Source organism: Actinoplanes sp. CA-142083, from assembly GCF_050942195.1.
Lineage (GTDB): Bacteria > Actinomycetota > Actinomycetes > Mycobacteriales > Micromonosporaceae > Actinoplanes.
In genome coordinates this window covers 5,130,394-5,242,869 of the sequence record NZ_CP192076.1, presented here as the reverse complement: position 1 = coordinate 5,242,869, position 112,476 = coordinate 5,130,394, and the positions used below count along the sequence as shown (strand labels likewise).

Sequence of the window (112,476 nt, the reverse complement as noted above, 5' to 3'; positions counted from 1 at the left end):
GCTGCTGGTCGTCGGCGACCGCCGCCGCGGCACCCTCCCCGGCCAGCCCCTGGGCTCGGTCGGCAGCCAGGTCGCCACCCACGCCAAGGCCTCGGTCGTCGTGGTCCGCGGCCACCCCACCGACGGCCCGGTCGTGGTCGGCGTCGACGACGGCCCCACCGCATCGGCGATCATCGGCCGCGCCTTCGAGGAGGCCGCCCTACGCCGCGCCGCCCTGCTCGCCGTCACCGCCCAGCCCAACGGCGGCGCCGCCGCCTCCCCCGCCCAGGAGGCGCTGGGCACCGACCTGCACCCGCACCTGGACCCTTGGCGCTCGAAATACCCGTCGGTCCAGGCCGAGCACGAGTACGCCCCCGGCCGCCCCGACAAGGTCCTGGTCCAGCGCTGCCAGCAGGCCCAGCTGGTAGTGGTGGGCCCTCGCCGCCACGGCTACGAGGGAGTCATGTTGGGCGCCATCGGCACGGGGTTGCTCCGCCGAGCCGAGTGCCCCGTGCTGATCGCCCGTTAGCCCGGTTTTCACCTCCCGCGAGCGAGGCCGCGGCCTGGCCGCGCGACGGATGCTGAGCCGATGAGCCGCCGCCGCCTGCTGCCCGTTCTCGTCCTCGTCGTGGTCCTCTCCGGCTGCGGCGACGGCGACGACCTCGCCACGATGTCGCAGACCGACGTGAAGCAGCAGGTCGAGCGGTACGCCGGGCAGACCTTGACCGCCTCGGGCGCGGCCGCGTTCGTCGATTCCGCCGCCAACGTCACCGGGTGCCCGCGCGACAACGGCCGGTCGCTCGCCGACCCGGACGAGGCCTTCTACGTCCAGGGTCTCTACTCACTGCCGGTCCCGGCCGACCAGGTGACGGCGACCATCGGCAAGGTCCGTGACCAGTGGCAGCGCAACGGCTACTCGATCAGCTCCACCGCCACGCCCACCGAGCTGAGCGCCACCGCCACCGACGCCTACCGCCTCGACCTGACCGCCAACCCACCGATCGGCCTGCGCCTGAGCATCGCCTCCCCCTGCTACCGCCCCTCCTGACGGCAGCGCCCTGACGGCGGCGAAATCCGGTGGAATCGCAGGCGCCGAGCCGAAAGAATCCACCGGTGTGCGGGACAAACCGGCAGGCGTAACCGAGGATGACCTGGTCGCTGCTCTGAAGGCGGGCTGGGACATCGAAGCCGGCGAGATCGCCTACCTGCCGGTCGGCGCCGGCGGCTATCACTGGTCGGTCGACGGCACGTGGTTTCTCACGGTCACCGCCGACGATTTCGAGCCGCTCGAGCGCGCGCTGCGCACCGCCCTGGCACTGCGCCGGGACGCGGGCCTGGATTTCGTCCTGGCCGCCGAGCCGAGCCGGGGCGGCTCGCCGTTGTGGTCCTTGCCGAGCGGGCACAACCTGTCGGTCTTCCCGTTGGCCGAGGGCAGGTCCGGCGACTTCGGACCGCATCCCGCCGACCGCGACCGCGTCGTCGACATGCTGGTTGCCCTGCACGACGCCACCCCGGCCGTGGCCGCCCTCGCACCGCCTGCCGACCTGCGCCCGCCCGGCCGGGACTTCCTGCTGGCGGCCCCGACCGCCGACCCGTGGACGGCCGGCCCCTACGCGGCCGAGGCCCAGGGTCTGCTCGCCACCCACATCGGCAAGGTCGAACGATGGCTGTCCGACCTGGATGCCCTCGCCGCCGGGATCGGCCCCGCCCGGGTGGTGACGCACGGGGAGCCGCACCCCGGCAACGTCCTGCAGACCACGGCCGGCCCGCGGCTGATCGACTGGGACACCGTTCGCCTCGCCCCGCCCGAGCGCGACCTGTGGCTGCTCGCCGGGGACCCGTTCACCCCGGGCCTCAGCGCGGACGACGACGCCCTGGCCCGCTACGCCGACGCCACCGGCCATCGCGTCTCCCCGGCCGCGCTCGCGTTCTACCAGCTCAGGTGGACTCTCGCGGACGTCGTTGCCTATGCCGACGACCTCCGGCGCCCGCACGACGAGGGCGGCGACGCCGAGGAAGCACTGGGCTACCTGCGCGGCCACCTCGAGGCCTGAGCTGCACCGGCCGACCGCACCGAGTCGGGCGCCGCACCGCGACCGCCACCCCGAAGCCGGTGACGGCACAACGCCGCGCCGGGGCCGCCTCAGCCCTCGGCTTGCGCGTGTTCGATCAGGTGGCGGCGGCAGGCGCGGGCGGCCGGGGACAACGGGCGGCCCCGGCGGTGGATCACGGCAATTGACGGATGCGGAATGGCCGGCTGCGGCGTGTGAACCGCGATCGGTGGGCCGGGCGCCGTCGCCGCCGAACGGGCCAGGATCGCCACTCCCAGGCCGGCCGAGACCAGATCTCGGATGCTGGCGGCGCTGTGGGTCTCGAACGGGATGTGCGGAACGAAACCCGCCCGCCGAGACGCGTCGAGGAGGATCTGGTGCAGGCCGCTGCCGGCCGGGAGGCAGACGAACGACTCGTCGCGCAGGTCGGACAGCGACGTGGCCGGTGGGTGGCCCGGCGGGAGGGCCAGGACCAGGTGCTCCTCGGCCAGGCGGCGGCTGGAGAACTGGGTGGGCAGGTCGGCATGGCGGGGGCCCACGACCAGGTCGGTCCCGCCGGCGTCCAGGGCGGTCAGGAGGCCGGCTATCAAGTCCGAGCGCAGCGCGAGGTCCACGCCGGGGTAACGGTCGTGGAAGGACGCCAGCGCCCGCGGCAGGGAGAACGGCCCCAGGACCGCGGTCGCGCCGATGGTCACGCGGCCGCGCAGGACCGCGGTCAGGTCGGTCAGGTCGGTCCGGGCGGCGGCCAGCTCGGCTTGAATGCGGTCGTGGCGGGACAGCAGGAGCTCGCCGGCCTCGGTGAGCGTGACCCGGCGGGTGGTGCGGGTGAACAGCGGCACGCCGAGCTCCGCCTCCAGGGCGCGGACCTGGGCGGAGACGGCCGACTGGGCGAGCCGCAGGTGCTCGGCGGCCCGGGTGAAGCCGCCCTGGCGGGCCACCGCCGCGAACGTCTCCAGCTGGCGTAATTCCATCCATTGATCGTGCACCACGCTGAATGCGTACGCGAAACGCTCTTGGACCTGGAAGACGAAAGCGGTGACGCTGGTGGGCATGGAACAGCGGAATCTTGGTGGTTTGGCGTGCTCGGCGGTGGGTTTCGGGTGCATGGGGCTGTCGCAGGCCTACGGGCCGGCGGACGACGACGCGTCGGTGGCGGCGATCCGCGCGGCGCTCGACGCCGGCGTGACGCTGCTGGACACGGCGATGAGCTACGGCTCGGGGCACAACGAGCGGCTGGTCGGGCGCGCGATCGACGGGCGGCGCGACGAGGTGGTGCTGGCGACGAAATTCGGCATCGTGCGCGGCGAAAGCGGCGTGCGGCTGGACGCGCATCCGGCTCGTGTGCGGGAGTACTGCGAGGCGTCGCTGAAGAGGCTCGGCGTCGACGTGATCGACCTGTACTACCTGCATCGGGTCGATCCCACCGTGCCGATCGAGGACACCGTGGGTGCGATGGCGGCGCTGGTGGCGGAGGGGAAGGTGCGGTTCCTCGGGCTGTCCGAAGTGAGCCCTGCGCAGATCGACGCGGCGACGAGCGTGCATCCGATCGCGGCGGTCGAGTTCGAATGGTCGCTGTCGTGGCGCGAACCGGAGGACGACGTGGTGCCGGCCGCGCGCAAGGCCGGGGCGGGCATGGTGCCCTACAGCCCGCTCGGCCGAGGGCTGCTCACCGGAAAGTTGCCGACGGGCCCGTTCGAGGCGGGCGACTTCCGGGCGGCGGATCCACGGTTCGGCGGTGACGCGCTCGACCGCAACCTCGCCCTGGTCGCCGAGCTGACCCGGCTCGCGTCCGCCCGGCACGTCTCGACCGGGCAGCTGGCGCTCGCGTGGCTGCTGGCCCGCGGTCCCGACGTGGTGCCGATCCCGGGCACCCGCAGCATGGCCCGGGTCATCGAGAACGCGGCGGCTGCCGGCATCGCCCTCTCCCCGGCGGATCTGGAGGCCTTGGAGAAAGCCGCGCCCCGGGAGGCGTGGACCGGGGATCGGCGCTCGTTCGCGGCGCGCGGGACGACCCGCTCGCTATGAGGCGAACCGCACGTGCTCGAAGGGGATCGACTTGTAGGCGAGCGTGATCCCGCCCGCGCCGAGCACCAGCGGCCCGGTCACCCACAGCCAGAGCGGATTCTCCGCGCCGTCCACCGCCAGCACGATGACCACCTGCACGGCCGCGATGAGACAAACCACTGACGCGTACGTGTAGACGCGCGGCCGGAAAAGCCGGACCGCCGGACGCCGCTTCACCGACCGGACGCCGGGATTCTGCGCGATCCACTCCTCGGCGACGGCCGCCGGGACGTCCCGCACGTAGACGCCGCCACCCCGGAGGGCAGCCACGCCCCCGGCACTGTCCGACATGGACAGCCGAGGCACCACCTCGGCCGGCACCAGCAGGTTGACCCGCTCCGCCATCCGCTCCCCCAGATCAACAAGGCGAGCGGACCATATCACCGATCACCCATGTTCGATCAGGCTCAGGGCGTGACGCCGCGCCGCGACAGGACCTCGAGGCGGTCGGAGGCGTAGCCGACCATCCAGTGCGGGCGCAGCCGGTACATGCGGACGTCCTCGCCCCAGCTCAGCGGCGACGAGTCGTAGTGGTTGGTCCAGTGCTCGAGCGTCTCCTTCCAGTCGTCGTCGGACGGGTGCATCCGCTCGGCGCGGCCGTGGCTGAACACGCCCAGCTCCTCGCCGTCGATGTGCGCCACGCTGACGGCCGGCCGGCTTTCCAGGTGGCGGGCCTTGGCGGCGGTCCCCGACGTGCTGAAGGTCCAGGTGGCGTGGAGGAAGTGGCCGTCCAGCGCGCTGATCCGCGGCTCGCCGCGGGCCGTCACGGTGGCGAAGCTGAGCACCTTCATGCCGGTGAGCAGCGCGGCCAGGTCCTCGGCGGTGAGGGTCCGGCCGGCGTGCACGATGTTGCGCAGATGGTTGGTGGCCCCCGCGTGCGACCGATCGAGCAGAAGCTGCAGCGCGGCGATCTCTTCGGCGTTCTCCAGCATGACCACAACGTAGCCCGGCCCGCGCGCCCGGTCACCGCCCGCGGGACGGGGAAGCGCCCAATGAACACCCGCGGTCGCCGACCGGCATCCGGGGGCGAAGATGGGTGCATGACCGATCTTCATCCGATCCCCGAGCCGCGCAAGACGCTCACCCACGCCAACTGCGTGGTCTCGACCCCGCTCGGCTATCGCCCGCTGCACCTCGACCTGCACGTGCCGCCGGGCGAGGGCCCGTTCCCGGTCGTGCTCTGGGTCCACGGCGGGGGCTGGATGACCGGCAGCCGGGTCTGGACCGTGGATCAGCGCTTCCACGAGCGCATGGTGGCCCGGGGCTACGCGGTCGCCGACGTCGACTACCGGCTGGCGCGGGAGGCCACCTATCCCGCCCAGCAGGCCGACATCGAGGCGGCCATCCGCTGGCTGCGCCATCACGCCGGGGCGCTGCGGATCGACCCGGAGCGCTTCGCGGTGCTGGGTGAGTCGGCCGGCGGCCAGCTGGCGGCGGTCGCCGCCCTCACCGGCAGCGGCGACACCGCGATCCAGGCGGTCATCATCTGGTACGGCCCGGCCGACCTCTCCACCCTGCGCAACCAGGACGACCCGTTCACCGCGCCGGCGATCCTGCTCGGCGGGCCGCTGGCCGAGCGCACGGCCTTCGCCCGGCTGGCCAGCCCGCTGCACCACATCCACCCCGACGCGCCGCCGTTCCAGCTCGTCCACGGCACCGAGGACAAGATCGTCCCCTTCGCGGAGGCGACCGGCTTCGCCGAGGCCCTGCGAGCCCAGGGCGTCCGCTGCGACCTGCTGCCCATCGAGGGCGCCGGCCACGTCTTCGAGGGCGCGTCCGTCGAGGTCGGCACCCTCACCGAGGCCGGCATCGACTTCCTCGACGACGTCCTCATCCGTTCACGCCCCGATGGTGGTCGCGGCGAGCCCGGATAATCGTTTCGCCGCGCAACACAAGGACGCGGGCACGCCGGGCTGACCCCGGCTGCCCGGCACGCCGGACCGCGACGCCGGCGCTGCCCGATCAGCGCGGGATGCGGTCGGGGCACCCTGGCGGCCACGGCGGGCGCAGCTGGCACCCACGCCGGCGCAGCGGGCGCGGGCGCGGCGGGCGCGGCGGGCGCGGGCGCGGCAGGCGCGGGCGCGGCAGGCGCGGGCGCGGCGGTGCGGCAGGCGCGGGCGCGGCGGTGCGGCGGGCGCGGGCGCGGCGGTGCGGCGGGCGGTGCGGCCGGCGGTGCGACGGTGCGGGTTTGCATGGTCGGGCGCGGCTGGCGCGTGTGACCGGACCGTACGCCGGGCTCCCCGGCCGACGGGACAGCCCGGCGGCCGGGGACGGCCCGGGCCTACGACGGCCCGGGCCGCTCGATCGGGGACTTCTCGCCGACTCGTATCAAATAGGTCTTAAGAAGTGAGCGACCAATCCCTCACCTCGGGCATGTCCTCCAGGTGTTCTACGACGTAGGTTTCGTGGCGGGCAAGCTGCGACTCGCACCAGGACTTGAGCTCGGTGGCGCCGCGCGGGAGGCGTTTCGCGTTGTTGATGGCGTCCATGACCAGGTGGTAGCGCGAGGCCTTGTTGCGGACCGTCATGTCGAACGGGGTCGTGGTGGTGCCCTGCTCGATGAAGCCGCGCACCCGGAAGCGGTCGGCGTCGGGGCGGCCGTGCACCAGCTGGTGGATGGCGCCGGGGTAGCCGTGGAAGGCGAAGACGACGTCGACCGTGTCGGTGAACAGCTCGGTGAACAGGGTGTCGCTCATGCCGTGCGGGTGGTCCTTGGGGCGGATCAGCGTCATCAGGTCGACGACGTTGACGACGCGGACGCGGAACCCGGGGAGCCGCTCGCGGAGGATCTGCGCGGCCGCGACGGTCTCCATCGTGACGATGTCGCCGGCGCTGGCCAGGACGATGTCGGGGTCGGTGCTGCCGTCGTCGGTGCCGGCCCACTCCCAGACGCCCGCGCCCTGGGTGCAGTGCTCGATCGCCTCGTCCATCGTGAGGTACTGCAGTTGGGGCTGCTTGTCCTGGACGATCAGGTTGACGTAGGAGCGCGACCGCAGGCAGTGGTCGGCCACCGAGAGCAGGCAGTTCGCGTCGGGCGGCAGGTAGACGCGGGCCACCGTGCCGCGCTGGTTGAGCACCACCTGGATGAGGCCGGGGCCCTGGTGGGAGAAGCCGTTGTGGTCGTTGCGCCAAGCGGTGGAGGTCAGCAGGATGTTGAGGCTCGGCACCTTGGCCCGCCAGGGCAGGTGGTCGGCCTCCTGCAGCCACTTGCCGTGCTGCACCGTCTGTGAGGCGCTGACCATGGCGAACGCCTCGTATGTCGCGAACATGCCGTGCCGGCCGGTCAGGGTGTATCCCTCGAGCCAGCCGTGGCAGTTGTGCTCGCTCAGCACCTCCATCACCCGGCCGTCGGGGCCGATCGAGACGTCGCCCTCGATCAGCGGCTCCATGAAGGCGCGGTCGGAGGCCTCGAAGACGGCGCCGAGCCGGTTGCTGTTGGTCTCGTCGGGGCAGAACAGCCGGAACCGATCGGGGCTGGAACGGTAGATGTCGCGCATCAGCTCGCCGAGCTTGCGGGTCGACTCGGCGTGCTCGGTGCCGGGCGACTTGACCTCGATCTGGTAGTCGCGGAAGTCGGGCATGTCGAGGTCGCGGGTGATCAGGCCGCCGTTGGCGTGCGGCGAGGCACTCATCCGCAGATCACCGGCCGGCGCCTGCTCACGGATCAGCCCGATCGGCGCGCCATCGGCGTCGAAGAGCTCTTCGGGACGGTACGACTTGAGCCACTCCTCCAGCATGCGCAGGTGCGCCGGGTTGTCGCGGACGCCGGACAGCGGCACCTGGTGCGAGCGCCACGTGCCCTCGACCAGCACGCCGTCGACCTCGTGCGGGCCGGTCCACCCCTTCGGCGACCGCAAGATGATCATCGGCCAGGCCTCGTCGCCGCCGGCCTTCTTGTTCTGGATCCGCTGGTACGCGTCGGCCAGCGCGGCCGCGAACCGGTGGTGCATGCCGGGCAGGTCGTGGCCCTCGACCTCGATGACGTGGTAGCCGTGGCCCTGCATGATCGCGCGGACCAGGGCCGGGTCCTTGCGGCCGAGCACCGTGGGCCCGGAGATCTTGGCGTCGTTGAGGTGCAGGATCGGCAGGACCGCACCGTCGCGGGCCGGGTTGAGGAAGGAAATGCCCTTCCACGAGCCCTCCAGCGGGCCGGTCTCGGCCTCGCCGTCGCCGACCACCGCGATGGTCAGCAGGTCGGGGTTGTCCATCACCGAGCCGAACGCGTGGACCAGCACGTATCCCAGCTCGCCGCCCTCGTGGATCGAGCCGGGCGTGGTCACCGAGACGTGGCTGGGGATGCCGCCGGGGCTGGAGAACTGGCGGAACAGCCTGTTCATCCCCTCCTCGTTCTGCGTCACCCGGGGGTAGATCTCGGTGTAGGTGCCCTCGAGGTAGCCGGCGGCGACCAGCGCGGGGCCGCCGTGGCCGGGGCCGGCGAGGTAGATGGACTGCTGCCCGGTGTGCCGGATCAGCCGGGAGACGTGCGCGTAGATGAAGGACAGGCCGGGGCTGGTGCCCCAGTGGCCGAGCAGTCGCGGTTTTATGTGCTCGGCGGCGAGGGGCTCGCGCAGCAGCGGGTTGGCCCGCAGGTAGATCTGGCCGATGGTCAGGTAGTTCGCGGCCCGCCACCAGGCGTCGAGCCTGTCCAGGTCGGCCTGGTCGGGCTCCGCCAGGGTGCGGGCGAGATCGAGACTCACGGCGATGTCCTTTCGCGGTCGTCGTCGGCTACGACCAACCTACGGTTCCCAGGTGCCGCTCATGTAAGAGTCTTTTGGCCCTGTGGATAACTCTTGAACTGTTCCTCCGCGAGATCCGTGTCCCAGGGCGTGCAGCTCCACCTCAACCGAAAAGCGGTCAGCCGCTCACTGACCGTCGTCGCCGGCGTCATCGTCTTCGCGGCTCTGATCTTCCCGAACGTCGTACAGCGCCTCACCCCACTGGGCTTCCTGCGCGTTCCCGTCGAGGGCGCCTTCCTGATCGCCCTGCTCCTGGTCCCCCCGAAGGCACGACGCATCCTGGGTACCGCCCTGGGCGTACTCATCGGCCTGCTTGTGATCGAGAAATGCCTGGACATGGGGTTCTTCTCGGAGCTGAACCGGCCCTTCGACCCGGTCCTGGACTGGGTGCTCTTCGACGACGCGTACAGCTTCGTGGTCGACTCCTACGGCAAGGGCGCCGCGATCGGGGCGCTGATCGGCATCTTCGCGCTGGTCGCCGGGGTGCTCTCGCTGACCACGTGGGCGGTTCTGCGCCTCGGTCGCCTGATCGGGAACCATCAGCGGCGCTCGCTCTACGCGGCCGGCGGGATCGCGGTGGCCTGGGCGGTCACGTTCGCGTTCGGGATGTCGATCACGGGTGCGGTGCCGATCGCGGCGCGCAGCACCGCCACCTACGCGTGGGACCGCGCCCATCAGGCCCGCGCCGGACTGCAGGACGAGGCGGAGTTCGAAAAAGAGGTCAAGCAGGACGCGTACGCGAATGTGCCGTCCAACCAGATGCTGACCGCCCTCAAGGGCAAGGACGTGATTTTCACGTTCGTCGAGAGCTACGGCCGCAGCGCCATCGAGCACCCGTCGCTCGCCCCCATCGTGGACCCGGCGCTCGATCAGGGCACCACCGTTCTGAGGAACGCGGGCTTCACCGCGCGCAGCGGCTGGCTGACCTCACCGACCTTCGGCGGCGGGTCGTGGCTCGCGCATTCCACCTTCGAGTCCGGGCTGTGGATCAACAACGAGCAGCGGTACCGCAACCTGGTCTCCAGCGACCGGCTGACGCTGACCAGGGCGTTCCACACCGGCGACTGGCGCACGGTCAGCGTCATGCCGGGGGCGACGCGGGCCTGGCCGGAGGGCAGCTTCTACGGGTACGACCAGGTGTGGGACTCGCGGAACCTGGGGTACAACGGCCCGAAGTTCAGCTGGGCGCCGATGCCCGACCAGTACACGTTGAAGCAGCTCAACACCATCGAGTACAAGAAGCCGAACCGGAAGAGCCTGATGGTCGAGATGCCGTTGGTGTCGAGCCACACGCCGTGGGCGCCGATCCCGGACTACATCGACGACTGGGACTCGATCGGGGACGGCGCCGTCTACCAGTCGATGGTGACCGACGGCCAGAAGCCGAAGGCGCTGTGGGCCGACCCCAGGCAGGTGCGCCCGGAGTATGGGAAATCGATCGTCTACTCGGTGACGTCGCTGGTGAACTGGATCGCCAAGTATGGTGACGACAACCTGGTGATGGTGTTCCTGGGCGACCACCAGCCGTCGCCGATCGCCTCGGGCGCGGGCGCGAGCCACGACGTCCCGATCACGATCGTGACGAAGGACAAGGCCGTCCTGGAGCGGATCACCGACTGGCAGTGGGCGGAGGGGCTGCGGCCCCTGGGTGATACGCCGGTGTGGCCGATGAACGCGTTCCGCGATCGGTTCTTCCAGGCGTTCGGCACGAAGGCGGCGGCGTCCTGAAGCTCTATCTGGACTGCGACACGGGGGTCGACGACGCGGTCGCCCTGGCTTATCTCCTGGCCTTCCCGGGCGTCGACCTGCTCGGCATCGGGACCTGCAACGGCAACACTTCCGCCGTGCAGGCCGCACGGAACACGCTCGGTTTGCTGACTTTAGCGGATAAGTCGGATATTCCGGTCGCCATCGGTGAAGGCGCATTTGGGCGAGGCGCCGCCACCGTGCACGGCGACAACGGCGTCGGCGGGGTGGTGTTGCCGCCCGGCGGTGAGGCCGATCCTCGTTCCGCCGTGGAGCTTCTCAAGGATCTTGCGCGGGCCTCCGACGGCGAGCTGCACATCTTGATCACCGGGCCGTGCACCAACGTTGCGCAGGCTCTATCGGAAATGCCGGAAATGTCGGGAATGGTAGCCGGAGTCACGATCATGGGCGGGGCGGTGCGTATCCGGGGCAACGTCACGCCGCGATCCGAGGCCAACATCCACGACGATCCGGCCGCCGCAGCCGCCGTGCTGGCCGCGGGCTGGCCGGTCACGCTGGTCCCGCTCGACGTCACGATGCAGCACCGCCTCACCACCGGCGACCAGGCGGCGCTGCGGGCCGGCGGCACCCTGCTGCACGAGTCGGTCGCCGACATGCTCTCCACCTACTTCGACTTCTACGAGCCCGAGCTGGGCGTCCGCGAGATCCCCGTGCACGACGCGGTCGCGGCCGGGGTCGCGGTGGGCGAGCTGACGCCGTCCGACGCGCCGCAGCTGCCGCTGCGGGTCGATCTCGAGGGCGCGCTGAGTGAGGATGTTTCGGCCCCTTCTTCCGTACGGGTGGTGCTGGCGCTCGCCGAGCCCGCCGGCCCGGTCATCCTGCGCCGCATCCTCGGCATCGCCTGACACGGAATCCCTCGCCTGACCCCTCCCGCGGCGACGTGATCGTTGGTAGCGTCGCGCCATGCCGACGGATTCCGGAGTCGATCGCGCCCGCCTGGCCTCGCTGCACGACCGGGAGCGGGCCACCTACGCCCAGCGGCATCCACGCTCCGCCGACGCGTACGGGAAAGCCGGTCATCTTTTCGGCCGTGTCCCGATGACCTGGATGAACAAGACCGCCGGCGGCTTCCCCGTCTACGTGGACCGCGCCCGCGGCGCCTGGGTGACCGACATCGACGGCCACGAGTACGTCGACTTCTGCCTGGGCGACACCGGCGCGATGGCCGGCCACTCCCCCGCGCCGGTCGTCGAGGCGGTCACCCGCCGCCTGGCCGACCTGGGCGGCGCGAGCACCATGCTGCCGACCGAGGACGCGTCGGTGGTCGGCGACGAACTGGCCCGGCGCTTCGGCCTGCCGTACTGGAGCTTCGCCCTGACCGCGACCGACGCGAACCGCTGGGCCATCCGCCTGCTGCGCGCCGTGTCGGGCCGCTCGAAGATCCTGGTGAACAGCTACTGCTACCACGGCTCCGTCGACGAGTCGCTGATCGTCGTGGGTCCTTCCGGCGCCGGCGTGAGCCGCGAGGGCAACGTGGGCGCGCCCACCGACGTCACGACCACGTCGCGGGTGGCGGAGTTCAACGATCTGGCCGGCCTCGAGCGCGAGCTGGCGCACGGCGACGTCGCGGCCGTCCTGATGGAGCCGGCGCTCACCAACATCGGGATCGTCCTGCCCACGCCCGGCTACCTGGCCGGTGTCCGCGCGCTGACGCGCGAATACGGCACCTACCTGATCAACGACGAGACCCACACCTTCTCGGCCGGTCCCGGCGGCGCGACCGCCGCCTGGGACCTGCAACCCGACGTCCTGACGATCGGCAAGGCCATCGGGGGCGGCATTCCGGTCGGCGCGTACGGGTTGTCGGCCGCGCTCGCCGACGCGCTGCTGGGCCGGGCCGACCTCGACCTGGTCGACATGGGCGGCGTCGGCGGCACCCTGGCCGGCAACCCGGTCTCGATGGCCGCCACCCGCGCCACCCTCACGGAAGTCCTCACCGACGACGCCTTCGCGGGGATGATCGCCACCGCCACGGCCTTCGCCGACGGCGTCCGCAAGCTCATCGAGGGCCACGGCCTGCCCTGGTCGGTGTCCCAGCTGGGCGCCCGGGTCGAGTACCGCTTCGCGAACCCGGCCCCGCTCAACGGCACCGAGTCGGCGGCCTCGGCCGACGGCGACCTGGAGGACTTCCTGCACCTGTATCTGGCGAACCGGGGCATCCTGCTGACGCCGTTCCACAACATGGCGCTGATGTCCCCGGCGACCACAGTGGACGACGTCGATCGCCACCACGAGGTCTTCGGCGCGGCCCTCTCCTCGCTTCTCGGCTAGCCGTCCTTCGCTCCGTCTCTCGCTCCGTCCTTCGCCGGCCGTCCGTGATCCGACTGAGGGCCCCGCAGCACGCGGCTAGCGTGGCGCCATGCCGTGGTACCCGATCGCCGCCGAGGCGAGCATCAAGGAAGAGACCCTGGACGTCGCGCCCGTGCGGTTGACCGTCGCGCCGGTGCCCAACCTGGCCGACGCGGACGTCCCCAAGGCGGCCGACCTCGACCTCTGGACCTGGGACCAGTACGAGCTGAAGTCCGACGTCGCCGCGAAGCTCGGCCTGACGGTCGGCGGCAGCGGCAACGCGACCTACAAGTCACGTGTCCTGGTCGCCGAGTTCTCCCGGTCGAAGAGCATCATGCGTCCCGAGGGACAGCTGCGGTACGGCACCGCCGCCCGCCTGATCGTCAAGGTCAGCAACTTCGAGGCCGGCGCCAACCTGACGCTGCCGTTCATCGCCGCCGAGGCCCAGTTCAACCGCCTCGAGGCCTCGGCCGCCCTGCGGATCGAGGGCTACGTCGGCGCGTCCGCCGCCAAGCAGCTGCCCAAGTTCGGCTCGTTCGACGTCGAGAGCTACGTCAAGCTGATGGACGCGCTGAACGCGCTGACCGAGTCCATCGGCGCCGACGTCGACAACATCCGGCCGGTACGCCTGTGGACCTGGGCCGAGGCCGACGACAGCGGCAAGGCCGTCGACGACCGCCTGACCAGCGCCGTCGGCACCATGTGGGCGCTGACGCAGATCGCCGAGGGCAAGCCGGTGGCCGAGGCGCTGGCCCGCTACCGCGACGAGGACGACACGGTCGCCCAGGACGCGATCCAGGCCACCTACAACCACATCGTCAACTCGGACGAGGCACCGGGCGGCCAGGCCCGCGCCCGGGCCAAGGAGCTGCTGGACGGCTACAAGGCCCGGCACGGCTTCCTGTTCTGACCATCGGCCTCGGAGTCAGCCGATGCTGAGGTGCGGAGCGCCGACGGCGTACAGGAGCAGCGCCAGCGTGGCCAAGGTCGAGAGAGCGATTCTCAGGTTCCGGGTCATGATCAGCCTCCAGGGATCCGATGCGTCGTTCCTATCCGTGTACGGGCCTGGGAACTGCCGCGAAGTCGACAACCCCGGCCTGCGGACACAAAGGACGGACGGTGACCTCGGAGGCTTATCCTCCCGCGGTTGAGGCAAGGAACGCGCGGGCCTGACCACGGGAGCGCGTATGGGCCGGGATCAACAGCTGAAGTCGCCCCGCTACGAGTCGCATGTGACCTTGCGCGCCACTTCGCCGGCCAGGTCGAGGGCGTGATGGATTCGCGGGGTCGGCGACGGTGAGCGAATGGATGCCGGCGACCGCTTCGGGGTGCGTGCGCTTGGGCGAGCCGGGCGCTGACGCCCGGGAAGCCGGGCATCTCAGCCTGCGAAGCCGGGCTCGTCGTGCCGGGCGGACGAAAGAGCGACAACAAAAGTGCCGGGGGTGTCGCATCGGTGGGTGCGCCGGTCGTCTGAAGGGTAGGAGCAACGAAGGAGAGAATCCCATGCCGATACCCGACAACTACCGCCGGATCACTCCCTGCCTGGTCGTGCGGGGCGCCGAGGCCGCCCTGCGCTTCTACGCCGACGTCTTCGGCGCCAAGGAACGCATGCGGATGGCTGCACCCGACGGCAAGATCGCGCACGCCGAGATGGAGATCGGCGACTCGGTCCTGATGGTCGAGGACGAGGATCCCGGACGCGGCACCACCGCGCCGGCGACGGGCGGCCTGGACGGGACGCCGGTCTTCCACTACCTCTACGTCGACGACGTGGACGCCGTCGTCGCCGAGGCCGCGCAATACGGGGCCGTCGTCAAGCGCGCACCCCAGGATCAGTTCTACGGTGATCGGGACGCCTACGTCGTCGACCCGTTCGGGCACGGATGGGTCATCGGCACTCATCTCGAAGGGGCCCCGGCGTGAAGTACGTGCTGATGTTCGTGGAGACCGAGGAGTTCGCCGCCGCGCTGGCCGCGATGGACGACGTCGAGCGCAAGAAGTCCTACGAGCGGGTCATGGGGTGGTTCGCCGAGCACCAGGACAAGATCGTGCACCACACCCACCTGATGCCGGCCGACACCGCGACCACGATCCGCGTCGACCTGGACGAGCCGCTGATCACCGACGGGCCGTTCGTGGAGGGCAAGGAGGTGGTCAGCGGGTTCGCCGAGATCGAGGTCGCCGACCTGGACGAGGCGCTGCGCGTCGCCCGTACCTGGCCGGCCTGCCCGTTGGTGGAGATCCGGCCGATTGCTTAGCGAAGAAGACCAGCTCGCCCGCGTGGTTCGCGACCACGCGGGCCGGCTCGCCGCCTCCCTGGTGCCGCTGACCGGCGACTTCAGCGCGGCCGAGGATCTGGTCGCCGATGCCATCGAGGCCGCGCTCAAGCATTGGCCGGCCGACGGCATCCCGGACCGCCCGGACGCCTGGCTCTACACCGTCGCGCGCCGCCGCGGCCTCGACGCGATCCGGCGGCGCAACCGCATGCCGATCCCGCCGCTGCCGGAGGAGCCGCGCCCCGACGACCGCCTCCGCCTGATCTTCACCTGCTGTCACCCGGCGCTCCCCCGCGAGGCCCAGGTCGCCCTCACCCTGCGCGTCGTGTGCGGCCTGACCACGGCCCAGATCGCCCAGGCGTTCCTCGTCCCGGAAACCACCATCGCTCAGCGCATCACACGAGCCAAACGCAAGATTTCGTACGCGGGAATCGCGTACCGAATCCCAGCAGCGGAGGATCTCGCCGCGCGGCTCCGGGAGGTGCTCGCGGTCGTCTATCTGCTCTTCAACGAGGGCTATCGCAACCAGGAGCTCCTCGCCGACGACGCGCACTTCCTCGCAAGCATGCTGCACACGCTGATGCCCGCCGAGCCCGAGGTGGCCGGCCTGCTGGCCCTGATCCGCCTGCACCGCGCCCGCAGGACCCGCTTCGACGAGCACGGCGAGATCGTGCCCCTGCCCGACCAGGACCGCACGGCCTGGGACCACGAGGCGATCGCCGACGCCGGGCGGCTCATCGCCCGCGCCGCCGCCCACAAGCGCCCCGGCCCGTACCAGCTGCAGGCCGCCATCGTCGCCTGCCACGCCGAGGCGCCCACCTGGGCCGACACCGACTGGCCGCAGATCCTCACGCTGTACGACATGCTGCTCTACCTGGCGCCGTCCCCGGTGACCCGCCTGCACCGCACCATCGCCCTGCGCTACGTCGACGGCCCGGCCGCGGCGCTCGCCGAGCTGGAGAAGCTACCCGGCAGCCTCGACGGCTATCACCTGCTGCACGCCACCCGGGCCGAGCTGCTGCGCGACCTCGGCCGCCCCGACGAGGCCCGGGAGGCCGACCGGGAGGCGCTCAGGCGGACGACCGACCCGGCCGAGCGCTCACTTCTGGAACGACGTATCTGACGGCTCGATCATGCTCACCGCGACGGTCGTCCCCGGCGCCACGGTGGTGCCCGGCGGCACCCCCTGCCGGGTGACGACCGAGGTGTCGGGCGCGTCGTCGGGCACGAGCAGCGTCACGTTGTTGCGGCTGGCCGCCTCCTTGGCCTCGCCGAGGGTCTGGTTGGTCAGCTCGGGCATCGTCTCCTGGCTCTGCCGCTCGGCCTCCTCCAGCAGCTCGCGCACGCGGATGCTGGTCCACAGGTAGGTCAGCACGAAGCTGGCGAGCACGCCGACGATCAGCACCGAGACGCCGACGACCCCGGAGTACGCGGCGGCGCCGAGCGGCTCGTGCAGCGCCTTGCCCAGGCTGCGCAGGCCGGGGACGACCTTGCCGAGGTTCACCAGGCCGAGGCCGATGACGATGGTGGTGAGCCAGTCGGAGACCTTGATCAGGTTGGAGTTGGTCAGGTAGAACGTGGCGACCCGCGTCGGTGGCGGCGCGGTGGCGCCCTCGGGGCTGCTGAGGTCGGCGACGCGGGCCCGCGGCAGTCCGAAGAGGAACCCGAGCGACGCGCCGACCGCGGCCGCCGCCACGAAGAGCAGGAAGACCGTGACCCCGGCGCCCGCCGAGTGGCTCGCGAACGCCAGGAACACCGCCAGCACGACCATCGCCAGCAGCATCGTCAACGCCATGATCATCACGCCACGCTGGATCTTGTCGCCGGCCCGGCGGCCGACCTTCAGAGCGGGAACCATGCGCGGCAGGGTACCGGCTCAGCCCAACCGGCGGTCCACAAGGATCGGGCGCAGTCGATCCAGCACCGCCACATCGTCGATGGTGGACGGTGGCGGCTCCTCCTGGCCGTCGGCGATGCCCCGCATGGTCCGCCTGAGGATCTTGCCGGAACGGGTCTTCGGGAGCCCGGCCACCACGTCGACGCGGCGCAGCGACGCCACCGGGCCGATCTGCGCGCGGACCATCGCGACGAGCTCCTCCTCGAGCCCGATCGGGTCGACGGCGGCGCCGCTCTTGAGCACCACGAAGCCGCGTGGCAGCTGGCCCTTGAGCGGATCCGCCACCCCGATGACCGCGCATTCGGCGACCGCGGGATGTCCGGCCAGGACCTCCTCCATCGCGCCGGTGGACAGCCGGTGACCGGCCACGTTGATCACGTCGTCGGTGCGGCCCATGACGTACAGATAGCCCTCGTCGTCGAATCGTCCCCCGTCCCCGGTCAGATAATTTCCCGGGTACGCCGAAAGGTAGGACCGGACGTAGCGCTCGTCATCGCCCCAGAGGGTGGGCAGGCAGCCGGGCGGCAGGGGCAGCTCCAGCACGATCGAGCCGTCCTCGCCCGCCTTCACCTCGTTGCCGGCGGGGTCCACGACGCGCACGCGGTACCCCGGCACCGGGAACGACGGCGAACCGGGCTTGGTGGGAAGTCTCTCGATGCCGCGGGGGCTCGACGCGATCGGCCAGCCGGTCTCGGTCTGCCACCAGTTGTCGATCACCGGCACCTTCAAGAGGTCGCCTGCCCACTCGTACGTCTGCGGATCAAGCCTTTCCCCCGCCAGAAAGAGCAATCGCAGTGAGCTCAGATCGCGCCCGCGAAGCGTGGCGCCCTCGGGGTCCTCCTTCTTGATGGCGCGGATCGCGGTGGGCGCGGTGAACATGGTGGTGACCTTGTGCTGCGCCGCGACCCGCCAGAACGCGCCGGCGTCGGGCGTGCCGACCGGCTTGCCCTCGTAGAGGACCGTGGTCGCGCCGGTGAGCAGCGGCGCGTACACGATGTAGGAATGACCCACCACCCAGCCGACGTCGGACGCCGCCCAGAAGACGTCGCCCGGCCCGGTGTCGAAGACGGCCTTCATCGACCAGCGCAGCGAGACCGCGTGGCCGCCGTTGTCGCGCACCACGCCCTTGGGTTTCCCGGTCGTGCCGCTGGTGTAGAGGATGTAGAGCGGGTCGGTCGCCGCCACCGGCACGCACTCCGCGGGCGAGGCGCCGTCGACCGCTTCCGCCCAGCTCAGGTCGCGTCCCGCGCGCAGCTGACCGGGCTCTTGCGGCCGCTGGAAGATCACGCACCGGGCGGGCTCGTGGGTGGCGAGATCGAGCGCGGCGTCGAGCATCGGCAGGTACGGCACGACCCGCCCGGCCTCCACCCCGCAGGAGGCCGCCACGACCACCTTCGGCTGCGCGTCGTCGATGCGCGCGGCCAGCTCCTTCGCCCCGAAGCCGCCGAACACCACCGAGTGCACCGCGCCGAGCCGGGCGCACGCGAGCATGGCGACCACGGTCTCCGGGATCATCGCCATGTAGATGACGACCCGGTCGCCCTTCGTGACGCCCAGCCTGCGCAGAGCGCCCGCGAAAATAGCGACTTCGTCGCGCAAGCCTTCATACGTGTACGAGTTGAGCACGCCGGTCACCGGGCTGTCGTGCACCAGGGCCACGCGCGCCCCGAGCCCCGCCTCGACGTGCCGGTCGAGCGCGTTGAAGCAGGTGTTCAGCTCGGCGCCGGGGAACCAGCGGTAGAACGGCGGGTTGTCGTCGTCGAGGATCCGGCCCGGCGGCGTTACCCAGTCGATCAGGGCGGCCGCGTCCCGCCAGAATCCGCCGGGGTCGGTCACGCTCCGCTCGTACTGCCGCCGGTATTCGCCCATAGGGCCAGTCAGCACCCGTCGCGGCCGCCGCGTCCAGGCAATTGCGCCGAACGGTGCGACGTTTGCGCCGAACCGGCCGGTGCGAACTCCCGATTACCGAAAAATACGTGATTTCACTCCGTAGCCTAATTTCATGGGTCTGTTCGGAAGCCGGACGGTCGACCGGGCCGCGCCGCCGCGTCGGAGCCCTCGCGACATCGAGGCGCTCGAGGAGTTCGTCGCCAACCTGGAGAGCGCCACCGACGAGGCGAGCACGTGGCGCATCTTCGCGTCCACGTACGTCGAGTTCTACGACATGGACTACGGCGCCGCCTGGATCGTCGAGAACGGCGTCCCCCGGCTCGAGTACGAGCTGGGCACGATCGTCTCCGCCCTCAGCGGCACCGCCGCCAACCCCGGGCTGGTCCAGCGGGCGATCCGGGGACGTGATCCGATCTACGCCGACGAGACCCAGCGCGACGGCGACTCCCGGCTGGCCGCCGCGATGCGGGCCGGCTGCCGGGCCGCGGTCGCCATGCCGATCTGCGTGCACGGGCAGGTCACCGCCGTCATGGAGTTCTACGGGCGCACCGAGGTCGCCGTGGACAGCGCGCTGATCGGCAAGTGGGGCGCGATCATGCGCGTCGCCGAGCAGGCCCGGGAGGCGGCGCTCGCCGCCTTCGTCTCGCGGCAGCTGGCCGACGACCGGCTCGCGGTCACCAATGTGGTCAGCGCCCTCGGGCACACCAACGACTCCTCCCGCGCCCTCAAGTCCGCCCTCGACGCGGTCCGCACCGCGTTCGGCTGGGCCTACGGCTCCTACTGGGAAATCGACGAAGACGAGGGCGTCCTCAAGTTCAAGGTCGAGTCGGGCTCGGCCGGCGACGAGTTCCGCAAGGTCACCCTGGCCGCGACCTTCGCCGAGGGGGTCGGGCTCTCCGGGCGCGCCTGGCGGCAGCGCGACCTGGTCTTCGTCCGCAACATCGGCGAGCTCACCGACTGCGTCCGGGCGCCGGCCGCCACCCGCGCCGGGGTCCGCTCCGGCGTCTGCTTCCCGATCATCAGCCTGGACCGCATCGTCGGCACCATGGACTTCTTCACCACCGAGTTCATCGAGCTCAGCGAGTCGCGCGCCTCGTCGCTGCGCAACGTGCAGCAGCTGGTCTCGCAGCGCCTCGACATCGTGCGCAGCGCCGAGATCTCGGCCCAGAACGCCCGCGCGCTGCTCGACACCGTCGAGCGGCTGCGCTCGGCCACCAACGACGCCGCCCGGGTGGCGGACGAGGCGGTCGCCCGGGCCTCGGACATGACCGGCGACGTGACCGCGCTCGGCGAGGCCTCCAACTCGATCGGCGACGTCATCAAGGTGATCACCTCGATCGCCGACCAGACCAACCTGCTCGCCCTCAACGCCACCATCGAGGCGGCCCGGGCCGGCGAGATCGGCAAGGGGTTCGCGGTCGTCGCCGGGGAGGTCAAGGAGCTCGCCCGGGAGACCGCCGACGCGACCAAGCGGGTCTCCGAGCAGATCGCGGCCCTGCAGGCCAGCGCCGAGTCGGTCGCCGGGGGCATCCGCACCACCAGCGAGACCATCGGGCAGATGGACGCGGTGCAGGCCCGGATCGGCGAGGTGCTCGAGGAGCAGGCCACCATGGCGCACGCGTTCGAGCGCTGAGGGGTTCTACGGAAAACGGCCGCTGCGTTCGCAGCGGCCGTTCCTCGTGTTCGCGGTCAGTACCGGAACCTCGCCACCAGCTGCTGCAGCTGGGTCGCCGTCATCGCCAGCTCGTCGGCCGCCGACCGGGTGTCGCCGACCGCCCCCGACGTACGCCGCGTCGCGTCCGAGACCGAGCCGATCGTCTGGGCGATGTTGCCGGCGCCCGCCGCCGCCTCCGACAGCGTGCGGTTCATCTCCTGCGTGGTCGCCGTCTGCTCCTCGACCGCGCTCGCGATCGCCAGCTGGATGCCGTTGATCCGCTCGATGATCGCCGAGATCTCGCCGATCGCGGTGACCGCGCCGTCGGTGTCCATCTGGATGGCCTGCACCCGGCGGGAGATGTCCTCGGTCGCCTTCGCGGTCTCCTGCGCCAGATCCTTGACCTCGCCGGCGACGACGGCGAAGCCCTTGCCCGACTCGCCCGCCCGGGCCGCCTCGATGGTGGCGTTCAGGGCGAGCAGGTTGGTCTGCTCGGCGATCGCGGTGATGGTCTTGACCACCGACGCGATCTCGCTGGACGACTCGCCCAGCCGGGCCACGATCGCGTTGGTCTGCGCGGCCACCTCGACCGCCTGCACCGCGACCTCGGACGCCTCGGTCGTGGAGACGCTGATGTCCCGGATCGCCGAGCCCATCTCCTCCGAGCCGGCCGAGACCACCTGCAGGTTGTTGGAGACCACGTCGGCCGCGGCGGCCACCGAGCCGGCCTGCACCGACGCCTCGGACGCGGCCGCGTCGACCTCGCCGGAGACGGCGGTCAGCTGGCCGGCCGCCGAGTTCAGCGTGCCCGCGTTGCCGGCCAGCTGCACCAGGTCCTCGCGCAGGCGGCTCAGGCCGCGATCCAGCGAGGAGGCCATCCGGCCCACCTCGTCCAGGGTGTCGACCCCCGACGTACGCGTCAGATCGCCCTCGGCCAGGCCCTCGGCCACGTGCGCGACGCCGCGCACCGCGCCCCGCACCCGGCCCGCGACCCGGAAGCCGATCAGGAGGCTGAGCAGCACACCCAGCGCCAGCAGGCCGGAGACCGTCCAGGTCGCGGTGCTGCCGGCCTTCTCGGCCTTGGCGATGCTCTCGTCCGACAGCGCCTGCGCCCGCGTCTGCAGGATGCCCTCGTCGGTCACCAGCGCGCCGTAGATCTTGTTGTACTCGTCGCCGATCTTCTCTAGCTCGGCCGGAGTCAGCTTCGTGAAGTCCTGGTTGTTGAAGTCCAGGTACGCCTGCCAGTCGGTCTTGGCCTTGGCCACCGCGGTGGACCCGGCCGTGTCGTCGGACAGGCTGCTCTCGAGACTGGCCAGCGCGTTGGTCACCGCGGTCTTGTTGGTCTCGATGTTCTTGCTGATCGCGTCGGCCAGGCTCGGGTAGAGCTGCAGCGCCGACCGGTTGCCGGCATACGCCTCGATGTTCTTGGCGAACGTGCCGGCGGCCGCCTCGACGGTGATGGTCTTGCGTTGCGCCGCGGCCGCGTCCGCGTTCTGCGCCCGCAGCGTGCCGATGGCCACGCCCCCGACGATCAGGCCACTGACCGTGGCGGTCAGCACCGCCGTTCCGATCTTGGTTCGCAACGAAAGGTTGTCGAACGACCTAGCCAGCCCCATGCCTGTGCCTCCTGTCACACCGTCGCGTACAGAAGATCGGCACCGAAGTGCCCCGAGATGAGCAACAGTGGCGAACTTCCCGGAATGCGCCCTTACCGCCGGATTTAGGCTTACCGTGTGCCCTCGACGCTCTTTCGGGGGACGATCCGTGCCCACATGGGTGTTACGTTGCCGGTATGTCCGCGGTTCTCTCGTTGCGAACATCGGACCTCGACGAGGTATGGGCCTTCCTCGACCCGCAGTACTACCGCAGCTACACGCGTCTCGCTGACCGGACACAGCACCTGGACGCATGCCTGGACGTCGTCCGGCTCGGCCCCGTGACGCTGGGCATGGTGCGCTTCGGCGCGGAACTGCGGATCTCCATCACGGAGATCGACGCCTACCAGATCAACGTGCCCCGCACCGGCCGGCTGCGCTGGTCCCAAGGCGGCAACGAGACCGCCGTGGTCGCGCCCGGGGCGGCCGTGACGTACCAACCGCTGAGCCGCGCCGAGGACCGCTGGAGCGCGGACTGCGCCGTGCTCAGCATCAAGATCGAGCCGGCGGCGGTGCAGGCGCAACTGGCGCGCATGCTGGACACGCCCATCAGGGCGCCGGTGCGGATCCAGCCGCACATGGACGTCGCCCAGGGCGCCGGTGCGGGCTGGGCCCGTCTCGTACGATTGCTGGCCGCCGACGCCACCCATCCCCGTGGCCTCGCCCACCACCCCCTGGTACGTGACCAGCTCGTCGAAGCGCTCATCGGCGGGCTGCTGCTCAGCACCGCCCACCGCTACCGCGACGATCTCCACCACGACGCCCGCAACGGCACGACACCGCGCGCCGTCCGGCACGCCGTCGAGGCGATGCGGGAGCATCCCGAGCGCCCCTACACGCTGGCCACGCTCGCCGACATCGCCGGGGTCAGCGGCCGAACCTTGCAGGCGGCCTTCCAGCGCCACGTCGGCAGCACCCCGATGGCCTACCTGCGCCAGGTTCGGCTGGCCCGCGCCCACGACGACTTACGCACCGCCGACCCCGGCCGGACCACCGTGGCCGAGATCGCCTACCGATGGGGTTTCTCCCACCTCGGCCGGTTCGCCGGCGCGTACCGGGCCCGGTACGGCACCCCACCGTCATGGACCCTGAACACCCCCTGACCCACGCCGCTCGGCGCAGCCCCCCACCCCGGCGCAGCCCCCCAAACCACCCTGGTTGCCTCCCCGCCCGCTCGCATCCCCGTGCGGCTCCCCACACCGCCTTGTGCTTCCTAGGAGGCTAGGTATCTGGCTGGCGACTCGGCTACTCCCGGCGAAACGCCGCGGCGCCGACCGGCGACCGGTACGGTCGCGATCATGGCTGCGGTTTCCGAAACCGTCGGCTACCAGCTCTCCCACCCCGACGGCGGCCGGCTGGCGCCGAAGACCGCCCGGGGGACGCGCGCCCGGCCACCGGAGCGCAGGGTCGACGAGGAAGAGTTCCGCGCGCTGGTCGAGCACGGCACCGCCGAGGACATGGCCGACGTGCTGGGCATGCTCGACGCGACCGGGCGGAAGGCCCTCGGCGCCCTGGTCCGCGACGCCGTCGCATCGAACGCCCGCGGCGAGGCGGTCCTGCTGGTGGCCGGCGCGGGCTGCCTGACCGGCGCGGACAAGGTCGTCTCCTGGCTCCGGTCCCGGCGTTTCCAGCACGTCCCGTCGGAGGCGACGCTCGAGGCCGTGATCAGGGCCCTGAGGGCGCCTGGCCGTCCGCGGATCACGACCGTGGCCGGCGGCCTGGCCCGCCGCCTGGGCGTCCGGTCGTCGTGGCAGGGCGAGTGGGCGGTGACAGAGGCCCTTCTCCGCACGGCCGGCGTGCCACCACCCGCTACCGACGCCGTGGCCCGCCGCTGGATCCGCGCCAACGACGCCCTCGGTGACCACTTGTCCGAACGGCTGGCCTCCGATCCCTGGCTGGACCGCCTGCTGCCGCGTGTCTTCTTCCCACCGGCCGGTGTCACGCCCGGCGCTCACTGGGCGCCGGCCCTGGCCGAGCTGGCCACCAGCGGCAGGCTCGATCGCGCGTCGCTGCAGCGCTTGGCGTTGCGGCGGATGGGCGAGCCGACGCGTGCCGGCTCCCTGCGCACCGTGGTAGCACTCCACGGCCTCCTGGGCCTCCCACCCGATGCGATCGCCAAGCATCGGGCCGGATACCTCCGCCTACTCGTCGGGCCGCATGCCCCGGTGGCGGCCGCCGCCCAGCAGGCGCTGCTCACGCTCGAGGAGGCCGGCCGCGCCGATCTGAGCACCGTGGTCTCGGCCGGCCGGGCGGTCTTCCGCCGGCCCGACAAGAAGCTGGCCCGCGCCCAGTTGGGGTGGATCTCGCGGGAGCTCCGGCAACGGCCCGAGGGCACCCGCCCCCTGCTGGAGACGGTGGCAACCGCGCTGTCCAATCCCTCGGAGACGATCGCGGGTTGGGCACTGGAGTTCCTGAGCGATCATCCCGGCGGCCTGGAACTCGTCCGCGAGGCCGCGCCCGGCCTGCCCGAAGCCGTCCAGGAACGCGGCGGCGAGCTCTTCGGGCTCCCGCCGGCCACGGAACCCGCCGCTGAGCCGCCTACCGAGCCCACGGTACCGACGACGGAGCCGGCCGCGGTGACGCCGTCTCAGCAGAGCCCATCCGCGGGCAGGGCACGCCCTCCCCAGACGTCGGCGACCGGGCTGGCTAAAGCACCAGCACCAGCACCAGCACCGGCACCGGCACCGGCACCGGCACCGGCACGAGTCTTTCCGGCCGCGCCCGCGCCCCGGCCGGCCGCGTCGATGCCGCCCCCGATTGCTTCGGTGACAGAGCTCGCCGCCGAGATGGCCGCCCGGCGCGCGGATCCCTGGGATCCGATCGGGGTCGAGCGTCTCCTGGCCGGGCTGGCAACCTTCGCGCGAACCGGCCTCGACGCCGTTGCCACCGCCCTCACGCCGCTGCTCGATGATTCCCCTACGCCCTTCGACGTCCTGATCCGCGCGTTGGCAGTCGGCCGCGAGGATGTCATACCCGGGTCCGATGTCGTCCCGGAATCTGCTCGGTACCGTGCTGCGTGGGAGACGAACACCATCCATCAGCCGGCCGGTGCAGCCGCGCCACAAGCAATGCTCCTGGCCCGGATCCACGAGCTGGCCGCCCAGTTGACCGCGGCCGCGACGGCGATTGGCAAGAGTCGGGCGACCGGCCCGCCGCTGCTGCTCGCGACGCCCGCCACGGTCGACGGGCACGTGAGTCCGTCGCGCGTGCTGTTCCGCCTGCTCGAAGCCGAACGCGACGGCTGGCAGCCAGGCCCGATCGACCTGACGCAGGCGTTGCTGCGCTTGCCCAGGCACGTCGACCCGAGCGTGACGAAGGCGGCCGCCCGGCTGACCTCCCCGGCGGGAAGGCGCTATGCCGCCTGGCTACGCGCGGGCGGCCTGCCCGAACCCGCAACAACGGTGACGACCCGCCCTGGCGACAGCGGAGTCGGCAGCCTCGCAACGCCCGGAGCCTCCGGCGGCCCCGGAACGCTCGGAGATCCCGGACGGCGGACAGTGGTGTTCGCCCGCCTGGAGACTCCCGCCGCTGACGGCCACGGGCGGGTGGCCGAGGTGCTCGCAAGCCTGCTCACCAGCCCGACGCCGCCGCCCGGCGCAGGTGAGCACGCGGCCCGCGGGGTGACCTCGGAACTCCCGGGGCCGCCGGAGATGCGCTGCTGGCCGTTGGTGCTGCCCAGCCACCGCGAGATCATCGCGACCCACTGCCTCCCGTATCTCTGGCCCGCCACCGGCCAGGACGCGGCGGCCGACGTGGCCGGCGCGGCACGTGGCGAGCCGGCGGGTCACGCGGCGGGCGGGAGCCGCGGGGTGCTTGCCGAGCTGGCGCGGATGGCGGGTCCGTTCGGGCCGGCGATGGCGATTGCCCTGGCTCGCGGGCTGGTGGCGCCGCTGGGGCGGGACGAGGCGGTTGACGCCGTGCTGCATCTGTGCGGCAACGGCGGGCTGGACGCGGCGCTGCTCGGCCGTGAGTTGCGGCTGCTGGTTGTTCCGGGCGGCGCTACACCCGGCGATGTGGCCGACGCCCTGTCCCGGCTGGGGCGGAACGGCGCCTGGCACCTGGTGTGGGCGATCGCCTATGCGCTGCTGCCACCCTTGCTGCGGACCGACTCCGCGCCGTCCGGACTGGCCGGGCTGCTCGAGGTGGCCGCGGAGGCGGCCCGCGCCACCGGCACCCGCGCCGAGCTACCTAGCTAGCCCGTCTGAGAGACGCCCCGACAGCAAGTCCGATGACCTGCCTTTCACCGGGGTCGCCAGAAAGACGAAGGGGCGCGACAAAAGCGCCAGATACATTGCGTCCCGGATACGACGCAACAATTGACGGAGCGCCATTCTCTTTCCATTCTTCCAAGAGGAAAGGAGAGCGACCATGAGTGACACCGTCAAAGTCGGCGACGACAGCCGGCTCGCCGATTGGGACGATTCCCTGCCGAATCCGCCCGACCACGACGCCACCGAGACCGAGGTCGAGACCGAGGGTTCCGACCAGCCCGAGCCGGAGGAGGTGCCCGATGCGGTTCTCGATGAGTAACTACAAGGTGGGGCCGACGGCGAAGGGCTGGGGGCACGGCTGGTCCACCGACCGTTCGAAGGATCAGTCCCGGGTGAAGGCCGACCGGTCCGGCACGAAGGTCAACGTGCACAAGCGGATCGCCCCGCTCGTCGACATCCTGCTCGACGAGTCGGAGCGGCGCGGCTACCGGTTCAACCCGAAGACGTGCGGCGGATACGTCAATCGCGCGATCAAGGGCACGCAGCGGCCGAGCAACCATTCCTGGGGCCTGGCCGTCGATCTGAACTGGGACCGCAATCCGGAGAATTTCCACGGCGTTCTCAAGACCGATTTCCCGGCCTGGATGGTCCCGCTGTGGAATCGTTACGGATTCGCCTGGGGCGGCCATTACCGGGGGCGGCACAAGGACCCGATGCACTTCGAGTTCATGGGCGCGCCCGCGGACGCCGACGACATGCTGGCCAAGGCGCGCCGGGAGATCCTCCAGCGCAAGCCCATCCCGCAGCAGGGGAAGCCGCCGCAGGCCGCGGCGCAGAGGTACACCGTGAAGTCCGGCGACAACCTCTCGTCGATCGCGTCCCACCTGAAGGTGGGCGGCGGCTGGAACGCCCTCTACCAGCGCAACAAGGCCGTCATCGGCCCCGACCCCAACAAGATCAAGCCAGGCATGGTCCTCACCGTGCCATGACCGACGAGCGGCCCGGCCTCGGCGCCGTGCCCCGGCCGACCGAGCCGGCCCTGCCTCAGCGCCGGGCCGGCTCCGGCACGTCGATCACGCGGAACTCGCCGAGCGGCCCGGTCAGCCGGCCCCCGGTCACGGTGAGCCAGGGCCGGCCGAGCATCCCGAGCGCGCGCATCGTCCGCGTCATCGGGTGCTCCCCGAGCCGTACGTCAAAACCACCGCGACCGATCCGCGCCCCCGAGATCCGCATCGGCAGTTTGCCGCGCAGCAGGCGCCCCGCCTGCGCGCCATGATCGAGGTACGACCAGGACGGCAACGAAAGCCGGGTCGGGAACGGCAGGCGCACCTTGCCGTTGCGGATCGCCGCGTGCAGCACCTCGCCGCCCTCCGGAAGGCGCACGGTCACCTCGGTCGCGGCGGCGCCGAACGTCAGATCGGCGTCCATCAGCCACTTCGGCAGCGCCCAGAAGTCCTGCCCCGCCTCGCGCGTGAACGCCCCGGTCACCGGCAGGTCGACGATGTGCAGTCCCGGCAGCCCGCGAGGCCCACGCACCAGCAGCCCGACACCGACCTCGTCGTAGGTCTTCAGCACCCAGGGTCCGTAGTGGATGGTCATGAGCACCGTGATCGCCCGGCCGAACAGCACAAGCGGCTCGAGCGGCACTCCCGCGAGCGCCTCGCGCGCGCCGGCCGCGGGCGCGGTGAAGACAGCCGCGCTGATCCGCGCATCGGTGATGGTCACTGGCAGCGTGACCGTCTCACCCTGGATCGACCAGGTCCTGGGCCCGATACGCTCCGCCATGCGCCGACCTTAGCGGCTACTAAGGAATGAGAACAGCGGCGCCACCTACCCTTCCCGCCCGAAGGTCCGCGAGCGCCTGGGCGGCACGTTCCATCGGGTACGGGTCGACCTCCACCCGCAGACGATGCTTGGCCGCGAAGTCAAGGAGCCGCCGCCCGTCCTCGCGGGTGTTGGAGGTGACGCTGCGCAGACTCCGCTCCTGGAACAGCTCACGGTCGTAGTTCAGCGACGGGATGTCGGTCAGGTAGATCCCGGCCACGGCCAAGGTCCCGCCCCGGTCGAGCGCGCGCAACGCCACCGGCACGAGCTCCCCGCTCGGCGCGAAGATGATCGCCGCGTCGAGCGAGCCCGCCGGCGCCTCGTCGGAGCCGCCGGCCGAGGCCGCCCCGAGATCCAGCGCCAGCTTCTGCGCCCGCGGACTGCGGGTGAACACGTGCACCTCGGCGCCCGAGGCGATCGCGACCTGCGCCGTGAGGTGCGCCGACCCACCGAAGCCGTAAATCCCTAGTCGGCCGCCCGGCGGCAGATCGGCCCGGGTCCACGCTCTGTATCCGATGATGCCGGCGCACAGCAGCGGCGCCAGCTCCTCGTTCGTGTACCCCGACGGCAACCGGTAGGCGAAGTCGGCCCGCACCGTCGTGTACTGCGCATAGCCGCCGTCGGCATCCCACCCGGTGTAGAGCGACCGGGGGCAGAGATTTTCCCGCCCGGAGAGGCAGAACCGGCACTCCCCACAGGTCGAGCGCAGCCACGCGACGCCGACCTTGTCACCCTCGCGGAACTCGGCCACCCCGTCGCCCAGCCCCGCCACGTGCCCGACCACCTCGTGTCCCGGCACCACCGACGGCCGGTGCGGCGGCAGCTCGCCCATCGTCACGTGCAGATCCGTGCGGCACACCCCGCACGCGTCGACCTCGACCAGCAGCTCCCCCGGCCCGGGCCGGGGCACCGGCATCTCGGCCCGCCGCAGCGCCCGCGATAAGTCCTGACCTGGATCTGTCACCTGCCATCCCTGCATCCCCGTCACCTCCGGGCTCCATCTTGGCCCCGGCGGCCGGGGAGCGCCTCGGACCGGGGTATGACATACCTCGGTCCGATGCGGGAGCGGCACCGGCCGCGGAAGGATCCCCGGCATGGAACGGATGTGCGAACGGCGCGACGCGGAGCAGGTGTCGGAGGGTGGCTTGACCACCGGTCTCAGCCCGGCGGTCGCGGCAATGGCCGGTGTCGCGGCCGGCTCGCGGAGCGCAGCGGGCCGGGCGCCGGCTGCGGTTGTCGCCAGGCGCCACCCGTATCCGAAAAGGAAGCGCAACCGAAACGCCGAGCGCGACCACACTAGTGGCCGCGAGCGCTGTCATGGGCCAGAGTCGAAGGAGACGGGGTCGATCTACGACGAGGTGGACATGACTACGGTCGGGGTGCTGCTGGAGACGGCGGGGCGGGAGCGGCGGGTCGCTCTCACCCCGGACGGGGCCGAGCGGCTGCGCAAGCAGGATGTCGAGGTGCTGGTGGAGACCGGCGCCGGGCACCGGGCCTGGTTCGAGGACGTGGGGTATACCGGCGCGGGCTGCGCGGTCGGCAGTCGGCAGCAGGTGTACGCCGAGAGCGACATCCTGCTCTGCCTGCACCCGCCCGAGGACGCCGAGAACTGCCGGCCGGGCCAGCTGCTGATCGGGCTGCTCGGGGTGCTGCACGATCCGGGACTCGCGCAGCGGCTCGCGGCCACGGGGGTCACGGCGGTCAGCCTCGACCTGCTGCCCCGCACGCTGAGCCGGGCGCAGGCGATGGACGCGCTGACCTCGCAGGCCAACGTCGCCGGATACAAGGCGGCGTTGCTGGCCGCGGAGGCGTATCCGGGCTTCTTCCCGATGCTGATGACCGCCGCCGGCACGACGCGGCCCGCCCAGGTGCTGGTCCTGGGGGCGGGCGTCGCGGGGCTGCAGGCGATCGCGACCGCACGGCGGCTCGGCGCGCTGGTCACCGGCTACGACGTGCGCGAGGCGGCCCGCGCCGACCTGGCCTCGACCGGCGCTGCCGTGCTCGACCTGCGCACACCGAGCGCGGAGGCGGAAGGAGGGTATGCGCGCGAGCTCACCGGTGACGAGGCGCAGGCCCAGCTGAGCGGGCTGGCCCAGGCCGTGCCGCGCTTCGACGTCGTGATCACCACGGCGCAGGTGCAAGGCGGCTCGCCGCCACTGCTGGTCACGGCCGGTGCGTTGGCCGGCATGCGGCCGGGCTCGGTGGTCATCGATCTGGCGTCCACCGTGGAAGGCGGCAACGTCGAGGGATCGGTTCCGGACACGCGGACGGTCACCGACGAGGGCGTCACCGTGATCGGAGCGGCGAATCTCGCCGCGACCGTGCCGGGGGCCGCGTCCACGGCGTACGGCAGGAATCTGCTGGCCCTGATCGCGTCGCTGACGCCCGGCGGAGAGGTAGTTCTCGACCTCGACGACGAGATCCAGAAGGCCGTGATCGTCACCCACGGCGGGCGGGTCGTGCACCCCCGCGTCAAGGCCCTCTTCGAACGGGAGATCCGCTCATGAGCCCTCTGCTGCTGGCAGATCTGACCGTCTTCACGCTCGCGTTGCTCGTCGGCTTCGAGGTCATCAGCAAGGTGCCGGCGACGCTGCACACGCCGTTGATGTCGGGCGCCAACGCGATCCACGGTGTGGTGATCGTGGGGGTGATGCTGCTCGCCGCGACGGTGACCGGCGTCGGCGGCTATGTGCTGCTGGCCGTCGCCGCGTTCTGCGCCGCGATGAACGTGGCGGGCGGCTACGTGGTCACCGACCGGATGCTCGCGATGTTCCGGAGCCGGTCATGAGCGCCTTCGACACGATCGTGCACCTGGTCTACCTCGCGTGCGCGACCAGCTTCGTGATCGGGCTGCACCTGATGAACGCGCCCGCGACCGCCCGCCGCGGCAACCGGATCTCGGCGGCCGGCATGGCCCTCGCGATCCTGACCACGGCCGTGGTGCTGGTCCACAACGGCGGGCTGAAGTCGGCGGCGGTCTTCGCCCTGATCATCGGGTCGGTGGCCGGCGGCGCAGCGGGGCTGGTCGCGGCGCGGCGGGTCAAGATGACCGCGATGCCGCAGCTGGTGAGCCTGTTCAACGCGGTCGGCGGCGGCGCGGCGGCTCTGATCGCGCTGGGCGACCGGGCCGCGTCGGCACAGGCGGCGGTCACGGGAGTGCTCGACGTGGCGATCGGCGCTGTCACCTTCACCGGTTCGCTGGTGGCCTCGGGCAAGCTTGCCGGGCGCATTCCGGGCCGGCCGATCACGGTGCCGTTCGGGCGGTGGATCTCCGCCGGGCTGGCCGTGGTCGCCGTCGCGCTGGGCATCGGGTTCGTGGCCGGCGACTCGCAGCCGTGGCTGCTGGCCGGGGTGGCGGTGGCCGCGCTGGCGGCGGGCGTGCTGCTCACGCTGCCGATCGGCGGCGCCGACATGCCGGTGGTGATCTCGCTGCTCAACGCGTGCACGGGCACCGCGGTCGCGATGGCCGGGTTCGTCCTCGAGAGCACGCCGCTGATCATCGCGGGCGGTCTGGTGGGCGCGGCGGGCGCGATCCTGACCAAACTCATGGCCGACGCCATGAACAGGCCGATCGGCGCGATCATCGCGGGTGGTTACGGCACCGGTGACGCGGTCGCGGTCGCGGTGGGTTCGGGTTCGGCTCCCGTACGGGAGATCACGGCCGACGATGCGGCGATCCAGCTCGCGTACGCGGGCAAGGTCGTCATCGTGCCCGGCTACGGTCTCGCGGCCGCGCAGGCGCAGCACGAGGCGGTCGCTCTCGCGGAGGCGCTGGCCGAGCGCGGGGTCGAGGTGACCTACGCGATCCACCCGGTCGCGGGACGGATGCCGGGGCACATGAACGTGCTGCTCGCCGAGGCCAACGCGCCCTATCCGCAGCTGCGTGACCTCGAGGAGAGCAATCCCGAGTTCGCCCGCACCGACGTGGTGCTGGTGGTCGGGGCGAACGACGTGACCAATCCGGCGGCGCGGCGGCCCGGCAACCCCGTCTCCGGGATGCCGATCCTCGACGTCGACAAGGCACGCTCGGTCATAGTGCTCAAACGGTCATTGGGGCACGGATACGCGGGCATCGACAACGAGCTTTATGCGGACCCGCGGACGGCGATGCTCTTCGCGGACGCCAAGGCGGGGCTGGCCGCGCTGCTCAGCGGGCTGCACGCGTACGCGAGCTGAGGTTTTGACTTTGCTTTGCCCAGCATGCTTATCGACTTCGGTCACTTGACACCTAAAGATCAACTTGGAACGCTCGGTTGCGGAACCGTCACACCGGGGCACGGGGGTCGACGTCTTGCGAAGCTCGAGCATCAGCCGGTTGTTGTCCGACTTATCCCCCTCAAATCTAGAGGATTTCTGGGCCTCGGCCACCGAACGCGGCACCCCGCTGGTCGAGCCCTGCGACGACAAGTCGGCGCTCGTGACGTTCCTGTGGCGGGGCGATGCGGCCACAACGCGGGCCTGGTGGGGTGTGGACGTGCCGATGTCGCGGGCGCCCGGCACCGACCTGTGGCACGGCACCCAGCGGATGCCGTCGTCGCTGCGCACGATCTACTGCCTGGCCCACGACGGCGCCGAGGAGTCGCCCGCCGACGATTCCGGCTTCGGCCGCACCCATGTCGACGCCACCAACCCATGGCGGCTGCTGTTCCCCGCCGACCCGACCGACCCCGAGGACCGCGACAGCTGGCTCTCCGTCCTCGAACTGCCCGACGCCCCGCCCGAGCCGTGGACGCAGAAACGCCCCGGAGTGTCCACCGGTACCCTCACCGAAGTGACCCTGCCCGGCGCCGCGCTCGGCGGCCCGCGCCCGGTGACGATCTACCGCCCCGCCGGCACCCCCACCGAGGGCCTGCCCGTCCTGGTGATCTTCGACGGCTACATCGCCCGCCACGTCCTGCGCGTCCCCACCATCCTCGACAACATGATCGCCGCCGGCGCGATCCCGCCCATGGTGGCGTTGTTCGTGAGCAGCTTCGAGGCCAGCCGCGAACGCGACCTCGAGCCCAGTCGCCCGATCCACACGTTCGTCGAGGAGGAGCTGATCCCCTGGGCGCGCACCTCGCTCGGCGCGGGCCTGTCCCGCCGGGGCAACGTGATCGCGGGCGTCTCCCGCGGCGGCTTGGCCGCGGCCTACGTAGGGATGTGCGCCCACGAGATGTTCGGCGGCGTGATCGCGCAGTCCGGGAGCTTCTGGTGGCCCAGCCCCCGGGAGGGCTCGCCCGGCTGGCTGATGCGCCAGGTGACAAAATATCCGCGGGTGGACGTCCGCTTCTACCTCGACGTCGGCATCCGCGAGACGATGCCCGGGCCGGACGGCGCGCCCGACCAGCTCACCGTGGTGCGCCAGATGCGGGACACCCTGGTGGGGCACGGTTACGAGGTCACGTATACCGAGTACGTGGGCGGCCACGACTACGTCAACTGGCGCCGCACCTTCGCCGACGGTCTTCTTGCGGTGGCCGCGCCCTAGGCTTTGAGCCGGGCCTTCTGCACCTTGCCCATCGCGTTGCGCGGAAGCTCCTCGACCTGGATCACCCGGCGAGGCCGCTTGTGGGCGGCCAGCCTCTCCGCCACGAAAGCGATCAGATCGGCCTCCGCCACCGCGTCGCCCACGACGAACGCCGTGATCCGCTCCCCCAGGTCGGGATCCGGCAGGCCGACAACCGCGCACTCCCGCACCGCCGGATGCAGCAGCAGCACGTCCTCGACCTCCCCGGCGCCCACCCGATAGCCACCCGTCTTGATCAGATCGGTGGAGGCCCGCCCCACGATGCGGTGCCAGCCGTCCGGCGCGATCGTCGCCACGTCGCCGGTTGGGTACCAGCCGTCGCCCCACGACTGGATACTGCCGCCGCGCAGATAGCCATCGAACAGCGTCGGCCCCTGCACCTGAAGATGGCCGATCGTGGCGCCGTCGTTCGCCACCGGTGCGCCCTGCTCGTCGACGATCCGGGTGCCGATGCCGGCGAGCGGGAGCCCCACCTGCCCGGCGCGCCGGTCGCCGTCGGCTCGGGCGCTCACCGTGATCAGGGTTTCGGTCATGCCGTAGCGCTCGACGGGCGCCTGGCCGGTCAGCTCGCGCAGCGTGTGGAACACCGTGCCGGGCAGGGGCGCGCTGCCGGAGACGAGCAGCCGCGCCGGCGACAAACTCCGGGCCGCGTCCGGGCGGGCGGCGATCCGGGACCAGACGGTGGGGACGCCGAAGTACATGGTGCCGGCGCTTTCCGCGTACGCGTCGGGCGAAGGACGCCCGGTGTGCGTGAGCCGCCCGCCCAGCCGGAGGGGCCCCAAAGCTCCGAGAACGAGGCCATGAACGTGGTACAGCGGCAGGCCGTGGACAAGCGTGTCGGCCGGGGTCCACTGCCAGGCCTCGGCGAGAGCGTCCAGATCGGCGGCGATCGCCGCGCGCGAGATCACCACACCCTTCGGCGCACCCGTCGTGCCGCTTGTGTACAGCACGAGGGCGGGGGCGCCGTCCGCCGGTTCCGCTGGGTGGGTGGTCGCCCTGGTGAGACGCGTGACGGGTACGACCGGGAGGGCGCTCTCGCCGGCCGCGCCGGGATCGTCGGACAGCAGCAGCGCGGCGCCCGAATCCCGGAGCATGTGATCGCGTTCGAGGCGGCCGGCGTCCGGCGGGACCGGCACGATCGGCACCCCGGCCAGCAGCGCTCCCGTGATCGCCGCGATCGTCGCCGCGCCCGGCGTGGCGTGCACTGCGACGATCGGCGCACCGTCCAGGTCGGATGCGACCGAGGCCGCCCAGCCGAGCAGATCGTGCCGGGAGAAGGCCCCCTCGGGCGTGGTCAGCGCGGCATCGAGATCGTCGGGTTGCAGGAGGGCGGACAGCAGCGACATCCCCGCATTCTCTCGTATCCGGTCCTGTGTCCGGCTCGGCCGGGGTGCGGCCATGCAGCTCCGCATCCAGCCGCGCCGGGCGTACGGCTCTGCATTCAGCGCGGCTGTGGTGCGGCCAGGGCGTCCAGGTGGGCGTCGAGGTCGGCGATCATCTGGGCTGGGGTGAGGTGGCCGGCCAGGACGTGGACGGTCAGGCCGTCCACGAGGGCATGCAGGTGGCGTGCTGCTCGCCGGGCTGCTTCGTCGTCCGCTTCCCGGGCCGCATCGTCGGTCGCGGGCCGGGCGGGCGCCAGCTGACTCACCAGTCGGAGGCACAGCTCGAACATGCTGCCGAAGTGCAGCCGCTGGACCCGGGCGAGCGCCGGATCCTGCAGGCCGAGGGCCAGGAAGGCGAACGCGATCTCCGACTCGGTGCGGCGCCGCTCGTCGACCGGCATCGTCTCCAGGAGCACGGCGCCGACGGCCTCCCGCATGTCCGACGGCGCCGGCATGGCGGTCAGCCGGGCGGTGACCTGCGCGATCACCTCTTCGCAGGCGAACGCCAGCAGCTCGGCCCGCGTCGCGAAGTAATGCCGCAGCGCGCCGGTCGACCAGCCTGACTCGGCGGCCACGGCCCGGATCGAGACCTCGGCGACGCCGTCACGCACGATGACCCGCCAGACGGCGCCGGCCAGCTCTCTCCGGCGCTGTTGATGATCGACGACCTTAGGCATGACATTTTATATAGCACGACCGTGTTATAAACGAAGCATGGTTGCCGTGATAATCGCCTGTGAGATCGGATTCTGGGTCCTGCTCGTGGCGGGCCTGGCCGCGCGCTACGTCCTGCGCGCCCGCCCGCTCAGCACCGCGCTGCTGCTGGCGGTGCCGGTGATCGACGTGGTGCTGCTGGCCGTAGCGCTGATCGACCTGCTCAACGGCGGCGAGGCCGACCCCGCGCACGCCCTCGCGGCGGTGTACATCGGCACGTCGGTGGCCTTCGGCTCGCAGATGATCGGCTGGGCCGACCAGCGCTTCGCCCACCGTTTCGCCGGCGGCCCGCCCCCGGTCAAGCCACCCCGCACCGGCCCCGCGCACGCCGCCCGCGAGCGCCGGCAGTGGACACGGCACCTGCTGGCCTACGTGATCGGCGCCGCGGTGCTCGGAGTCTTCACGGCGCTGGTGGGCGACCTCGACCGCGTACGCCCGCTGTGGTCGGTCATGGGCGTGTGGACCATCGTGCTGGTCGCCGACTTCGTGATCTCGTTCAGCTACACGCTCTTCCCCCGCCGGCAGTGAAGGCGACATCCTGGCCGCATGGCAGATGACGCGCTGGACGGCCTGCTGGCCGAGCAGATCGCCTACTACCGCGCCCGCGCCGGCGAATACGACGCCACCTACCCGGTCGACGCCGCCGCCCGCGCCCAGCTCCTGACCGCGTTGGAGGCGCACGCCCCCTTCGGCCGGACGCTGGAGCTGGCGTGCGGCACCGGGCAGTGGACCGGCGAGCTCGCCCGCCACGCCTCGGCCCTGACCGCCGTCGACGCCGCACCCGAGGCGCTGGCGATCTGCCGACGGCGGCCCGGCACTGATCGGGTCGACTTCGTCGAGGCCGACCTGTTCGAGTGGCGACCGCCGGAGCGTTACGACTTCGTCTTCTTCTCGGGCTGGCTGTCACATGTGCCGCCGCAACGCTTTGATGCCTTCTGGGCACTGGTCGCCGACTGCCTGGCCCCGGGCGGCCGGGTGTTCGTGATCGACGAACTGCCGGCCGTTGCCGACGTGGAGCGTGCGGCGCCCGGGGAGCCCGCGCCCTCGGTGCGCCGCGAAGTCTCCGGTGGGCAGGCCTTTCGCGCCGTCAAGGTCCTCTACGCGCCCGACGAGTTGCGTGCACACCTCGCGGCCCTGGATTGGCAGGCCGACGTCGCAACAGTGGGATGGCGGTTCTTCTTCGCCACACTCCGGCGCGCGGACGGATCGCTCGCTGTGCGCCTCAGACCCGTCGAGGACGGCGATCTGGACGCGTTCTTCGAGCACCAGGCGGATCCCGTCGCGGCCGCAATGGCAGTGATGCCGGTGCGCGAGCGGGATCAGTTCGACGCGCACTGGGCGAAGATTCGCGCGGACGACGACGTGATCCAGCGGACGATCTTGGCCGGCGGCGTTGTGGCGGGCGGCATCAGCAGCTGGCATGACGGTGAGCGCCGGCTGGTCGGTTATCAGCTCGGGCGCGAGCAGTGGGGACGCGGCGTGGCGACCCGGGCGCTCCAGCAGTTCGTCGACGAGGTGCCGGAGCGGCCGTTGTACGCGCACGTCGCCACCAGCAATGCCGGTTCGATCCGGGTCCTGCAAAAGTGCGGCTTCCGGCGCGACCTCGCCGAGGAGGCGCAGGCACCCGAGCCCGAGGACGGCGTCGAGGAGCTCATCTTCGTTCTGGCCGAATAGGGCAGGGCGCGAGATCGTTTCCTGGACCGCGCCCAGGGGCCGGGCGCATGCTGCGGTGGGGAGCCCGCACAGGCCGGAGGTGGAGGATGAAGGCACAGGTCGGCGACCGGATCGTGGTCAAGGGCGTCCATGTCGGCGACGCCACGCGGGTCGGGGTGGTGACGGCGTTGCGACATCCGGACGGCACCCCGCCGTACGAGGTCAAGTGGCTCGACGACGGGCACGAGGGGCTGATCTTCCCGGGGCCCGAGGCCCATATCGAGCGTTCCGGGCCCGATGGGGACGGTGGTCACTAAAGGCGACGGCCAAAGCGCCGATCAGTACGTCGTAGGGCATCGTCAGACATCCGGAACGGAGAACCGCAGTTTTGACCTGGTTCTGGCTCGTTCTGGCTGTGGTGGTGGCCGGGGCGGCGTACGCTCTCGGGGCCCGTCGCCAGCGCGGCCGTGACCAGGACCGGTTCGCCGCCGAGATGGAAGCCGCCTTCGGCGCGGCGAGCCTCGGCGATGTCGCCGCGCTGCTGACCGGGAGCCAGGCCGAGATCGAGCAGATGCGGGCCGACCGCGAGGAGCGGATCCGCACCACCGAGCAGGAGCAGCGCCGGCTCAACGGCCGCCTCCGGCGCCGGGCCAAGGAGGCCATCGACGACACCGGCGCGGTGATCGGCGAGCGGCTCCGCGACGTCGTCGAGCAGGTGGGCGCGGCCCGGCAGGCTGCCACCGCGACCCACGAGCGGGTGGTGCACACCAGCGAGGCCGCCGCCACGATGGTCCGCCGGGCGCGCAGCGCCGACCAGGCCGCGACCGCGCTCAACGAGAGCCTGCACCAGGTCGCGGGCATCGCCAGCGTGATCTCCGAGATCGCCTCCCAGACCCGGATGCTCGCGCTCAACGCCACGATCGAGGCCGCCCGGGCCGGCGCGGCCGGCAAGGGCTTCGCCGTGGTCGCCGACGAGGTGAAGAACCTCGCGGACACCACCGCCGACTCCACCGACAAGATCGCGGCCACGATCGCGGCGCTCGAGTCGGACGTGGAGAAGATGGGCGGCACGCTGGCCGCGATCGTCCAGGACGTCGGCGAGATCGAGCACGCGATGGGCCTGCTGGACGGGATAGCGGACGACCAGTTCCAGATCGTCGAGCGCCTGAACGGCACGGTCGACGCCACGATGACCCAGATCCAGGACCTGTCCGAGGTGGCCGAGCGCCTGGAGCGCCGCCGCGCGGACCGCCTGACGGCGAGCGGCGAGGTGGTGCTGCGGGCGGCGTCGCGGGCCGGCCAGGTGGCGGGCGAGCTCACCGACCTGAGCAAGGGCGGCTTCGGCTGCATGGTGCCGAGCCGCACGCCGATCTCGGTGGGCGACGCGGTGCAGGCCGCGATGACCGTCGACGGCGCGCCGATCACCGTGGCCGCCCGCGTGGTGCGCCGCCGCGACCTCCCGGATGCGATGGAGCTGGGGCTGGAGCTGACCGACCTCTCCCCCGAGGCGCAGCGCCACATCGAGGCCCACATCAACAGCGCGTTCGAGAGCCTCTGAGGCCCGTCAGGACGCGCCGAGGCAGACGAACCCGGTTCCCGCCGCGACGCCCGCCAACGCCGTAGCCGGCGCCATTCCCGCCGCAAGCCCCCGATGCAAACCGATCATCACATCGGTGGCGGCGGCATCGGCAACCCGGCCGACGCTGGCGACCACCGTGGCGGTTCCCGCCGCGAGCAGCGCCGAAGCCATCCCGAAGCTCTCGTCCCCCGGCCGCACCTCGGTCAGCCCCAGCTCGCAGGCGGCCAGCACCACCACGCGTGGCGGCCGGGCGACGTTGAGCAGGTCGTACCCGAGCAGCGGCCCGCCCGCGAGCGACAACGACGAGAACAGCGGACTCTCCGTCTCGTGCCGCCCATGCGCGGCCAGATGCGCGACGTCCGCCCCATCCAGAGCCGAAAGCGTCGCCGCCGGCGTGGCCGCGCCACCCGTCAGCGTCGTGCTCCCCCGCAGCAGCCGCGAAATCGCGTTAACTTCCTCCACCCCGCGCTGAGTGTCAGGCCCCGCCACGAGCACCGCACGCCCCGCCCGCCGCGGCAACCGCAGCGCCGCCAGCCAGGCCGAAGCCGAAGGCGCCACCGTCACCGGCCGTCCCGCACACGCCGGCAGCATTCCCCACGGCGCCGTCATCAACAGCCCGGTAGGCACCACGACAAGATCCCGATCCCCCACCAGCGGCAGCACCGGATCGAGCACCGCACCCTGCAACGCCGACGCATCCCGCCGCGTAGCCGCCGCGACCGCCGCCGCCAGCCTCTCCGGCATCGCCCGCCCCGCCTGCGTGTCGAGGTCCGCGCGCAGCCGCAGCACCAGTTCCTCGGCGACGGCCATCGGCCCGAGGGCCACGAGGGTGGCGGCCTGAGCGGTCACGACCAGCACGTGCAGGGTCAAACCATCACTCACGTACGCGAGGAGCACCGCCCCACCAAGCCGCCCCCGCACCGCCGCCAGCGAGGCCACACCCCCACCCCAAGCCGCATAAGCACCACTCCGTGCCGAGCCATCGCCACCCGACGCCGCTACCGCGCCGCGGACCGCCCAGGCGCTCTCCCGGATCCGTCGTTGCAGCGCCTCGGCCCGCGACCGCAGCCCCGCCACCGGCTCCCCCGCCACCTCCGCCGCCCGCAACGCCTGCCGGGTCTGCCGCAGTTCTTCCAGGGCCGCCGCCACGGCCGGATCCTCGGGCGGCCGCACCGGCGAAAGCCGCAACGCCTGCGCCCGTCCACGCTCCGCCCACCGGAAGACATCCGCCGCCCGGCCCGCCCGCAACGCCCCCGCCATCCCCGCCCGCGCGAGGTCCCGCCCGTGCGCCGACGCCCCCGTCTGCAGGTCGAGACAGCCGAACCGGCCCCGATACCGATGCAGCGTCTCCATCCCCGCCACCAGCTCCCGCGATGCCGCGCTCACCGCCCCGGACGTGGTGGCGACCTCGGCCCGCGCCAGCCGCCAGAGCAGCCGCGTGTCGAGCCGATCGAGCCGCCCGGGCCGCCCGGCCCGCCCCACCAGCCGCGCCGCCACCGCCGGCGATTCCGCCACCGAGGCCCGCGCCGCCACCAGCAGCGCCACCCGGGCGTCCTCGCCCAGCCCCAGCCCCCGAAGCTTCCCCGCAAGCCGCCGCGCCCGCCGCGCCAACTCCGCCCGTCCGGCGTCGGCCTCGGCGGCGTAGGCCGCGCGCAATGTCATCAGCTCGGCCAGCGCCGCTCGCCGCCGATTCCCCCGCCTTTGGAAGTCGGCCCGCGCCGCCGAAGCCCACGAAGCCGCCGCGGAGGGCCGCCCCGCCAGCAGCGCCGCCTCCGCCCGCGTCTGCAACGCCTCGGCGCGGCTGTGGTCCAGGCCCTGCTCATCCAGCTGCGCGAGCGCCCCCGCCAACTCCCGGTCCGCCTCCCCGAACAAACCCGCGGCGACCAGCGCCCGCGCCCTCTCCACCGCCAGCGCCGGCAGCCGCCCCGGCGACACCTCCTCGTATGCGGGCCGCGCCGACGCGAACGCTCCCAGCGCCGCCGGCAGGTCGCCGGCGACGACCTCCAGGCAGCCGGTGTTCACCCGGAAGACCGCGGCCATCATCGCCAGGTCGTGCCGCGTCGCGATCCGCAGCCCGCGCTGCAGGTCGTCGCGGGCGGCGCCGACCTGGCCGGCCTCCAGGCGCAGGATGCTGCGGTTGTTGAGGGCCTTCACCAGGTCGAGCGGGCCGTCCTGCTCGGTGAGCCCGGCCACCGCCCGGTCGTACTCGGCCAGGGCCAGGTCGTTGCGGCCGTTGCGCCACAGCAGCACCGCCCGCTGGGCGTGCAGCACGGCCTTGCGGTCCGGGGGCAGCAGCGGCTCGGCCTCGTCGAGCAACCGGTAGCCGACGGCGACCCGGCCGCGCTCCGACTCGGCCCAGGCCAGGCTGACCATCACCCGCGCGCGGGCGGCCGGGTCGGCGCCGGTGGACACGCCCAGCGCGGCGCGCATCCGGCGGACGGCCAGGGCGGGCCGCCCGTCCTCGCTCGCCGCGAGGCCGGCCGCGTAGAGCTCGGCGGCCCGTGCCGGGAGGACGGGCGGGGTCAGAGCAGAAGCGATGGCGTCACCACCCGGGGCGTTCCGGAGTCGGGCGGGTGGATGAGCAACTGGGCCAGGCCGTGCGGCACCTCGTCGAAGACGAACCGGCCGGTCTCGTCGGCGGTGACCGTGCGGGGGCCGGCGGGCTCGGGCAGGCGCAGCTCGACGACGAGGGCGGCGCCGGGTGCGAGCCAGCCGTCGACGCGTACGAGATTGTCCGCGCGCTCCACAATCGTGATCATCACGGTGCGGCTGCTGGCGTCGAAGGTGACCGTCCGCGCCTGTTCGCCGGCGCGGGCCAGGGCCGGCTCGGCGGCCGCCAGGCGGGCCACCTCGGCCTCCAGGTCGGTGAGCGCCAGCGCGAAGAGGACCCGCTCGTCGAGGTCGGCGGGCGGCGGGTCGTCGTGAGCGATCCGGGCGAGGATGTCCCGGTCGATGTCGTCGAAGTCGGGCGACGTCATGACGTACCCCCGGAGAAGTCGGCGGGGGTCAAGACGCACCCTTGGAGAAAGTCGGCGGCGGTCATGACGCACCCCAGGCGGGGTCGGCGAGCAGCATCGCCCGCAGTTTGGCCAAGCAGCGGGACCGGGTCGGTCCGATGCTGCCGTGCGGCATCCCGAAGGCGGACGCGATGACGGTGTAGTCGGGGCGTTCCACCTGCGCGACGATCCGCAGCAGGTCGCGGCAGCGTTCGGAGAGCCGCTCGTAGTGGGTCCACAGGACCCGGTCCCGCTCGTCGGCGATGAGCCGCTCGCCGGGTGCGGGCGCGGGGTCGACGGCCGCCTCGACGGCGACGCCGCCGTCCGGCACGTCGCGGCGGGCTTTCTGCTTGCGGTGCCACGCTTCCCGGCGGGTCGTGGTGATCAGCCAGGCGGTGACGGCCCGCGGCGTACGGATCTCGTGCAGTCGCCGCAGCAGTTCCAGCCACGACGTCTGCACCACGTCGGCGGCGTCCTCGGCGTTGAGGCCCTGCCCCCGCGCCACCCGCCACAGCACCGGGTCGAGTGCCCGTACCAGCTCCCGCAACGACTCCCGGTCCCCGGCCCGCGCCCGGTCGAGCAGGTCGCCGAGGCGCTGGTCCGGGTCAAGATACGGCGACGACATGGGGACGCGCCAGGTCGGCTGCGAAGTTCGCCGCCGAGAACGAGGTGCCGCTCCAGCGGGCCCACTTGTTGTCGGGGAACGTGCTGAACAGGTCGACGCCGTCGCGGTAGCGGCCGACCCAGTCGCCGAAGTTGCTGAAGGCGGCGTGGTACCCGGCGAACCCGGCGCCGACGGCGGTGACCGTGTCGAAGGCCCCCGGGAACACCTGGCCCTCGATGTGGTCGTTGCCGGCCGAGGCCACCAGCTGCACGCCCTTGTCGGCGAGCCTGCTCAGCAGGCTGCTCATCGGATCGACCTGCGGTTCGCGGCCTTCGTCGCCGGGGATCCGGCCGAACGCCATGCAGATCACGTCGACCGGGTTGCCGGCCTCCAGGTGTTCGAGGAGCCAGACGAGCGCCCGGCACACCGTCGACGCGTTGGAGAATCCCTTGTCGTTGAGGACCCGGACGTCGAGGACGCGGGCGCTGGGCGCGGCCTGCCGGATCAGCCCGGCGATGAAGGTGGCGTGCCCGGTCTTGCGCTGCGACAGGTGGTCCACGTGGGCGACGATCGTGTCCTCGGACGGCATGGTTTCCAGCGGCTTCCACTGGTGCCCGGGTTGCCGGGTGGCGTCAATCAGGAACGGGTCCTGCTCGGTGCCGACCTGCAGCCATCGGTGCTCCCGGACACCGGTGTCGAGCAGCGCGATCACCGGACGGCGCAGGGTGGGCGGCAGCGGCTTCCACTCCGGCTTCGGCGGCTCCTCGTCGACAGCGACCTCGACGAACGCGAGGCCGTGGCCGACCGGCTTGCTGGCGGCGAGCTTGAACGTGCCGTCGTAGTAGGCGGGGTCGGGCAGGAGCTGGCCGCCCTCGCCCACGCTCTCCAGCACGCCCAGCACCGCGTCGGCGGTGGCGCCGCCGGTGAGCGGCACTACGTCGACTCCCTCGCTGAGCTGCTCGGGCGTGCCGAGCACGTCCGGCATGCCGGCTTCGGCCAGGATCCCCGCGAAATGCCCGACGGGTTTGCTGGCGCTCGCGAACAGCAACGTGCGGTCGGTGTGAAGCTTGTCGATGGTGCGCATGGGTCCGCCTCCAGGCTTGGCGTGTGCGTCGGTCACCCAAGAGGTGGCCGCGCGCGGGCGCGCAGATACCCATCGTGTCGGCCGAGTGCCTCACACACCGTCACCCGAACGGCTACGCGTCGGGGAACACCTGGTCCACCATCGTCAAGAGAGTCGCGGTCAGGAGCTTGTGGACCTGGGCGCGGGTCAGTTCGCCGCGCTGGAGCCATTCGCGTGCGGTGGAGGTCGCCAGGCCGACGTAGGAGCGGGCCATCGCGTGCAGGGCGCCGCTGCCACCGGGGCGGCCGACGGCGGTGAGCACGCGGTCGGCGGCCACGTCGATGGCCTCGGCGATCACCCGGTCGACGTCGGTGTCGCCGGCCATGCCGCCGGCGGTGATCGCGCCCAGCCAGGACGTGCTGTGCCGGGAGACCACGTCGAGGAACCAGGAGACGATGGCGTCGGCGCGGGTGGGCAGGTCGTCGGCGGGCGGCAGCAGGGTCAGGGCCGCCTCGGGGACGGTGAGCATCACCCGGATGACCTCGAGGTACAGCTCCTTCTTGGTCCCGAAGTAGTGGTTGACCAGGCCGCGGGCCACGCCGGCGCCGCGGGCCACGTCGCCGGTCGAGACGTCGGGATAGCCGCGCTCGCCGAACAACCGCACGGCGACCGACAGGATCTGCTCGCGACGGGCGTCCGGCTCCAGGCGACGGCGCTGCCCCAGGTCCACACTCACGAGGGCGACCTTACCGGCAGCGGCTTGTTGACACACTGCCAACAGTCCCGGAAGAGTGGGCTCATGCCCACCCCCGGACTGGACGGGTACGCCCCGCCGTGGCTGAAGCCCGAACACGACGACCTCGCCGAGCTGGCTCGCGACTTCTTCACCAAACAGGTGCTGCCGCACGCCGAGCGCCTCGAGCGGCAGGGCCACCCCGACCGCGAGCACTACCTGCGCGCCGGCGAGCTGGGCCTGCTCGGCCTGAGCGTGCCCGAGGAGTACGGCGGGGGCGGCGGCGACTTCACCCACGAGGCGGTCCTGCTGCACGAGCAGACGATGGCGGGCGAGGGCAGCCTGGGCCTGGCCGTGCACAGCGGCATCGTCACCGGTTACATCCGGCACTACGGCACCGAGGAGCAGAAGCAGCGCTGGCTGCCGGGGCTGGCGAGCGGCGAGCTGATCGGCGCGATCGCCATGACCGAGCCCGGCGGCGGCTCCGACCTGCAGGCGATCCGCACCAAGGCCGTGCGCGAAGGCGACGATTACGTGATCTCGGGGTCGAAGACGTTCATCACGAACGGCGGCCTCGCCGATCTGGTCATCCTGGCCGTCAAGACCGACACCACACAGGGCGCTGCCGGAATTAGCCTGATTGTCTGCGAAATTTCGGATAAGTCGGAGGGGTTTCGAAGGGGACGGCTGCTCGAGAAGATCGGGCTGCACTCGAACGACACGGCGGAGCTGTTCTTCGACGACTTCCGAGTAAGTCACCGCAATCTTCTCGGAGAGGAAGGGGCGGGTTTCTACCAGATGATGGCCCAGCTCCCCCAGGAAAGGCTGGTCATCGGGGTAGGAGCGGTCGCGGCGATGCAACGGGCGGTGGAACTGACCGTCGCGTACGCGAAAGAGCGCACCGCCTTCGGCAAGCCCCTGACCGGCCACCAGAACACCCGCATGGTCCTGGCCGACTGCGCCACCCGTACGCGTGCCTCGCGAATTTTCCTCGACGACTGCATCGCCCGCCACGCCCGTGGTGAGCTCGACGTGCCGACGGCCGCGATGGCGAAACTCTGGCTGACCGAGGGGCAGTGCGAGGTCGTCGACAAATGCCTGCAGATCTTCGGCGGCTACGGGTACACCACGGAGTACCCGATCGCCCGGATGTACGCCGACGCGCGGGTCCAGAAGATCTACGGCGGCACCAACGAGATCATGAAGGAGCTGATCGCCCGTGTCCTCTGAGGCATTCGTGTACGACGCGGTGCGCACCCCGCGCGGCCGCGGCAAGCCCACCGGCGCCCTGCACGGCGTCAAGCCGATCTCGCTGGTCACCGGCCTGATCGACGCGGTGCGGGAGCGCAACCCCGGCCTCGACCCCGCCGGCATCGACGACCTGGTGCTCGGCATCGTCACCCCGATCGGTGAGCAGGGCGGCGACCTCCCCCGCGCCGCAGCGCTGCTGGCCGGCCTGCCCGACACCGCGGCCGGCGTGCAGCTCAACCGCTTCTGCGGCTCCGGCCTCGAAGCCGTCAACCAGGCCGCCGCCCGCATCCGCAGCGGCTGGGAACACCTGATCCTGGCCGGCGGCGTCGAGTCGATGTCCCGCAACCCGATGGGCTCCGACGGCGGCGCCTGGTTCCTCGACCCCGAGACGGCCCTGGCCACCGGCTTCGTCCCGCAGGGCGTCAGCGCCGACCTGATCGCCACCGTCGAGGGCTTTTCGCGCGACGACGTCGACGGCTACGCCCTGCGGTCGCAGGAAAGGGCCGCCAAAGCCATCGCCGCCGGGCATTTCAAAGATTCGATCATTCCCGTACGGGATCCGAGCGGCCTGACGATCCTCGAGAACGACGAGCACCCGCGCCCCGACACCACCCGCGAGGGCCTGGCCAAGCTCAACGCCTCGTTCGCGACGATCGGCGAGGCGGCCGGCTTCGACGCCGTGGCTCTGCAGAAATACCACTGGGTCGAGAAGATCGACCACGTCCACCACGCCGGCAACTCGTCCGGAATCGTGGACGGCGCGGCACTTGTCGCGATCGGGTCGCAGCAGGCGGGCGAGCGAGCCGGTCTGACCCCGCGCGCCCGGATCGTCGCCGCCGCGGTCACGGGCGCCGACCCGACGATCATGTTGACCGGTCCCATCCCGGCGACGCAGAAGGCGCTCGCGATCGCCGGCCTCCAGACCGCCGACATCGACCTCTTCGAGATCAACGAGGCCTTCGCCGCCGTCGTGCTCAAGTACGAGCGCGATCTCGGGCTCGACCCCGAGAAGGTCAACGTCAACGGCGGCGCCATCGCCCTCGGCCACCCGCTCGGCGCCACCGGCGCGATGCTGCTCGGCACCGCCCTCGACGAGCTGGAGCGCCGCGACCAGCGCCGCGCCGTCGTCACCCTGTGCATCGGCGGCGGCATGGGCGTCGCCACCGTGATCGAGAGGCTGTGATGATTCGCTACGACCGCGACCCGGACGGCGTCGTCACCCTCACCATGGACGACCCCGACCAGTCCGCCAACACCATGAACACCGCCTACGTCGAGGGCATGTCCGCCGCCCTCGACCGCCTGGAGGCCGAGCGCGGGGACGTCACCGGCGTGATCGTCACGAGCGGGAAGACCACCTTCTTCGCCGGCGGCGACGTGACCCTGATGAGCACGGCCACGCCCGGCGACACCCAGAAGCTGTCCGACCTGCTCGGCCTGATCAAGGGCGACCTGCGCCGCCTGGAGACCTACGGCCGCCCGGTCGTCGCCGCGGTCAACGGGGCCGCGCTCGGCGGCGGCCTCGAGATCGCCCTCGCCTGCCACCACCGGATCGCCCTGGACGCGCCCGGCACCCGGCTGGGCTTCCCCGAGGTCACGCTGGGCCTGCTCCCGGGTGCGGGCGGCGTGACCCGCACCGTACGCATGCTGGGTCTTGCTCCTGCCCTGACGACTTGGCTGCTCACCGGCCGGCGGTACCGCCCGAAGGACGCCGCCGGCAACGGCCTGGTGGACGAGATCGCCGCGACGCCGGAAGACATGATCAAGCGCGCGAAGGCATGGATCGCCGCCAATCCCGGCGCCGCCCAGCCGTGGGACCAGCCCGGCTACAAGATGCCCGGCGGCACGCCCAGCACGCCCAAGCTGGCCGCCCAGCTGCCCGCGTTCGCCGCCACCCTGCGCAAACAGCTCAAGGGCAACCGCCTGCCGGCCCCGGAGGCGATCCTGGCGACGGCCGTCGAGGGCGCGCAGGTCGACTTCGCGACCGCCCAGGTGATCGAGACGCGGCACCTGATCACGCTGCTCACCGGGCAGATCGCCAAGAACATGATGGGCGCGCTCTTCTTCGACATGCGCGCGGTCAACGGCGGCCTCGCCCGCCCCCGCGTCGAGGTCCTGCCCGCCACCAAGATCGCCGTGCTCGGCGCCGGCATGATGGGCGCCGGCATCGCCCAGGCCTGCGCCCGCGCCGGCCTGTCCGTGGTGGTCAAGGACGTGACGCCCGAGCTGGCCGCCCGCGCGGCCGGCGAGGGGATCGTCACCACCGCCGATATCGAGGACCTGCGCGGCTGCGACGTGGTGATCGAGGCGGTCTTCGAGGATCCGGCGCTCAAGGCGAAGGTGTTCGCCGAGGTCGAACCGGTCCTGGCGCCGGGCGCGCTGCTCGCCTCCAACACGTCGACGCTGCCGATCACCGGCCTCGCCGGGGGCGTGAGCCGGCCCGCCGACTTCATCGGCATGCACTTCTTCTCGCCGGTCGCCAAGATGCCGCTGCTGGAGATCGTCGTCGGCGAGCGGACCCGGGACGAGGCCGTGGCACGCGCCTTCGACCTGGGCCGGCGCATCGGCAAGACCCCGATCGTGGTCAACGACGCGCGAGGGTTCTTCACCAGCCGGGTGATCGGCAAGTTCATGGACGAGGCGATCGGCATGCTCGCCGAGGGCGTCCCGGCGGCGTCGATCGAGCAGGCCGCGCTGCAGGCCGGGTATCCGACCGGGCCGCTCGCGCTGGCCGACGAGGTCAGCATCGGGCTGATCCAGCGCATCCGCCGGCAGTTCGAGGCCGCGAACGTGGCCTTCGAGCGGCAGCCCTCGCATGATCTGGTGGACGCGATGGTCGACAAGCATGACCGGCCGGGTCGCGCTTCGGGGCGCGGTTTCTACGCGTACGAGAACGGCAAGCGCACCGGCCTGTGGGACGGCCTCGCCCAGCTCGCCACCCCCGAAGGCCGCGCGGTGCCGTTCGCCGACCTGCAGGACCGCTTCCTGTTCGCGGAGGCCCTCGACGCGCGCAAGTGCCTCGACGAGGGCGTGCTGCGCACCGAGGAGGACGGCAACGTCGGCTCGATCCTCGGCATCGGCTACCCGGCCTGGACCGGCGGGGTGCTGCGGTTCGCGAAACAGCACGCGGACTTCCCCGGGCGCGCCACCGAGCTCGCCGCCCGCTACGGCGAGAGGTTCGTGCCGGCATGAGTGGTCCCCTCGCCGGTGTCCGGGTCGTCGAGCTCGCCGGGCTCGCGCCGGGACCGTTCGGCTGCATGATCCTGGCCGACCTCGGCGCCGACGTGATCCTGGTCGACCGGCCCGGCGGCGGCCGCACTCCCCCGCACGGGCCCATGCAGCGCGGCCGCCGCGTCGTCGAGCTCGACCTGAAGACCCCCGAGGGCATCGAGTCCCTGCTGCGCCTCGTCGAGCGGGCCGACGTGCTGGTCGAGGGCTACCGTCCCGGCGTCGCCGAGCGCCTCGGCTTCGGCCCCGGTGACTGCGAGAAGATCAACCCCAGGCTTGTGTACGGGCGGATGACCGGCTGGGGCCAGGACGGGCCCCTGGCCGCGCGCGCCGGGCACGACATCGACTACATCGCCGTGGCGGGGGCGCTCGAGCCGATCGGGCGCGCCGGCGAACGGCCGCACGCGCCGCTCAACCTGATCGGGGATTTCGCGGGCGGCGGCATGCTGCTGGCGGTCGGGATCCTGGCGGCGCTGCTCGAGCGGGAGCGGTCCGGCTGCGGGCAGGTCGTCGACGCCGCGATGGTGGACGGCTCGGCGCTGCTCATGGCGTTCTTCCACGGGATGATCGCGAACGGCTCCTGGCCGTTCCCGCGCGGGGCGAACCTGCTCGACGGCGGCGCGCCCTTCTACGACACGTACGAAACCTCGGACGGCGGGTTCGTGGCGGTCGGCGCCCTCGAACCCGCCTTCTACGCGGCTTTGCTGGATGGGCTCGGCCTCACCGATGCCGACCTGCCCGGTCAACTCGACCGGAACGGGTGGCCCCTCCTGCGCGACCGATTCGCTTCGGTCTTCCGGACCCGTACGCGTGGTGAATGGACCGGCGTGTTCGCCGGCACCGACGCCTGCGTGGCGCCGGTGCTCTCCCCCGCCGAGGCGCCCGGACACCCGCACAACCAGGCCCGGAAAGCCTTCGTCGAGGTGGACGGCCTCGCGCAGCCGGCGCCGGCGCCCCGGTTCGCCCGCACCCCGCCCGACACGCCGTCCGGGCCTTCCGCGGTCACCGTCGACGAGGTGCTGACCGGCTGGTAACGCCTCAGAAGCCCGGCCCGGACGCCGATCCGACCGGGGATGATGACTACCACCTGTGACCCGTCGCTGCTGCGTAAGCGGAAGACCGTCGAGGCCGCCTCCTTCGTGGCGCGCGGCGTCGGGTTGCTGGCCACCGTCGCGTTCCTGGCCGAGGCCATGGGACCGATGAGCCACCACCCGCCGCCGGCGCTGCGTACCTCGCTGTGGCTGGGGGTGCTGCTGATGCTGATCGCGAACGTGCTCACCGCGGTCAACCACCGCCGGCCGGAATCGCCCTACTACAGCGCGCTGAGCGCGGTGCAGGTCGCGCTGGACACCAGCACGGTCACCGGCATCGTGGTCTGGGCGCAGGGCTACAACGCGCAGACCGCCTGGCCGCTGCTGATCATCGCGATCGTGGTCGGGGCCTACCGGCACCGGCTGGCCGGGGCCCTGGTCGTCTGGGCGGTCACGACGGCCGGCTTCGGGCTGGCCATGAAGATCATCCCGCAGCCGGCGCTGCGCGAGGGCGAGGTGCTCACCGCCGCGGTGATCGGCCTGATCGTCGCGGTGCTCTGCGGCATCCAGGGCGACGCGTACTCCCAGCAGGTCAAGGAGCTCGAACGGGCCCGCCAGGCGCTGCACCACCAGGCCCACCACGACCCGCTCACCGGGCTGCCCAACCGCGACCAGGTCGCGTCCTTCGCCGCCACCCAGCGCGGCCGCGCCCTCGCCGTGCTGCTCCTCGACCTGAACGCCTTCAAGCTGGTCAACGACACCCTTGGGCACGCGGCCGGCGACCGGCTGCTGCAGGAGGTCGGGCGGCGGCTGTCCGCGGGCCTGCGCGCCGGCGACCTGGCCGGGCGGATCGGCGGCGACGAGTTCGTCGTGCTCATGCCGGGCGCCTCCCCGGCCACAGCCGGCGAGCTTGCCGCGCGGCTGCGCGAGGAGATCTGCCGGCCGGTCGACATCGACGGCACACCGGCCGTCGTGGGCGCCAGCATCGGCATCGCGTGCCGTGACGCCGGCTCCGATCTCGGCCTCGACGCGCTGACCCGCACCGCCGACGAGGAGATGTACCGCGACAAGGTGGCGTCCCGCTAATCGCCAGACTTTAGGTTTCCACGTTGCTTTGCGGTTGCCTCCCTCAGGTGAGCTGCCTCACTCGTCGATCTGCCGGGCAACAGACGACCGCAACGCTTCGCCGAAGCAGCGGCAGACCAGCAGAGGCAGAGACAATGCGGAGACTGCAAGACATCGGAGTCGCGAAGCGACTGGGCCTCATCGTCAGCACCGGGGCCGTGCTTCTCGCCGCGCTGGCCTGCATCAACCTGTACAGCCAGAACAAGGTCGCCGACCAGAGCCGGACGATCACCGGCCTGCAGCAGGGCCTCGGCGCCCTGAACCACCTGGACACCCGGCAGAGCGAGCTGAAGGTCGACGCCTACCGGTCGCTGCTCGGCCAGGACGTCACCCAGGACGTCGTCGACGACGTGCAGTCCTCCACCGAGGCCGCCGACGCGGTCGCCGCCTCCGGCCTCACCCCCGCCATGCTGGCGACCTTCACCTCGATCCGCCCCGACTTCGTCGACTTCAGCGCGTTCATCACCGACTTCACCAACGCCGCCAAGAACGACCGGGCCGCCGCGGTCAAGAACATCGGCGAGATCGCCGAGCGCAACCACAAGACCGACGACGAGCTGGGCGCGCTGGTCGACGAGGCCAGCGCCGCCGCGGTCCAGGAGCAGAAGGACATGGACTCCACGGTCGCCTTCTCCCGGCTGCTCGCGCTGATCGTCGCCGGCCTCGGCCTGCTCGTCATGATCGCCTTCGCGGTCCCGCTGGTGCGCTCCATCCTCAAGCCGGTCCGCCGCCTCGGCGAGGTCGTCGACGCGCTCGCCAAGGGCGACCTGACCGTCCGCAGCGGCATCACCAGCAAGGACGAGCTGGGCACGATGGCCACCCACCTGGACAACTCGCTCGAGGCGTTGCGCGAGTCGATGGGCACCATCGCCGCCGACGCCGACATGCTGGCCAGCGCCTCCGCCGAGCTGTCCGCGGTGGCCGGCACGATCGCCGACGCCGCCGGCGACACCAACGCGCAGACCGCCTCCGCGGCCGCCGAGGCCGAGGAGATCTCCCGCAACGTGCAGTCGGTCGCCGCCGGCTCCGACGAGATGGGCCTGGCGATCCGCGAGATCTCCCGCAACACCAGCGAGTCGGCCCAGGTCGCCATGGTCGCCGTGTCCGAGGCCGCCCGCGCCACCGAGACCATGCGCCAGCTCGGCGAGTCCTCGGCCGAGATCGGCAACGTCATCAAGCTGATCACCGCGATCGCCGAGCAGACCAACCTGCTCGCCCTCAACGCCACCATCGAGGCCGCCCGGGCCGGCGAGATGGGCAAGGGCTTCGCCGTCGTCGCCTCCGAGGTCAAGGACCTCGCCCAGGAGACCGCGAAGGCCACCGAGGACATCGGCGCCCGCGTCGCCGCCATTCAGCAGGGCACCACGGGCGCCGTCGAGGTCATCTCCCGCATCTCCGAGGTCATCAACCAGATCAACGAGTTCCAGACGACGATCGCCTCCGCGATCGAGGAGCAGACCGCCACCACCGGCGAGATGAGCCGCAGCATCGGCGAGGTCGCGAGCGGCTCCAACCGCATCGCCGTCAACATTTCGGACGTGTCGACGGCCAGCGCCACCTCGGCCGAGGGCGTCGAGCAGACCCGCCAGGCGTCCAACGAGGTCGCCCGCACGGCCGAGGAGCTGCGCAACCTCGTCGGCGCCTTCAAGTACTGAGTCACGGCGTGGCCGCGGCCACCAGCTCCTGATAGGCGGCGACGCCGTCGGGGTCGGTGGCCGCGTCCAGGTACCAGTTGTCCAGCTGCCAGTAGCTGATGATGTGGAAGTTGTGGCCGGTCAACCAGGTCCGTGAAGCCCGGATGGCCGGCCCGCGCGACGCCTGGACCCCCTGGTCGTCGATGATGCCCCACTCGGGCAGGGTGAGCGGCTCGCCGAGGCCGGCGAACGCGTTGTACCAGCGGGTCATCCGCGGATCCAGGCCGATGCTGACCGGGTCGTCGGGCTCGCTGCCGCGGGTGCTGGCCTGCCAGTACAGATCCAGCCCGTACGCGTCGGCGTACGCGGCCGGGACGATCCAGTCCTGGATCTCGTTGCTGCCGCCGGTGCCGTTGTTGGTGACCTTGGACGAGCCCGGCCGCCACTGGTACGACATGTAGATCGGCACCACGGTCACGCCCGGGTTGGCCGCCTTCGCCACGGTGTAGACCCGCTGGAACGCGGCGACGAACTGCACGCCGGTCATGTCGTTCTCGGGCTCGTGGTTGTAGGTCAGGTAGCTGCCGGCCGGCATGGCCAGCGCGATGTTCTGGATCTCGGAGTCACACCAGCCGGCCGCCACTCCGGCTGGTGTGCACGACGTCTTGAACGAGTACCAGAGCACCGCGCCATGGTTGTTGTGACAGTTGATCGCGTCGGCGGGCGGCAACTGCCCGGCCGAGGCGAAGACCCGGCGGATCCCCAGGTTGCCCAGGTGGGTCCGCTCGTCGAGGAAGCCGGCACAGGTGTTGCCGCTGCCGACGGTGTCGGCCGCCGAGGTCGTCGCGCCGACCGCGAGGGTGGGCAGAGCGGCCCGGGCCGGGGCCGGGGCGGCCAGGAGCACCACCGCGGCGGCGACCACAAGTGAGCGATACAGAACACGCGCCATGCCCGGACGGTAGGCAGGGCCATCGACAGATCGCCATTTAACGATCGCTCATGTCGCTTTCAGTCCACCGGGCCGTAGGCTTCTCGAGGTGATCGGATCCGACTGGTTCCTGCTCGGGGCACCCTGGGACTGCTCCGGCACCAACCGCGGCGAGGCGCAGGCCCCGGGGGCACTGCGCGGGGCGGGGCTGGCCGGCCTCGTCGACGTCGACCTCGGTGACGCGGCGACGGCGATCTCCAGCAGCCGTCGCGACCGGGCCACCGGGGTGCGCGCGCTGCCCGAGACCATCGCCGCCGCCCGGGAACTGTCCGCCGCCTTGTGGGACGGCGTCCGTGACCACCCCGGGCGCCGGCCGCTGGTCCTCGGCGGCGACTGCAGCCTGCTCCTCGGCGTGTTCGCCGGTGCTCACGCCGTACGCGGTGATCTCGGTCTTTGGATCGTCGACGGCCACCCCGATTATCTCGACGCACAAAGCTCGGACACCGGCGAGACGGCCGACCTGGAGCTCGCCGTGCTCACCGGCGACGGCCCACCTGACCTGCTGGCGCTGGGCGGAACGGTACCGATGGTGGCGGCTCGGCACGTCGCGCTGATCGGGCACCGCACCGCCGATCTCGATCCCGCGGCGGCCGCCGAGCTGGGTCGCGTGCCGGCCGGCATGGTCACCATCGACGCCACCGCGGTCGTCGGCGACCCGCACGGCGCGGGCGACGAGGCGGCGGCGTGGGCCGATCGACCGATGTGGCTGCACGTCGACGTGGACGTCCTCGACCCGTCGGCCCTGCCCGCGGTGACCTACCCGCAGGCCGGCGGGCCGGATCTCGACCAGCTCGCGGCCGTCCTGACGCCGCTCGCCCGATCGCCCCACCTGGTCGGCGTCAGCATCGCCGACTTCCGCCCGGATCTCGACCCCGGCGGCGCCCAAGCGGCGCGGCTGGTCGCCCTTCTCGACCGCGTCCTGTGATAGAACCGCTGCACATGCGCTCGCGGAAGTACCGCATCGTCACGACGGTCGAGCGGCTCAACAACCGCCTGACCCGCTTCGCCCTGCGCAAGGGCATCGCTCCCCGGGCCTTCGCGCTGCTGGAGACGACGGGCCGGCGCACCGGGCTCCCCCGGCACACCCCCGTGGGCAACGGCTGCGTCGGCGACACGTTCTGGCTGGTGGCCGCGCACGGAACCCAGGCGGACTTCGTCCGCAATTTAAGGGCCCATCCCGCCGTACGGGTGAAGGTCGCGCGCGTCTGGCGCACCGGTACGGCCGTGGTGCTGCCCGATGACGACGCCGAAGCCCGCTCGCGAACTCTGCCGTACCAGTGGGACGCCGCGCTCGGCCGGCTGATGGCCTCGAGCCCGTTGACGATCCGCATCGACCTCGATCCCGGCCGCTGAGCCGGTCAGCGCCGCCGCCACTGGAGCATGGCGGCGGTGGCGTCGTCGCGGAGCTCGCCGTCCTCGTAGGAGACGATCGCCTGGATCAGGCGGCGCATGGTTTCCGGCGCGGGGATGCCGCCGGCCAGCGAGTCGAGCAGGAACTCGCTGAGCCGCTCGGCGCCGAACAGCTCGCCCGACGCGTCGCGCGCCTCGGTGATGCCGTCGGTGTAGAGGACCAGGGTGTCGCCGGGTTCGAGTTGCTGCTCGACGACCCGTGGCGGCCGGTCGATCATGTGGCCGAGGCCGAGCGGCAGCGCGTTGGGCGTGGGCAGCGAGGGCAGGGCCCGCCCGGCCCGCAGGAACAGCTCGGGGGGATGGCCGGCGCTGATCCGCCGGTAGGCGCCGGTCGCGATGTCCAGCTCGGCCACCAGCCCGGTGACGAAGGCGCCGGGGTACTGCGCGCGGATCCACTTGTCGATCGACCGGCAGGTGTCGGCCAGGGCGAGCCCGGACCGGCGGGCGTTGCGGTACGTGTTCAGCGTCAGGGTGGTCAGCGCGCTGGCGCTGATGCCGTGGCCGACCGTGTCGAAGAGCGCGACGTGCAGGACGTCCTCGTTGGCCGCGTAGTCGAACGCGTCGCCGCCGACTTCGTAGCAGGGTTCGAGCACGGCCGTGACCATCGTGCCGTCGACGGCGAAGGTGAGCGGCGGCAGCTGGTTCCAGATGATCTCGGCGGCCAGCTGCATCGGCATGCGCCGGCGGGTGTGCTCGACCGCGTCGCCGTAGAAGCGCCGGCTGGCGATCAGCTCGGCGACCAGGGCGGCGATCACTTCGAGGTCGAGACGGTGCGCGTCGGAGGGATGGGCCTTGATCCGGAACTCCAGGACGCCGAGCCGCTCGGCGCCGTGCAGCAGCGGCAGCCACAGCACCCCGCCGCCGCCCTCGTCGAGCCACTGCTGCTCGGCGGTGGTGAAGGCGCGGCCGGCGGGGGTGCCCTCGACCGGCAGAGCGGTCGCGGTGTCGAGGGTGGTGCCGCGGAGCGGATGCAGCGCGACCTGCCCGTAGTCGACCAGGAGCACGGTGGCGGTCTCGGCGTCGAGCAGAGGCGCGGCCGCCGCGAGCACCGCCGGCAGGTCCTCGGCCCGGCCACGGTGTCGCAGATCCATGAGCCGGCGCACGGCTTCCATCGAGGCGACCATCACCCCCCATCCTGCAACTCGCGGCGCGAAGTCGCAGCACCGGCGGGAGACCCGCTGATCAGAAGACCCGGATGGCGGCCTCCGCGGGCGCGGCCAGGAGGTCCTCGATCTCGTCGTCCAGGCGGACCAGGGTCAGCGACGCGCCGGCCATGTCGAGCGAGGTGCAGTACTCGTTCACATAGCTGCGGCCGATTGTGATCCCCCGCTCGGCAAGCCGCTGGTGGGCCCGGCGGTAGCAGATGTAGAGCTCGCTGACCGGAGTCCCGCCCAGCCCGTTGATCATCAGGGCCACCCGGTCGCCGGAGTTGTAGGGCAGGTCGGTGACGACGGCCTCGAGCATGTCGTCGACGATCTCGTCGGCGGACTTCATCTTGCGGCGCTCGCGGCCCGGCTCGCCGTGGATGCCGACGCCGAACTCCATCTCGTCGCCGCCCAGCTCGAACAGGGGCGAGCCCTTCGCGGGCGGCGTGCAGGCGGTCAGCGCGACCCCCATCGTCCGGGTCACGTCGTTGACCTTCTTGCCGATCCGGAGCAGCTCGTCGAGGTCGGCGCCCCGCTCGGACGCGGCGCCCACCGCCTTGATCACGAAGAAGTTGCCGGCGACGCCGCGGCGGCCCACGGTGTACAGGGAGTCCTGCACGGCGACGTCGTCGTTGATCGTGAGGATCTCGCAGCGTACGCCGTCGGCCTCGGCCATCTCCTTGCCCATGTCGAAGGCCATCCGGTCGCCGGTGTAGTTGTTGACCAGCAGCAGGACGCCCTTGGGCGAGGCGAGCAGCTTCGCGGTCTCGTAGACGTAATCCATCGGCGGCGCGGCGAAGACGTCGCCGGGGCAGGCCGCGTCGAGCATGCCCTTGCCGACGGCCATCACGTGGGCCGGCTCATGGCCGGAGCCCGAGCCCTGCACGATCGAGACCTTGCCGTCCGAGGGCGCGTCGGCCCGCATGATCAGGTTGTAGGCGGGGACGTACTTGAGGGTGCCCGGGTTGGCGAGGGCGACGCCCTCCAGCATCTCGGGGACGTAGCTCTTCGGGTCGTTGACGAACTTCTTCACGGCGAAGCCTCCTTCACTTCCAGGTCTCGCTGATCCGTTCGGCGATGACGGCCACCGCCGTGGCGCCGGCGTCGACCGAGCCCCGGCTGCGCTCGCCGGTGTAGGCCGCGCGGCCGCGCTTGGCGACCATGCCGCTGGTGGCGTCGGCCGCCTCCCGGGCGCTGGCCGCGGCGGCCCGGATCGCCTCCTCCGTGCTCGCGCCCCGGCCGAGCTCGCTCTCCAGGCGGTCGGTCATCGGGACCAGCGCGTCCAGCAGCGTCTTGTCGCCCACATCGGACTGGCCGCGCGCCTTGATGCCCTCGATCGCCGCCCGCAGCATCGCGACGACCCCGTCGCCGGCGGCGCCGCCGGCCCGGATGAACGCCGTGCCCCAGAGCGGCCCGGAGGTGCCGCCGATCCGGGAGGCGATGACCATTCCCGTACGTTTCAGGAAGGTCCCGTCGTCGGTGCGGTCGAGGTCGTCCCAGCCTTCGAGGAGCTTCTCGAAGCCGCGGGCGAGGGAGTATCCGAAGTCGCCGTCGCCGACGACCGAGTCCAGGTCGCCGAAGTACTTCTCGTTCTCGATCGCGGTCTCGGCGATCGTCCGGACCACCTGCTCGGTCGTGCTCATCGCGGCTCCTCCAGACAGGCGCGCAGGTCGTCGAGCGTGAGGTAGCCGCCCGGTTTCGCCGCGCTGCGGTTCGCCAGCACCTCGATCGGCGGGCGGCCGGGGTCGCCCAGCTCCGAGACCACCAGGGCGGCCTCGGTGAAGTCCTCGTCGCGGGTGTATCCGTTCACCGTCACCAGGCAGCGCAGACCCGCGCCGGCGGCGGCCAGGAGCCCGTTGCGCGAATCCTCGACAACCAGCGTGTCCACAGGGCTCAGGCCGAGCCGGTCGACCGTCAGCCGATAGATCGCCGGGTCGGGTTTCTTGGCCGGCACGATGTCACCGGCGAAGACCGGGACACTTTTCGCGGTCTCCCCGCCGACCGCGCGCTCGAGCACCGCCCGTACGGAATCCTCGGCCGACGTCGACGCGACCGCGACCGTCCACCCTTGCGCGAGCGCCGCCTCGATGATGCGGGCGATTCCCGGCCGCGGCGGGATGTGGCCTTCGGCCACCAGCTTCTTGAACGCCGCCGTCTTGGCCTTGTGCCATTTCACCAGCAATTCCGTACGGTCACCGCGCACCGAGTTCGCGAAAGCGGGATCGTCGAACAGGCTGGCCATCCGCTCCTTGCCGCCGCCGATGCTGAGCTTTTCGCCGTACTCCCGCTCGCTCCAATGCGCGGGCAGGCCGAACTGCTCGAAGGTGGCGTTGAAGGCGGGCAGATGACCGTAGCGCTCGGTGTCGGCCAGCACGCCGTCGCAATCGAAGACGAGCGCGGTCACCACGCTTTCCCCGATCCTCCGAAAAGGCGGATGTGCCGCTGGGCCATTTCCATGACGGCGGCCCGCTGGGCCCGGAAAAGCGTGGGCGGATCCCATTTGCCGGCCTTTTCGGCGGCGTCGAGATGCTTCAGCCCCGACTTCATGAAACTTTCCTTGAGCGCCGTCGAGATGTTCACCTTCGCGCAGCCGCGGGCGATCAGGTCGGTGAACTGCTCGTCCGACAGCCCGGTCCCGCCGTGCAGCGCCATCGGCACCCCGGTCGCCGCCACCAGGTCGCTGACCCGCTGCGCGTCCAGCTTGGGCGCCTGCTTGTACTGCCCGTGCGCGTTGCCGATCGCCGGCGCGAAACAGTCGACGCCGGTGTGCTTGATGAAGTCGACCGCCACCTCAAGTGAATGGATCTTCGACGCCTCCTCGGAGCCGATGTCGTCCTCCACCCCTTGGATGCCCTCGATCTCCCCTTCGACGTGCGCGCCGGTCCGCCGGGCCTCCGCCACCACCTCGGTGGTCTGCCGCAGGTTCTCGGCCACGTCCAGCTCATGCGCGTCGAACAGCACCGAGTTCCAGCCGCCGGCCAGGCAGTCCGAGATCACCGCCCGGTCCGGGCAATGGTCGAGATGCAGCGTGACCGGCACGTCGACCCCGCGCATCAGCGCCCGGAAAATGTCGAGGAGCTGCTCCCGGCCGTACTGCTTCACCGTCTTCACCGACGTCTGCAGAATGACCGGCGCCCGCTCCTCGACGGCCGCCGCCAGCACCGCCTCGATGCTCAGGTCATTGATGATGTTGAAGGCGCCGACCCCGTAGCGCTCGGCCAGAGCACGATCGAGGATCTCCTTCATCGACACGACGGGCATGCGCCCAGTCAGCCACCCCTCACCCGAAAGCGGTATGGGGTGAATCCCCCAGCCAGCCGTTGTCCATCGCCGTCACTACGGCGGCTGTGCGGTTGAAGGTGCCGGTCTTGCGCATGATGGCTGCGACGTGCTTTTCGACGGTCTTCGGTGACAGGCCCAGGCGCGAAGCGATCTCCCGGTAGGTCAGGCCCTGGCGCATGAGCTCCAGCACGTCGGACTCCCGTGCGGTGAACGGCGGCGGTGACGCGTACGGGATGTCGGCTCGTAGGACGACCCCCCACCCGCGCACGCGTTCGACGGTGACCTCGCCGCCGGTGATTCTTGGCGGTGCGGCCGCCCAGGCCGAGCCGTCGGTCTCGTCGCGGACCATCACGCGCACGCCGTCGGGGCGGTAGACGATGCCGACCCGGAGCTTGTCGCCGGCGTCCGCCACCAGGTCGGCCGCTACCCGGGCCACCTCCGGCGCGACCGGGCGCACCTCGCCCGCCTCGGTGACGACGTTGCCCGCGCGGCGCAGGACCGAGGCCAGCGAAGTGCCGAAGCGGCCGCTGCGGACGATCGCGGCGGCTGCGGTCTGGGTCAGGGTTTCCAGGTCGTCCACGGCCTGCGTCTCGAAGGTGCCGGCGCGGGGTGCGAAGGTCACGCTGACGGCGATCACCTCGCCGCGCCACCAGATGGGCACCGCGGCGGCCGGGCCGCGGCGCTTGGGGTCGGCGCCGTCCAGGTGACCGGCGCGCAGCTGGCCGTACTCGGGGATGACGACCGGGCGGCGGCGGCCGAACGCTCGGCCGGTGGCGCCCTCGTCCAGGGGAAACGTGTCGCCCAGCCGGCAGAAGGCGCCGTACTCGGCGGCCTTGGTGTAGCGGCCGGCGGCGGCGTCGATCAGCGAGACGCTGCCGGCGGCGGCGCCGGTCAGGCGGGCGGTGTGGCGCAGCAGGCGGCGCAGGACAGGCTCGAGCCGCAGGTCGCCGTAGACGTCGGCCACCGCTTCGGCCAGCCGGAACCCCTCCCCGGCGCTCATTCCCCGAACCTAATCCCGGTGTGCGGTCACGATCCAGGCGCGGGAGTCGAACCAGACCCCGTCGTCGGTCAGGTGCGCCTCCAGCATCTCGCGCAGGCGTTCCTTCGCGCCGGGCTTCCTCAGCGCCTCGATCGTGGACGTGAAGCCGCTGACCCAATCCAGTGCGGACGGCAGATCGGGGCCGAAGCAGAGCTGCTCGCGGACCTCTTCGAGGCCGACGCCGCCGAACCCAGCCGCCGTGAGGATCTCCTCGACCTTCGCCGGGTCGCCGAGCGAGAAGGCACCCCGCCCGTCGGTCGGGCCGAGCGCCTCGGTGAGCGCGACGTTCCACTGGTTGAGGCCGGCGGCCTGCCAGACCATCATCACCAGGCGGCCGCCGGGGCGCAGCGCCCGCCCGATGTTGGTGAACGCCGCGACGGGGTCGCCGAAGAACATCGTCCCGAACCGGCTGATCGCCAGGTCGAAGCGGGCGGCCGGGAACGGGTGGACCTGGGCGTCGCCCACCTCGAACGCGACATTGCCCAGCCCCGCGGCCTGCGAACGGGCGCGCTCGATCGCCGGCTCGGAGGTGTCGACGCCGAGCGTGCTGCCGTCCCGCGCCGCCCGCGCGGCCTCCCGGGTGGTCAGCCCGGCGCCGCAACCGACGTCGAGGACGTGATCGCCCGGGCGGACGGCCGCCGCCCGGCGCAGCAGTTCGTTGTGCCGGCGCAGCTCGGTGTCGTAGTTCATCGGCGTCCCTTCACGGTGAGCGCCACGATCAGCGGCGGCAGCACCAACTCGATGACGGTCAGCGGGATCTGGAACCAGTGCGGCGCGCCGTACACCGCGAGCGACAGCAGACGGCCGATGCCGCCGAGGAACATGAAGGCCGCGAGCCATCGTACGATCGAGCGCGGTATCGGCGACTGTCGAGCGACCCAGAGCCACGCCACGCCGTACCCGAAAAATATCGCGTTGTAGAAGCGCTCCCGGCTGTCGACCGTCACGCCCGCGATGGTGTCGGCGGTGCCTTCGCCCGGCACCGAGCCGATGCCCAGCACGACGTGATAGAGCCCGATCCCCGCGCACGCCACCCCCATGGCGACGGCAAGCCATTTCAGCACCCTCTCCACGACGCCTCCCCGTTAGTAGACACCTGCCTACTAACGGAGGCTACGACCGTAGTAGACACGCGTCAACTAAGATGGCACGGTGACCACCCGCCGACGCCTCACCCCCGGCGAGCGGCGCCGCCTGCTCGTCGAGGCCGGCGCCGAGCTGTTCGCCGCCCAGCCGTACGAGTCGGTGCTGATGGAGGACGTGGCGGCGCACGCCGGCGTCTCCCGCGCCCTGCTGTACAAGCATTTCCCGAACAAGCGGGACCTCTTCGCGGCCGTGTACGCGGTGGCATCCGAGGGTCTGCTCGCGGCGACCGAATTGGATCGCCGCACCCCGTTCCTGGATCAGCTCATCGCCGGCCTGGGCGCGCATTTCGACTACTTCGCCGCCAACCGCAGCGCGGTGCTGGCGGCCAACCGGACCCTCGCCGGCGACCCGGTCATCCAGGCCATCGTCACCGGCGAGCTCGCGGAGCTGCGGCGCCGGGTGATCGAGATCAGCGGCCTGGAGGGACACGACCGGGCCGTGCTGGCCGCGGTGCTGACCAGCTGGCTGGTGTTCGTCCGCGTCCTGGTCGTCGACTGGCTCGCCAACGACTCCGTGACCCGCGACGAGCTGAACGACATCTGCGTCGGCGCGGCGCGGGGCGCCCTCGGCGACCTCCTCGAAAAGATCGAGCACAATCGCCTACTGTGAGGTCGTGCCTTCGCGACCCGATCTGGAACGCCTCGTCGTCTGGTGCGACCCCAGCGCGACGGAAAGCCCGTCCCAGTTGCTGCGGCCCGAGCTCGGCGCCGCGCTGATAGTCCACCGGATGACACCTTCGGGCGACGTCGACGGCCTCGCGGCGGCCTGGAAGGGCCGGATCGGCATGTCCGCGCCCTCGAGCATCAGCGAGTTCCCGGCCGAGCGGGTCCGCTTCGGAGGCACGCTGCCCGGCCTGCGCAACCCGGCGAAAACGGCGACGGTGGTCCTGGCCACCGACGCCGGCTCCCTCACCGTCACGCTGTCCGGCGACGTCCTGGCCCCCGATTGGAGCACCCGCTTCGACGCGGCCCACGCCGCCGACACCGCCGGCGTCATCCGCGTCGACTGGACGCTGCCCGGCCACCTGTTCGAGCTGTTCCTTTGGCCCGACCTGGGCATCGGCGTCGACGTCGGCCCGCCGTAAAGCCCGGCATCGGTCAGCGCCGGTCAGGTCGCCCAGCGGACCGGGAGATGTTGACGATCTCGTCAAAGGCCGCCAACGTGTTCGGGTGATCGTCGCCGAGCACCCGCCGTGTGTCGGCCAGGACCTGTTCCAACGCCTTGATCGCCTCTTCCGCCTTGCCGGCGGCCACGAAGGCGACCGCGAGGTTGTGGCGGGTGCCCAGCGTGTCCGGGTGATCGTCGCCGAGCACCCGGACACGGTCGGCCAGGACCCGCTCGAACTCGCCGATCGCCTCCTCCACGCGGCCCGCGCGCTGATAGGCGGCGGCCAACTGGTTGCGGGTCACCAGCGTGCTCCGATGGTCCTCGCCGAGCACCCGCCGCACGTCGACCAGAACCCGCTCCAACGTCGTGATCGCGTCGTCCACCCGCCCCGCAACGCGGTAAGCGACGGCAAGGTTGTGGCGGGTGCCCAGCGTGTCCGGGTGATCGTCGCCGAGCACCCGGACACGGTCGGCCAGGACCCGCTCGAACTCGCCGATCGCCTCCTCCACCCGGCGCGCACGCTGATAGGCGACAGCCAACTGGTTGCGGGTCACCAGCGTGCTCCGATGGTCCTCGCCGAGCACCCGCCGCACATCGACCAAGAGCCGCTCGAAGGCGGTGATCGACTCCTCCACCTTGCCCACATCGCGGGTGGCGATGGCGAGGTTGCTGCGGTCGCTCAACGCGCTCGGGTGATCGTCTCCGACCAAGCGCCGCCATTCGGCCAGCACTCGCTCGTATCCGTCGATAGCTGTGCCGAGGTGGCCTTGGTACTGGTGATAGATGGCCGCCTCGCTGCGCAATTCCACCATTTGCGTGAAGGTGTGGTCAGCCGGGAGGGCTTCGGCCAGCGCGTTGATGTGAGGCAGCAATGACGCCCACAGCGGCCAGCCCTCCACATTGTCCATCGGGTCGTCTGGGGCGGTCGCGTAAAGCAGTTCGACTGCTCGCCGCTGGAAGCCGGTGACCGCCTCGGGCGCGGCAGCGCCCCGGATGACGGACTGAACCAGGCGATGGACGGCCGCTGTCGCCGGGGTCAGCGTGACCATGTTGTAGGACGCGAGCAACCCGAGCGCCCGGTCGACGCCCCCGCGTTCCGGTTCCAAGCCGTGTAACACCTCCCGCGGCAGCTCGTCGGGCGCCAGCCAGGCGAGCACGTTCAGCACGTCCACCGAGACCGGGTCCTCCTCGGCGATCCGGCCGAGCGTCACCGACCACACTCGCGCCACGGCCCGCTCCGCCGCGCCCCGGTCGATCACCGTGGCCAGCATCTGCTGCGGGTCCCGCCGGAGGTCACGCAGGTAGTCGCCCATCGTCGTCTTGGTCTGCCGTAGATATGCCCCGGCCTGCTGCAGCGCCAGCGGCAGGCAGCCAAGCTCCCCAGCGAGCACCGCCGCGGTCTGTGCGTCCTGCTCGGCGGACAGGCGGAGCAGCAGGTCCACGGCCGCTCCGGGGTCGAGCACCTCGACCCGCAAGCATGAGTCGGTGATATCGTCCCAGCCGACGTCCCGGCGGGTCGTGATGACCACGTGGCCGCCGTCGAGCTGGCCCAGCAGCGGCTCGACGTCGGCGCGCTGCTCGACATTGTCGAGGACCAGCAGCCACCCGGGGTGCGCCTGCAGCCAGCCGACCGCCCACCGTGCCGCCTCCTGGCCGGTGGCCACGATCGCCGAGTCGGGGTGCAGCCGGAAGGCCAGTTCGGCCAGCCCGGACTCGATGGCCTGGGAGCTGTCGGCGGTCACCCACCAGACCAACCGGTACGCGGCCCGGCGCCGCCACGCGTATTGCAGGGCCAGCTCGCTCTTGCCCACCCCGCCCAGGCCGTGGACCGCCTGCGACTGGGCCACCACGCCCGTGCCCGACGCCACCGACTCGGCAAGGGCGGTCAGCTCGGCGTCCCGCCCCACGAAGGCCCTCGCCGGCGGCTTCGGCAAGCCGATCATCGCGGGCCAAGGCGCCGGCACGTCCTGGGGGCGGCCGAGCGGGACGGGCTGTCCCTGGAAGGCCCGCGACCGGTCGCCGGTCTGCACTATGCCCTGATTGACGCCGGTCGCCGCCGAGCGCGCGCCACCGGCTACCGCGTCCGCATCCACAATGTCGATGAATAGCACAACCCCGCATCAGCGGTTGGTGACGCTGAAGTGCATGTAGTCCTTCAGGCTGCGCCACTGGCCGCCCCAGAAATACCCGTTCGCGGTGAAGGCTCGCGCCGCGCCCTCGGCGTGGATCATGCCGATCAGGTAGCGGTTGCGGTTGAGCCAGTAGCTGCCGCCGGCGGGTGAGACGGCGCCGTTGCGGATCATCGGGTTCTGCAGCGGGTTGATGTCGATCGCGGTGCCGAAGGCGTGTTCCGACCAGACGTCGGTGCCGCCGACCGGGCGGCAGTGGTAGCCGGCGGTCACGATGCCCATGTTGGTCTCGCCGGGCATGTTCACCGACATCGGGGCCATCGCCATGATGCGGTAGCGCCAGCGGAACAGCGTGAAGAAGATCTGCTGGACCCGCAGGGCGACGTCGCGGTGCACGATGATGCTGCCGTCGTGGTAGGCGCCCTGCAGGTCGATGTAGGAGACCCAGACCTTGCGCAGCATCGCGGGCGGCACGGGGCACTTCAGCAGCGGGTTCCAGTTGACCATCGCGGGGGTGACGAGCTCGATCCGGGAGCGCCACGCCTGCAGCGGTTCGGCGGGAGGCGTCAGGCGCAGCGTCTCGTCGACGTGCACGGGGTAGGGCGGGACGATCTGGTTCCAGCGCCCGATGTCGGCGGCGCGCAGGCCGAAGTCGCGGGCGATGCTCTGCATGGTCTCGCCGGGTGCGACCACGTGCCACACGGCTCGCGCGGCGGACGCCGGTCGCCCCGGCAGGACGAGAACCGGGACGACCAGGGCCAGCAGGAACGCGAGGAGTTTTCTCAGCACGGTTACCGACCGTACGAACCGATTGTCCCCCTCACAGCGGAAACGCGAAACTGATACGGAAATTTCAGGACAAGGCTACGGGTACGGGGTCCAGAGTCACCTCGACCGCAGTGCCGGGCGCCAACGAGGGCACGAGAGCACTGGGCACCTGAGCGACAACAAGCGTCTCCCCCACGGTGACGGTGACGCGGCTGGTCGGCCCGAGGAAGCTGCAGTTCAGGACCCGGCCGGCGCCGTCCGCGGCGGGGGCCACCGACACCGCCTCGGGCCGTACGAGAGCGGTCGCCGAGCCCGAAGGCGCCGGCGAGACGAGCGGCAGCGAGGCGCCTAGCACCGAGATCGTGTCCCCGGAGACCGTCCCGGGAAGCCGGTTGCTGAGCCCCACGAAGTCGGCAACGAACGCCGTCGCCGGCTTCTGATAGACGTCCGCCGGCGAGGCCAGCTGCTCCAGCTTCCCGGACTTCATCACCCCGACCCGGTCGGCGACCGCGAGGGCCTCTTCCTGGTCGTGCGTCACGAACAACGTCGTGGTCCCCACCGACGTCTGGATCCGCTTGATCTCGTCCCGAAGCTGCACCCGCACCTTGGCGTCGAGCGCCGACAACGGCTCGTCCAGCAGCAGCACCGCCGGCTCGATCGCGAGGGCCCGGGCCAGCGCGACCCGCTGCTGCTGCCCGCCCGACATCTGGTGCGGGTACCGCGTCTGGAACCCGCCCAGCCCGACCAGCTCCAGCATCTCGGCAGCCCGGCCCGGCGTCCGGCGCCGGCCGCGCAGACGAAGTCCGAACTCGACGTTCTCCACCGCCGTGAGGTGCGGGAACAGGCTGTACGCCTGGAACACCATGCCCATGTCCCGCTTGTTCGCCGGCAGCCCGGTCACGTCCTTGCCGCCGACCAGGACCTGCCCAGCGTCGGCGTCTTCGAGCCCGGCGAGCACCCGCAAGGCCGTGGTCTTGCCGCAGCCCGAGGGGCCGAGAAGGCAGATCAGCTCCCCCGCCTTGATCGACAGGTCGAGGTTGTCGAGCGCGTGCACCGGCCCGAAGGTGCGGCGCAGCCCGTTGAGATGGACCGCCACGCCGGTCATGAGGCCTCCTTGACGGAACGGCGGCGGTCGCCGACCAACGAGAGCAGCAACAGCAGAACGAACGCGAGCAGCAGCGCCGTGAGCGAGACGGCGACCGACATGGTGGCGCTGCTCTTGCCGAGCAGCGCGATGGAGACCTGCAGGTTGGTGCGATTCAGGAGCGACGCGATGGTGTACTCGCCGAGCACCAGCGCGACCGACAGGAACGCCGCCGACAACACCGCCGAGCGGATGTTCGGCAGCACCACCCGTACGATCACGGTCGCCCACCCGCCGCCGAGGCTCCTCGCGGCCTCCGCCAGGGTTTTCACGTCGATCGCGGCGAGCCCGGCGTCGATCGCGCGATAGGCATAGGGCAAAACGAGGATCGTGTACGCGAAAACCAGCGTCAGCGATGAGCCGCCCAGGAAGTAGACGACCCACGCATAGACCGGCGCCAGCCCGACGACCAGCACGATCGCGGGGATGGTCAGCGGCAGCAGGCACAGGAACTCGATGAGCCGGCGGATCCGGGGCAGCCGCAGCCGTACCCAGATCGCGGTCGGCACCAGGAGAACCAGCATTGACAAAGCCGTGAGGCCTGCCTGCTCAAGTGACGAGATGATGCCCTCGGCGAGGTCGGGGTAGGTGTCACTTAGCTTCGGCCAGTTCACCAGCAGCGGCCAGGTCTGCGAGTCGCGGGTGCTGAACTCGACCATCGCCGCCAGCGGGAGCAGGAAGAACACGCCGAGGACGATCAGCACGGCCCAGCGCAGCACGCGCTGCCGGCGGGCCCGGCGGGCGTTCATCCCAGCCATTTCGCGGTCCTCCTCTCCAGCAGCGTGTACAGCCCCATCACGACCGCCACCACGATGACCATGCCGAGCGCCATGGCCTTGCCGACGTTCTGCTGGCCGAGCACGACCTCGCTGGTCAGGGCACTGCGAATCTGCAGCGGGACGATCGGGCTCCCCTGGCTCACGAGTGCGGCCGCCGTGGCGTACGCGGAAAAGGAATTGGCGAAGAGCAGCAGCGTGGACCCGAGGAACGCGGGCGCCAGCAAGGGACCGGCGACGCGGGTCCAGTACTGCCAGGTGGTGCCGCCCAGGCTCTCGGCCGCCTCGCGCCACTGTGGACGGATGCCGTCCAGGGCCGGGAGGAACACGATCACCATGAGCGGGACCTGGAAGTACGTGTAGACGAGGATCAGGCCGGGCAGCTCGAAGAGCCATACGCCGTTGGCGTACAGGTCGACGTTGATGTGGTCTTGCAGCCACACGGTGACGAAACCGCTCAGGCCGATGGTGGCCAGAAAGGCGAAGGCCAGGGTCACGCCGCCGAACTGGGCCAGGACGCCGGCGGCGGAAGTGACGACGCGCCGGAGCACACCCTGCGGTTTCGCGGTGGCGAGGGCGTACGCGAGCAGGGCGCCCAGGATCGCGCCGACCAGCGCGCTCACCGCCGACAGCAGGATGCTGCGGCCGAACGCGTCGAGAATGTAGCCGTCGCCCAGCGCCTTCACGTTGGCGAAGGTCACGCCGCCGCCGTCCCCCGCGAACGCCCCGACCACCACGACCACCGTCGGGATGATCAGGAAGATGCTCACATAGGCCAGGAATGGCACGGTGCCCAAGAAGGGGGTGACGCCCCGCAGCCGCGGCCGGGTGGCCACGCGCTGCGGAGCGGCGGTAGTCGTGGCGATCTCAGCCAACGGTCTTGGCCCAGTTCGCCGTCAGGTACGTCTTGGCCACGGTGTTCTGCGCCTCGGTCGGGACGACCGGGGTGCCCTCGACCTTCGGCAGGGCCGCGAACGCGGTGGCGTCGATCGTGCCCGCCTTCTGCATGGCGTCGGCGCGGACCGGCCGGGCGCCGCCCTTGAGCCACAGGTTCTGGCCCTGGTCGGAGTAGAGGAACTCCTCCCACAGGCGCGCGGCGGCCGGGTGCGGGGCCTCCTTGTTGATCGCCTGCACGTAGTACGAGCCGAGCACCGCGTTCGCCGGGACGAACGTCTTCCAGGTCGGGAGCTTCTTCGTCTCGGCCGCGTTCAGGTAGTCCCAGTCGAAGACGACCGGGGTCTGGCCGGACTCGATGGTGGTGGCGCTCGGGTCGACCGGAAGGAAGTTGCCGGCCTTCTTGAGCTGCCCGAAGAAGTCGACGCCCTTGGTGATGTCCTCGGCGGTGCCGCCGTTGGCGATCGAGGTCATCTGCACGCCGCCGAACGCGGAACCGGCCTGGGTCGGGTCGCCGTTGAGCGCGACCTTGCCCTTGTACTCCGGCTTGAGCAGGTCGGCGACCGCCGTGGGCGCCGGGACCTTGGCGCTGTCGTAGCCGATCGACATGTAGCCGCCGTAGTCGTTGACCCAGGTGCCGCTGGCTTCCTTGAGGTTGTCCGGGATGTCGCCGAAGGTGGCGACCTTGTACGACGCGAACATGGCGGTGTTGGCCGAGGCGACGGAGCCGCCCAGGTCGAACACGTCCGGGGCCTTGTCCTGCCCCTTGAGCTGGGTGGCGGCGTTGATCTCGTCCTGGCTCGAGCCGTCCGGCTGCGCCGAGTTGACCTTGATGCCGTACTTGTCGCCGAACGCCTTGACGATCTCGCCGTAGTTGGCCCAGTCCGGCGGGAGGGCGATGACGTTGAGCTGGCCCTCCTTCTTCGCGGCCGCGACCAGGGCGTCCATGCCGCCGAGGTCGGCGGCGCTGGTCGCGGTGGCGGCGGTGCCGGCGGCGGAGCCCGCTTCGGCCTTCTTCTCCGGCGGCGAGCACGCCGCGATGGCGACGACCGTGCCGGCGGCAAGGGTCACGGCCACCGTACGGCCGAGGGTGGTGCGCACTTTACGTGTCCTCCTTCTACGGCACCGGGTTCCGGTGCACGCGAAGGTGGATCTTGGAAGACCTTGATGGCGGGCAGGCGTCCGCCAGGCGTCGCGATCAGATACAGATTTGAACTAAACCGGGCTCCGGCCGATAACACTAATTTCGCTTGGGATATGTCACTTCAGGTGACCCTTAAGAACATGAATGCGCAGGCAATCATGCCTCTACGCTTCTCGCGGCCGTGACACCACGTGAGGAGTACCCCATGTCCCCTGAGCCCAGGCACGCCCGCGGCAAGCGGGGCATGGCGGCGATCTGGGCCGGCGTCGCGGTCGCCGCGGTTGCCGTGGCCGTCGGCGTCGTCGCCCTGCGAGGCGGCGACGCCGGTCCGCAGCCATCGAACGCGGCCGAGGCCCTCGCCCTCACCCCGCCTCCCGGAGCGTCGTCGCCGAGCGCGCCCGGCACCGCGCTCCCCGCGACGGCTTCGGCCGCGGCCTCGGGATCGGCCGCGGCCGATTCCGCGCCGGCCGAGCCGAAGGCAACCGTCGCGCAGGAGCCGCCCAAGGTGGGCTGGATCAACGTCGACGCCGCCGCCTGGAAGGCGCAGCTCGACGCCTACCAGGCGCTGAAGACCGATCCCGTCCCGGCCGGCGTCGGCAACCTGCCGGAGTTCCGGGCCGACTGCCAGTACAGCCACCGGCTCGCCGACGACCCGATCGTCTTCCCCGGGCTGCCGGGCGCCTCGCACATGCACTCGTTCGTCGGCAACAAGGCCATCGACTCCGGCACGACCGCGGCCGACCTGACCAAGTTCACCGCCACCACGTGCAAGCCGGCCCAGGACCATTCCGCCTACTGGGTGCCCACGCTCTACGACGCCGCCTCCGGCAAGCCGGTCGAGACAACCGGCTTCCGGGTCTACTACCGGTCGATCCGCGGCAACTCCACCGGAGTGCAGCCGATCCCCACCGGCCTGCGCATGATCGCCGGCGACGCGAAGAAGAAGGTCCCGACCCCGCGCGGCGCCCAGGGCCAGTTCTACTGCGCTTTCTACGGCCCCGGCGACCTCGACGGCATCGCCCGCAGCACCAACGGCAACTGGCCCATCTGCGGCGACGGCGCCACGTTCCATTTCATGCTGCAATTCCCCGACTGCTGGGACGGCACGCACCTCGACAGCCCCAACCACAAAGACCATGTCGCGTACGGGTCGGAGAACGGCTGCCCGGCCGGCCACCCCGTCCGGATCCCCGCTCTGACCTTCGACATCCAGTACGGCGTCAAGGGCACCAAGCAGGGCTACTACCTTTCCTCGGACCCGACCGGCAAGAGCGCCTCCTCGATGCACGGCGACGCCTTCGTCAGCTGGGACGTCACCACCATGAACAAGCGCACCAAGGACTGCGTCCTGAAGCGCCGCACCTGCGACAACAACGGCTACCTGAGGTAACGCCTTCGAGTGAACGCCCGGGCATTCGGCCCGAACGATGGATGCGGCGGTCCACGCGCCGCGTCCACGATGTCCCGACTCAGGCGGAATGACTGACGGGATCGGGCCGGGCTTCGAGATGAGCAAGCTGATAGAGAACTTCGGCACCACCATCGGCGGCGTCGCGGTCGCGATCATCGGCCCTCTGCTGATCTACTTCGGGCGGTCGCTGCTGCGCAAGGTGAAGCGGCAGGGCATCGGGCTGCGCGACGCCGTCCTGTGGGTGTTCATGCGCGAGGCGCGGCGCCGGGTCACCGTCGCGGTCAACTCGGTGCGCTACTGCCGCATCCTGATGGCCTACGACAAGTACGCGATGCTGATCGTGCCCGGCCGGCACGACACCCCGGTGAAGGTGGACGACCTGTTCGTCGATCTCGCGATGGAGGGCGGCGGCAGCGCGGCCGCCACCTACTCGAGCCACACGGTGCTCGACGCCGGGTCCCGGCTGCTGATCATCGGCGATCCGGGCTCCGGCAAGTCCTCGCTGGTCAAGATGGTTCTGCGCGACACCTGCCGGGCCACCATGGCGCGGCCGCACAAGAGCCGGCTGCCGATCCTGGTGGAGCTGCGGAACCTGAAGGTGCCGAACCGCAAGCAGAGCGCGGAGAAATGGGGCGACTGGGCGGTCGACGAGCTGAAGCGCCAGGTGTCGCAGATCGAGGGACACAAGATGGCGGACTTCTTCGACCACTGTGCCCGCTCCGAGGACCTGGGCCTGCTCCTGCTGCTCGATGGGCTCGACGAGGTGATCAGCGCCGACTACGCCCGGGTGGTGCTGGTCATCAACGCGCTGGCGCACAAGCTGGCGAAGCTGAGCCCCCGGAACACGATTGTCCTCACCATGCGCAGTCAGTTCTACGACCGGGTGGGTCGCGAGTTCGCCGAGGAGTTCCCGACGAGCCTGTGGATCCAGCGGTTCAGCCCGGCCGACATCTACGAGTTCATCCGCCGGTGGTTCGTCACCAAGCGCGGGGTGGCGCCCGACGCGCTGCGCATCTACAACGAGCTCGCGGACCGGCCGAGCCTGCGCGACATGTGCAGCAACCCGCTGATCCTGTCGATGTACGTCAACAGCCGCCGCGAGTCCGACAGCGTGACGCTGCCCGACACCCGGACCGAGTTCTACCAGGAGGTCGTCAACGAGCTGCTGATCATGCGCCGCAGCAAGCAGCTCTCCGACCGCGACGCCCGGGTCGCGAAGCGGCGCCAGCGGGAAACGCTGTTCGGCACGCTCTCCTTCGAGAACATGCTCGACGTCCGGCAGTCACCCAACTCCATCGCCTGGGACCGCGCGCAGAAGGTGACGGCCAGCGTCGCCAAGACGACCCCGGCGAAGGCCAAGGAGATCCTGGACGACCTCGAGATCAACACCGGCATCTTCTCGGTCGAGCGGGAAGGCGAGTCGATCCGCTTCATCCACCTGACGTTCTGCGAGTACTTCGCCGCGATCGAGGCCACCAAGGGCCGGCGGGACGGCTGGGAGTCGCTGGTGGACACCCAGCGCAAGTTCCAGGACTCGGGCGACGAGAACCTGCAGTCGCGCCTGATGGAGGTCATCCCGTTCGCGATCGGCACGCTGCCGCCCTCGCGCATGGACACCGCGTTGTCGGACGTGCTCAACCTCGGCGACCTGGAGCTCTACGGCCGCTGCCTGCTGGAGACCCAGGAGTACGACCACGAGGGCTGGCAGAAGTACGCCACCGGCGAGTACCAGTACTTCACCGACGAGTCGGACTGGGACGAGTCCTGGCTGCGGCGGCTCCACCTCTACCAGACCGTCGTCGCCGACGCCCGGATGGTGTCCGAGCGGATGCAGGTTGCGCTGACTCCCGAGATCTCGATGCACGACCTCTTCGTCGCGCTGGTGGCCGACGACCGCGCCCGCCTGACCCAGCTGTTCTCCTCCTACGCCGGCCAGGACCCGGTAGCGGCGATCCGCCTGGCCGAGGCCTGCAACGTCGACCTGGTCGCCGACACCCCCGAGCTCCTGGTCACCGCCTGCGAGACCCCGGCGTTCCTGGCTTTCGCCATGGAGTCCGCCGCCACGAGCGAGGCCCGCGTGGAGCGCTGGGCACAGATCTTCGTCGAGGCCGCCCTCCGCAAGACCCTGGTGGCGAAAACCCTCGCGGAGGCCGCCCCGAACGCCGTGCTCCGTGACGCCGTCGCACGGATCGAGCCCCGCCGCCGGTGGATGGTCACGCCCGGGACCAGGGCCGGGTCCTTCTACGACGCCTGCCTCACGATCGCCGCCAACAGGCGCTCGCCCAACATCGGCGACTTCTGGTGGCGCTCCGCGGCGCTGCGCGCGACGAAACCGCCGGCCGAGGTGAGACGGGAGGTCACCGTTCGCGCGATCGTGAGCTATCCGGCGCTGGTCGCCGCGACCGTGCTCTACTTCCGCGGATTCAGCAACCTCAGCAACGGCAACGACGATGCGTGGGGCTTCGCCTTCGCTCTGGGCACCATCGTGATCTTCTTCGCGACGTTCTTCCTGACCATCTTCCATGCCCTGGCACCGTTACTCGCCACACCCGTGATCGAGCAGTTGGTCAATCTCAGAACATCCCCGCGCTTCATCGGGGGCATCTCGATCAGCAGACGCAGTCGTCTGAAAGTGTCTTACCTGGTCGCCAGGGGCATCCAGTACGGAACGCCGCTACCGAAGTCATGAGATCGCCTGAGGCAGGGGACGCGCCGGGCCATACGTCGTGCCCGCGCGGTCGCGCTCGAGCCAACCCGTCTCGACGAGCATGCGGCGGACGCCGGCGACGTCGTCGGTGACCGCGGACAGGCGGCGGTTGATCTCGTCCTCGTTGTACAGGCCGTCCAAGGCCAGGAAGCGGGCGAACAGCTCGCCGATCTGCTGGTAGCGGTCGCTCATGGTCGGCGGCAGCGCGGTCAGGCGGCCGTGGGCGAAGAAGCCGCGCAAGTTCGGGTACTCCGCGAGCAACGGAGTGACCGGCTGCATGCGGTCGACCGCGTGGACCGCCTGGCGCACCGCGTCGAGGTCGGCCCGGTAGACGCCGTTTCCGGTGCCGGTGGCCAGGCCGGCGCCGGTGAGGCGGGCGCACGCCTCCCCCGCCTGCTGGACCGGAACGTCCAGCGCGTACGCCAGCTCGGCCAGGGTCGCGCCCTCCTTGCCGCGTCTGACCAGCTCGGCGAAGGTCGCTAGGCGCGGCGGCGCGGACAACTGGGCCAGGATCTCGGCGGCACGGGCAGCGTCGGCCGATGGAGAAGCGGACATGCCGCCACCCTAGGCACGGGCGGCGGCATGTCGCGACTCGATTTTCAGGCCTGGTCGGCTACGAAGGCGGACACCCACGACAGGGCCGCGTTCCAGTTGATCGCCTCCTCGTTCGTCGACCACGACTGGATGTCGTCGATGTAGCAGAACTGGGCCACGCACCCGGTGAGCTTGCTCTGCGCGTACGGGTCCTGGATGGACGAGTTGGCGCCGCCCGACAGCGTGCCGGCCGGCGGGTTCGGCAGCGCCGGGTCGAGCTGGTGGGCGTACCAGCGGCTGTGCTCGTTCTGCGAGCTCACCTCGCCGTAGCCGGTGACGTACGACTGGTTCAGCGCGTTGCGGCCGAGCACGTAGTCGACGCCGGTCAGCACCGCGTTGCGGTACTTCGAAGCGCCGGTCAGCGAGTACGCCCCGGCCAGCACCACCATGTTGTTGAGGATGATGCTGTTGGAGCCCCAGTCCCACATGTTGTTCGCAGGAGCGTACGGAACGCCGTACGCGTGGGCCTTTTGAACGGCCAGATATTTCTCCGCCCCCTGGACCACCGATTGCTTGACGGCCGCCAGGCCGGGCAGCTTGTTGGGGATCAGCGCCAGGTCGAGCCGGCCGGCCGCCGCGGTCGACGCCCAGTCGAAGGCGCCGGCGCCGAACACGTCGGCGGTGTGCGAAGGCGACGCGAGGATGTCGGTGGCGAACTGCTTCTCCCCGGTCGTGAGATACAGCTCGGCGGCTGCCCAGTAGAACTCGTCGGTGACCTTGTCGTCGTTGTAGGCGCCGCCGCCGTTGCCGTCGGAACCGGGAGCAAGGAGCGCGGGGTTGGCCTTGGCCGCCGCGTAGGCGGTGCGGGCCGCACCGAGGGCACGCGCCGCGAACGCCGGATCGAAGGTGCAGTAGATGCGGGCGGCCTGAGCGGCGACGGCGGCGAGGTTCAGCGTCGCGGCCGTGGAGACCGGGTGCAGCTCGCGCGGCTGCGGGTCCTGGTCGGGCAGCAGCGGCAACCCGGTCCAGTTCTGGTCATGGATCTTGTGGTGCGCCATGCCGGCATACGGCTTCCCGGCGGGCACCTGCATGCTGAGCAGGAAGTTCAGCTCCCAGCGGGCCTCGTCGAGGATGTCCGGCACACGGTTGGCGCTCTCGGGGATATTCAAATTCACTTTCCGTACGGCGTGGGAGCGCTCGTACTCGTTGAGCATCTCCCAGGTGGTGATCCCGCCGTTGACGACGTACTTGCCGTGGTCGCCGGCGTCGTACCAGCCGCCGCGGACGTCCAGGGTGTAGTCGCAGACCCCGGCCTGGCACGGGACGTTGCCGTCGCCCTGGTTGGGGGCCACGTCGACGTGCCCGGCGGGGCGGGCGTACCCGGGCCGCAGCGCGCCGTCGATGGCGATGCCGCTGCGCTGGGTGTAGTAGAACTTCAGCGCGTCGGCCCGCAGCGCCCGGTACGCGTCGGCGCCGATGTCGAAGGGCCGGCTGGTCTCGCCGTCGGCGGTGATCGTGAAGCCGGTTCCGCCGCGGGTGTAGCGGCTGAAGTCGATCGTCTGCACGTTCTGCCCGGACGAGGCGTCGACGCCGCGGGGCGTGGACACGCCACTGGCCACCGCGTTGCCCGATTTGTCGCTCAAAACCCACGGCAGCGGGGTCGTCGCCTCGGTCACCACGGTGGCGTTCTTGGGCCCCGAAGGCAGATACGCCACCTGGTTGACCCGCACGCGGGGGCCGGTGTCCGGCACGTACACCTCGGGCGGCACGCCGCCCACCAGCGAGACGTTGTCGAGGCAGAAGTGCCAGGGGTCGGCGCTGCCGCCGACCTGGAAGGCGACCTGGCCCTGCGCGGTGCCGGTGCTCGCGGTGAAGGTGTACGAGTAGTGCGTGAGGTCGCCAAGGACGGGCGACTGCTCGAAGTACGTGTCGTAGGGGCTGACGGCGAGCCCGACAATCGCGCGGGCGATGTGGCCCGCCGTCCCGGACGCGTCGAAGCTGAAGCGGTAGGACTCGCCGGCGACCAGGGGCAGGTCGTTCTGCCCGATCGCGACGTCCCAGCGGTTGGTCGTGCCGCCGGGGACATCCACGCAGGCCTGCCCGTCGGTGAGGGTCATCGGCATGCCGGCGGTGGACCAGAAGGGATCGGTGGTGCCGTCGAACCCGCCGTTCTTGACCTGTTCGACCTCGTCGGCAAGAGCAGGTGCGGCGGCGCCGATCGTCAGCATGGACGCGGCGGCGAGGACGGAGACTACTCGGGAGCGCTCCCATAGAGGCATGCACACATATTGATGGCGGCCTCACGCACTGTCAACGCAGGTTCACGGCCGGGGCGGGGGGAGCCGCCCCGATCGCTTTCCATAGGGGGATCAGTTCGTGAAGACCACCGGGCCGCCCTCGACCGTGGTGTCCACCACCGGCGCGTACGTGGCGGTGAAGAACCCGGAGCCCGGGCAGGTGATCGGGCCGGACGTCTTGGTGAACGCCTGGTCGGTGAAGGTGATCGAGTTGTCGGTGTTGGACGCGGCGCCGGTGATCGAGCCGGTGGCCGCCTGGTAGACGCAGGTCACCGAGCCCAGGATGGTGCCCAGCGACAGCGTCGTCTGGATCGGCGCGGTGTCGGTGCCGCTGACCGTGACGGCGCCGGTGGCGCTGTCCACGGTGGTGCCGAACGGCAGGTTGTTCACGGTCACGCTGTTGACCTTCGTGACGCCGAAGATGTTGGCGGTGCACGAGGCGAACGTGTGGCCGGTCGTCGACTCGGTGGCCACGCCGGGCGCGGCCGGGTTGTCGGTGACCGTGGCGGTGAAGGCGGACTCGGCGCACTTGACGCCGGTCGTGCCGCCGGACGCGGTGGTGAAGTCGGCCGTGGTGCCGGCCGCCACCGAGGCGTTCAGCACGTCGCCGACGACCACGTTGCTGCCGGCGGTGCCGGCCGCGCCGGTGGTGAGCACCGCCGCCGGGTCGTCGGCCCGGGCCGGCGAGGCCACCAGGGCCAGCGCCAGGGCCGCGACGGCCGCGATCGGGACGGTTCTGGGCACACGCATGGGTGTTCCTCCCTGTCTTTCGGGGACGGGACGCACCCGGTGGGGCCGCCTGCGGGGGGATGCAAGGACGTCCACCGGAATTTCCGTCAGCCATTACTCAGTCAACGCCGTCGATGTATATGCCCGCCGCGCGGGAGAGTCAACCCGTCGGTAACAAATCCTTTCACGCCATGAAATCCCTGCTAGGAACCCCTTGACCGATTCGATACCGAGCGGTAACTTCGGTCCGCTACATAGACGCACGGCATATTGTTGACCATTGTTCCCGAGCTACAACGCCATTCTCCCGCATTGTTTCCGACGCACAATTGAAGGAGTGGAACGGATGACCACACCGGACAATGTCCCCGCCGCCGGCGGCGTCCGCTGGAAGCGCTTCGGCGGCATGCTCGCCCTCACCGGGGCCGTGACCGCCGGGCTGGTCGCCCTCACCGCCAGCGGCGTGCTCGCGGCGAACTTCTCGATCTCCGGCATGCCGTTCACGGTCACCGCGACCAAGCTGCACGGCGAGGGCTTCGAGCAGTTCGCGACGCTCGACAACATGATCCCGGGCAGCCCCAACGCCGGCGACGAGGGCGAGCAGAAGGTCCTGATCGTGTCGGCGATCAACCAGGCCGAGCTCACCAAGCTCTGCCAGAGCGTCTCGCTCGGCGGCGCCCACCTGAAGATCACCGCGGGCGACGCCGGGACCAACGTGTCGGCCCGGGCCCTGGTCGTCGACTCCGACCTGATCTCCGGCGACGCCGACTTCCAGCGGATCAACGTCGGTCAGGACGCCAGCACCTTCGACAAGGTCCGCGACCCGGCCACCGGCGAGATCATCAAGGGCGGCGAGGGTGTCTTCGGCCAGCAGGCCGACTCCGTCGACATCCTCAACCTGCGGCAGAACAACTACGCCACCACCGCGGCCCGCTTCACGCTGCCGCACCTGCGGATGTCGTTCACCAGCGACGGCTGCTGATGAAGCCTCGGTCCGCGTTCTGGCGCTGGCGGCACGCCCGTCCCTTCTGGGGCGGGCTGCTGGTGTTTCTCGGCGGCTTCGAGATCTTCATGACGGTGAAGGCGCCGCTGCCGGTCGTCGTGCACGTCGGCATGCAGGGGTTCATCGGCTACCTGCTGCCGATCGTGCTCGGCCTGCTCGGCATCCTGCTGGTCTTCAACCCGGCGCAGCGGATCTTCTACTCGCTGCTGGCGGCCGTGCTGGCGCTCGCCTCGTGGATCACGTCGAACCTGGGCGGCTTCATCTTCGGCATGCTGCTGGCGCTGGTCGGCGCGGCGCTCGCCTTCGCGTGGTCACCGGACAAGTACCGGCCCGCGCCGGAGGAGCCGCCCGCCGAGGATCAGGCGCCGGAAGGACCGCCCGGCGTCCAGCCGGAGACGTCGCAGAGCCGGCCGCGCCACAGGCGTACCTCGTCGGGCTTGCTGTCCGGCGAGTAGATCCGCGTGTTGCGCAGGTGGATGTACTTCGTCGGGGCCAGCAGCGCGCTCATCTGGCGGTGGGTCACCTCGCCGCCGACGTCGCGCACCCGCACCGCGTCGTGGGCGAGGTCGGACTGCTCCTTCATGTGCTCGGCCATGCCGGTGTAGAAGGCGTCCTCGTAGTCGTTCATCTCGCTGACCTCGGCGAACCACTGCCACTGCGGGATCAGGTCGCCGCTGACCAGCAGGCCGTGCACGGTCAGGCTCAGCGGCACCCCCGGATCGACCGGCTTGATCAGCCGGTCCATCTGGGCCACGTACGTGCTCAGCACGCTGTCCGGCTCGCTCCAGTCGGAGCGGCTCGTGATCGAGTCGAGCATCGGATCCGACACCTCACACCCCCGTTGCGCAGGCTCCCCGGTGCCGACTCTAGCGAAACGGGCTTATCGGTGCAGGTGGTTGCGCCAGTCGCCGGGAACGGCGCCGGCCGGGCCGGGCGCCGGCTGGTCCTCGGGGTGGCTGTCGGCCGGGGCGAGCCGCGGGCCGTTGGCGGCCTGCTCGGTCGAGAAGTCCCAGAACCAGTCCTCGCCGGGCTCGAAGGACTGGATGACCGGGTGCCCGGTGGCCTTCCAGTGCGCGGTGGCGTGCTGCGCCGGTGAGCTGTCGCAGCAGCCGATGTGCCCGCACTGCGCGCAGCGGCGCAGGTGGAACCACCAGCCGCCGCTGCCGAGGCACTCGACACAGCCGGTGCCGGACGGGGGTACGGAGGGCTGAATCGGATCGTCGCTCGTCACGACGATGAAGATAACCCCCGCCCGCCCGCTACGCGGATGTAGCCTCCGTCACGTCCGCGAATTGGCCGCCCAGCGCGCCGACGGCCTGGTCGGCGGCGACCTGCAGGCCGACGCCCCGCTCCCCCGCGCCCAGGTTGATCGTGCGGCCGCGGGTCGTCTCGTCGGCGATCACCGGCCACACTCGGGCCGAGCCGAACGGGGTGATGGTGCCGCGCTCGTACCCGGTGGCCTCCTTGGCGGTGGCGGCGTCGGGCAGCGAGAGCCGGTTGACGCCGAGCAGGGTGCGCAGCTTGGGCCAGGAGATCTGCCGGTCGCCGGGGACGAGGACGAAGACGTAGTCGCCGGCGGCGCGGCGCACCACGATGGTCTTGACCAGGTCACGCACCTCGACGCCCTGCGCGGCGGCGGCCTCGGCGACGCTGTTCACCGGCCCGTGCTTCAGAATTTTGTGATCGACGCCTAACGCGACGGCGGCTGTCTCGGCGGGTCCCGGCATGAGATCGACAGTAACGTGGAATCCGAAGACATTTCCAAGGAGGCGTCATGGCTGAACGGCCCGTGCTGTACCCGGGACCCGACCACCCGATCACCGTCACCCCGACCCCGGGGCACGTCGTCGTGACCGTGGCGGGCAAGGTCGTGGCCGACACCCGGGCGGCGCTGACTCTGCAGGAGTCGACCTATCCGGCGGTGCAGTACATCCCGCTGGCGGATGTCGACACGTCGCTGCTCGAGCCGACCGCGACCACCAGCTACTGCCCGTACAAGGGGGACGCGAGCTACTACTCGATCCCGTCCGGCGGCGCGAAGTCGGTGGACGCGATCTGGGAGTACAAGGAGCCCCGCGAGGCGGTGGCCGGCATCAAGGAGCACATCGCGTTCTACCCGAACCGCGTGGACTCCATCGAGATCTCCGAGTAACCCTCATTCGTAGCGCAGGGCGTCGATCGGGCTGAGGCGGGCGGCGCGGGCGGCCGGCAGCCCGCCGAAGAACAGGCCGATCACGATCGAGACGCCGAGGGCCAGGGCGACCGAGCTCGGCACGACGACCGGGGTGACGCCGACGATGGTGAAGCGGGCGCCGATCAGGGCGGCCGCCACGCCCAGCCCGCCGCCGAGGAAACTCAGCAGCGTCGCTTCGATCAAGAACTGGGTCATGATCGTACGCCGGGGCGCGCCGAGCGCCTTGCGGATGCCGATCTCCCTGGTGCGTTCCGTGACGGTCACCAGCATGATGTTGGTGATGCCGATGCCGCCGACGAGCAGGCTGATCGCGGCGACCGCGCCGAGCAGCGCGGTGAAGGTGTCGGCGGTGGCGGTCTGGGTCTCGAGCAGCTGCGAGGCGCTGCGGATGGTGTAGCCCGCGTTGCCGCTGGAGGTCGCCGGCACCCGCTGGTCGAGGATCACGCCGATCTCCGACTGGACCGTGCCCACCATCTTCGAGCTGTCCGCCTCGACCAGGATCGAGCTGAGCGCGCCGTACCCGGTCACCACCTGCCGGACCGCGACGATCGGCGCGATCGCGACGTCGTTGGCGTCCTGGAAGCCGCTCGCCGAGCTCTTCTCGGCCAGCACCCCGATCACTGTGAACAGCGCGCCGCCGACCGTGACCTGCTGCCCGACCGGGTCGGTGCCGGGGAAGAGGTCCTCGGCGACGGTCTGCCCGATCACCACGACCCGGCGGCCCTGGGTGTTGTCGTCGGCGCTGAACGCCGAGCCGCTCGCGACCGGGGTGTTCGAGGCGGTGAAGTAGCTCGGGGTGGTGCCGACGAACGAGGTCACGTCGTGCGAGGCTCCGTCGTAGGCGATCGTCGAGGACGTGCTGACCACCGGCGACACCGATTTCACGTCGGGCGCGAGCACCGGGTCGTCGAGCGCGTCGGCGACCTTGAGGGTGAGACCGCCCGAGCCGGCGGCGCCGCGGTTGGTGCTCATCACCGTCAGCGTGTTGGTGCCCAGCGCCGAGATGCGGTCGCCGATCGCCTTGGCCGAGCCGTTGCCGACCGCGACCAGCAGGATCACGGCGGCCACGCCGATCAGGATGCCGAGCATCGTCAGGCCGGAGCGCAGCTTGTTGACCGCCACGCCGCGCAGCGCGAACCGGATGGTCTCGTAGAAACCCACCGGCAGATGGTACGGCTCGCGCCGCGCGGCTGATCAGTTCGAGGGCTGAGTCAGCGTGCGAGCTGCCCGCTCGTCAGCCGGGCGGGCACCACCGGCCCGCGGCGGCGGTGCCGCAGCACGGCGCTCGCGTCGCGGGCGACGCCCCGCATGGGCCCGAGGCGGTCCCGCACGGCCAGGCGCGCCCGCGCCACCCGGTCCGACGGCGTGGGCGCCGCGCCGGTCATGCCCTGGTAGCCGAACAGCGCGAGCCGGTCCCCGAACACCGCTTCGCATCGCTCGATCTCGGCCGCGCTCAGGCGCTGCCGCCAGCTGGACACGCGCGTGGTGGTGACGCTCTGACGCGTACGCGTGTGCCAGGTTTTGTATTCGGGAACCGCGACCGCCGCGACCTCCTGGGGCCGCGCCATGGCCGCGTCATACTCCTCACCGAGGAAGCGGCACAGCGCTCGCAGATGCGCCTCCGGCTCCTCGACCAGGTCCTCGTAGCGCACCAGGTGATACGTGTCCGGCCCGTAGCGCCGGGCCGCGCGCAGCGACGCGTCGGCCGCCCGCGCCCACGAGTCGACCAGGCAGCCGAAGTCGGCCGGGGCCCACGGCGCCTCCTTGAGCGACGCCACGCAGTCGCGGCCGTCGCGCATGATGTTGACGATCTGGGCGTCCGGGAACAGCCGCAGCAGCTCGGGCAGGTGCCGCAGGTAGGCGGGCCGCTTGTCGCCCCACCGCGGCTTGCCGAAGCGCTCGGCGTAGAGGCGGAAGACGGTGCCGATCGCCGAGCCGAGGGTGGGCGGCGCGCCGATCACCGTGTCGATCAGGTGCTGCTCGTCGAGGCCGAGGTCGCCGAACTGCGGCGTGGTGGTGAACCAGCGGGCCAGGTCACGGCGGTTGGCGGGGTCGCGCAGGTCGCCGAACTCGTGGCGGCGCTGGTAGGCCGGCAGGACGAAGCGGTTCTCCGGGGGCAGCGCGATCCGCGGGTGCGCGTGCAGCATGAGCTGCAACATGGTCGTCCCCGAGCGGGGACACCCGACCACGAAAATCGGACGATCCGTAAGCATGGCGGACACCTTAAAGGATAAATCCGGACATATGTGTTTCGGCCCGGCCTTCTGCCGGTGGCCAGGAGCTTCGGCCAGCTTCGGCGCGGAGGCTGTGCGGGACGGGTCGATTCACTGTCGTGGGGCTGTGAATCGACCCGTCCGCCATGGAAACACCGGAGACCGCTTCAGATCCCCATGTCAGATTTATCCCTTAATTACGAAACTGTAACGCCGGCCCGCAGCTCGCCGAGCAGGCCCGGGTCCACCTCGTACGGCGTGTAGAACGAGATCCGGTCGATCAGCCCGTCGAAGCGCTCGCGCAGCCCGCGCGCCACGTCGCCGGTGACCGCGAACGTGTCCAGCACGTCGTCGGTGATCAGGCCGGCCATCTCGGCCCACGCCTGCCGGCGGGACAGCTGGTTGAGCTGGTCGGCCAGGTCGCCCCAGCCGTGCAGCTCGAGGACCGGCCGGTACGCCGGGGTCGAGCCGTAGAACGCGATCTGCGCCTTGACCGCCTGCTCCGCTTGCGAGCGGGCCTTCTCGTCCTCGCCCACCACCACGAACGCGGACAGCCCCACGCTGAAGCCGTCGAGGTCGCCGCGCGCCTCCCGCAGGATCGGCAGGGTGCGCTCGCGCAGGTAGGCCGGGCTGGTCAGCGGGTGCACGAGCAGCCCGTCCGCCTCCTTGCCGGCCACCGCGGTCATCCGCTCCCCCACCGCGGCCAGCAGGATCGGCGGGTTGCCGTGCGGGTTGGGGCCCGGGTTGAAGAAGTCGGTCATCAGCGTGTGCCGGTAGAACTCGCCGCGGAACGCGAGCCGCTCCCCCGTGCGCCAGCACTCCCAGATCGCCCGCACCGCCGCCACGAACTCGGCCATCCGCGCCGCCGGCTTGCCCCACGGCATCGCGAACCGCCGCTCGATGTGCGCCTGCACCTGTGACCCGAGCCCGAGCTGGAACCGGCCCTCGGAGATCAGCTGCAGGTCGTTGGCGAGCACCGCCATGCTCATCGGGTTGCGCGCGAACGCCACCGCGATCCCCGACTGCAGCGTGATCGTCCGGGTGGCCCGGGCCGCGAGGGTCAGCGCGGTGAACACGTCGTGTCTGCTCTCGGCCGCCCCGAAACCGTCGTAGCCGTCCTGCTCGGCGCGGGCCGCCGCCGCTTCCACCTCGAGTGGCGAGGCCTCGACGCCCGCCGCGAAATCAACCAACATCGAGAGATCCTAGAATGCGGCATGCCCGATGCGAGACTGACCCGGCGCGGCCTGTTCTTCACCGCCGGCGCCGGGGTCCTGGGCGTGGCCGTGCTGAGCGGCTGCGACTCCGCGAAGCCCCCGCCCGCGCCGCCGTCCGCCCCGCCGCCCAGCCCCGCGGAGGTTGGCGCCTGGAAACGGGTCGACCTGTCCTACGTCTCCGCCTACCTGCTGGTCCGCGGCAACGAGGTCGCCGTCGTCGACCTCGGCACCCCCGGCTCCGAGGCCGCCATCGAGGAGGGGCTCAAGGCGGCCGGGCAGAGCTGGGCCGCCGTCAAGCATGTGATCCTCACCCACCAGCACGACGACCACGTCGGCGGCCTCGCCGAGGTGTCCAAAGTGGTGCGGGCGTCGTTCTACGCCGGCATCCTGGACGTCGACTCGATCATCACAGATGCCGGGCTCAAGCCGGTGAAGCAGGGCGACGAGGTGTTCGGCCTGCAGATCATCGACACGCCGGGGCACACGCTCGGGCACATCTCGGTGTTCGACCCTTCGAACGGGGTCCTCGTCTCCGGCGACGCGCTGCGCACCAACACCGGTTCCTTGACCGGCTCCGACCCGCGATACACCACCGACCCGGTGCGGGCCGCCAAGTCGGTGAAGAAGCTGGCGAAGATGGACATCAAAGCGATCCTGCCCGGCCACGGCGGCCCGGTGCTCGTCGACGCCGCCGGCGAGCTGCAGAGACTGGCCGCGTCGCTGGCCTAATATGGCGCATGGCCGACTTCGCGCTGCGCCCGGTGGGGCGCGTCGAATCCACCCTCGTCGCTCTGGACGAGGCGCCGCGGCAGCCCGACGAGGGCGCCCCCGACGCGTGGCTGGTCTTCGAGGACGCCTTCACCCCCGCTCTCGACGGCCTCACCGCCGGCGCCGACGTGCTGGTCCTGACCTGGCTGGACCGCGCCGACCGCGACACCGTGGCCGTGCACCCGCGCGACGACCTGGCCAGGCCGCTGACCGGCGTTTTCGCCACCCGGTCGTCCGACCGCCCCAACCCGATCGGGCTGCACGAGGTGCGCGTGCTCGCCGTCGACGGCGCCCGCGTGCACGTGCGGGAGCTCGAGGCCATCGACGGCACCCCGATCCTCGACGTCAAGCCGGTGCTGCGCTCGCGGCGTTGAGCCGGGCCAGCTCCGCCCGGGCGAAGCGGACCCGTTCGGTCTCCAGGCCGCCCGACGCGGCGATCTGGTCGGCGAGATCGTGCGCGGCCTCGAGGCGGTGGTGACGCAGGCGGCGCGCCTTGCGGCCGCGTTCTTTTCGCCGGTACGCCCGGCGCGCGCGCCATCCGCCGCTCAGCGCGTCCAGCTCGTCCGGGGTGAGCACGCCCGTCTCCACCTCGGGCGCCATCACCGCCCGCATCGTCTGCCGTTCCGGCCCGACGGTGAGGTTGAAGACCGTGATGACCGCGGCGAACGCCAGCAGCGTGATCCCGGCCAGCAGGGCGGCGACGACCGTGCCGTTGCCGTCGGCGATCGCGGTGACGCTGTCCCACAGGCCGTGCAGCAGCATCGCGGTCAGCACGAGCGCCAGGCCGCGGCCGATGCGGCGTCGCTGGGCGACGGTCCCGATCAGGTAGACCAGGCCGGCGCCGAAGATCGCCGAGTAGAGGATGTGCGCCGAGAAGCCGGTGACCAGGCGCAGCACCACCGTGCTGAGGCTGGTCTCGAGCTGGTGCGAGCCGAATTCCTCGGGCGCGGCGTTGAGCGCGTAGAAGATGTCCTCGAGGATCTCGAAGCCGAGCCCGGCGAACGCGCCGATGATGAAACCGTCATAGGCCGTACGGATGACCCGCGGCGCGATGAACATCAGCAGCAGCACGCCGGCGCCCTTGCTCAGCTCCTCGAAGAACGGGGCGGACAGCCCCGCGCCCCAGTCGAGCGAGAAGTTCTGCCCTGCCAGCTTGGAGTAGAGGCTGATCAGGGCGGTGTTGCCGGACAGCGCGAAGGTCCAGGTCGCGCCGAAGCCGCCCCAGACGAACGCGGCGACGACCAGCGACAGCGGCTGCCGGGAGTAGCGGTCGATGCGGGTGGTGAACCACCAGAACAGCGCGCCGTAGACGACGAAGATGACCGTGCTCGCCGCCAGCGCCGGACCGTAGACGCGGATCTCGCCGTTGACGATGCCGAACGCGTTCCACAGCCCGTACGCGACGATCAGCACGTAGACCCAGAGGCAGGCGTTGCGCGGCTGCCAGAAGGAGACCTTGTTGCCCCAGCCGCTGGCCTCGATCGCGGCTTCGCGGGCGGTGAGCTCCGGCATCGTCACGGGATCCTCCGCACCGACCTGATCATGGCCGCCACCGCCGGCGGCACCGCGTCCTCCACCGTCGGCGGCCCCTGCGTGACGACCTCCACGCCGATGCCGTCGAAGACGAACGCCGCGATCGCCCCGATCGAGCCGTTCCCGTCGTAGCGGGCGAACACCCCTTCGTCGCCCGCGTCGTTGGTGATCGTCACCGGGTCGCCGGTCACCCGCAGGCCGCCGTTGTCGCGCAGGCCCTCGTCGTTCTTCTTGATCTGCTCGAGCAGCTGGGCCGGGGTCCCGTCATACGCGTCGGCGATCACTTCGAAACCGATGCCCTCGTACGTCACGACGGCCTGCTCCGGATAGCCGGTGGCGCCCGCGTCACCCTGCCGCAGCCCGTGCACCAGGTTGGATCCGACCGCCGGCACGAACTCGACCGACGGCCCGACCTGGATCACGTCACCGGCCACGATCGGGTCGTCCACGTGCACTTTCTCGTTCACCCACGGCAGCGCCCAGACCGCGATCGCGAACAGCAGCACCACCGCCAGCGCCGGCGGCAGCGTCCGCTTGTCGAGCCCCAGGAGCCGCCGCTCGACCGGCACCCACGTCGTCCGCCATGCGTCCCCCGCCACGTAGCCTCCCCCGATCTTGGCCGAAGCGGCACGTCAACAGGCCAATGATGCCCGCGCGTGAACGCTCAGCGACGTGTGGTGAGGACCGCCCGCCGGGCGCGGAACGCGAGAACCGACCCGATCGACATCGCCGACAGGATCGACCCCACACAGAGGAACGACCCCACCGACCCGACCGAGCCGAAGGACCCGATCGACCCGACCGACAGCGTCGACCCGGTGGAGCCGATCGACAGGATGGAGCCCTTGGACCACAGGCTCAGGATCGAGCCCTCGGACTTGTACGACAGGATCGACCGCGTGTCGTTCATGGGCCCACTCTATTGGTCAGTCCCCGCGTCTGGGGCCGTGCTCAACCCCACCCTCTCTCCGGGTGGGGCTCAGGAGACCACATGGGTACGACATTTCTTGGAGCGTCGTCCACAGGCCTTCAGTCCGGGGGAGGGATCGTCCCGAGGGTGAGCAGCCCGCTTCCGGCGCCGGCCAGTTCGCCCGCCGCCGGGAGCAGGGCCTGTCGTGCGCGGGCCGACGCCTCCTCGTCGCCCAAGGCGTCCGCGGCCCGGGCGAGGAGGCTCCACATGGCCTCGGTGAGCAAATCGGGCGGCGGGTCCATGGTGGAGCGGAGTGCTTGCCGCGCCTCGGCGGGCCGGCCTTTGCCCAGCAGCACCAGCGGGCGGACCCATGGCTCGTAGGGGCCGTAGTCGCCATCGGTCGCCGGCAGGCCGCGACGCAGGCGCACAGTGAGCACGGCCAGATCGAGCAAGCCGTTCTCGAGGCCGGGCATGCCGGCGCCGTCGAGCCGGGCCGCCGCGCGGCGGTAGGCGGGCTCCGCCGCCGATGGGTCGGTGAGTGACAGGCGCAGCGCCCGGAACCACTCGGTGAAGACCCCTACCAGGGGCAGCTCGTGCCGGGCGGCAAGGGCGTCGGCCGCTTCGGCGTGGGCCTCGGCGTGGCCGAAGTCGTCGAGGGCGCCCAGCGCCTGCATGCGTATCAGGTGGCCGAGAACCTCGGAGGTGACCAGGCCGTGCCGCCCGGCGAGGTCGACCAGTTCCACTCCGATCGCATCCCGCTCGCGCGCCAGCCCCGCGCGGTAGGTCGTCTGCATGAACAGCCCGTTGAGGGCGAACGCCAGCAGCGCCGGGTCATCCTGCTCCCGCGCCAGGCGGACGGCTTCGCGGGCTTCCTCGAGCCGCCCCGGCCGCAGCCCACGCGTCTCGACGGCGATCGTCGCCAGCAGCCGAGCCCGCGCGGCCAGACCGCTCGCTGACGCCGGCCCGGCCGCCGACGCCGAACCCATCGCGGACGCCGAACCGGCCGCGGACGCCGAACCCATCGCGGCGGCCGGACCCGCGGCGGCCAGCGCCCGAGAAGCGGCGGCGACCACCTGGGCGGCCTGAGCCGGGTCGTCGGAGCGACTCCAGATCGCGGGGACGTCGTAGGCGCCGATCACCCGGGCGGTCAGTTCGGGGTCGCCGAGCTCCTCGGCGGCGGTGATCGCGGCGACGCGGTGCCGCCGGGCCGCGACGAGGCCGCCGCCACCGGTCACGGCAAGGCTGCGGAGGAGCCCGACGGTCGAGTCCAGCCGCGCCCGGGCCCCGCCGCCGACGATCCGGTTGTAGTCCGCGGCCGCATTGGCCCAGACCTGAGCGGCCGAGCCATCCGGCCCCGGACCAGCCGGGACCGAAGCGCCCAGGACCGAATCGGCTGGGTGAAGCGAGGCGGCCTGCCGGAGGATGTCGGACTCGAGGGCGGCCAGCGCGGGCGAAGGGTCGAGGCCGAGCCGTTCGGCGAGCTGGACCCGGGCCCGCCGCACGACCGCGAGGGCGTCCGCCTGTCGTCCGGTGCGGTAGAGGGCCAGCGCCAGCAACCGCCAGGCGTTCTCGCGCCACGGATGCTCGGTGACGTGGGCGTCCAGGTCCGGTATCGCCTCCTCGGGGCGCCCGGCGTCCAGGCGGGCCGAGGCCAGCGCTTCGACGGCCTGCAGACGCAGCTCGGCCAGGCGGGCGCGGGCGCCGCGAGCCCACGGGTCGTCGGGGAAATCCGCGTAGGCCGGGCCGCGCCACCAGGACAGCGCCTCAGCAAGCACGGCCACCCCGGCCGGCGCTCGGAGGACCGCCTCGAAACGCCAGGCGTCCACGTCGTCGGTGGCGGCGTGCAGCGCGTAGCCGGGGCCCGACGTGACCAGGATGCTCGCTGCGGCCCGCGGTGGCTTGGCGGGCTCGATCGCTCTGCGCAGGGCCGCGACGAATGTCCGTACGGAAGCAACTGCTCCGGCCGGAGGCGCCACCCACAAATCCGTGACCAGATCGCCCAGCGGGACCACCCGCCCGTTCGCGGCGATCAGCCGCGCCAGCACGGCGCGGTGCCGCGGCCCCCTGAGCGCCAGTGGCTCGCCGGCGGGATCCCAGGCGGCGACCGGTCCCAGCACGCCGAACGACACCCGCACCCGATCACGGTACTGCTTGTTCATCGGATGCTCATTGGGGCACCGCAGGCTGGGCAGATGAACAACTTCTCCAGTCACCGGGTGCGGGTTGCCGAGGGCGTCGAGCTGCACGCTTCCGTAGCCGGCGACGGCAGCCCGATCGTGCTGCTGCACGGCTTCCCGCAGACCCACCTGATGTGGCGGCACGTCGCGGCCGACCTCGCCGCCGATCACACCGTGATCTGCCCGGATCTGCGCGGCTACGGCGCCAGCGACAAGCCCGCCGAGACGTCGCCCGACACCTATTCGAAGCGGACCATGGCCGCCGACATCGTGGCGCTCGCCCGCGAGCTGGGTCACGAGCGGTTCGCGCTGGTGGGGCACGACCGGGGCGCGCTGGTGGCGATCCGCGCGGCGATGGACCACCCGTCGGCGGTGACGCACCTGGCCTCTCTCGACGTGCTGCCGACGCTCGACATGTGGGACGTGATGCATGGGACCAGCGCGGCGGTCGGCTTCCACCTGTACCTCATGGCGCAGCCGCCGGGGCTGCCCGAGCAGATGATCGCGGCGAACGCGGACGCGTTCTTCGGCTACTTCCTCGACCTGTGGGTGAACGATCCGGCGGCGATCCCACCGGCCGTCCGGGCGGAGTATCTGGCGGCCTGCCGGGCGGCGGTGCCGTCGATCGTGGCCGACTACCGGGCGTCGGCGGGCATCGACGTGGAGCACGACATGGCCGATCGGGACGCGGGACGGACCCTCGCCATGCCGGTGACGGTGCTGCAGCAGGACTGGGGCGCGGCGCTGGGCTTCGACGCGGCCGGGCTGTGGCGGGCGTGGGCGCCGGATCTGCGGCACATCCCGGTGACGTGCGGGCACTTCATGGCCGAGGAGTCCCCGGCCGAGGTGACGAAGGCGATCCGGGACCTGCTGACCCGCTGAGTGAGGGGCGTGCGTCCCGGAGCAGGGACCGCCCCGGGACGCCAGGTCGGCCGCGACCAGCTCGACCGGCACGGCGGAGACCGGCCGGCGCCGGGTGCGGCGCAGGTGGTCCATGGCCCGGAACACCCCCTACCGCGTCTGCGCCGAGGGCCTGGTTCTCGTCACCCTCCTTAACGTGCGCTAAGGTGGGCGCTGGCTCCTCGATCAGGCAGCCCCCTTCGCGCCCGCGCTGACCCGCGCCTCGCGCACGCCGCCTGTCCTCTTTCCCGAGCGAGGAATCATGCCTGCCCTGCGCCTAGCCGGCGTCGCCAGCTCCCCTGTCCGCGATCTGCTCGCGCTCGTCGACCGCCCTGAAGTGATCTCCTTCGCCGGCGGCCTGCCCGCTCCGGAGCTCTTCGACCTCGACGGCCTGCGCGCCGCCTTCGACCGGGTCCTCTCCACCGCCGACGGCCGCCGTCACCTCCAGTACGCCCCGACCGAGGGCAACCCGGATCTGCGCGCGCTGGTCGCTGCCCGGATGACCGCCCGCGGCCTCGACACCGGCGCCGCCGACCTGCTGGTCACGACCGGATCGCAGCAGGCCCTCACGCTGATCGCGGCCGCCCTGCTCGACCCCGGCGCGGTCGTCGCCGTCGAGGAGCCCACCTATCTGGCCGCCCTGCAGTGCTTCCAGCTGGCCGGCTGCCGCATCGTGACCGTGCCGCCCGACGGCTTGGAGCAGGTGCTGCGCGAGCACCGGCCGCAGCTGCTCTACCTGGTGCCGAACTTCGCCAATCCGACCGGCCGCACGCTGACGGCCGAGCGGCGGGCGGAGATCGCGGCCTTGACCGCCGCTCACGGTGTCTGGGTGGTGGAGGACGACCCGTACGGCGAACTGCGCTACCGCGGCGAGCCGGTGCCCCCGCTGGCCACCGACGCCGAGCACGTGCTCCACCTCGGCAGCTTCTCGAAGATCGCGGCGCCGGGCCTGCGGCTGGGCTGGGTGCGCACGCCGGCCGCCCTGCGTCCCGCGCTGACCGTTGCGAAGCAGGCCGCCGACCTGCACACCTCCACCATCGATCAGGCGGCCGCCGCGTCCTGGCTGGCGCACACCGATCTCGACGCGCACATCAAGACCTTGCAGCACGCGTACGCGGAAAGGCGTGACGCCATGATCGCGGCCATGCCCTTGGCCGCGCCCGCCGGAAGCACCTGGACCGATCCCGACGGCGGCATGTTCACGTGGCTGCGCCTGCCCGGCCCGGTCGACACCGCCTCGCTGCTGCCGGCCGCCCTGGCCAACGATGTCGCCTTCGTGCCCGGCGCGCCCTTCTACGCCGGCCGCCCCGACACCGCCACGCTGCGGCTGTCGTTCACCACGCACACCCCCGACGAGATCACCGAGGGCATGCGGCGGCTCGGCCCGGTGCTCAGGACGCCTGCTGTTTGATCCACGGCAGGCAGGCTTTGTCGAGCGTCGCGAACGGCACCCCGTACGCGTCGCGGGACGCCTGGTCGAGGTCGTTGTCCTCGGTCAGCACCAGCCGCACGAAGGTGAACAGCTTCGTCTCGCCGTACTTGTGGGCCATGCAGTCCACCGCGAGGTGGCTCAGCCCGTAGAACGCGTCGCCCGCCCGCGCCGGGGCTTTCGGTCCCGGCCGGGCCGGCACCATCGACTTGGGCTGTGAACGGTCGAGCTGCCACCGCACGCTGTAGCGCCGCAAGCTCTGCGCCGCCGCCTTCGGCCGCCACCCGATGTATTCCGCGATGCCCTCACTCAGCCAGGTGTCCTCGACCGCGTCCATCTGGTACGCGCCGGTCAGCGTCACCACGTGCCCGAGCTCGTGCTGCACGGTCGTCGACAGCGTCAGCGCATCGTCCATCTCGGACATCCGGATGATGACGTCGATGCCGCGCTTGTTCAGCGGCACCGCCAGCCCGATCGCCCACTGGTCGTTCTCCCCGCCGTACCAGGCCTTCCACTGCTTCTCCCCGGCCAGGAAGATCCGGTACCGCCGCTGCGGCGTCCCGTTCAGCGTCGCGTACCGGTCGGCCACCCCCGCCGCCTTCTCCGCCACCGGCAGCACGGCCGCCAGGGATTTCGCCTGCGCTTTGTCCGCCGCCAGCGTCACCCGCCGGCCTTGCGCGAACACCAGATCCCCGCTCTCCCACGGGGTAGGTTGGTGAAAGTCCGGTTGCGGCGCCGCCGCCAGCCCGGTGATCACGTATTTCCCCGCCACCGGCTTGAGCGTCAGCTTCTGCGAGATCCGAGGCGCCTTCTCCCACGCCGTCGATGGGCTCACCGGGCACATGTCCTCGCTGAAGCAATAAACCAGATCGGTCCGGAAGGAAACGGCCGCGGCGTCCCCCTTCACCGGCTGCCCCACCCCCGGCTCGTAGCCGACGCGCTGCACTCCCAGCCCCCGCAGATTCCGGAACACAGACCGGTACTTCCCCCGCAGCTTCGCGTCCACGGCGGCGAGCCAGGCGTTCTCGTCCCCGCGTGTGAGAGCGTCGGCCTGCGCGTCGAGCGCCGCCACCGCCTGGTCGTAGGGCGTCGACGGCACGGCCGACACCGACGCGACCGGAGCGCTGGGTGCCGCGATTGCCGCGGCTTTCGGCTCGGCGTCCGGCTTCAGAACGACAAAGCCCGCCACGAGTACGGCCAGAGCACCACCCACCGCAACAAGCACCCGCCCCCGCCGCGGCCGGTTGCTCGCCCCGATCTCGGGCCCCGCACCCAACGCCGCCGCCTCAGGAAGCGCGCTCGGACCCAACGCCGCCGCCATCTGGGGCTCCGCGCCCGCACCCAACGCCGCCGCCTCAGGCGCCGCCCCGGCGCCCCACGCGGTGGCCGCCTGGAGCGTCGGCAGCGCGTCCGGCCTCGCCTCGGCCTGCGCCCACTCGCTCGCGGCAGCCTCCGCCGAGTCGATAAGGTGTCCGGTCGGGGGGCCCTGCGTCGACACCAACTCATCATTGATGACTTGCTGCTCGGCGGCCGTGCGCGTGGGCCGAGCGGGCGTGGGTGTGACCGGCCCACGGTCAGGCACCTCCGGGTGGGCGAGCTGCGGCTGCGCGAGCGGGTCGTCGTGAACCGGCCCCAGCTCGGCGGGCTGCGGCTGAGCAGGCGCGGCGGCGTGGGCGCGCGCCGGCGCCGCGAGTGGGTCGTCGTGGGCCGACTCCGGCTGGGCGGGCTGCGGCTGAGCAGGCGCGGCGGCGGGCATCGGCGGCGCGAGTGGGTCGTCGTGGGCGGGGACTCGCTGGGCCGGGATCGGGGTCGAGGTCGAGAGATCGGGCCCCTCGTGCATGGTGTCTCCTTCGGTGAGCGGGCCCAGGCGGCGCGGGCGTCTGGTGATCTAAGCAGGTTCACCGATGTGACGAGGACCCGCGTCGATCGATCTCCGTGCGGTGCGGCTCACGAAGATCAATAAGATGCCGATCATGTCGTTTGCGCTCGGGCCCGGAACCGATCTGGCCGCCACCATCGATGCCTACCGCACCTGTGAGCTCGCCACCATCGGGAAAGACGGCACCGCGATGGCGTGGCCGACGTCGGGGCTCACGCGGCCCGACGGGACATTCCTCCTGACCACATCGATCGCGTATCCGCAGAAGGCCTACAACATCCGCCGGGATTCGCGGGTCGCGCTGTTGTTCTCGGACCCGACGGCGAGCGGGCTCGACCGGCCCGAGCAGATCCTCGTCCAGGGCAAGGCGACCTGCTCGGACGAGGTGCACGTCGAGCCCGAGGGGGACCTGGCCGACTTCTGGGCGCGGCTGTTCGAGCGGCAGCCCACCTGCCGCAAATATCTGGACTGGCCGGCCACGATGCTGACCGATTTCTACTTCATGCGGCTGATGATCCGGGTGACCCCGATCGACATCACCCGCCGTCCGCTGCCGGGGCCGGCCGCGCCGGGTCCGGGGAGCGGGCTGATCGGTGGTGCGGTGCTTCCGGCGTACGCGTCAGTGGTTTTGTCTGCCCGCGACGAAGCCGGCGGCCCGACGCTGACCCGGACCACCGTGGTCGCCGAAGGCGATGCGTGGCGGGTCGCCGTGCCGGAGGACGTCGAGGTGGCGGCGGGACCGGCGAGCCTGCTCGTGCACCGGCACGACGATCAACTGTGGAGCCTGCACAACGCGAACGTCGTCGGCACGCTCATGGCGGACGACAAGGGCTGGCTGCTCCGGCCGGCGCGGCTGATCGAGCCGGGCGGGCGGCACCGGGCGAGCCTCGCCGACCCGATCCGCACGGTGCGCGACTGCCGCGCCACTACGAAGCGCTACCTCGAGCGCCGCAACCTGGCGCGGCCGAAGATCCCGTGGGCGGCCTACCGGTCGCTGCGCGCGGGGCTCTGAAGGAACTCGCGGCAGCCCCGCAGGCGTGTCGTCAACACCTCGCCGGCCCGGTCGATGATCAGCTGGATGTCGACCGGGGCGGTGAGGCCGGCGGGCATGGGACCGTGCGGGATGAGCGCGGGGTCGAGGCCGTCACGCTCGGCGACCAGCACACCGAGGTCGTAGCGGCTGATCGGGTCGGCGCCGGCGACGTTGAGCACGCCCGCGTAGCCGTTGGTGGCCAGCTCGATCAGCGCGCCGGCGAGGTCGTCGACGTGGATCGGCTTGCGGACCTGGTCGGTGAAGAGCATGCCCTTGGCCCGGCCGGCGATCAGGTCACCGGTGAGCTTTTCGTGCACGCCCCGGCCGTACCCGAGAATCAGCGACGTCCGCACCATGGCGGCCGCCGGATCGATCGCCTTGACGGCGGTCTCGGCCGCCGCTTTCGCGGCGCCGTAGCGATAGACCGGGTCGGGGAGCGCGCTTTCGTCGTAGAAGATGTCGCGGCCGGAGAGCACGGCCTCCGTCGAGACGTGTACGAGGCGAGCACCGGCCCGCGCCGTCGCGAGAGCGATGTGGGCGGAGCCGTCGGCGATGGTCGGCCAGTCCTCGCGGCCGGCGGCGGTGTGCACGACGACGTCCGGCCTGACCTGCTGGATCAGCGCGTCGACGGCGTCGCGGTCCCGGACGTCGAGCGGCTCGCCGCCGGGGATCGGATTGCTGAAGTACGTGCCGGTGACGTCCCAGCCGGCGGCGGCCGCGCGCTTGGCGGTGGTGCTACCGAGGTGACCGCTCGCACCGGTGATCAGCATCCTCATGCCGGCTGCTTCGGTGGCGGCCGTGCTCGTGCCCGCTTCGCTCATGGCAGCGCACGTTACAGCGCGGGCCCCGCGACCAGCCGCATGGACCACCGGCGGGATTGCTCGGCGTCGCACCCGTACTGCACGGCGACCCCGTTCTCGGCGCTCGCGCCCCCGGCGATGGTGAGGCATTTCCGGCTGCGGCCGTTCTCGATCAGCGTGTCCCCGACCGGCACGACGCTCAGCAGGAGACCGGCCCCGGTCGGCGCGCGCAGCCGCCACTGCCGGGAGGGATCGTCGGCGCAGCCGGACTGCGTCGCGAACCCGTTGTCGTCCAGGCTGTCGGCCGCGATCGCCAGGCATTTCCCGCTGTTGACGTTGACGACCTGGTAGAGGTCGGTGCCCTCGGCGCGCACGAACCGCCAGCGGTAGGCGGCGTCGCGCCCGCACGCCTTCTGGATGAGGATGGCGTCGTCGGCCAGCCCACCGGCGGTGACCGTCAGGCATTTGCGGCTGTTGAGATTGACCAGCTGAAACCCGAGCTGGACGAGATCGTCGGCCGGCCGCCCGGGCGACGGGTGGCCCGGCTCGGCGTGGCCTGCGGCGGCCGAGCTCATCACCGTCACGCCCACCGCCACCGAAGCCATGAGACAACGCCCGAACGATCGCATCACAAACACCCCCGCACACCTGGATCGGTTCCGCAGAAGCTAGCGGTTATTTCCTCCTTTACCCGTTTTTTCCGCTTTTAACGGCCGTCGGCGAGTCGCAGCGCCCGCCGCCGGGCCCGCCCGCCGCGGCCCGCGCCGATCTTGATGATTCGGCGCGCGGGCCGACGGGCGAGGCGAGCGAGGCAGGAGCGTCGGGGCGTGCAGGCCCGGCGAGCGGGGCGGGAGCGGCGGGCGGGCTTGCCGGCGAGCCGGACGCACGCCCGGCGGGGTCAGCCTCCGGTGTAGGCGGCGTAACCGCGGTCGGCCATGCCGGCGGCGGCGGCCGGGTCCTCTCCGTCGGCCACGGCGGCGGCAGCCCACGAGTCGGCGGCCAGCCGGTGGAAGAGCTTGCCGTCGTCGGAGGTCACCCAGGCCATCCACTCCTCCATCGTCGGGCGCGGCGCCGACCGGTCGGACAAGTAGTTCGCCAGCCCGAACAGCCCGCCGTCCCAGCCGAGACCGGTAGCGGTCGGGCCGAACTGCTCCCACCACTCGTCCTTCACGTGGGCCCAGTGCTCCAGCTCGAACAGCGTCCCCGGACCCGACGGCGACAGGCGCACCTCGATCCAGCTCACCTCGCCGCCGTACTCCCAGGTCGCGGCGTAGCTGCTGGGCTTGTCGCAGGTGGTGATGGTGCCGCCGGCGTTGCCCTCGAGCTGGTAGTGGCCGCCCTCCTTGAGCTCGCCGGTGACCGGCAGGAACCAGCGGGCGATGCGCTCCGGCCGGGTGACGACCTCCCACAGGTCGTCGATGTCGGTGTCGTAGACCTGGCTGATCGTCGAGACGCGAGCCTCGCCCGCCTCCAGGGTGCGGCGGCCGAGCGTGCGGCGCACCGAGCTGATCTGCTGTTTGACGTCGATCATCGGGTAGTCCCCTCGTCGTTCAGACGGCGTTGTCTTTTGCCACGGGCGACCTCGGTGGCCATCGCGGCCAGCCGTGGCGCCCAGAATCGCCGGAAACGGCCCAGCCACTCGTCGGCCTCGCGCAGGGCGGTGTCGTCGACCGCGTAGACGCGGCGGGCGCCGTCGGGGCGCACGGTGGCGAAACCGTTGTCGCGCAACACCTTCAGGTGCTGGGAGACAGCCGGCTGGGAGATGCCGAACTCGGCCCGGATGACCTCGGTGACCTCACCCGAGGAGCGCTCGCCGTCGGCGAGGAGCTCGAGGATGCGGCGGCGCACCGGGTCGCCGAGCACGTCGAACGCGTGCATGGCCCGTACGATATCAGGTTTGGCTTATATAAGTCACGCGTGAGATACGGCGTTCCGGATAGCCGATGCCATCGTTGTCGTGGCGGTGGCGCGCAGCAGGTCCAGGTCGGCGTCGACGGCGCCGGTGGCGAGGGCGACCACCGCGTCGCCGTCATAGCGCGAATGCGCGGGGTGGATAGCACGGGCATATCCGGTATGACCACTCTGGGCGAGCAGAAAGCAGTCCGATTTGTCCAGCCGAGCATCGGTCAGCAGCACACCCACCGTCGTATTCATAAACGGCGATTTAACCGATAAATCGGGCACCAGCACCTGCTCGCCGGACGGCGCGATCACGTCCCCCCAAGCATTGACCACCACCACAGCGACAACAGAGGCATCGCCGACCGTTCCAAAGGCAACCCCGAGCCCACCGGGATCAAGCCGAGACCGCCACTTCCCGGTGGTAGCCCCGGTCCCCGCCCCCACAGCCCCGGTCGCGAACGGCTCCCCGCTGAAGGCCGCCGCCAGCGCCGCCGCCCCCGCATCACCAAAGGGCGCCGCCATTCCCGCGTCGAAAATGGACATCCCCACCACGATCGGCACCGGCCCGAGCGGAGTCTCGAACCCCACCCCGCGCTCCCGGAGCCCCCGCATCACCCCGTCCCCCGCGGCGAGCCCGAACGCCGACCCGCCCGACAGCACGACGGCGGACACCTCGTTGACCAGCCGAGTGGGCGCGAGCAGCTCGAACTCCCGGGTGGCAGGCGCTCCCCCACGCACCTCCCCCGACCCGACAGTCCCGGCCGGCGGCACGATCACGGTCACCCCGGTCCCGTCCCCGGTCCAGTGCCCGGCGTATGCGGAAAGCAGCTGCGGCGTCGTCACCCTGCCATCTAATACCGGAAGGTCGACACCAGCCCGCTCAGCTCCGCCGACATCCGCGCGAGATCCTCGGTGGCCTGCTGGGACTGCTGCACCCCTTCGGTGGTCAGCCGGGCCGCTTCGGCCACCCCGGTGATGTTCTGCGCGATCTCGCCCGACCCGGCCGCCGCCTCGCCCACGCTGCGGTTCATCTCGGCCGTGGTGGCCGTCTGTTCCTCGACGGCCGACGCGATGGTCGTCTGGAAGTCGCTGATCCGCGCGATCACCCGGGTGATCTCCTCGATCGCCGTGACCGCCCCGCCGGTGTCGCTCTGGATGGCCGACACCCGCCGCGAGATGTCCTCGGTGGCCCGCGCCGTCTCCTGCGCCAGGTCCTTCACCTCCGACGCCACCACCGCGAAGCCCTTGCCGGCCTCCCCGGCGCGCGCCGCCTCGATCGTCGCGTTCAGGGCCAGGAGGTTCGTCTGCTCGGCGATCGAGGTGATCGTCTTGATCACGTTGCCGATCTCCGACGACGACTCGCCGAGCTGGTTCATCGTCGTCGAGGTGCGGCTCGCCAGCCCGACCGCCTCGGCGGCCACCTGAGCCGCCTCGCTCGCGTTCTGGGAGATCTCCCGGATCGACGCGCCCATCTCCTCGCTGCCCGCCGACACCGTGTCGACGCTGCGCGAGATCTGCTCGGCCGCCGCCGACACCGCTTCGGCCTGCTCGGAGGTCCGGTGCGCGGACTCGGCGATCTGCAGCGCCGAGCTGCTCATCTGCTCGGTCGCCCCGGCCAGCGAGGTGGCCGACCCGTCGATCGTCGACACCGTGGACCGCAGCCGGTGCATGGCCGCGTCGAGCGCCCGCCCCATCTGCCCCGGCTCGTCGGCGGAGGTCAGGCCGCTGGTCAGCGTGAGGTCGCCGGCCGCGAGCCCGTCGCAGACCGCCTTGACCCGGCGCAGCGACCGCACGATCGACCGGGAGATGAAGAAGCCGAGCAGCACCGCGCCGGCCGACCCCACGGTCAGCAGCACGATCGTCTGCGTGCGGTTCTCCCGGTGGTCCGCGCTGGCGATCGCGGCGGAGTCGGCGGCCTCGTCGCTTTCCGCGTCGCGCAGCGCCGCCAGGTTCTGCTTGACCTCGTTCATCAGCGGCGCGATCTGGTTGTCCCGGGTCTCCCGCCAGGCGACCACGTCCTTGGCCTCGCCGGCCGGGATCTGCTTGGCGCTGGCGATCTCGACGTACGCCGCCCAGTTGGTCTCCAGGGCCGCGACGTGCACGTCGTCCGCGGCCGGCCCGCTGGCCCGGTAGGCGTCGAGCGCCTCCTCGACCGCCCGCAGGTCGGCCCGGAACGTCTCGGTGTACTTCGCGGTGGTGGCCGCGTCACCGGAGAGGATCTGGTTGGCGAGGTTCAGCCGCGACTGCGCCATCGCCGTGGAGACCAGCCCGAGCGCGTTGGTGCTGGAGAGGTTGCTGGCGTAGATGTTGTGCGCCGCCGTCGCCGCGCCGTTGAGCGCGTGCAGCCCGAGGATCCCGATGACCAGCGCCACCAGGACGCCCGTCACCACGATGATCCCGATTTTTACCTGGACGCTGAGATTCACGAAGAAGCTCACGTTCAAACCGTACGGATGGGACAGGCGGCCATGGTTGGGATTGCCCCACCTCAGCGGCATCGTCCGCCTCGGTGGGGCGCAACCGTCACGCGTGCAGCGGCTTGAGCGCGCCCGCCACCTTGAGCAGCTCGTCCAGCATCGCGGTCGCGGCCGTCTCGGTGGTCTCCGAGGGGTCGAAGCGGCCGTCGACGATGTGGCTGTGCACGAACGGGATGTTCACCTGCTGGCCGATCGTGAAGAGGTTCAGCGCGTACGCCGCCGCGTGCAGCGCCATCGCCGACCGGGTGCCCGCCGAAACGCCGCCGTAGCTGACCACGCTGGCCGGCTTGTAGCGCCACTCGTGGTGCAGGTAGTCGAGCGCGTTCTTCACGGCGGCGCCCAGCGAGTAGTTGTACTCCGGGATCACGAACACGATCGCGTCCGCGGCGGCGACCTTCTCGCTCCACCGCTTGGTGTGGTCGTGCTCGTACTTGCTCAGCCGCGGGTGGTGCGGCTCGTCGAGCAGCGGGAGGTTCTCCTCGGCCAGGTCGGCGACGCTCACCTGGAAGCCGCCGTGCGCCTTGGCGGCGTCGACGAACCACTGCGACACCGGCAGGCCGACCCGTCCGGGGCGGGTGCTCGCGACGACTACCAGCAGATTGAGGTCACTCACGGGTGGATCCGTTCTCAAGGGGAAAATTTGCTATGTCAAACAATAGCCCCTCGCCGGATGTTCCCCACGATCAAGTCGACGATCCGCGGCCACAACGCCACCGGCAGGTCGTGCCCCATCCCCGCGATGACCTCGAGCGACGCCCCCGGCACCGCCGCCGCCGTGGCCTCCCCGCCACTCACCGTGATCAGCGGATCCTCCGCCCCGTGGATCACCAGCGTCGGCGCCGTCACCTCCCGCAGCGCCGCCGTCCGATCCGGCGACGCGAGAACCGCCGCGTACTGCCGCAGCGTCCCCGCCGGCCGATACCCCCGGTCGTACTTCGCCGAGACCCGCCGCTCGAGCTCCTCGTCCGCCGCCGGATACCCCGGCGACCCGATCACCCGCGACGTCTCCACCCCGTTGGCCACCGCTTCTTCCCGGCTGGTGGCCGGCGCCCGCATCAGCACGGCGGCCGCCTCCGGCGTCGGATGCCCCACCCGCCGATCCCCGGTGGTCGACATCATCGAGCAGAGGCTGGCCACCAGATCCGGATGATCGATCGTCAGCTGCTGCGCGATCATCCCGCCCATCGAGGCCCCCACCACGTGCGCGCGCTCGATGCCCAGCCCTTTGAGCACCCCCGCGGCGTCCGCAGCCAGATCCGCCAGCAGATACCCCGCCGAGGACGGATCCCCGCCCAGAATCGCCCCCACGTCCGGCAGCCCGAGCTCATCGAAGCCGGTAGACAGCCCCGAGTCCCGATTGTCGAACATCACGACCCGGAACCCACGCCCCGCCAGCATCTCGACAAACCCCACCGGCCAGTCGATGAGCTGCGCCCCCAGCCCCATGACCAGCAACAGCGGCGGATCCCCCGCGTCACCAACGGTTTCACACCAGACATCGATCCCATTAGCGCGCACCTGTCCCACGGCCCCATCCTGCCGTCCCACCACAAAATCCAAAACCCTCATCCCGTACGGCGCGGGGTCAGCGGATGGCGCGCAGCGTCCGTCGCCCGGCCAGGATTGCCACGCCCGATAGGACGGCGAACGCCAGCACGGCCGTGACGATCAGGCTGAGCGCACCCGGCAACGACGGGAACGGCAAAGCCGGCGGCGACAGGCCGGCCAGGGGCAACGCCCACCCGGTCAGCCACCACCCCAGCAGCGCGATCCCCATGCCGGCCACCACCGCGGCGCCCACCATGACCGGGTATGTCCACAGTGTTGCCCGGCGGACGGCGGCGCGAGGCAAGCCCTGGGCGCGCAGGGCCGACAAGTCCTCGATGCGCCGCCCCCGGTCGACCGCCGCCGCCAGGACCAGCGCGCCGGCCGCCAAAGCCAGTGCCAGCGCGCCCACCAGGACGTAGAACCACAGCGCCAACGCCGGGCCCTGCTCGTCCAGCCGGGCGCGGACCTGCGTGGCCTTTGTATCGGTGGCTACCACCAGGCCCGCGGAGCGGAGGCGGTCGAGGATGTCGGCCGGGGCCTCCGGCGAGAGCCAGACCTGGGCGTTGCTGGTGGGGATGGCGTCCGTGGACAGCCGATCGGCGTAGTCGAGGTCGGCCAACACCGCCGGCGTGCCCACTCCGGGGACCGCCGGGAGCCGCAGCACCGAGGCGATCGGCAGCGCGCGCAGGTCGAGGCCGAACACCGCCGCGCTGGCCACATCCCCGGCCGTGGCCACCGGCAGCGGGCTCGGCACGCCGGCCGGCTGCACGAACACGCCGCGCGGCAACCCGTTGAGCGACGTTATCTCCACGCCCAGCCCGGAGGCGCCGGCCGAGAGCTTCCCGCCCTCGGAGACGCGCCACCGGTCCGCGACCCCGAGCACCTCCGGCGCTATGCCGACGGGATCAGCCGGCCCGGCAGACCCGCCCGGCTCCGGCTCACTGGAACCGCCCGCCGCCGGCCCAGAGGAACCGCCCGCCGCCGGCCCAGAGGAACCGCCCGCCGCCGGCCCAGAGGAACCGCCCGGTCCCGGCTCAGGAGAACCGCCCGGCGCCGGCTCGGACGAGCCACCCGGCCCCGGCACCGAAGAAGCGGAACCGCCGGCCGTCACCGAGTGGATGGTGACCGCGCCGGTCACGTCCAGGGAACCCTCGCGCCCGTTCAGCTGGAACGCCTTCACCCGGCACCCCGAAGCGCAAGCGGGCACGTCAGCCGCGTACCGGTGCCGGCCCGCCCGCAACTCTTCCAGCTCGACGGCCTCGTCGGCCGGTCCCGCCACCGGCGCGAGAATAACCGTCGCCAGCAGGGACTTTCCGGTTGTCAGCTTCGAGGCGGTCAGGTCGAACGTCAGCCGCCCGCCACGCACCAGCAACGGCGAAACCGTCTCGGGGTGCAGCGCCGCCTCGACCCGGGCGGGATCGAAACCACCCCACGAGGCGATCGCCGCCGCGCGGGAGGTGTCCACCGCGATGCCGGCCGGCAGCCCCTTCTCGGCCGGCAGGCGGACGGCGGCCATCGCGTACGCGCCCGACGGGTCGGCTGTGCGCACGGCGGCCAGCAGGCCCTGGCGGCTGACCGGGCCCACCGCCACGACCCGGGAAGCGCCGATGCCGATGCCCGCCTCCAGGGAACGGCCCCGGGCTCCGACGTCGACGGCGCAGGCGGCGTACCCGATGACCGCGACCGCGGCCGTGAGCAAGGCGAACAAGCGCGCCCCACCCGGACGCCTCGAAACCTGGAAGGCGGCCAGCGCGGCCGCCAGACGGCCGTCGCGCAGCCGGCGGCGGGCGTAGACCGTCGCCCACGGCAGCACCAGGCGTGCCGCCACCAGCGCCGCGGCGACCAGCACCAAACCGGTGGCGAACGTGCCCACCCCGGTGAGGCCACCGCCGGTGATGGCGAGCTGGACGACGGCGACCACGGCCAGCAGCACCACGACGGCCTCGGCGGCGACGGCGGTGCCGGCCCGGGGCGCGGGCGGGACGCGGCGCAGCAGCTCGGCGACCGGCCGGCCCAGCTGGCGGCGCTCGGCCAGCAGCGCCGTGACGATGGCGGCGCCGGCGGCGGCGGGGGCCCAGCGCAGCGCCTCGAGGCCGGGGTCGGCGCCCACGCCGGGGAAGCGCCACGCGGCGAAGATGTCCACCAGCAGCTGGCCGGCCACGCAGCCGAGGATCGCGCCCACCAGGATGGACACGAGATTTTCCCCGGTGGCCAGCCACCAGCGCTGGCCCCAGCGGGCGCCGCGCAGCGCGACCACCGCGAGCTCGGGGCGGCGGCCCTCGGTGCCGTAGCCGACGGCCAGGTAGATCGTCAGGCAGGCGAGCAGCACCAGGCAGACGGCGAGGACGGGCACGATCTGGTGGGCGGCGTCGCGGCCGCTGTCGATCCGGCCCAGGAGCGCGGGGATGCCGGTCTCCAGCTGGATGCCGTCGCCGAGCTTCTCGATCCGCTGGTTGAGCGACGCCAGCCCGGAGCGCACGGCGGGCAGCTGGTCGACCGACAGCGCGCCGGCCGCCGCCGCGCCGTCCAGGCTGAGCTCGATGGCGCCGTGGTCCATGGCGGCGACGGAGGCGTTGGTGACGAACGCGGGTTCGCCCGGGCGGCCGCCGGTGTCGGCGCCGAAGTAGTTGTGCGAGCCCCAGTAGGGATCCCCGGCGTCGGTGGCCCGGTAGACGCCGGTGACGAGGAAGCGCTTGGGCTGCCCCTCGGCCTCGAAGATGAGGATCTTGGGGTTCCATTCGGCGTACATCGGGTGGACCTCGTCGCCCGGCGCGAGATGCAGGCGCTCGGCGGTCGCGGCCCCGATGATCATGTCGGATTCGCCGATCAGGCAGCGGCCGGCGGTCATGGTCAGGTGGGCGCAGACGTCCTGCCGGTAGACCACGCGGGTGCGGATGTGGTCGTCCGGCTCCATGCCGATGGCGGGGAATTCCGACGCGTACGTGTAGGTGAAGCTGGGCAGGTTCAGCAGCGTCGCCCCGGTGCCGGGCAGGTCGACGTCGGCGGCCACGGCCTCGGGGCTGGAGCGGCCCTCGCGGTGGTCGTGCTGGCGGGCGATCAGGGTGAGGCTGCGCGACGCCGCGTCGGCGGTGCTGACCTCGTCGGCGGCCACGGCCCGGTCGGCGGCCCTCAGGTAGGCGGGGGCGGCCACGGCGGCGGCGACGCCGAAGAGAGTGAGCAGGGCGAGAGTGACGGCCTGGCCCCGGCGGGTCCAGACCATCGCGAGAACGAGCGCGATCATCGGCTCCCCCCGCGAGCAGAGAGCGGGGCAGCGGGGCCGAAGCGGGTCGCGAGCAGGGCAGCGGGGCCGAAGCGGGTCGCGAGCAGGGCGATCATCGGCTCCCCCGGCGGGTCGCGAGCAGGGCGGCGAGGCCGAGGACGACGAGCCCGATGGCGGCCGCGAGGGCCAGCACGGCGCCGGTGAGCACGCCCGGCGGCTCGATCACATGCCAGTTGTCGGGGAACGGCGTGGCCACCACCGCGGCGACCGGGCGGGCGATCAGCGCGGCGAGCAGGCCGCCGGCCACGCCGGTGAGCACGAGGGCGGCGGTGCCGGCCCGGCCGGTGAAGGAGGCCGTGGCGCGGGAGAGGCCCTGGGTGCGCAGGGCCGCGAGCATGACCTGCCGGGGCTCGCGCCCGGCCTCCGCCGCGACGCCGATCATCGCGGCCGCGACGAGCAGGGCGATCGCGGTGGTGAGGATGGCGAACGGCGCGGTGACGAACCGGCCCTCGGCGGCGAGCGCGGTGGCGCGGGCGGCCGAGGTGCGGTCGTCGGCGACGGTCAGGCCGCCGTCGGTGAGCGCGGCGACCAGCGACGCGGGGGCGCCGGCCGCGAGCCAGACCTGGAAGGTGCCGCCGAGGTCCGCGTCGCCTGCCAGCCGGCGAGCGGCGTCGAGGTCGGTGAGCAGCCCGCGACGGCCCAGCACGGGGAGGACTTGGGCTTGGGCGATGACGCGAACGGGAGTGGCAGTGCCCCCGAAACGGCCGGACATCGCGTCGTCGAAGCGCCACTGATCGGGTCGTTCCCCCGCCACCACGATCGGCAGCGGGACGGGCGCGTCCACCAGGCGCACCTCGGTGCCGGAGCGCGAGTCGGCCGCCATGGTCAGCCCCCGGCTCGAGGTGGCCACCCGCGGCGCTATCCCGAGGTAGTCGGCGTGCCAGCGGCTCACGTCGGCGAGGCTCGCCGTGTCGAGCACGGTGGACGCGGCCGACGCGAGCGACCGGATGGTGAGCCCGCCCGCCGCCGGGAAGAGCTGCCACCCGACGAACCGGCAGCCGGGCGCGACCGCGCAGGCCGGCACGGCCGCGGTGACCTGCTGGTCGCCGGCGCGCAGCCCGCGGAACTCGACGCGCACGCCCTCGCCGGTGCCCTCGTGCTGCAGGATCGCGCCGAGCAGGGCCGGGCCGCGGGCGTCGCGGGTGACCCGGACGTCGAGCGTGCGCCCGGTGACCAGCGGCGGGTCGGCGCGCAGGTGGGCGCCGCCGACCGCTTCGGCGAGCGCACCGACCGGGCCTGCCTCGGGGTGCCAGGTGGCCACGGCCGCGAGGCGGCTGGAGTCGACGGCGAGCACCGGCGGGTCGGCGGCGGTGTCGACGACGACGGCCATCGCCTGGCGTCCGCCGGGGTCGGCCTGCCAGACGGCGTTCTGCAGCTGGGTGCGTGACTCGGCCCGGACCGTCAGCACCCGGGCCGCGCCCAGCTCCACGTCGGCGCGGGCGACCCGCTCGGCGCGGTCGGCGAACAGGCCGCCCGCGGTGAGCGCGACCAGCGCGACCGCCACGACCAGCAGGGCCAGGACGCGGTCGGTTCCGGGCTGGCGGGACAGCTGCACGGCGGTGAGGCCGACCCGCACCCGCCCGGCCCGGATCGCGGCGCCGCCGGCCCGGTCGGTGACCCAGCGCAGCAGCCGGGCCAGCAGCAGGCCCACCGCGAGGGCGACCAGGGCGGGCGCCGCGACGCCGAGGCCGCTGGTCGGGCCGCCGGTGCGGGCCTGGTAGACGGCGCCCGCGGCGAGCGCGAGCAACGCGATGTCGACGAAGCGGGACCGCCAGTCCCGGCGCACGCCGGGAACGCGGCGCAGCAGGGCGACCACGGGCGCGCGCTGGGCGATCGCGTCCATGCCGGCGAGCACGAGCAGCCCGCCGGCCGCCACCGCGAGGACCGCGCCGATCGCCATCAGCAGCGCGATCCACCACTCGGACCGGACCGGCAGCGAGCCGGCGACCAACCGGGACGCGAGGATGCCGGCCGGGAGCCCGACGGCGGCGCCGATCAGCAGCGGCGGCACGTGCTGGCCGGCGGTCAGGCGCAGCAGGCCACCGCCGGTGGCGCCGCGCAGCTTGAGCAGGCCGGCGTCGGCGCGCCGGTCTCGGCCGGTGAGCCGTCCGGCGAGGCCGAGCGCGAACCAGGCCAGCACCAGCAGCTGGACCAGGGCGACGAGGATTCCGGTGAGGACCGTGCGGCGGTCGGCGATGACCGCGTCGAACAGGGCGCCGGTCGGGTTGTCCAGGTCGAGCTGGGCGGCGGCGAAGCGCGGGCCGGCCGCGTTGAGCACGCCGTTGAGGTCGTAAAGGTTGTCGCCGCGCAGCAGCGGCAACGGCACCGGCAGCGACACGGCCAGGGTCGGGCGGCTCAGCTGCGGCTGGCGGAACGTGTCGAGGGTGGTGAAGGCCGGGTCGAGGTCGCCCTGGGACTTGAACAACGGGTCGGTCCAGTAGTCGCCGACCATCTCGTACACGCCGACGATCTTGAGGCTGACCCCGTTGACGGCGCTCTCCGGCCGTACGGGAAGAACGTCGCCCACCTTGACGGCGAGACGGCGCGCGACGTCCGCGCTCACCGCGACGGACGAAGGCTCCTGCGGGCAGTCGCCGGTGAGCCGCACGTGCGCGCAAAAGCCGTCGCGATAGGCGACCGGCAGGCCGGTAGGGGCGCTGCCGTGGCGGACGTCGATGTAGTTGGTGTTCTGGGCGAGACCGACGGTCGCCGTGGTTCCGGGAAGATCGAGCAGACCATTGACGCGTACGACGAGAGCGTCCAGCGCCTTGCGAGGATCGCCCCCGGTCTCGGCCTGCGGCTGGTGGACCGTGATCACCCGCTCGGCGGCCGGCCGGGTCTGCACCTCGGCGCCGGCGGCCCGGGACGCGACGGTCAGGCCGTACCACGGCGCGGAGGCCCCCGCGGTCGCGGCCAGCGCGGCCAGGAGGGTGAGCAGCACGGCCTGTGCGGTACGGCGTCGTACCGCGCCCCAGCTCACGAAATACATCCGCACCCGCTTCCCCGTGTCACCGCAGCCGCGCGGCCCGGGTGGTCAGGTGGCGCCGCTCGGGCAGGCTGGTCGCGCGGCCCGCCGCGGCAGCGTACAACCGCGCGGCCTGCGCCGCCTCCCCCGCCCGTTCGAGCAGGTGCGCGCGCACGGCGTCGACGCGATGTCCCAGCCCGTCAAGATCCTTGATCATCTCCAGCGCGGCCCGGGGTCCGTCCACCATGGCCAGGGCCACCGCCCGGTTCAGAGTGACGACCGGGTTGCCGGTCATCCGCTCGAGCAGGCCGTAGAGCGCGAGGATCTGCGGCCAGTCGGTGTCGGCCGGCTTGGCGGCCCGGCAATGCAGGGCGGCGATGGCGGCCTGGAGCTGGTACTCGCCGACCGCGCCCCGGGTGAACGCGGCGTCGAGGATGACGGTGCCCTCGGCGATCTGGCGGTGGTTCCAGAGCCCGCGGTCCTGCTCCTCCAACGGGATCAGCTCGCCGTCCGGGGACTGGCGGGCGGGACGGCGGGCGTCGGTCAGCAGCATGAGGGCGAGCAGGCCGGCGGTCTCGGGGTCGTCGGTGGTGTGCAGCAGGCGGCACAGGCGGATCGCCTCGGCCGCGAGGTCGGCGCGCTGCACGCCGTACCCCTCATTGAAGATCAGGTAAAGCACGTGCCGGACCGATCGCTGGTCCTCCGGCTGCCGGAACGGCACGCCGGACGCCTTGATCTTCTGCTTGGCGCGGCTGATGCGCTGGGCCATCGTCGCCTCGGGCACCAGGAATGCGCCGGCTATCTCGGCCGTGGTGAGGCCGCCTGCTGCTCGCAGGGTGAGAGCTATCTGCGAGGCGGGGCTCAATGACGGGTGGCAGCACATCGCGAGTACGGCTGACGAGTCGTCGCTGCTTTGCCCGTTTTGAACAGATATTTCATCTCTTGCTGCCTTTTCTTCGCGCTTGCGCCTCGCCTCCTCCCAGCGCATCTGGTCGATCAGCTTGCGGTGCGCCGCCTGGAGGAGCCAGCCGCGGGGGTTGTCGGGGATATCCGTCCAATTCAGGTACGCCGCGAGCAGCGCCTCCTGCACCGCGTCCTCGGCCGCGTCGAAGTCCCCGCAGCGCCGGGCGAGAACGCCCAGCACCTGCGGGGCCAGCGACTTCAGCAGCTCGTCGATCACGCCGTCAGCGCGTCGAAGTCGGCGTCCGACATCACCCGGCGCACGGTGATCGGCTGCCGCAGCGGCACCCCGCCCGGCCCCGGCACCGCCGACACCAGCGCGGCGATCTCCAGGGCCCGGTCCTCCGACTCCACCTCGACGATCTGGTACCCGGCGAGCACCTCCTTGGCCTCGGCGAACGGCCCGTCGGTCACCACCGTCGCGCCCCGGCCGTCCGACACGACCTCCTTGGCCTGGGCCGGTCCGGTCAGCGCCTCGCCGCCGACCAGCTCGCCGCTCTCGGTGAGGCTGCGGTTCAGCTCGGCGTAGTAGTTCATGTGCGCGCGGATCTCCTCCGGCTTCCACTCGTCCATGGGCTCGGCGACGTCGCCCGGCCGGTAGTCGACGATCAGCAGGTAGCGCGGCATGTGGGTCCTCCTCGGTTCCGGTTGGCTTTCTACCGGATGGACGAAGCTGATCTCCGTCGCTCGACATCATCGCTTGGACTAAGTTCTCCGGCATGAGTGTGCGCTTCGGAGTGTTCGTCCCGCAGGGCTGGAAGATGGACCTGAACGAGATCGCCGACCCGGTCGAGCAGTACGAGGCGATGACCGCGGTCGCCAAGGCCGCCGACGCCGGCCCGTGGGATTCGATCTGGCTGTACGACCACTTCCACACCACCCCCAAGCCGACCCTCAACACCACCTTCGAGTGCTGGACCGCGTCGGCGACGCTCGCCCGCGACACCACCCGCGTCAACATCGGCCAGATGGTCGGCTGCAACGGCTACCGGCAGCCGTCCCTGTACGCCAAGATCGCGTCGACGGTCGACGTGGCGAGCCACGGCCGGCTCTACGCCGGGCTCGGCGCCGGCTGGTACGAGCACGAGTGGCGGGCGTACGGATACGAATGGCCCGAGGTGCCGCAGCGGATGGGCGCCTTCCGCGAGGCGGTGGAGATCGTGCACAAGATGTGGACCGAGGACCGTCCCGTCTTCCAAGGGAAGCACTACCAGATCGACGGCCCGATCAACCAGCCGCGCCGCAAGCCCCGGTTCTGGCTGGGCGGCGGCGGCGAGAAGGTGACGCTCAAGCTGGTCGCCAAGTACGCCGACGGCAGCAACGTCGGCAACGGGGACGCCGCCCTGATCCGGCAGAAGCTCGCCGTCCTCCGCGACCACTGCGACACCGTCGGGCGCGACTACGACGCCATCGCGAAGTCCACCACGATCGAGGTCGATCCGTCCTGGTCCACCGCGCAGACCGCCGACCGGGTCGAGCAGGTCGTCGAGGCCGGCTGCGACTACGTCATCTTCTACATCCCGCGCCTGGCCTACGACCACGAGCCGTTGCACCGCTTCGCCGCCGACCTGATCCCGCGGTTCGCTTGACGTGTGACGGCGGCCGGCCGCACCTGGTCGGCATCGCCGCGGCGATGAGCGGATTCCTGGCCCTGGCCGAGCCGTCAGGCCGTGCAGGCTTTCGCGATCACGGCGCTCGCCCTGGTCTCGCTTCTCTCGCTATAGCAGCGGAAACCCCGCGAGCATCCGCTGAAGGTGCATGACCTGACGCGGGAAGAACTCGGCGATCGTCAGCCCCACCACGTCGCCGGCCGCGCCCAGATCGCTCACGATGCGCCGCACCTGCGCGCTCGTCAGCCCATCCGGCTCGGCCCCGAGCCCCAGCACGATCTCGTTGCTGTCCACCGTGTCCACGTCGAAATGCACCGCCAGTTTGGTGCAGCCGGTTGCCGCCAGCCACTCCAGCAGCGGCCGCGTCCCGTCCCGCAGGTCATCGGGGGCGAAGGCACGGATCCCCCACTCGGCGACGTTCCCGATGTCGTCCTCGGCCCAGGCGTGCAGCCCGGCCAGCGCCACCCGCCCCGGGTCGACGGTCGCCGGCAGCAGCTCGAGCACCTCCCGATCCCCGTGCCCGGTCAGGGCGGCCACCGCCATCGCGTGGAAGCCCGGGTATTCGCTGGCCGGCGTGCCGATCCCGTCCCGCAGGTCGAGCCCGTCGTCACCCATCGCCACCGGCGCGACGGCCACCGGGCCGTCGTGTGACGGCAGGATCGCCGCCAGCACGGCCGCCCCGACGGCGTAGCCGCGCCGAGCCGCATCGAAGGGGAACTCGGACGCGAGCTCCCGGACGCTGGATGTCCCGGCGCCCTGCCACTGCGGCCACACGAGCCGCAGCGTCACCTCGTCGTCGCGCGCCGCCATACCCTCGAACCTAGCCCTGGAACTGCAGTTCGACGTGCAGGTCCGCCCCGGTCACCAACTCCACTGCCCGCGCGCGGAGCAGGCCGCCGGTCTCCATCTCGAAGGTGACTTCGACCGGCGAGCCCAGCGGCAGTGGCGGCAGCCCACCGATCACACAGTCGACGATGTGCTCGTTGTCCTCCGGCCGGTCCGACTCGATCGAGCTCGCCTGCTCCCAGATCTCCACCAGGATCTCGGCCTGGTCGGGGTACGCGGTGAGGAATCGCAGAGCCTCGGTCCGCGCCGGCAACGGGGTGCCGGCCCGCAGCAGGTGAACGATCGGGAACGACACCCTGCTGCTCTTGGACCGCGCCCGGCTGGCCGCGTCGTGGACCTCCACGCGCTCAATGATCTTGATGCCGACGGCGCGCGGAACGACCGTCGTGATGCGCTTGCCCGGGTCATTGTGCAGGCGGGCAACCCCTTCAACCGTGGCGCCGTCGATCGACTCGATCAGGGCGTAACGGGCCGCGCCCTTGGCAACCGCGAGTTCGGGCTCGTGCATGCGCAGCGGGACTCCGAACAATGACTCCAAGCCGGAGGCGACCCCGGGCATCCGGACGGCGTCACCGGCCAGCACCACCTCGTCGAATCCGGGAACACCCCGCTCCATCGCCGCTCTGAAGGTCCTCTCGGTGATCGTGAGAGTGCGCGCGAGCAGGTGGTAGGTGCGATCTTCGAAGTCTGCACGAGTCACCTCGATCTCCGAGACGTCGCCGGCGAACCGCGCGGTGAACCGGCACGACTCCACACCGCCGAGCTGCTTGCGGATGTCCTCGGCGCCGGCCGCCAGCTCCCGCCGGAACTCCTCGTCGTCGGCCGCCCGCGAGCCCGGGTGCCCGGCCTGGAACCGCTCTACCAGGTCTGCCACCAGCATCTCGTCCCAGTCCGCGCCACCGAGCCCGTATTCGCCATCCATGCTGACGACCCTGATCTCCTCCGGAGAGACCCGGACCACCGCGGCCGCGAAGCCGTCGCCGCCCAGGTGGTAGACCAGCAGGGTGCGGGTGCCGCCCGCGTCGTAGTGCAGCGCGGCCGCGACCGGCTCGTCCACGATGGCCAGCACGTTGAGGCCTGCTATCGCCCCGGCTTTGCGCGTCGCCTCCCGGGCGGAGACGCCGAAGTACGCCGGCACAGTGATCACGACGTCGCTGACCTCCTCGCCACTGGCGTCGGCCGCGTCCTGCGCGAGCTCACCGAGGATCAACGCGGAGATCGACTCGGGCGAGTGGCGCCGGCCGTGTGCCAGGATCTCGACGCTCCGGCCCATCTGCCGCTGAGCCCGGGAGACCACCAGATCGGGATGCCGCGCCGCGCAGGCCTTGGCTTCCCTGCCGACGACCACGTTCGTCGGATCCTCGAAGTACACCACCGAGGGCGTGGTGTG

At 71.5% G+C, this 112,476-nt stretch carries 105 protein-coding genes (2 of these 105 cut by a window edge); 46 read left to right on the top strand and 59 right to left on the bottom strand.

Translation table 11 applies throughout. The features are described 5' to 3' along the window. The 3 genes from ACQPZX_RS23965 to ACQPZX_RS23955 form a co-directional block, all read left to right on the top strand. Window positions 1-508, top strand: partial view of a universal stress protein gene (locus ACQPZX_RS23965; protein WP_433384531.1) — the 3' portion only. The gene continues 281 nt to the left of window position 1, outside the view; 508 of the gene's 789 nt are visible here — the last part of the coding sequence; the start codon falls outside the window, past its left edge; the stop codon is at window positions 506-508. A 60-nt stretch (window positions 509-568) separates the two neighbouring features. Beyond that, a complete protein-coding gene (locus ACQPZX_RS23960; protein ID WP_433384529.1) occupies window positions 569-1,027 on the top strand; it encodes a hypothetical protein in 459 nt (152 codons plus the stop codon). 67 nt (window positions 1,028-1,094) lie between these two features. Continuing rightward, complete coding sequence (locus tag ACQPZX_RS23955; protein ID WP_433384526.1) at window positions 1,095-2,033, top strand: phosphotransferase; 939 nt, start codon at window positions 1,095-1,097, stop codon at window positions 2,031-2,033. A gap of 89 nt (window positions 2,034-2,122) precedes the next feature. Here the strand turns inward: ACQPZX_RS23955 and ACQPZX_RS23950 are convergent, their stop codons facing one another. Next, a complete protein-coding gene (locus ACQPZX_RS23950) occupies window positions 2,123-3,082 on the bottom strand; it encodes a LysR family transcriptional regulator (RefSeq protein ID WP_433384523.1) in 960 nt (319 codons plus the stop codon). 52 nt (window positions 3,083-3,134) lie between these two features. Here ACQPZX_RS23950 and ACQPZX_RS23945 point away from each other — a divergent pair, with 52 nt between their 5' ends. Next, window positions 3,135-4,055 carry an aldo/keto reductase gene (locus ACQPZX_RS23945; protein ID WP_433384520.1) on the top strand — a complete coding sequence of 307 codons (921 nt, stop codon included), beginning with the start codon at window positions 3,135-3,137 and terminating at the stop codon, window positions 4,053-4,055. Here ACQPZX_RS23945 and ACQPZX_RS23940 read toward each other — a convergent pair. Together ACQPZX_RS23940 and ACQPZX_RS23935 are read right to left on the bottom strand one after the other, a co-directional pair. Beyond that, window positions 4,050-4,439, bottom strand: a complete 390-nt coding sequence (locus ACQPZX_RS23940; protein WP_433384517.1) for a hypothetical protein — start codon at window positions 4,437-4,439, stop codon at window positions 4,050-4,052. The two genes, ACQPZX_RS23945 and ACQPZX_RS23940, sit on opposite strands and share 6 nt — an antisense overlap. Window positions 4,440-4,501: 62 nt before the next feature. Further along, on the bottom strand, window positions 4,502-5,026 hold the full coding sequence (locus ACQPZX_RS23935; RefSeq protein WP_433384514.1) for a pyridoxamine 5'-phosphate oxidase family protein: 525 nt from the start codon (window positions 5,024-5,026) through the stop codon (window positions 4,502-4,504). A 108-nt stretch (window positions 5,027-5,134) separates the two neighbouring features. Here ACQPZX_RS23935 and ACQPZX_RS23930 point away from each other — a divergent pair, with 108 nt between their 5' ends. Continuing rightward, window positions 5,135-5,968: an alpha/beta hydrolase fold domain-containing protein gene (locus ACQPZX_RS23930; RefSeq protein WP_433384511.1), complete on the top strand. Its 834-nt coding sequence runs from the start codon at window positions 5,135-5,137 to the stop codon at window positions 5,966-5,968. Between the two features lie 465 nt (window positions 5,969-6,433). On the opposite strand, the gene ACQPZX_RS23925 is transcribed toward ACQPZX_RS23930, so the two are convergent. After that, window positions 6,434-8,791: a phosphoketolase family protein gene (locus ACQPZX_RS23925; protein ID WP_433384508.1), complete on the bottom strand. Its 2,358-nt coding sequence runs from the start codon at window positions 8,789-8,791 to the stop codon at window positions 6,434-6,436. Window positions 8,792-8,908: 117 nt separating this feature from the next. Here ACQPZX_RS23925 and ACQPZX_RS23920 point away from each other — a divergent pair, with 117 nt between their 5' ends. From ACQPZX_RS23920 to ACQPZX_RS23890, 7 genes are all read left to right on the top strand, one after another. Next, complete coding sequence (locus tag ACQPZX_RS23920) at window positions 8,909-10,558, top strand: sulfatase (protein ID WP_433384505.1); 1,650 nt, start codon at window positions 8,909-8,911, stop codon at window positions 10,556-10,558. Further along, window positions 10,492-11,442, top strand: coding sequence for a nucleoside hydrolase (locus ACQPZX_RS23915; RefSeq protein ID WP_433384502.1), 951 nt, complete (start codon window positions 10,492-10,494; stop codon window positions 11,440-11,442). Before ACQPZX_RS23920 ends, ACQPZX_RS23915 begins: the two co-directional genes overlap by 67 nt. A 58-nt stretch (window positions 11,443-11,500) precedes the next feature. Beyond that, window positions 11,501-12,868 (top strand): transaminase, encoded by a 1,368-nt coding sequence (locus ACQPZX_RS23910; protein WP_433384499.1) that lies wholly within the window; start codon window positions 11,501-11,503, stop codon window positions 12,866-12,868. A gap of 88 nt (window positions 12,869-12,956) precedes the next feature. Then, window positions 12,957-13,796 carry a hypothetical protein gene (locus ACQPZX_RS23905; protein ID WP_433384496.1) on the top strand — a complete coding sequence of 280 codons (840 nt, stop codon included), beginning with the start codon at window positions 12,957-12,959 and terminating at the stop codon, window positions 13,794-13,796. 593 nt (window positions 13,797-14,389) lie between these two features. Next, window positions 14,390-14,809: a VOC family protein gene (locus ACQPZX_RS23900; RefSeq protein WP_433384494.1), complete on the top strand. Its 420-nt coding sequence runs from the start codon at window positions 14,390-14,392 to the stop codon at window positions 14,807-14,809. Continuing rightward, window positions 14,806-15,144 carry a YciI family protein gene (locus ACQPZX_RS23895; RefSeq protein WP_433384491.1) on the top strand — a complete coding sequence of 113 codons (339 nt, stop codon included), beginning with the start codon at window positions 14,806-14,808 and terminating at the stop codon, window positions 15,142-15,144. Before ACQPZX_RS23900 ends, ACQPZX_RS23895 begins: the two co-directional genes overlap by 4 nt. Beyond that, a complete protein-coding gene (locus tag ACQPZX_RS23890) occupies window positions 15,137-16,285 on the top strand; it encodes an RNA polymerase sigma factor (RefSeq protein WP_433384488.1) in 1,149 nt (382 codons plus the stop codon). The genes ACQPZX_RS23895 and ACQPZX_RS23890 overlap by 8 nt, the downstream gene beginning before the upstream one ends. Here the strand turns inward: ACQPZX_RS23890 and ACQPZX_RS23885 are convergent. Continuing rightward, window positions 16,262-17,020 carry a PASTA domain-containing protein gene (locus ACQPZX_RS23885; protein WP_433384486.1) on the bottom strand — a complete coding sequence of 253 codons (759 nt, stop codon included), beginning with the start codon at window positions 17,018-17,020 and terminating at the stop codon, window positions 16,262-16,264. The genes ACQPZX_RS23890 and ACQPZX_RS23885 overlap by 24 nt on opposite strands. 18 nt (window positions 17,021-17,038) lie before the next feature. Next, the gene (locus ACQPZX_RS23880) at window positions 17,039-18,928 is read right to left on the bottom strand and encodes a propionyl-CoA synthetase (protein WP_433384483.1); all 1,890 of its coding nucleotides are present in this window, start codon (window positions 18,926-18,928) and stop codon (window positions 17,039-17,041) included. A 133-nt stretch (window positions 18,929-19,061) separates the two neighbouring features. Between ACQPZX_RS23880 and ACQPZX_RS23875 the strand changes: the two genes are divergently transcribed. Further along, window positions 19,062-20,582 (top strand): methyl-accepting chemotaxis protein, encoded by a 1,521-nt coding sequence (locus ACQPZX_RS23875; protein WP_433384480.1) that lies wholly within the window; start codon window positions 19,062-19,064, stop codon window positions 20,580-20,582. Between the two features lie 56 nt (window positions 20,583-20,638). Here the strand turns inward: ACQPZX_RS23875 and ACQPZX_RS23870 are convergent, their stop codons facing one another. Then, window positions 20,639-22,219, bottom strand: coding sequence for a methyl-accepting chemotaxis protein (locus ACQPZX_RS23870; RefSeq protein ID WP_433384477.1), 1,581 nt, complete (start codon window positions 22,217-22,219; stop codon window positions 20,639-20,641). 176 nt (window positions 22,220-22,395) lie between these two features. On the opposite strand from ACQPZX_RS23870, the gene ACQPZX_RS23865 reads away from it, so the two are divergent. The 4 genes from ACQPZX_RS23865 (at window position 22,396) to ACQPZX_RS23850 (ending at window position 27,458) form a co-directional block, all read left to right on the top strand. Beyond that, entirely contained in the window at window positions 22,396-23,361 is a 966-nt protein-coding gene (locus tag ACQPZX_RS23865) for an AraC family transcriptional regulator (RefSeq protein WP_433384474.1), read from the top strand. A gap of 195 nt (window positions 23,362-23,556) precedes the next feature. Further along, window positions 23,557-26,454: a hypothetical protein gene (locus tag ACQPZX_RS23860; RefSeq protein ID WP_433384471.1), complete on the top strand. Its 2,898-nt coding sequence runs from the start codon at window positions 23,557-23,559 to the stop codon at window positions 26,452-26,454. A gap of 172 nt (window positions 26,455-26,626) precedes the next feature. Continuing rightward, entirely contained in the window at window positions 26,627-26,788 is a 162-nt protein-coding gene (locus ACQPZX_RS23855; RefSeq protein WP_433384468.1) for a hypothetical protein, read from the top strand. Beyond that, window positions 26,769-27,458: a M15 family metallopeptidase gene (locus ACQPZX_RS23850; RefSeq protein WP_433384465.1), complete on the top strand. Its 690-nt coding sequence runs from the start codon at window positions 26,769-26,771 to the stop codon at window positions 27,456-27,458. The genes ACQPZX_RS23855 and ACQPZX_RS23850 overlap by 20 nt, the downstream gene beginning before the upstream one ends. Before the next feature lie 55 nt (window positions 27,459-27,513). Here the strand turns inward: ACQPZX_RS23850 and ACQPZX_RS23845 are convergent, their stop codons facing one another. Together ACQPZX_RS23845 and ACQPZX_RS23840 are read right to left on the bottom strand one after the other, a co-directional pair. Beyond that, on the bottom strand, window positions 27,514-28,254 hold the full coding sequence (locus ACQPZX_RS23845; RefSeq protein ID WP_433384462.1) for an acetoacetate decarboxylase family protein: 741 nt from the start codon (window positions 28,252-28,254) through the stop codon (window positions 27,514-27,516). 19 nt (window positions 28,255-28,273) lie between these two features. Next, complete coding sequence (locus ACQPZX_RS23840; RefSeq protein ID WP_433384459.1) at window positions 28,274-29,257, bottom strand: zinc-dependent alcohol dehydrogenase family protein; 984 nt, start codon at window positions 29,255-29,257, stop codon at window positions 28,274-28,276. Window positions 29,258-29,657: 400 nt separating this feature from the next. Between ACQPZX_RS23840 and ACQPZX_RS23835 the strand changes: the two genes are divergently transcribed. From ACQPZX_RS23835 to ACQPZX_RS23820, 4 genes are all read left to right on the top strand, one after another. Continuing rightward, complete coding sequence (locus ACQPZX_RS23835; RefSeq protein ID WP_433384456.1) at window positions 29,658-30,800, top strand: NAD(P) transhydrogenase subunit alpha; 1,143 nt, start codon at window positions 29,658-29,660, stop codon at window positions 30,798-30,800. Next, a complete protein-coding gene (locus ACQPZX_RS23830; RefSeq protein WP_396031103.1) occupies window positions 30,797-31,081 on the top strand; it encodes an NAD(P) transhydrogenase subunit alpha in 285 nt (94 codons plus the stop codon). Before ACQPZX_RS23835 ends, ACQPZX_RS23830 begins: the two co-directional genes overlap by 4 nt. Beyond that, window positions 31,078-32,469: an NAD(P)(+) transhydrogenase (Re/Si-specific) subunit beta gene (locus ACQPZX_RS23825; RefSeq protein ID WP_433384452.1), complete on the top strand. Its 1,392-nt coding sequence runs from the start codon at window positions 31,078-31,080 to the stop codon at window positions 32,467-32,469. Before ACQPZX_RS23830 ends, ACQPZX_RS23825 begins: the two co-directional genes overlap by 4 nt. 139 nt (window positions 32,470-32,608) lie before the next feature. Further along, a complete protein-coding gene (locus ACQPZX_RS23820) occupies window positions 32,609-33,763 on the top strand; it encodes an alpha/beta hydrolase-fold protein (protein WP_433384449.1) in 1,155 nt (384 codons plus the stop codon). Here the strand turns inward: ACQPZX_RS23820 and ACQPZX_RS23815 are convergent. Next, complete coding sequence (locus ACQPZX_RS23815) at window positions 33,760-35,148, bottom strand: AMP-binding protein (protein ID WP_433384446.1); 1,389 nt, start codon at window positions 35,146-35,148, stop codon at window positions 33,760-33,762. The two genes, ACQPZX_RS23820 and ACQPZX_RS23815, sit on opposite strands and share 4 nt — an antisense overlap. A 95-nt stretch (window positions 35,149-35,243) precedes the next feature. Further along, complete coding sequence (locus ACQPZX_RS23810; protein WP_433384443.1) at window positions 35,244-35,861, bottom strand: TetR/AcrR family transcriptional regulator; 618 nt, start codon at window positions 35,859-35,861, stop codon at window positions 35,244-35,246. Between the two features lie 37 nt (window positions 35,862-35,898). Here ACQPZX_RS23810 and ACQPZX_RS23805 point away from each other — a divergent pair, with 37 nt between their 5' ends. The 4 genes from ACQPZX_RS23805 (at window position 35,899) to ACQPZX_RS23790 (ending at window position 39,109) form a co-directional block, all read left to right on the top strand. Beyond that, the gene (locus ACQPZX_RS23805) at window positions 35,899-36,426 is read left to right on the top strand and encodes a hypothetical protein (protein WP_433384440.1); all 528 of its coding nucleotides are present in this window, start codon (window positions 35,899-35,901) and stop codon (window positions 36,424-36,426) included. An 18-nt stretch (window positions 36,427-36,444) separates the two neighbouring features. Continuing rightward, the gene (locus ACQPZX_RS23800; RefSeq protein WP_433384437.1) at window positions 36,445-37,572 is read left to right on the top strand and encodes a GNAT family N-acetyltransferase; all 1,128 of its coding nucleotides are present in this window, start codon (window positions 36,445-36,447) and stop codon (window positions 37,570-37,572) included. Window positions 37,573-37,658: 86 nt separating this feature from the next. Continuing rightward, window positions 37,659-37,868, top strand: coding sequence for a DUF1918 domain-containing protein (locus ACQPZX_RS23795; RefSeq protein WP_433384434.1), 210 nt, complete (start codon window positions 37,659-37,661; stop codon window positions 37,866-37,868). A gap of 71 nt (window positions 37,869-37,939) precedes the next feature. After that, entirely contained in the window at window positions 37,940-39,109 is a 1,170-nt protein-coding gene (locus ACQPZX_RS23790; protein ID WP_433384431.1) for a methyl-accepting chemotaxis protein, read from the top strand. 6 nt (window positions 39,110-39,115) lie between these two features. Here ACQPZX_RS23790 and ACQPZX_RS23785 read toward each other — a convergent pair whose 3' ends face one another. The 5 genes from ACQPZX_RS23785 to ACQPZX_RS23765 form a co-directional block, all read right to left on the bottom strand. Next, window positions 39,116-41,560, bottom strand: a complete 2,445-nt coding sequence (locus ACQPZX_RS23785; RefSeq protein ID WP_433384428.1) for a CHAT domain-containing protein — start codon at window positions 41,558-41,560, stop codon at window positions 39,116-39,118. Between the two features lie 92 nt (window positions 41,561-41,652). Beyond that, window positions 41,653-42,108: a hypothetical protein gene (locus ACQPZX_RS23780; RefSeq protein ID WP_433384425.1), complete on the bottom strand. Its 456-nt coding sequence runs from the start codon at window positions 42,106-42,108 to the stop codon at window positions 41,653-41,655. 61 nt (window positions 42,109-42,169) lie between these two features. Further along, the gene (locus ACQPZX_RS23775) at window positions 42,170-42,751 is read right to left on the bottom strand and encodes an RNA polymerase sigma factor (protein WP_433384422.1); all 582 of its coding nucleotides are present in this window, start codon (window positions 42,749-42,751) and stop codon (window positions 42,170-42,172) included. Further along, window positions 42,732-43,814, bottom strand: coding sequence for a S8 family peptidase (locus tag ACQPZX_RS23770; RefSeq protein ID WP_433384419.1), 1,083 nt, complete (start codon window positions 43,812-43,814; stop codon window positions 42,732-42,734). Before ACQPZX_RS23770 ends, ACQPZX_RS23775 begins: the two co-directional genes overlap by 20 nt. Before the next feature lie 112 nt (window positions 43,815-43,926). Then, on the bottom strand, window positions 43,927-44,529 hold the full coding sequence (locus ACQPZX_RS23765) for a TetR/AcrR family transcriptional regulator (RefSeq protein ID WP_433384416.1): 603 nt from the start codon (window positions 44,527-44,529) through the stop codon (window positions 43,927-43,929). Window positions 44,530-44,592: 63 nt separating this feature from the next. On the opposite strand from ACQPZX_RS23765, the gene ACQPZX_RS23760 reads away from it, so the two are divergent. From ACQPZX_RS23760 to ACQPZX_RS23735, 6 genes are all read left to right on the top strand, one after another. Further along, entirely contained in the window at window positions 44,593-45,756 is a 1,164-nt protein-coding gene (locus ACQPZX_RS23760) for an acyl-CoA dehydrogenase family protein (protein WP_433384414.1), read from the top strand. Then, entirely contained in the window at window positions 45,746-46,960 is a 1,215-nt protein-coding gene (locus ACQPZX_RS23755) for an acetyl-CoA C-acetyltransferase (RefSeq protein WP_433384411.1), read from the top strand. The genes ACQPZX_RS23760 and ACQPZX_RS23755 overlap by 11 nt, the downstream gene beginning before the upstream one ends. Beyond that, on the top strand, window positions 46,960-48,969 hold the full coding sequence (locus tag ACQPZX_RS23750) for a 3-hydroxyacyl-CoA dehydrogenase NAD-binding domain-containing protein (protein WP_433384408.1): 2,010 nt from the start codon (window positions 46,960-46,962) through the stop codon (window positions 48,967-48,969). Before ACQPZX_RS23755 ends, ACQPZX_RS23750 begins: the two co-directional genes overlap by 1 nt. Next, the gene (locus ACQPZX_RS23745) at window positions 48,966-50,039 is read left to right on the top strand and encodes a CaiB/BaiF CoA transferase family protein (RefSeq protein WP_433384405.1); all 1,074 of its coding nucleotides are present in this window, start codon (window positions 48,966-48,968) and stop codon (window positions 50,037-50,039) included. Before ACQPZX_RS23750 ends, ACQPZX_RS23745 begins: the two co-directional genes overlap by 4 nt. Before the next feature lie 42 nt (window positions 50,040-50,081). Continuing rightward, complete coding sequence (locus tag ACQPZX_RS23740) at window positions 50,082-51,122, top strand: diguanylate cyclase (protein ID WP_433384403.1); 1,041 nt, start codon at window positions 50,082-50,084, stop codon at window positions 51,120-51,122. Window positions 51,123-51,256: 134 nt separating this feature from the next. Next, the gene (locus tag ACQPZX_RS23735) at window positions 51,257-52,816 is read left to right on the top strand and encodes a methyl-accepting chemotaxis protein (protein WP_433384401.1); all 1,560 of its coding nucleotides are present in this window, start codon (window positions 51,257-51,259) and stop codon (window positions 52,814-52,816) included. 1 nt (window position 52,817) lies between these two features. Here ACQPZX_RS23735 and ACQPZX_RS23730 read toward each other — a convergent pair whose 3' ends face one another. After that, complete coding sequence (locus ACQPZX_RS23730) at window positions 52,818-53,744, bottom strand: hypothetical protein (protein WP_433384398.1); 927 nt, start codon at window positions 53,742-53,744, stop codon at window positions 52,818-52,820. A gap of 88 nt (window positions 53,745-53,832) precedes the next feature. On the opposite strand from ACQPZX_RS23730, the gene ACQPZX_RS23725 reads away from it, so the two are divergent. Both ACQPZX_RS23725 and ACQPZX_RS23720 read left to right on the top strand, forming a co-directional pair. Continuing rightward, entirely contained in the window at window positions 53,833-54,708 is an 876-nt protein-coding gene (locus tag ACQPZX_RS23725; RefSeq protein ID WP_433384395.1) for an arginase family protein, read from the top strand. A 14-nt stretch (window positions 54,709-54,722) separates the two neighbouring features. Further along, entirely contained in the window at window positions 54,723-55,136 is a 414-nt protein-coding gene (locus tag ACQPZX_RS23720; RefSeq protein ID WP_433384392.1) for a nitroreductase/quinone reductase family protein, read from the top strand. A gap of 5 nt (window positions 55,137-55,141) precedes the next feature. On the opposite strand, the gene ACQPZX_RS23715 is transcribed toward ACQPZX_RS23720, so the two are convergent. The 8 genes from ACQPZX_RS23715 to ACQPZX_RS23680 form a co-directional block, all read right to left on the bottom strand. Beyond that, window positions 55,142-56,305, bottom strand: a complete 1,164-nt coding sequence (locus ACQPZX_RS23715) for a PP2C family protein-serine/threonine phosphatase (protein WP_433384389.1) — start codon at window positions 56,303-56,305, stop codon at window positions 55,142-55,144. 70 nt (window positions 56,306-56,375) lie between these two features. Beyond that, window positions 56,376-57,371, bottom strand: coding sequence for a dihydroxyacetone kinase subunit DhaK (dhaK, locus tag ACQPZX_RS23710; RefSeq protein ID WP_433384387.1), 996 nt, complete (start codon window positions 57,369-57,371; stop codon window positions 56,376-56,378). A gap of 13 nt (window positions 57,372-57,384) precedes the next feature. Next, window positions 57,385-57,981, bottom strand: a complete 597-nt coding sequence (gene dhaL, locus ACQPZX_RS23705; protein WP_433384384.1) for a dihydroxyacetone kinase subunit DhaL — start codon at window positions 57,979-57,981, stop codon at window positions 57,385-57,387. Continuing rightward, the gene (locus tag ACQPZX_RS23700) at window positions 57,978-58,742 is read right to left on the bottom strand and encodes an HAD-IA family hydrolase (protein ID WP_433384381.1); all 765 of its coding nucleotides are present in this window, start codon (window positions 58,740-58,742) and stop codon (window positions 57,978-57,980) included. Before ACQPZX_RS23700 ends, dhaL begins: the two co-directional genes overlap by 4 nt. After that, the gene (locus ACQPZX_RS23695) at window positions 58,739-59,599 is read right to left on the bottom strand and encodes a class II fructose-bisphosphate aldolase (RefSeq protein WP_433384378.1); all 861 of its coding nucleotides are present in this window, start codon (window positions 59,597-59,599) and stop codon (window positions 58,739-58,741) included. Before ACQPZX_RS23695 ends, ACQPZX_RS23700 begins: the two co-directional genes overlap by 4 nt. A gap of 19 nt (window positions 59,600-59,618) precedes the next feature. Further along, a complete protein-coding gene (locus tag ACQPZX_RS23690; RefSeq protein ID WP_433384375.1) occupies window positions 59,619-60,620 on the bottom strand; it encodes a LuxR C-terminal-related transcriptional regulator in 1,002 nt (333 codons plus the stop codon). A gap of 9 nt (window positions 60,621-60,629) precedes the next feature. Further along, entirely contained in the window at window positions 60,630-61,349 is a 720-nt protein-coding gene (locus ACQPZX_RS23685; protein ID WP_433384372.1) for a class I SAM-dependent methyltransferase, read from the bottom strand. Further along, window positions 61,346-61,732 carry a DUF4345 domain-containing protein gene (locus ACQPZX_RS23680; RefSeq protein ID WP_433384369.1) on the bottom strand — a complete coding sequence of 129 codons (387 nt, stop codon included), beginning with the start codon at window positions 61,730-61,732 and terminating at the stop codon, window positions 61,346-61,348. Before ACQPZX_RS23680 ends, ACQPZX_RS23685 begins: the two co-directional genes overlap by 4 nt. A 79-nt stretch (window positions 61,733-61,811) precedes the next feature. On the opposite strand from ACQPZX_RS23680, the gene ACQPZX_RS23675 reads away from it, so the two are divergent. Next, entirely contained in the window at window positions 61,812-62,414 is a 603-nt protein-coding gene (locus tag ACQPZX_RS23675; RefSeq protein WP_433384366.1) for a TetR/AcrR family transcriptional regulator, read from the top strand. A 4-nt stretch (window positions 62,415-62,418) separates the two neighbouring features. Next, the gene (locus ACQPZX_RS23670) at window positions 62,419-62,889 is read left to right on the top strand and encodes a hypothetical protein (protein WP_433384363.1); all 471 of its coding nucleotides are present in this window, start codon (window positions 62,419-62,421) and stop codon (window positions 62,887-62,889) included. A 13-nt stretch (window positions 62,890-62,902) separates the two neighbouring features. Here the strand turns inward: ACQPZX_RS23670 and fxsT are convergent, their stop codons facing one another. The 6 genes from fxsT to ACQPZX_RS23640 form a co-directional block, all read right to left on the bottom strand. Further along, window positions 62,903-65,023, bottom strand: a complete 2,121-nt coding sequence (gene fxsT, locus ACQPZX_RS23665) for an FxSxx-COOH system tetratricopeptide repeat protein (RefSeq protein WP_433384360.1) — start codon at window positions 65,021-65,023, stop codon at window positions 62,903-62,905. Between the two features lie 9 nt (window positions 65,024-65,032). Further along, window positions 65,033-65,830, bottom strand: a complete 798-nt coding sequence (locus tag ACQPZX_RS23660) for a M15 family metallopeptidase (RefSeq protein ID WP_433384357.1) — start codon at window positions 65,828-65,830, stop codon at window positions 65,033-65,035. Window positions 65,831-65,894: 64 nt separating this feature from the next. Then, window positions 65,895-66,914, bottom strand: a complete 1,020-nt coding sequence (locus ACQPZX_RS23655) for an ABC transporter ATP-binding protein (protein WP_433384354.1) — start codon at window positions 66,912-66,914, stop codon at window positions 65,895-65,897. Continuing rightward, window positions 66,911-67,711, bottom strand: coding sequence for an ABC transporter permease (locus ACQPZX_RS23650; RefSeq protein WP_433384351.1), 801 nt, complete (start codon window positions 67,709-67,711; stop codon window positions 66,911-66,913). Before ACQPZX_RS23650 ends, ACQPZX_RS23655 begins: the two co-directional genes overlap by 4 nt. Next, window positions 67,699-68,517 (bottom strand): ABC transporter permease, encoded by an 819-nt coding sequence (locus ACQPZX_RS23645; protein WP_433384348.1) that lies wholly within the window; start codon window positions 68,515-68,517, stop codon window positions 67,699-67,701. The genes ACQPZX_RS23650 and ACQPZX_RS23645 overlap by 13 nt, the downstream gene beginning before the upstream one ends. Before the next feature lie 79 nt (window positions 68,518-68,596). Continuing rightward, window positions 68,597-69,724: an ABC transporter substrate-binding protein gene (locus ACQPZX_RS23640; RefSeq protein ID WP_433384345.1), complete on the bottom strand. Its 1,128-nt coding sequence runs from the start codon at window positions 69,722-69,724 to the stop codon at window positions 68,597-68,599. Between the two features lie 248 nt (window positions 69,725-69,972). Here ACQPZX_RS23640 and ACQPZX_RS23635 point away from each other — a divergent pair, with 248 nt between their 5' ends. After that, entirely contained in the window at window positions 69,973-71,157 is a 1,185-nt protein-coding gene (locus ACQPZX_RS23635) for a DUF1996 domain-containing protein (protein ID WP_433384342.1), read from the top strand. Window positions 71,158-71,245: 88 nt separating this feature from the next. Further along, entirely contained in the window at window positions 71,246-73,867 is a 2,622-nt protein-coding gene (locus ACQPZX_RS23630) for an NACHT domain-containing protein (protein WP_433384339.1), read from the top strand. Here the strand turns inward: ACQPZX_RS23630 and ACQPZX_RS23625 are convergent. The 3 genes from ACQPZX_RS23625 to ACQPZX_RS23615 form a co-directional block, all read right to left on the bottom strand. Beyond that, the gene (locus ACQPZX_RS23625) at window positions 73,862-74,440 is read right to left on the bottom strand and encodes a DUF2087 domain-containing protein (RefSeq protein WP_433384336.1); all 579 of its coding nucleotides are present in this window, start codon (window positions 74,438-74,440) and stop codon (window positions 73,862-73,864) included. The two genes, ACQPZX_RS23630 and ACQPZX_RS23625, sit on opposite strands and share 6 nt — an antisense overlap. Window positions 74,441-74,484: 44 nt before the next feature. Beyond that, window positions 74,485-76,698, bottom strand: a complete 2,214-nt coding sequence (locus ACQPZX_RS23620; RefSeq protein WP_433384333.1) for a glycoside hydrolase family 9 protein — start codon at window positions 76,696-76,698, stop codon at window positions 74,485-74,487. 90 nt (window positions 76,699-76,788) lie between these two features. After that, window positions 76,789-77,466 carry a Tat pathway signal sequence domain protein gene (locus ACQPZX_RS23615; protein ID WP_433384330.1) on the bottom strand — a complete coding sequence of 226 codons (678 nt, stop codon included), beginning with the start codon at window positions 77,464-77,466 and terminating at the stop codon, window positions 76,789-76,791. Window positions 77,467-77,791: 325 nt separating this feature from the next. Here ACQPZX_RS23615 and ACQPZX_RS23610 point away from each other — a divergent pair, with 325 nt between their 5' ends. After that, window positions 77,792-78,427: a DUF6230 family protein gene (locus ACQPZX_RS23610; protein ID WP_433384327.1), complete on the top strand. Its 636-nt coding sequence runs from the start codon at window positions 77,792-77,794 to the stop codon at window positions 78,425-78,427. Next, window positions 78,427-78,903, top strand: coding sequence for a DUF6114 domain-containing protein (locus tag ACQPZX_RS23605; RefSeq protein ID WP_433384325.1), 477 nt, complete (start codon window positions 78,427-78,429; stop codon window positions 78,901-78,903). The genes ACQPZX_RS23610 and ACQPZX_RS23605 overlap by 1 nt, the downstream gene beginning before the upstream one ends. On the opposite strand, the gene ACQPZX_RS23600 is transcribed toward ACQPZX_RS23605, so the two are convergent. The 3 genes from ACQPZX_RS23600 to ACQPZX_RS23590 all read right to left on the bottom strand — a co-directional run bounded on the left by ACQPZX_RS23600 (window position 78,807) and on the right by ACQPZX_RS23590 (window position 80,175). Continuing rightward, window positions 78,807-79,265: a hypothetical protein gene (locus tag ACQPZX_RS23600; protein ID WP_433384322.1), complete on the bottom strand. Its 459-nt coding sequence runs from the start codon at window positions 79,263-79,265 to the stop codon at window positions 78,807-78,809. The genes ACQPZX_RS23605 and ACQPZX_RS23600 overlap by 97 nt on opposite strands. Before the next feature lie 63 nt (window positions 79,266-79,328). Then, complete coding sequence (locus tag ACQPZX_RS23595; RefSeq protein WP_433384319.1) at window positions 79,329-79,679, bottom strand: UBP-type zinc finger domain-containing protein; 351 nt, start codon at window positions 79,677-79,679, stop codon at window positions 79,329-79,331. A gap of 28 nt (window positions 79,680-79,707) precedes the next feature. Next, entirely contained in the window at window positions 79,708-80,175 is a 468-nt protein-coding gene (locus ACQPZX_RS23590; RefSeq protein ID WP_433384317.1) for an aminoacyl-tRNA deacylase, read from the bottom strand. Window positions 80,176-80,222: 47 nt separating this feature from the next. Between ACQPZX_RS23590 and ACQPZX_RS23585 the strand changes: the two genes are divergently transcribed. Further along, the gene (locus ACQPZX_RS23585) at window positions 80,223-80,600 is read left to right on the top strand and encodes a DUF427 domain-containing protein (protein WP_433384314.1); all 378 of its coding nucleotides are present in this window, start codon (window positions 80,223-80,225) and stop codon (window positions 80,598-80,600) included. A 3-nt stretch (window positions 80,601-80,603) separates the two neighbouring features. Here ACQPZX_RS23585 and ACQPZX_RS23580 read toward each other — a convergent pair whose 3' ends face one another. The 3 genes from ACQPZX_RS23580 to ACQPZX_RS23570 all read right to left on the bottom strand — a co-directional run bounded on the left by ACQPZX_RS23580 (window position 80,604) and on the right by ACQPZX_RS23570 (window position 84,048). Then, window positions 80,604-81,803, bottom strand: a complete 1,200-nt coding sequence (locus ACQPZX_RS23580; RefSeq protein ID WP_433384311.1) for an ABC transporter permease — start codon at window positions 81,801-81,803, stop codon at window positions 80,604-80,606. 50 nt (window positions 81,804-81,853) lie between these two features. Then, a complete protein-coding gene (locus ACQPZX_RS23575; RefSeq protein WP_433384308.1) occupies window positions 81,854-82,855 on the bottom strand; it encodes a sulfotransferase family protein in 1,002 nt (333 codons plus the stop codon). Between the two features lie 197 nt (window positions 82,856-83,052). Next, a complete protein-coding gene (locus ACQPZX_RS23570) occupies window positions 83,053-84,048 on the bottom strand; it encodes a TIGR03617 family F420-dependent LLM class oxidoreductase (protein WP_433384305.1) in 996 nt (331 codons plus the stop codon). A 21-nt stretch (window positions 84,049-84,069) separates the two neighbouring features. Between ACQPZX_RS23570 and ACQPZX_RS23565 the strand changes: the two genes are divergently transcribed. Continuing rightward, window positions 84,070-84,798: an MBL fold metallo-hydrolase gene (locus ACQPZX_RS23565; protein WP_433384302.1), complete on the top strand. Its 729-nt coding sequence runs from the start codon at window positions 84,070-84,072 to the stop codon at window positions 84,796-84,798. Window positions 84,799-84,806: 8 nt separating this feature from the next. After that, window positions 84,807-85,211, top strand: a complete 405-nt coding sequence (gene tsaA / locus ACQPZX_RS23560; protein WP_433384299.1) for a tRNA (N6-threonylcarbamoyladenosine(37)-N6)-methyltransferase TrmO — start codon at window positions 84,807-84,809, stop codon at window positions 85,209-85,211. On the opposite strand, the gene ACQPZX_RS23555 is transcribed toward tsaA, so the two are convergent. The 4 genes from ACQPZX_RS23555 to ACQPZX_RS23540 form a co-directional block, all read right to left on the bottom strand. After that, entirely contained in the window at window positions 85,183-86,349 is a 1,167-nt protein-coding gene (locus ACQPZX_RS23555; RefSeq protein WP_433385400.1) for a PrsW family intramembrane metalloprotease, read from the bottom strand. The two genes, tsaA and ACQPZX_RS23555, sit on opposite strands and share 29 nt — an antisense overlap. 2 nt (window positions 86,350-86,351) lie before the next feature. Next, window positions 86,352-86,969 carry a hypothetical protein gene (locus tag ACQPZX_RS23550; RefSeq protein ID WP_433384296.1) on the bottom strand — a complete coding sequence of 206 codons (618 nt, stop codon included), beginning with the start codon at window positions 86,967-86,969 and terminating at the stop codon, window positions 86,352-86,354. A gap of 65 nt (window positions 86,970-87,034) precedes the next feature. Beyond that, window positions 87,035-87,280: a hypothetical protein gene (locus ACQPZX_RS23545; protein ID WP_433384293.1), complete on the bottom strand. Its 246-nt coding sequence runs from the start codon at window positions 87,278-87,280 to the stop codon at window positions 87,035-87,037. Window positions 87,281-87,399: 119 nt separating this feature from the next. Beyond that, entirely contained in the window at window positions 87,400-89,439 is a 2,040-nt protein-coding gene (locus ACQPZX_RS23540; protein WP_433384290.1) for an AfsR/SARP family transcriptional regulator, read from the bottom strand. Between the two features lie 33 nt (window positions 89,440-89,472). Here ACQPZX_RS23540 and ACQPZX_RS23535 point away from each other — a divergent pair, with 33 nt between their 5' ends. Both ACQPZX_RS23535 and ACQPZX_RS23530 read left to right on the top strand, forming a co-directional pair. Then, the gene (locus ACQPZX_RS23535) at window positions 89,473-90,339 is read left to right on the top strand and encodes an alpha/beta fold hydrolase (protein WP_433384288.1); all 867 of its coding nucleotides are present in this window, start codon (window positions 89,473-89,475) and stop codon (window positions 90,337-90,339) included. Window positions 90,340-90,619: 280 nt separating this feature from the next. Beyond that, window positions 90,620-91,768: a PLP-dependent aminotransferase family protein gene (locus tag ACQPZX_RS23530; RefSeq protein ID WP_433384285.1), complete on the top strand. Its 1,149-nt coding sequence runs from the start codon at window positions 90,620-90,622 to the stop codon at window positions 91,766-91,768. Here ACQPZX_RS23530 and ACQPZX_RS23525 read toward each other — a convergent pair. After that, window positions 91,749-93,626 (bottom strand): hypothetical protein, encoded by a 1,878-nt coding sequence (locus ACQPZX_RS23525; RefSeq protein WP_433384282.1) that lies wholly within the window; start codon window positions 93,624-93,626, stop codon window positions 91,749-91,751. The two genes, ACQPZX_RS23530 and ACQPZX_RS23525, sit on opposite strands and share 20 nt — an antisense overlap. A gap of 133 nt (window positions 93,627-93,759) precedes the next feature. Between ACQPZX_RS23525 and ACQPZX_RS23520 the strand changes: the two genes are divergently transcribed. Next, entirely contained in the window at window positions 93,760-94,677 is a 918-nt protein-coding gene (locus tag ACQPZX_RS23520) for a pyridoxamine 5'-phosphate oxidase family protein (protein ID WP_433384279.1), read from the top strand. Here the strand turns inward: ACQPZX_RS23520 and ACQPZX_RS23515 are convergent. From ACQPZX_RS23515 to ACQPZX_RS23460, 12 genes are all read right to left on the bottom strand, one after another. After that, window positions 94,650-95,474, bottom strand: coding sequence for an SDR family oxidoreductase (locus tag ACQPZX_RS23515; RefSeq protein WP_433384276.1), 825 nt, complete (start codon window positions 95,472-95,474; stop codon window positions 94,650-94,652). The genes ACQPZX_RS23520 and ACQPZX_RS23515 overlap by 28 nt on opposite strands. A 56-nt stretch (window positions 95,475-95,530) precedes the next feature. After that, window positions 95,531-96,103: an RICIN domain-containing protein gene (locus ACQPZX_RS23510; RefSeq protein WP_433384274.1), complete on the bottom strand. Its 573-nt coding sequence runs from the start codon at window positions 96,101-96,103 to the stop codon at window positions 95,531-95,533. A gap of 293 nt (window positions 96,104-96,396) precedes the next feature. Beyond that, on the bottom strand, window positions 96,397-97,029 hold the full coding sequence (locus tag ACQPZX_RS23505) for an SRPBCC family protein (protein ID WP_433384271.1): 633 nt from the start codon (window positions 97,027-97,029) through the stop codon (window positions 96,397-96,399). After that, window positions 97,026-97,376 (bottom strand): ArsR/SmtB family transcription factor, encoded by a 351-nt coding sequence (locus tag ACQPZX_RS23500; RefSeq protein ID WP_433384268.1) that lies wholly within the window; start codon window positions 97,374-97,376, stop codon window positions 97,026-97,028. Before ACQPZX_RS23500 ends, ACQPZX_RS23505 begins: the two co-directional genes overlap by 4 nt. Before the next feature lie 33 nt (window positions 97,377-97,409). Further along, the gene (locus ACQPZX_RS23495) at window positions 97,410-98,243 is read right to left on the bottom strand and encodes a P1 family peptidase (RefSeq protein WP_433384265.1); all 834 of its coding nucleotides are present in this window, start codon (window positions 98,241-98,243) and stop codon (window positions 97,410-97,412) included. A gap of 8 nt (window positions 98,244-98,251) precedes the next feature. Then, complete coding sequence (locus ACQPZX_RS23490) at window positions 98,252-99,838, bottom strand: methyl-accepting chemotaxis protein (protein WP_433384262.1); 1,587 nt, start codon at window positions 99,836-99,838, stop codon at window positions 98,252-98,254. An 85-nt stretch (window positions 99,839-99,923) separates the two neighbouring features. Then, window positions 99,924-100,490 carry an NADPH-dependent FMN reductase gene (locus ACQPZX_RS23485; protein WP_433384259.1) on the bottom strand — a complete coding sequence of 189 codons (567 nt, stop codon included), beginning with the start codon at window positions 100,488-100,490 and terminating at the stop codon, window positions 99,924-99,926. Between the two features lie 35 nt (window positions 100,491-100,525). Next, window positions 100,526-101,404, bottom strand: a complete 879-nt coding sequence (locus ACQPZX_RS23480; protein ID WP_433384256.1) for an alpha/beta fold hydrolase — start codon at window positions 101,402-101,404, stop codon at window positions 100,526-100,528. Window positions 101,405-101,462: 58 nt separating this feature from the next. After that, entirely contained in the window at window positions 101,463-104,666 is a 3,204-nt protein-coding gene (locus tag ACQPZX_RS23475) for an FtsX-like permease family protein (protein ID WP_433384253.1), read from the bottom strand. Window positions 104,667-104,757: 91 nt separating this feature from the next. Further along, entirely contained in the window at window positions 104,758-107,646 is a 2,889-nt protein-coding gene (locus tag ACQPZX_RS23470) for an FtsX-like permease family protein (RefSeq protein WP_433384250.1), read from the bottom strand. 67 nt (window positions 107,647-107,713) lie between these two features. After that, complete coding sequence (locus ACQPZX_RS23465) at window positions 107,714-108,850, bottom strand: RNA polymerase sigma factor (protein WP_433384247.1); 1,137 nt, start codon at window positions 108,848-108,850, stop codon at window positions 107,714-107,716. Continuing rightward, window positions 108,847-109,257, bottom strand: a complete 411-nt coding sequence (locus ACQPZX_RS23460; RefSeq protein ID WP_433384245.1) for a YciI family protein — start codon at window positions 109,255-109,257, stop codon at window positions 108,847-108,849. The genes ACQPZX_RS23465 and ACQPZX_RS23460 overlap by 4 nt, the downstream gene beginning before the upstream one ends. Before the next feature lie 92 nt (window positions 109,258-109,349). On the opposite strand from ACQPZX_RS23460, the gene ACQPZX_RS23455 reads away from it, so the two are divergent. Next, window positions 109,350-110,219 carry a TIGR03560 family F420-dependent LLM class oxidoreductase gene (locus tag ACQPZX_RS23455; protein ID WP_433384242.1) on the top strand — a complete coding sequence of 290 codons (870 nt, stop codon included), beginning with the start codon at window positions 109,350-109,352 and terminating at the stop codon, window positions 110,217-110,219. A 129-nt stretch (window positions 110,220-110,348) separates the two neighbouring features. Here the strand turns inward: ACQPZX_RS23455 and ACQPZX_RS23450 are convergent, their stop codons facing one another. Further along, window positions 110,349-111,050, bottom strand: a complete 702-nt coding sequence (locus tag ACQPZX_RS23450; protein WP_433384239.1) for an arginase family protein — start codon at window positions 111,048-111,050, stop codon at window positions 110,349-110,351. A gap of 10 nt (window positions 111,051-111,060) precedes the next feature. Beyond that, on the bottom strand, window positions 111,061-112,476 hold the 3' portion of the coding sequence (locus tag ACQPZX_RS23445; RefSeq protein WP_433384236.1) for an Hsp70 family protein. Its footprint extends 99 nt past the window's final position; the window shows 1,416 of its 1,515 coding nt (coding positions 100-1,515); its start codon lies off the right edge, out of view; the stop codon is at window positions 111,061-111,063.

What these genes read in the sequence shown, in the direction of transcription:
- ACQPZX_RS23960 (WP_433384529.1), top strand. Translation starts at nt 569, where the DNA reads ATGAGCCGCCGCCGCCTGCTGCCCGTTCTCGTCCTCGTCGTGGTCCTC.
- ACQPZX_RS23950 (WP_433384523.1), bottom strand. Translation starts at nt 3,082, where the DNA reads ATGCCCACCAGCGTCACCGCTTTCGTCTTCCAGGTCCAAGAGCGTTTC.
- ACQPZX_RS23945 (WP_433384520.1), top strand. Translation starts at nt 3,135, where the DNA reads ATGGGGCTGTCGCAGGCCTACGGGCCGGCGGACGACGACGCGTCGGTG.
- ACQPZX_RS23940 (WP_433384517.1), bottom strand. Translation starts at nt 4,439, where the DNA reads ATGGCGGAGCGGGTCAACCTGCTGGTGCCGGCCGAGGTGGTGCCTCGG.
- ACQPZX_RS23935 (WP_433384514.1), bottom strand. Translation starts at nt 5,026, where the DNA reads ATGCTGGAGAACGCCGAAGAGATCGCCGCGCTGCAGCTTCTGCTCGAT.
- ACQPZX_RS23930 (WP_433384511.1), top strand. Translation starts at nt 5,135, where the DNA reads ATGACCGATCTTCATCCGATCCCCGAGCCGCGCAAGACGCTCACCCAC.
- ACQPZX_RS23910 (WP_433384499.1), top strand. Translation starts at nt 11,501, where the DNA reads ATGCCGACGGATTCCGGAGTCGATCGCGCCCGCCTGGCCTCGCTGCAC.
- ACQPZX_RS23905 (WP_433384496.1), top strand. Translation starts at nt 12,957, where the DNA reads ATGCCGTGGTACCCGATCGCCGCCGAGGCGAGCATCAAGGAAGAGACC.
- ACQPZX_RS23900 (WP_433384494.1), top strand. Translation starts at nt 14,390, where the DNA reads ATGCCGATACCCGACAACTACCGCCGGATCACTCCCTGCCTGGTCGTG.
- ACQPZX_RS23885 (WP_433384486.1), bottom strand. Translation starts at nt 17,020, where the DNA reads ATGGTTCCCGCTCTGAAGGTCGGCCGCCGGGCCGGCGACAAGATCCAG.
- ACQPZX_RS23880 (WP_433384483.1), bottom strand. Translation starts at nt 18,928, where the DNA reads ATGGGCGAATACCGGCGGCAGTACGAGCGGAGCGTGACCGACCCCGGC.
- ACQPZX_RS23875 (WP_433384480.1), top strand. Translation starts at nt 19,062, where the DNA reads ATGGGTCTGTTCGGAAGCCGGACGGTCGACCGGGCCGCGCCGCCGCGT.
- ACQPZX_RS23870 (WP_433384477.1), bottom strand. Translation starts at nt 22,219, where the DNA reads ATGGGGCTGGCTAGGTCGTTCGACAACCTTTCGTTGCGAACCAAGATC.
- ACQPZX_RS23865 (WP_433384474.1), top strand. Translation starts at nt 22,396, where the DNA reads ATGTCCGCGGTTCTCTCGTTGCGAACATCGGACCTCGACGAGGTATGG.
- ACQPZX_RS23860 (WP_433384471.1), top strand. Translation starts at nt 23,557, where the DNA reads ATGGCTGCGGTTTCCGAAACCGTCGGCTACCAGCTCTCCCACCCCGAC.
- ACQPZX_RS23855 (WP_433384468.1), top strand. Translation starts at nt 26,627, where the DNA reads ATGAGTGACACCGTCAAAGTCGGCGACGACAGCCGGCTCGCCGATTGG.
- ACQPZX_RS23850 (WP_433384465.1), top strand. Translation starts at nt 26,769, where the DNA reads ATGCGGTTCTCGATGAGTAACTACAAGGTGGGGCCGACGGCGAAGGGC.
- ACQPZX_RS23845 (WP_433384462.1), bottom strand. Translation starts at nt 28,254, where the DNA reads ATGGCGGAGCGTATCGGGCCCAGGACCTGGTCGATCCAGGGTGAGACG.
- ACQPZX_RS23835 (WP_433384456.1), top strand. Translation starts at nt 29,658, where the DNA reads ATGACTACGGTCGGGGTGCTGCTGGAGACGGCGGGGCGGGAGCGGCGG.
- ACQPZX_RS23830 (WP_396031103.1), top strand. Translation starts at nt 30,797, where the DNA reads ATGAGCCCTCTGCTGCTGGCAGATCTGACCGTCTTCACGCTCGCGTTG.
- ACQPZX_RS23825 (WP_433384452.1), top strand. Translation starts at nt 31,078, where the DNA reads ATGAGCGCCTTCGACACGATCGTGCACCTGGTCTACCTCGCGTGCGCG.
- ACQPZX_RS23815 (WP_433384446.1), bottom strand. Translation starts at nt 35,148, where the DNA reads ATGTCGCTGCTGTCCGCCCTCCTGCAACCCGACGATCTCGATGCCGCG.
- ACQPZX_RS23810 (WP_433384443.1), bottom strand. Translation starts at nt 35,861, where the DNA reads ATGCCTAAGGTCGTCGATCATCAACAGCGCCGGAGAGAGCTGGCCGGC.
- ACQPZX_RS23805 (WP_433384440.1), top strand. Translation starts at nt 35,899, where the DNA reads ATGGTTGCCGTGATAATCGCCTGTGAGATCGGATTCTGGGTCCTGCTC.
- ACQPZX_RS23800 (WP_433384437.1), top strand. Translation starts at nt 36,445, where the DNA reads ATGGCAGATGACGCGCTGGACGGCCTGCTGGCCGAGCAGATCGCCTAC.
- ACQPZX_RS23795 (WP_433384434.1), top strand. Translation starts at nt 37,659, where the DNA reads ATGAAGGCACAGGTCGGCGACCGGATCGTGGTCAAGGGCGTCCATGTC.
- ACQPZX_RS23785 (WP_433384428.1), bottom strand. Translation starts at nt 41,560, where the DNA reads ATGCGCGCCGCGCTGGGCGTGTCCACCGGCGCCGACCCGGCCGCCCGC.
- ACQPZX_RS23780 (WP_433384425.1), bottom strand. Translation starts at nt 42,108, where the DNA reads ATGACGTCGCCCGACTTCGACGACATCGACCGGGACATCCTCGCCCGG.
- ACQPZX_RS23775 (WP_433384422.1), bottom strand. Translation starts at nt 42,751, where the DNA reads ATGTCGTCGCCGTATCTTGACCCGGACCAGCGCCTCGGCGACCTGCTC.
- ACQPZX_RS23770 (WP_433384419.1), bottom strand. Translation starts at nt 43,814, where the DNA reads ATGCGCACCATCGACAAGCTTCACACCGACCGCACGTTGCTGTTCGCG.
- ACQPZX_RS23760 (WP_433384414.1), top strand. Translation starts at nt 44,593, where the DNA reads ATGCCCACCCCCGGACTGGACGGGTACGCCCCGCCGTGGCTGAAGCCC.
- ACQPZX_RS23750 (WP_433384408.1), top strand. Translation starts at nt 46,960, where the DNA reads ATGATTCGCTACGACCGCGACCCGGACGGCGTCGTCACCCTCACCATG.
- ACQPZX_RS23745 (WP_433384405.1), top strand. Translation starts at nt 48,966, where the DNA reads ATGAGTGGTCCCCTCGCCGGTGTCCGGGTCGTCGAGCTCGCCGGGCTC.
- ACQPZX_RS23740 (WP_433384403.1), top strand. Translation starts at nt 50,082, where the DNA reads ATGACTACCACCTGTGACCCGTCGCTGCTGCGTAAGCGGAAGACCGTC.
- ACQPZX_RS23735 (WP_433384401.1), top strand. Translation starts at nt 51,257, where the DNA reads ATGCGGAGACTGCAAGACATCGGAGTCGCGAAGCGACTGGGCCTCATC.
- ACQPZX_RS23730 (WP_433384398.1), bottom strand. Translation starts at nt 53,744, where the DNA reads ATGGCGCGTGTTCTGTATCGCTCACTTGTGGTCGCCGCCGCGGTGGTG.
- ACQPZX_RS23720 (WP_433384392.1), top strand. Translation starts at nt 54,723, where the DNA reads ATGCGCTCGCGGAAGTACCGCATCGTCACGACGGTCGAGCGGCTCAAC.
- ACQPZX_RS23715 (WP_433384389.1), bottom strand. Translation starts at nt 56,305, where the DNA reads ATGGAAGCCGTGCGCCGGCTCATGGATCTGCGACACCGTGGCCGGGCC.
- dhaL (WP_433384384.1), bottom strand. Translation starts at nt 57,981, where the DNA reads ATGAGCACGACCGAGCAGGTGGTCCGGACGATCGCCGAGACCGCGATC.
- ACQPZX_RS23695 (WP_433384378.1), bottom strand. Translation starts at nt 59,599, where the DNA reads ATGCCCGTCGTGTCGATGAAGGAGATCCTCGATCGTGCTCTGGCCGAG.
- ACQPZX_RS23690 (WP_433384375.1), bottom strand. Translation starts at nt 60,620, where the DNA reads ATGAGCGCCGGGGAGGGGTTCCGGCTGGCCGAAGCGGTGGCCGACGTC.
- ACQPZX_RS23685 (WP_433384372.1), bottom strand. Translation starts at nt 61,349, where the DNA reads ATGAACTACGACACCGAGCTGCGCCGGCACAACGAACTGCTGCGCCGG.
- ACQPZX_RS23655 (WP_433384354.1), bottom strand. Translation starts at nt 66,914, where the DNA reads ATGACCGGCGTGGCGGTCCATCTCAACGGGCTGCGCCGCACCTTCGGG.
- ACQPZX_RS23650 (WP_433384351.1), bottom strand. Translation starts at nt 67,711, where the DNA reads ATGGCTGGGATGAACGCCCGCCGGGCCCGCCGGCAGCGCGTGCTGCGC.
- ACQPZX_RS23635 (WP_433384342.1), top strand. Translation starts at nt 69,973, where the DNA reads ATGTCCCCTGAGCCCAGGCACGCCCGCGGCAAGCGGGGCATGGCGGCG.
- ACQPZX_RS23630 (WP_433384339.1), top strand. Translation starts at nt 71,246, where the DNA reads ATGACTGACGGGATCGGGCCGGGCTTCGAGATGAGCAAGCTGATAGAG.
- ACQPZX_RS23625 (WP_433384336.1), bottom strand. Translation starts at nt 74,440, where the DNA reads ATGTCCGCTTCTCCATCGGCCGACGCTGCCCGTGCCGCCGAGATCCTG.
- ACQPZX_RS23620 (WP_433384333.1), bottom strand. Translation starts at nt 76,698, where the DNA reads ATGCCTCTATGGGAGCGCTCCCGAGTAGTCTCCGTCCTCGCCGCCGCG.
- ACQPZX_RS23615 (WP_433384330.1), bottom strand. Translation starts at nt 77,466, where the DNA reads ATGCGTGTGCCCAGAACCGTCCCGATCGCGGCCGTCGCGGCCCTGGCG.
- ACQPZX_RS23610 (WP_433384327.1), top strand. Translation starts at nt 77,792, where the DNA reads ATGACCACACCGGACAATGTCCCCGCCGCCGGCGGCGTCCGCTGGAAG.
- ACQPZX_RS23605 (WP_433384325.1), top strand. Translation starts at nt 78,427, where the DNA reads ATGAAGCCTCGGTCCGCGTTCTGGCGCTGGCGGCACGCCCGTCCCTTC.
- ACQPZX_RS23600 (WP_433384322.1), bottom strand. Translation starts at nt 79,265, where the DNA reads ATGCTCGACTCGATCACGAGCCGCTCCGACTGGAGCGAGCCGGACAGC.
- ACQPZX_RS23590 (WP_433384317.1), bottom strand. Translation starts at nt 80,175, where the DNA reads ATGCCGGGACCCGCCGAGACAGCCGCCGTCGCGTTAGGCGTCGATCAC.
- ACQPZX_RS23585 (WP_433384314.1), top strand. Translation starts at nt 80,223, where the DNA reads ATGGCTGAACGGCCCGTGCTGTACCCGGGACCCGACCACCCGATCACC.
- ACQPZX_RS23575 (WP_433384308.1), bottom strand. Translation starts at nt 82,855, where the DNA reads ATGCTTACGGATCGTCCGATTTTCGTGGTCGGGTGTCCCCGCTCGGGG.
- ACQPZX_RS23570 (WP_433384305.1), bottom strand. Translation starts at nt 84,048, where the DNA reads ATGTTGGTTGATTTCGCGGCGGGCGTCGAGGCCTCGCCACTCGAGGTG.
- ACQPZX_RS23565 (WP_433384302.1), top strand. Translation starts at nt 84,070, where the DNA reads ATGCCCGATGCGAGACTGACCCGGCGCGGCCTGTTCTTCACCGCCGGC.
- tsaA (WP_433384299.1), top strand. Translation starts at nt 84,807, where the DNA reads ATGGCCGACTTCGCGCTGCGCCCGGTGGGGCGCGTCGAATCCACCCTC.
- ACQPZX_RS23555 (WP_433385400.1), bottom strand. Translation starts at nt 86,349, where the DNA reads ATGCCGGAGCTCACCGCCCGCGAAGCCGCGATCGAGGCCAGCGGCTGG.
- ACQPZX_RS23545 (WP_433384293.1), bottom strand. Translation starts at nt 87,280, where the DNA reads ATGAACGACACGCGGTCGATCCTGTCGTACAAGTCCGAGGGCTCGATC.
- ACQPZX_RS23540 (WP_433384290.1), bottom strand. Translation starts at nt 89,439, where the DNA reads ATGAACAAGCAGTACCGTGATCGGGTGCGGGTGTCGTTCGGCGTGCTG.
- ACQPZX_RS23535 (WP_433384288.1), top strand. Translation starts at nt 89,473, where the DNA reads ATGAACAACTTCTCCAGTCACCGGGTGCGGGTTGCCGAGGGCGTCGAG.
- ACQPZX_RS23530 (WP_433384285.1), top strand. Translation starts at nt 90,620, where the DNA reads ATGCCTGCCCTGCGCCTAGCCGGCGTCGCCAGCTCCCCTGTCCGCGAT.
- ACQPZX_RS23525 (WP_433384282.1), bottom strand. Translation starts at nt 93,626, where the DNA reads ATGCACGAGGGGCCCGATCTCTCGACCTCGACCCCGATCCCGGCCCAG.
- ACQPZX_RS23520 (WP_433384279.1), top strand. Translation starts at nt 93,760, where the DNA reads ATGTCGTTTGCGCTCGGGCCCGGAACCGATCTGGCCGCCACCATCGAT.
- ACQPZX_RS23515 (WP_433384276.1), bottom strand. Translation starts at nt 95,474, where the DNA reads ATGAGGATGCTGATCACCGGTGCGAGCGGTCACCTCGGTAGCACCACC.
- ACQPZX_RS23510 (WP_433384274.1), bottom strand. Translation starts at nt 96,103, where the DNA reads ATGGCTTCGGTGGCGGTGGGCGTGACGGTGATGAGCTCGGCCGCCGCA.
- ACQPZX_RS23505 (WP_433384271.1), bottom strand. Translation starts at nt 97,029, where the DNA reads ATGATCGACGTCAAACAGCAGATCAGCTCGGTGCGCCGCACGCTCGGC.
- ACQPZX_RS23500 (WP_433384268.1), bottom strand. Translation starts at nt 97,376, where the DNA reads ATGCACGCGTTCGACGTGCTCGGCGACCCGGTGCGCCGCCGCATCCTC.
- ACQPZX_RS23475 (WP_433384253.1), bottom strand. Translation starts at nt 104,666, where the DNA reads ATGATCGCGCTCGTTCTCGCGATGGTCTGGACCCGCCGGGGCCAGGCC.
- ACQPZX_RS23460 (WP_433384245.1), bottom strand. Translation starts at nt 109,257, where the DNA reads ATGCCGCGCTACCTGCTGATCGTCGACTACCGGCCGGGCGACGTCGCC.
- ACQPZX_RS23455 (WP_433384242.1), top strand. Translation starts at nt 109,350, where the DNA reads ATGAGTGTGCGCTTCGGAGTGTTCGTCCCGCAGGGCTGGAAGATGGAC.
- ACQPZX_RS23450 (WP_433384239.1), bottom strand. Translation starts at nt 111,050, where the DNA reads ATGGCGGCGCGCGACGACGAGGTGACGCTGCGGCTCGTGTGGCCGCAG.